Source organism: Paracoccus methylarcula, assembly GCF_003007735.2.
GTDB lineage: Bacteria > Pseudomonadota > Alphaproteobacteria > Rhodobacterales > Rhodobacteraceae > Paracoccus > Paracoccus methylarcula.
In genome coordinates, this window is record NZ_PXNQ02000015.1 from 1 (window position 1) to 81,960 (window position 81,960).

Here is an 81,960-nt window from a genome sequence, read left to right on the forward strand (position 1 = left end):
GTCGCCGTAGCCGTCGCCGTAGCCGTCGCCGTCGCCGTCGCCGTAGCCGTCGCCGTCGCCGTAGCCGTCGCTCTGAGTGGCCCTGTCGAGGTATGACTGCTCGTCTTCTCTGAGCAGTTTCCTGATCTCGCTCGCTCTCATCGCGGCACTGACGTGCCTGGCGACCCGTTTCAGGGTGGCATAAGCACCCTCGGAACAGGCGCCAGCCCTGATGATGTCGTCGATGGTGAGCAGCGGATCATCATCGATCACGCGTCCTGCCATGCTTTCCAGGCCTCCTCGGTGATGTCGAAAACCGCCGTGATGTCATGCAGGACGGGAATATCCGCCGGGGCGCTGATCCTGCTCTTCGAGGTAGGACCGGTCGCGCAGAGCTGCATGAGGCCCTTCGTCGTTCCCCAGTACATCGCCATGCGCGCCGCTTTCAGTGCCATGGTGGATGCTCCCAAATCCTGATCCTGCGGCACAAGCCCGGCGAAAACGCCGCGGTGCTTGGTGGTGATCAGCACAGGGCGCATCTGCGTGGCCTGCGGCTCGGATGCCGCCTCAACGGAGGCAATGGCAGTTGCAGTGTTCATCGTTGGTCCTTTCAGGTTGGGTTAAGAAGAAATGCGGCGGATGCACCGCAGAGCCGCCGAGTTGCCGCGCACCGCGATCTGACATGCGGGAGGCTGCGCGGGAAAATCGGCCGGGACAGCCGTTGAAGAACCGTGGAATGGGCCGCGATGGCCATGTGCTGTCCCGGCACCGCACCCACCACGGGCGCGGATCTGAAAACTTGCTGAGATGAGAGGCCCGGCCATACTGCTCACCAGCCCATCGCCTGGCGCAGGCCCGTGCCGCCCCACCTGATCAGCAGAGCCATGAAGGTCGGCGCGGTCAGCAGGAAGGTGACGAACAGGATTGCTTGAGCAGCGCGAAGGGCGATCGTTTCTAGGATCATGGCTGAGCCTCACACTGATCCTGACGGAAGGTGATACTCTCGACCTCGGCCATGTTGATAACGCCGATGCGGTCGGCGGTCGATATCTTCAGCGATCCGGAAAAAGTCCGCGCGTCGTGGACCTCTTCCACCATTTTCCGAGCCATCTCCGCAGGCACGCCCGGAAAGCTGTCGAGATTGAGGCCGCGGTATTTGATGATGACAGTGCCGCAGGGAATGGCGACTCCAGCGACCTCATTGGACGTGAAATTGCGGGTTTCCACCTGTTCTGATGCAATCCGCTCTGGCTTCACTGCGAAAGCTGAGTTCGTCACGGATGATCTCCCTTCCGATGGGGTTCGGTGGGAGTAAAATTAATTTTGCATTTGCCAAATGTAAAGCGAAATAATTTGCAATTGCAAAAAATTAACTTGTCGGCCGATTCGCACCTGCTATCCTACGGCCATGGTGGGCGACGTCATGCCGCCCTGCCTGCGCCGGGCACCGGCGCATGAAAAAGCCCGCCGGTCGGCGGGAAAGACGGAGGGGTGATGGATAGCTTTAAGGTCTTTCTACTCGTGATGGTTCATCTGGTCACGATCGCCTATGTGAACGATTCACTAGGGTTGATGCGACAGTCCAACACCCACGCAATAGAATTGCTAGAGCAATGTTTGCCAGCCCGATCCATACGCCAGGCAAACTGAATACCCCGCCAGTGGCCGGTGCAATTCCTGCCAAGCCTGCCAGCGGATAAGCAACCGATGCAAAGACCCCAACCCAAAGCAGGTACTTTCGAATTGGCCCAAGAATTTCTGATAGAACGCGATGGCAGTTGTCTGGAGCGGTGATTGCGGCGTTGAGGAACGCGCCGCCAATCATAGCGTATAGCGCAATCATAAACGTTATCATGATGTCGGTAGCGGTCATGTGATCACACTTCCGGCAATATGCTGATTCTGCAAGCGCATTTCCGCCTGTGTGCGCCACGCATATATTTCGTTCCTTGCCGCTGCATTTTGCGGTTCATCGATTCGCCGCCACATGTTGTGCGATTGACCAAAAGGTCAGGTTTAATGGATTGCGCAATGTGCAAGTGTTGGGGCTGGCGTTTCGGCGGTTTGTTGCCGACGAATTGAAGGAAAGGGAAATTTCGCGAGAGTGAGGATTGGGGATGATCTGGGATAGAGAGAAGTTCGTTGAGGTCATCTACAGCCTAAGTGACGAACGGATCACTTTTCTTTCTCGTGTTTTAGGCTATCGCGATCCGAGAGAAACTGAGCATAGTCTGCCAACTGCTGCCTGCCGTCGGGAGGCAACTGATCGTACGCCCGAATAATCATCTCCCGTTGTTCCTCCGCTGACAGCGGCTCACCGTGCGCAATGTGCCGAAGCGGGACTCCTAGGGCACCAGCAACTGCAACTAAATCCACCGCATTCGGCTTGGCATTGGCTCTCGTGAACCACGGGTTGAGGCGCTGATAAGGTATTCCTGTCTGGGCGGCGAGGTCGGACTTTTTCCAGCCTCGTCCCTCCATAAGGGACTGTATTCTTGCAGTTATCGGATGGAGATCGCTCATGCGAAGATCGTAAGCTTTGCATTTGCCAACATCAATTTTGCATTTGCTCCTTGACATTGGTTTGCAATTGCAAAATTTTGTCGGCATGGATCCTGCAATCATAATAAAAAAAATCGAGGCTTTTGCCGACGAAACCGGGATGAAGGAGTCCTCGGTATGTCAGCTCGCATTCAGCAACCCTCGGTATCTTGAGAGCCTTCGGGCGCGCGTTCGGCGACTTCCTCTTGAGCTCGAGAAATTCGAGAAGTTTGTGGCAGGGCGTAAACCCTCCTCCGAGGACGCGGCATGACCATCCCCACCGCGCCCCATCATCATGAAAGGAAATGCCGTGGAATGGACCCCGTGGTTCATCGTGAATCGGATGCTGGATTTTGCGATCATCGGAATGTTCTTTGTGCAACTGGCCCTCTACATTCGGATACGGGAACAGAGCGGCCTGGACTCATGGCTCCAGCGCCAGTGCAGAGCTATTTCCAGATTCCTCGGGTTTTCGCCGAAATAGGTGCTGAGCGGATTTTCAGTGGCGCTGTGCGGCTGAACAGAAATACGCAGTTCCCTCCGCGCTGCCGAAAATTTGCTGATCGCCGGTTTCGGTATCCCCAAAACAAAATAGGGGTCTTCAACGCGCGGAACTTCATCTTCCGTGACGAATGCAGCGTTGCTACTGGAAATTCCCTCGACGGTGATCGCACTGTCAGCATTATTCCGAATAGTCCATTGAATGCGCCAGTAGCCTTCCCCGGCGTAGACCTCTCGTTCGAAGGTCGGCGGCTTCCGTCGGTGCGCTTGCCAATAGTTCAGGCAACCAAGACCAAAGCCGCCAAAGGCGCAAATCGCTACGATAGCCTCGAACGCAAGGCCAACAGTTTCCATGCGTGTTTCTCCTTGTCGCGTATGGATCAGCGCCGCCGCTTTGGTCGGGGCGGCGGCGCACCTATCATCTCTGTCTATCCTGATCCTTTCAATCTGGAGGCCGCATGAACCACGCTGCGCCCCCGTTTCCCAATTCAGTTCCAGTTGATCGGTCACTTGATCAACATGGAGACTTTCCGATGAAAAATCCTGCCGAAAATCCACGAAGGTGGTTTCGCAACATGCTGTGGCGCGCGTTTCCGTCGCCGTCCGAGCATGATCTGACCGTCAAGGCCGCTGGCGTTCTCGATGTCTCGCCGCGTCAGGTGAAGAACTGGCTGCGCGAAGAGCATGACGCCTCGCTGCGCTATGTCATGGCCGTGATCGCCATCGCCGGCGCCGAAATCGTCTTTGGCCGGATCGAGGGGCGCAAATGACCAGGCTCTGCAATTACCTGTTGTATCGCTTCTACAGGGCGCGGTCCGTCCGCGCCCTCAACCTGCATCATCGTTTCAAGGCCACGGCGGAAAAATTCTTCCGGCGCGGTGGGTTCGATTGGGATGAGGGTCAGTGATGGAGCGTAAGGCCATTCCGCGCTGGCAGGCGACAATAACATACATGATCGGCCGTCGACCGGAGCAGCGCATCCATGAGTTCGAAGAGATGGAAGAGCTCCACATGCTGGTCGAGCAGGGACCGGATTGGAACTTCATCGTTGATTTCCGGATCGATCTACTTCGGAGGCAGTATTAGTGCATAGATCGACAGATATGCGCCGAGAAACGGCAGGCCAATCGATGAAGGTCGCACGGTTCACTGGACGCCTAGATCAATTCGCCCTGCCTGCGGTCGCGGGGATTACCGACCACATCGTTGATTCTTCCCTGATTGATGCCAAGCATCGCGGCAATAATATGCTGATCTTCTCCTCCTTGGTGAAGGAGGCGTACAGTCTCGATCTGCTTCTCGTTAAGGTGGGTATTGCGAACCTCAATTCGGTTCAGCAGCTCCCCAGTGACGGGGTGTCGGAAAGTAGCCATGGGTATACCTCCTCAGTGGCTGCTTGTGGTGCCGCTGTTTGTGGAAGTGCAGCGGCTTCATTCAGGGGGTGGTTCGCGCCAACGAATCACCCCCATGCCTACAGATATAACGTCACCTGTGTTTTCCGACTATCTCACGTGGTGAACCGCTTCTCGTGCAATGCAGTACGAGGCGCGGCATGAGCAATCCCCCGGGTCTCCCTGCAATCGTGCTGATCGACCTCCGCCGCGGTTTCGGCGTCGAGGACATCGCAGATCGTCACAGCATCCCGGTGAAGCGAGTCAGGAAGATTGTCGCCGAACTCCGTATGTGGGGCCTCCTGGCGGAAACCGATTGGCAGGAGTTGGCGCCATGAAAGACAAGCCCACCATCACCCGCGCGCGCATTCGCGAAATGCTGAGAAGCCGCAGTATCGATCGCGTCGCCGCCGATCTGGACATGGACCCCGAAGAGGTCGAGCGGATCGCGTCGCTGACCAGTGGCGTGATGCTTCGGTGCAATGTCACCGGCCGCCAATGGCGCGCGACCGGCTGGCGCGGTGCTTACCGTCAGGTCTGCATGCTCGGCTTGACGGATTGGGATTGGTGGCCGGCAGGCGGGGGTGTGGCATGATCCCTGTTCGCGGACCGGATGGCCAAGAATATGCGAGCCTGTCAGCTGCGGCGCGGGCCTTCGGCGTTCATATCACCACGATCCGGCGTCATTTGGCCAGCCATGGCAATCTCGACATGATCGGATGCAATACGGTGCCGTGTACCTGGAATGGGCGGGGGTATCCTTCGATCAGGGCCGTCGCGAAGGCCGTAGGGCTCACACCCGAGGCAGTTTCGCATCATCTGGCCAAATACGGCAATCTGGACAGGCTCGGCATCGGATCGATCGGCAGTCCCGGAAATCCCGGGAATAGCATGCCGTTCCGCTTCGGTGACCTTTCATGGCCATCGCGCGGGCGGGCCGCACGGGATCTCGGGGTAAGTCAGAAGAGCCTGATGCGCTGGTCGGGGCCGAACGCAACCGCGCAGCAGCGTGACAAACTCATGGCGGCCGTCATGGCCTACCGGTCCCGTCAACACAGGAGGGCGGCATGATCGAAGCGATACAGGGCAAGGGACAGCATCGGGTCAGGGCCGAATGTGACATCTGCGGGCATCATGATGTGATCGCCTGCGATTACCTTCGTCACAGTGGCAACATCTGGAAGCCGAATGAGGGTCAGGCGCTCAAGAAGCTGACCGCCCAGAAATGGGCCAATATCAAAGGCAAGCTGCATTGCCCGAGCTGCGATGCGCGGCGTCGCGCCGAGGCAGCGGCGCGGAAGGTCGAGGAACAAGACATGCAGGAGACCGCCGCGCCGGAAATGTCCGGCAAGCAGAAGCGCCTGATCGTCCTGGCGCTGGAAGATGCCTGGGGTGATGGCGCTTCGCGCTATCGCGATGCCTATACCGACAAGGCAGTTGCTGCCGAGCTCGGGGACGGCATCCGCGCTGGATGGGTACGCCAGGTGCGCGAGGAAATGTTCGGCCCGGACGGCGGAAACGAGGAAATCGAGGACATCCGCGCGGAGATCGAGGCGCTCGGCCGGTCATTCGAGGTGGGGCTGGCCGAACATCGCGCTTTGTATGACGGGAAGATTGCGGCGTTGCAAAAGCGCATTGACGGGATTTGCGATGCAGTCGGCCCGCGCGCCGGGAAGGTGCCGGCATGACACAGGTTCAGCTCGCCTCCGTTGACGATCTCGACGAATATCCGTTGACGATCGAGGATCGGCTCGACAGCCATTACTTCATGGCGTGGGAACGGCGGCGCTGGTTGAACTGCGACATGCGCCTGAAAGGCACGGCCGAGTGCCGGGCGCTGTATTTCGACCTTATCAATATCAGTTATGACCAGGCCCCGGTGGGCACATTGCCGACCGATCATGCCGTCCTGGCGAAGATGCTGTTTGTCGATCGCGATCACTTCTCGCAGCTCTGCCGGTTGGAATTCGGGCCGCTGCATAAATGGCGGCGCGTCAAATGTCGGGAGGAGATCCGGCTCATGCATCCAATGGTGCTGCGCTCGCTCACCGAAGCGATGTCACGGAAAGAGGATCATCGGGCGCGGTCCGAAGCGGCCAGTGCGGCGAAGCGTCTTCTGCGGCTTCGATCGTCGCTTGCCGGATACCAGGCCGAGTTGGCGCAAAACGACGCTGCAGTCCGGTGGATCGACGAATGGCTGGTCAAGGAAGGCTGCGAATACCGGTCATCCAGCTGGATCGAGCGCGGTATCGCTCGTTGGTCCGATCACATGCTTGACCTGACGATGTCGCGCAATCGAACGCGCCGCTGAGATTTTCCGAACTGTCCCGACACTGTCTGAAAGACAGTCTGAGACAGTCCGCAGACACTTCGAGACTGTCTCGCTCGATAGAGACAGGGACAAAGATAAAGACAGAGACAGCGACCGGGCTGCGACATTCCGGCGCTTGGACTTGTGGATAAGTCGGAAAGGCTGAGAAAGGGGGAAGTGGCTATGGCGGGTGTAACGGCGGAAGCGAAGGCGCGGGTTGATGCGCTGTTGTTCGAGCCTTTGGCGGGCCTGTCGCGCAAGCGCGGCGTGAGTGCCGAGGCGCATGAAAAGAGCCTTGCCCGGTTGCGGGGTTGGCTCAGCTACATGTCGAATGAGAACCTTCGGGCCATGGTCGATCTGATCGCCCGTCATGCCGTCAAGGGTGTCTGGCCCGAGGAAGGGCTGATCCGCAGCTGGGCGATGACCCTGCAATGCCCGCCGCCACGCGACTGCGCCTATGCCCGCAGCCTGATCAAATCGGCCATGGGCCGGCAGGCGATGGCCGAGGGCTGGGCGGTCGAGCTGTTCCAGGTCGCCAAGAAGCTCGGTCCGCCTCCCGGCAAATACATCATCTCCCGGCTCAAGCAGGATGCAGACAGCAACCGGCACCGGCGGCGGGTGATCCGCGAGAATATCGAGGCCGGGCGGGCCACGCCCGACGACAGGCGCTGGCTGGAGGGCTGGCATGCCGAACTGGCCGAGATCGAGGCCATCCAATCCGCCGTGGAAGAAAGCGAGGCAGGCAATGACAGTGATCAATCCGGTAGCGGGCGCGGCGCGGCTGCGTGATGAACGTGACCGCCTCGAAGCGCTGATCGCGCGGGCGGTTCCGGTGGAAGGTTGCGGACCCGAGATCCCGGTGGCCCCGGCGCGTGGTCCGTCACGAAGCGTCACTCCGCATGTGATGATGCCCGATCCCAAGCATAAGACCGGCTGGAAGGTCGAGCAAACCGGCTGGCGCGGGTTCAAGGCGGCACAGGCCATCGACATCTTCGACCAGTTGGCGATCAAGGCCGCCAGGCGGGAACAGGAACCGCCTTTCACCAAGGGACAGGTGAATGCCGCGCGGCTCTATCGCGATCTCGTGGAACGGCACAGTGCCGGTGGCATGAAATTGGCCAGCCTCGAAGGTCGGGTCGCGTCAGGATCGGGGAAGGGTGGGGAGTTCATGGATACCTTCCTTGCCGAGGGCGAGGCGATCAGGCGGATGCAGCGGGCGATCGGCAACGGTGTGGCGATGCAGGTTCGGCGGATGCGACCGTCAGCTCGGGGCGGGAAGTCGGCACGGAATATCCGGGATCGCGACCTGGTCGACGCCATCTGCCTGCAGGGGAAATCGTTTCGGCGGGTGCTGGAGGTGCATGGGTGGACCGACTCTGCGCGCAATACCAGGCTGATAATGTCGGCGCTGGCGGATGTGTTGGACAGGATGCAGGGATATTGATGTCTACAATGCAGACAGAACTGTCATTCAGCGTGCTCGGTCAACCATGCTTCCATCATCTTGATCTCGGCTTCCTGAGCTTCGATAACTTCTTCGGCAAGAGCGCGCACCTCTGCATCCGATCCGAATTCAAGTACGATGCGAGCCATATCGATTGCCCCTTGATGGTGGGGGATCATGCCACGCATGAAGTCTACATCTGGATCACCGCTATATTCGATACTCATGCCGTCGTGCATCCGGTCCATTGCCTCGCGATAGGCTGTGGTCGAGGCCATAGCGTCAGGCTGTGACTGCGACATGTCTCCGTGATCGCTATGATCCGAAGGCTCCTGGGCATAAAGTGAGCCCGCAATGAATAAACTTGCCAGCATCGCAGATGCAAACTTTGCCATCTGATCGTTCTCCTGTTTTCCGTTGCCGATCAGAAGTATTCCCTCCTCTTGGTTGGAAGGTCAACGGCTGCACAGAATAGTGAAGCTGCCACGACTTTTTCTGCCGTGGTCGCCGTTGGAGACAGAGCCAGAATGCGAAGGTCGCAAAGGGCTCACTACCCACGTTTATGTTTGCTATGAATAAACCTCGGAAAATTCTTCCTTGACGGCTTAGGACGGACGGGCGCATAAGTATTGCCATCATCTAGACGTACGCCCGCCGGGATCATCCCCTCGCGGGCGTCTTCGTTTCGTGTTCAGCCGACTATAGAGAGCGACCTGCTGATATCGATCTGCTCAGGGGACTCGACAACGTGGTAAAGTTGCGGGTGCCCACCAAGCCATATCGTAAGCAGCGTCCCCCCATCGATCGGCTCTGCAGAGTGAAATTTTGTTTGTTTCGCGAATTTCACTGTGATGATCTTTTGGGTTTCATAATCGGTTAGCGGAATGCTCAGCATTGGGCTGTCCTTTACACGGCGGCGGACAGGATGATGTCACGTCTTGTCGAGCCTGTAGTTGATCGAGATCAGTAACAGCTTGATCGCCCGAACTGACCCGTAGGCAGTACCAGGGGAAGCTGCCGGATCGTTCTGACGGATTTATGCGTGTCGAAGCACGACGCGCTGGATCGCAGCAAATTCTGCGAATATCCATTCTCGACCCTGACGGACCCGTAAGGTTCTTATCGACCCGCCGTCCTTAACCCGAACGACTGTTCCGGCCCCGCCGTCGCCGTCACCCTGCGGGATGCTGATCGTTGTATTTGGCGTGATTTCTACCGAGATGTCCCCGGTTGTTTCAAAGTCTTGCAATGTGAGGGTCTGCATGGTCCAATCTCCAATGTGGGTCGAGGGCTGAATGAAGTATGCCTCATTGGCAAAGGCAGATTACCGAGCACCACATCTACACAGCGCGGTGTTCCTACTTGATGACGGACATCTCGATATCGATTTCGCCTTCTGACAGTCCTTTGGCCATTGGGTGTGAGTTGATGAGGCTCGATTTCAGGTTTTTTGCCGTTCTCTTCATGCCTTGATCGGCGTGATCCTCAATTGTCCCGCTGTGGACTTCCGCACCGTCTGGTTTGCGCGTCACCGTATAGCCAAATGTTCTCGTCATTGGTGGCATTCCTTCATGTTGGGGAATCAAATGCTGCCACGTCTTGTCGAGGCTGTAATTGATCGAGATCAGTGTTATCTCGATCATCCGAACCTGTAGGGAATACCAGTGGGGAAGCTGCCGCGCCCCGATCATGTAAGCCGGTCCGCCTCGCAAGCAGGCTGCGGCCCCGGCAGCTAAGCGGGTGGGATGCCCGTGCCTATCGAGGATCAATCATGGCAAGGCTCAAGCAGCTGGCACTGCGTTGTGGTGCGCTGAAGGCGCGCGGCTCGGGCGGTGATACTCCGGTTCGATCACGTGATCGGATCGATACATGGCGCAAATGGTACAACACGCGGCAATGGCGTGATTTGCGCTGGTCGGTGTTGGTCGATGAACTGTTCACCTGCCGTCGATGCGGACATGTTGGTGACAGCCCGGTGATGGTCGCTGACCATATCACCCCGCATCGCGGCAACCGCGCCCTGTTCTTCGATCGGGGCAACCTGCAGTGCCTGTGCAAGCAGTGCCACGACCGGGAAAAGCAGAAGGAAGAGCGGCGCAATGCTAATCGGAATGATTGAAGGCGTCACCCGCATCATCGGCAAGCATCAGGGATATCGCGGTCTCCCGCTGCGGGATGAGATGATCAACTGTACAGTCAATGGTGATGCCACCCCCGTCATGGTTTCCGCTTGGGTACCGACGCCAGAGGAACTGGAGCGGTTGAACGCCGGGGCCTCGGTTCACCTTCGGGTCCTCGGCACTGCCCATCCGCCTGTTATCCTGGACGTGGGTGACGTGCCGGCCTGAACTGCCTCAAATAGGGGGGTACCCGAAAGTCTGGGGTCCTCGCGCCGGTACACCCGCGTCCCCCTCAATCGGAGATTTTTTTCCTGTGGAACACGAAAATTCACCAGCCGAGCAGGGGGTCGACCTGTTCGGACAACCTGTCATGCCGCTGCGTGATCGACGTGGCCGAAAGTCGTACAGGAAAGATAAAGAAAATCAGGCGTTTGTCGCGCGTCGTGCGGCTGATGGCTGGACGCATGAGATGATCGCCCAGGATATGGGGATCGATCCGAAGACCCTCCGGAAGCATTTTTCCCGCGAGCTGTCTTCCGGTCGGGTCTTCATGGTGGGCGAGATGCTGGACATCCTGCACCGCCGGGCACGCGAGGGACATGTGCCATCAGTCAAGGCGCTTCTCGATCGTTACGAGGATGTTGCCCCGACTGCGCCTCGCAACCGGGAAGCGTCAGACCAGGGTGATGCCGAAGATGACAAGCCGCTCGGCAAGAAGGAACAGGCACGGCTCGAAGCCCAGCAGATGCCTGACAACTACGGCGATATCTTCAACCGGATGAAGGGCCGGCACTGATGGCCTTCGACGGCGTTTCCTTCGCCTGCCCGGATTGGGCGGAGAAGTTGAAGCGGGGTGAGACGCCAATCCCGGCATTGCCTCTCGACCAGGTGATGGCCGACGCGGCCGTTGACCTGTTCGATCTTTTGCGCGTGCCCGACATACCGGGACAGCCAACCATGGGCGAGGCGGGCGGCGACTGGATCCGCGACCTGGTTCGGGCGGCGTTCGGTTCGATCGACCCGGAAACTGGAAAGCGCTTCGTCGGGGAAATCTTCAACCTGATCCCGAAGAAGAATTCGAAGACCACGAATGCTGCTGCGTTGGGTCTGATCGCGCTGCTGATGAACCGCCGTCCGAATATCGACGGCGTGATCATTGGGCCGACACAGGAAGTTGCCGACAAGTGCTTTGCTCAGGCCGCCGGCATGATCGATGCCGATCCGTACCTGCGCAAACGGTTCAAGGTGATCGAGCACAAGAAAACCATCCTCGACCTGCACCAGGACGAGGAAACCGGCGTGAAGATGAACGCCAAGCTGAAGATCAAAAGCTTCGATCCCAAGGTGGTGACCGGCAGTATCCCGGCCTTTGCGATCCTCGATGAGTTGCACCTGATGGCCGAAATGAACCACGCCTCGCGCGTTGTCGGCCAGATCAGGGGCGGCATGATCACCAATGACGAAAGCTTGCTGATCATCATCACGACGCAATCGGAGGTTCCTCCTGCCGGGGTGTTCAAGGCGGAGTTGCAATACGCGCGCGGCGTTCGCGACGGTCAGATCACCGCCGGGGTCCGGATGCTGCCGGTATTGTACGAGTTTCCCGAGGATGTGCAGCGCTCAGACGACAAGGCCTGGCGCGACCCGAAGCTGTGGCCGATGGTGCTGCCGAACCTCGGGCGGTCAGTCACGATCGAGCGGCTGATCGCTGATTATCATACCGCTGTCCAGAAGGGCATCGAGGAGGAAATCCGCTGGGCCTCGCAGCATCTCAATATCGAGATCGGACTGGGGCTACATGCGAACCGGTGGCCTGGTGCCGATTTCTGGCCGGCATGCAGTGATCCGGAGTTGACCTTTGACGAGCTGATCCGCCGGTCCGAGGTTTGCGTGGTCGGCGTGGACGGGGGCGGCCTCGACGATCTGTTCGCGATGGCCGCAATCGGTCGTGACAAGGAAACCCGAGATTGGCTTCATTGGGCTCATGCCTGGGCCTTTCCGGAAGTGTTCGATCGAAGGAAGAGCATCGCTCCGGCACTATGGGATTTCGAAGCGGCCGGCGATCTGACCGTCTGTGAATTCGTCGGCCAGGACGTTGCCGAGGCTGTCGATCGCATCGAGCAGCTTGAGGCTGCTGGCCTGTTGCCGGAGGATTCGCCTGCAATTGGCCTGGACGCCTACGGCATCGCCGAGCTTCTGGACGAACTTGAAGATCGCGGTTTCGACGAGAACCGCTTCATCAGTGTTGGCCAGGGCTGGAAACTCCAGCAGGCCATTTTGACTCTGCCGCGCCGCCTGAAAGATCGACGCCTCATTCATTCTGGCTCCGGCCTGATGACCTGGAATGTCGGCAATGCCAAAACTGAACTCAAGGGGAGTAATTACATCGTGACGAAGCAGGCTGCCGGAAGCGCGAAGATCGACGCCCTGATGGCGACCTTCAACGCCGCGATGCTGATGTTCGGGAATCCTACGGCGGCCGGTCCGTCCGTCTATGAATCTCGCGGAATCCTGGTGGTCTGATGGGTCTGTTCGATCGGTTCCGATCCTCCGCGCAGCAATCGGCGCCGGATCCTGCAACCATGTCGCGCAGCGTAATGGATGCGGTCATGCTTCACGGACTCGATGTCAGCGCCTTCGGAGACCTCACCGATCCGGACCTCGCGGAATTCCTGCGTGGCGGCCATGCCACTGCCAGCGGTGCATCTGTCTCGGTCGAACAGGCGATGAAGAACACGGCCGTCTTCCGGTCTGTATCGCTCGTAGCATTTAGCATCGGCATGTTGCCTCTGCACCTGTTTCACACGGGCGATGAACGTGAAAAGGCACGGAAGCACCCGCTGTTTCGCGTGCTTTATCGCCGCCCGAATGACTGGCAGACGGCCTTCGAGTTCCGCCAGCTCATGCAGCTTGGCTGCTGTTGCACGGCAACGCCTATGCCATGAAAGTCATGCGGGGCGACCAGGTGATTGCGCTGCTGCCGATCGATCCGGCGCGCGTCACTGTCGAGCAGAACGACAACATGTCGCTCAGCTACCGGTATCAGAAGCCGAAAGGCGAAGCGAAGGTTCTGGCGGCCAAGGACATATTTCATATCCGCGGCTTTACCCTCGATGGGATATGCGGACGGTCCATGGTCAAGCAGGCCGCCGAAGCAATCGGGCTGGCCCTGCAGGCCGAACGCGCGGCGGCACGTCTGTTCAAGAACGGGATGATCGTCGGTGGCGTCTTGAAGCATAAGGGCAAGCTGTCGCCGGAGGCCTATGATCGCCTCAAGGCCAGCATGGACGAACGCGAAGGATCGGAACAGGCCAATAAATGGATGATCCTCGAAGAGGCGATGGAGGCGGATACTGGTGGTCATTCCGCGAAAGACAGCCAGCATCTGGAAACGCGCTCGCACCAGGTCGAGGAGATCGCCCGCGTTTTCGGTGTGCCGCGCCCACTGCTGATGGTCGACGAAACCTCCTGGGGCTCCGGCATCGATGTGTTGGGGCAGCTCTTCGTCCGCTACGGGCTCAACCCGTGGTTCACAGCATGGGAACAGGCCATCAACCGGGACCTCCTATCGCGCCGCGAGGAGGATCAGTTCTACGCCAAGTTCAACGCGGGCGGTCTGTTGCGCGGCAGCATGAAGGATATGGCCGACTTCTTTGCCAAGGGTCTCGGCGCAGGCGGGCATCATCCGTTCCTGCATCCCGACGAGGCGCGCGATTGGCTCGAACTCGGACATCGCGACGATCTGCCCGTGGCGGTCAGCAAAGCGAAGGAAGCGAACAATGACGATCCGCAACGCACCCAAGATTAATCTCTCGCACCCGCCGAAGGTGCAGGCCTATGAGCCGGACCCGGCGCTGATGGAGAAATGGAACGCCGGCCTTCGGGCCGAGGATACCGATCGTGCGAATGTCATCAGCATCCTCGACGTGATCGGCGAGGATTGGTGGACCGGGGGCGGCGTCACCTCCAAGCGCATTGCCGGTGCCCTGCGCGCGATCAAGGGCGATGAGATCATCGTCGACATCAACAGCCCTGGCGGCGACTTCTTCGAGGGCGTGGCGATCTACAACCTGCTGAGGCAGGACTCGCGCAAGGTCACCGTCCGGATCCTCGGACTTGCCGCCTCAGCCGCGTCGGTCATCGCCATGGCCGGCGACGAAGTCCAGATCGGCAAGGCCGGGTTCATGATGGTGCATAATGCCTGGGTGGTGGCAGTCGGCAACCGTCACGATCTCGCCGACGCGGCCCGCACCATGGAACCCTTCGACGAGGCCATGGCTGATGTCTATGCCGACAAGGCGGGCGTCGAACGGGCCAAGGCCGCATCATGGATGGATGACGAGACCTGGTTCAACGGCTCTCAGGCCGTCGAGGCCGGTCTCGCGGACAGTTTCCTGTCGGCCGATGTCACCGAAGACGAAAGCAAGGGTACGAGCGCATTGCGGCGCATCGACACCTTGCTGGCCAAGCAGAATGTATCCCGGTCGGAACGCCGTGCGCTTCTGGCCGAGGTTGCTGGCGGCACGCCGGGCGCTGCCGCCAACGTCACGCCGTGCGCTGACGACGAATGGGCCGGGCTTGCCCGGTCCTTGATGGAAACGCTCAAATAGGGAGACCCCCATGGGCATTCAGATGAAACCCGCGCTGACGCGCGGGATCGTCGCCGTTCGCGCAGACGCCAGCGGCGATCCGAAGACGATCTTTGCCAACCTTCAGAAGGCGTTCGAGGAATTCAAATCCGAGAACAATGATCGGATCGCGGCCCTTGCAAAAGGGCAGGAGGACGTGGTCAAGGCCGAGAAGGTCGACCGCATCAACGCGGCGGTAGGCGATCTCCAGTCCGCGTTCGAGGCGCAGGCCACCGAGATCGCCGCCCTGAAACTCGGTGGCGGTGGCACCAAGACCGGCCCGGTCGATGCGGAATACACCGATGCCTTCCGCGCGCATTTCCGCAAGGGCGAGGTGCAGGCGAACCTGAACAAGGGTGCCGATGCCGAGGGCGGTTATCTTGCGCCTGTCGAGTGGGACCGCACGATCACCGACAAGCTGATCGAGGTCTCGCCAATGCGGCAGATCGCGATGGTGCAGCCCATCTCCGGGTCCGGCTTCTCGAAACTGTTCAACAATCGTGAGACGGCATCGGGCTGGGTCGGCGAGACCGCCGCGCGCCCGGAGACCGGGACGCCGACCTTTGGTCGGATGACGTACACGCCGGGCGAGATCTATGCCAACCCGGCGGCCACCCAACAGCTGCTCGACGACTCGGAAATCAGTCTGGAGACCTGGTTGGCCAATGAGGTCGAGGCCGAGTTCTCCTACCAGGAAGGCGTGGCCTTCGTCGCGGGCGATGGCGTGAACAAGCCGGCGGGCTTCCTGACCTATGCGGTCGGCGCCGCGAATGCTGCCGCGCATCCCTGGGGTGCCATCCCCACCGCCGTGGCCGCCAGCGGCACCGCAGTGACCTCGGACGAGTTGATCGACCTGGTCTATTCGTTGCCGGGCCAGGCGTCGCAGAACGCGCGCTTCACGATGAACCGCAACACCATCGCGACGGTGCGCAAGCTGAAGGATGGGCAGGGCAATTACCTGTGGCAGCCTTCCTTCCAGGCCGGCCAGCCGCAGACCGTTCTGGCCTATCCCGTCACCGAGATGGCGGCGATGCCGGATATCTCGCTCAACGCGATGCCGATCGGTTTCGGGGATTTCCGTCGCGGCTACCTGATCGTCGACCGCATGGGCATCCGTGTTCTGCGCGACCCGTTCAGCAACAAGCCCTATGTTCACTTCTACACGACCAAGCGTGTCGGTGGTGGGCTGCTGAACCCGGAAGTGCTGCGCGTCCTGAAAATGGCCGCTGCCTGATCGTGGTGAATGAAGCTGGCCCCGGCGGGAGATCGCCGGGGCTATTCTCAAACCAGATGGAGGCCGAAATGTCCGGCGAAAACCAACAATCAAGTGATCCGAAAACCACCCAGACCAAGCCGGAACCTGCCAAGGGTGCCGCCAAAAAGGCTGCCCCGAAGGTCAAGTCGGCGGCCGCATACAAGAAGCTCGGGCTTGACCCGGCCGTTTACGGCGCGAAGTAATCATGGGTCTGATCCCCCGCTGCACTGTGCCGCCCGTCGGTGATGTCGTCACGTTGGCTGAAATGAAGGGCCATCTGCGTGAATTGGACAATTTCGAGGACGGGCTGATCCAGCAGGCGATCAACGATGCGGTCGCCCATCTCGACGGCTGGCGGGGGATCCTTGGTCGCTGCATCCTGGAACAGACATGGGAGGTTGATATTCCTTGCGCAGGAACGTTTCGGTTGCCGCTGCCCGATGTTATCGATGCCACCTCCGCTGACGCGACCGTGACGCTTTCGCGAGACGGACTCGGATCGCTTGTAACGGTCGATGCAACCGCCACGGTGAGTTTTCGCGCCAAGATGCCCGATGAACTGATGCCAGTTGTTCAGCGGTGCGTTAAGCTTCTGGCGGCGCATTGGATGGAAAACCGCTTGGCGGCATCGGGGGACGATATCAGGGCAACGCCACTGGCCGTTGATGCCATGATCGGCCCGATCCGGTGGACCCGCATATGAGGCCCGGAAAGTTGAACAAGCGGGCCACGTTCCAATCCCGCACGCAGGTCGATGACGGATATGGCAATAAGGTCGGTGCCTGGCCGGGAGAGCAGGGTGTGCCGGATGGTTATGACTTCATCCGCTGGTGCAATGTCCGTTACCTGCGTGGCGGTGAAAGCGTCATGGCCAGCCGCCTTCAGGGTCGCCAGCCGGTAATCGTCACGGTGCGCAAGGATCCCAGCACTGACACGATCACGCCGGATATGCGCTGCCTGATCGCTGGCCGCGCCTACAATATCCGCGAGTTTCCGCGCCCATCCGATAATCGTCTGTACCTTGAGTTCATGGCCGAGAGCGGGGTCGCGCAGTAATGGCAAATGTGAAGGGCCTCGAAGCCGTCAAGCGCAAGCTTCGCACTCATGCCCGCGCGGCGATGGACGCGGGATTGCAGCAGTCCCGGAAGGAGGCCGAGATCATCGCTGGGCTGATGCGAGCCTTCGCGCCGGTCGAAGAGCGCGAGTTAATCGCTTCCATCCGTGTAGAGGATGTGGACACATTTTCTTTCGGGGGCACGACCGTGGGTTATATCGGCGTCGTGGTCAAAGCAGGTGATGAAAGCACCATCATCACCAATGATCGGGGCACCCGCTTCCAGAACGCGAAATTGCAGGAGAACGGGACGCAGAACATGCCGGCCAATCCGTATTTCAACCCGGCCAAGCGTCTTCGCCGCCGCGCCGCGCGATCAAATATCTCACGGGCTGTGAACAAGGCGTGGAAGGCGGGTAGGTAATGGGCTCCCCGTCGCTTGAACTGCAGGGTGCCATCGTTGCCGCCCTGAAAGCCGACTTCGCCGTGATGGCATTGATCAGCGATGTCTACGACCGGGTTGAGCGGGATACTGATACTGGTAAACCGATCAGCAGCGTGTGGGGCTCGGAGTTGGGATATATAAGTTTCGGCCCCGAGGATACGATCGCCGATGATGGTGGATGCGTTGAGCTGCAGGACATATCGATCCAGCTCGACGTCTGGTCGCGTCGGCCGGGCAGGGTGCATTGCAAAGAAATTTTGCACGAGGTCCGCAGGGTGATCCGTTCACTTGCCACAACGGAAAATCCCATTGTCGCCCGTGCCGATCCCTTCGAGCAGATCAGGCAGGATCCCGATGGGCTGACCATGCACGGGATTCTGCGATACGAGTTCGGAGTGGAAAACCATGGCTAAGGCAATCTTCCATCGCGAGTTCCACTATTCCTCGCGCACGCGTAATGCGGGCTGGTCGGCTTATCCGAAGGCTGAGGCGCAGAGCTTTCCACGGGAGTTTATCGAGGCGGCGGTGAAAGCGGGATGTGCTGAAAGGGTAGATAGTAACTGCGTCGGACGGGAAGTCCCGGCGTAGATGCCAAGCCGCCGCAGCGGTGCAGGCATCGCCGGGACTATCGGTGATGTTATTTTTTTGCCGATTTCTTGCTTTTGCTTAGATCAGGCAGCTTCGGAAGTTGGCATCTTTTCGCGATGGCGACCTTTTCGGCGCTTTGAATTTTACCTTTCACAACTGCAATCTCTGTTTCTTTGTCTCCACCTCCAACGCTGGACATTGGAACGCCAATAAGAATCACGCCGAGAGTATCGCCTGTCTGGGCTGAACGCTGTTCGTTATAAAGATTGGAGAGTTTGTGGCCGAGGTTGACATACTCCTGTTGAAGTTGCCCGCATGAGTAACCGGAGTATCCGCCGTCGCCTAAATCAATACCGGAAATATTCTCGGGAGTTTTTGCACAGGCTGCCAAAACCGCCAAGGAACCAAGGATCGCGATACTTTTCATTTCATGACCTTTCACAGAATCGTTATGTCAGGCTATGAGCGGAAAATTGCTGATGCAACCCGAATGGTCGTCAGCTGAGTCGAGGAAATCAGAGACGGTCACGTGAAAGCGGCTCCAGTCGGGGCCGCTTTTTCAGTGTCATCGGGGCGTCCTGCCCTGTCGCCCATTCAACCGCCCTTGGGCAAGGCAGTTGATACCCAAAAAGGAACCTACATCATGGCTGCACCTATCCATGAAGAATACGATGAACTCGTGTTCGAGTTTTCCACCGATGGCGGCACGACCTGGGCGCGCAACTGCGTGATCATGAATTGCGAGGTCACGCGGCAGACCAACGTCGCAGAATCCGAGACTGTACAAGACTGCGACAACGAGGCTCTGCCGAACAAGATCGATCGGCGCGCGCAAAGCGTCTCGGTTTCGTTTTCCGGGACAGGAAACTGGACGCAGACCGGGTACAACACGTTTCTGGACAAGTTCTACAAGGGTGACAGCACTGAAATGCTTGCCCGCATCGGGAACCTTGCGGCGTTGGCCGGCGAGATCGAATACGAGCAGGGGCCGATCATCATCACCAGTCTCGGCCAGGCGCGCACCAAGGGACAGGTCGTATCGGCCTCTGTCGAGATCACCTTCGCCAGCACCCCGACGCGCACGGTGAAAGTCTGATGGAGCCAAAGGTGATCAACTGGTGCTGTGGCGAGCATCCGTTTCGGCTTCGCATTGGTGAGGCCGAAACGCTTGACGATGCCACGAAGGACGGCATTGCCGATCTGCTCTACCGCCTACAGATGGGCCGGGATCGCGGCTCATTCGCCTATTCTCCGGTTCGGACCCGTGAAGTGGTCGATTGTATCCGCCTCGGCTTAATCGGCGGTGGCATGGATGCCTCCGAGGCGCGAAAGTTGGCGGTTCGCTCGTGGGAGGAAGGTGATTTCGGTGAACTGGTTGTTCTCTGCATCACCGTTCTCGGCGTTGCCATGTCCGGCAAGGAGCATGATCAGCCGGGAAAGCCCGAAGCGGGGGAGGCGACGGAGAGAGAATAAGGTTCTCCGTTTTCTACGGGAACGGGGCCGCAATGGGCTTCACCCCGCAGCAGGTCAAGGAAATGAGCTTCTGGGAGTTCGCGTGCGCGTGGGAGGGCTTCAAGCACTTCAACGGCGTGAAATCCAAGGACGAAGGCACCGCGTCGATCGAGCGGCTGCGAGAACTGGGGTTGACGGATGGCTAATGAAACAGACGCCTTGGAATTGCCTGTCGGTCTGACCGAAAAGCAATTCCTGCAGCAGGTCGCCCGGGTCGAGGCACGGTTGAACAAGCTGGCAAACGATGCCCCCAAGAAGTTTGTCGCTGCCAACGACAATATTGCCAGGTCATTCAAGCGAACCACTGACAGTGTCGGCCGGGACGCCGGCAGGATGCGCGGCCAGCTGCAAAACGTATCGTTCCAGCTTCAGGATATCTTCGTGCAAATTGCGGGCGGTCAGGGCGTGTCACGCGCTCTCGGTCAGCAGCTTCCGCAGTTGCTCGGTGGTTTCGGGGCGTTGGGTGCGGGGATCGGCGTTGCCGTTGCGGCATTTCCTACGCTAATTGGCCTGTTTTCAGACGCCGACGAAGAAGCCGGAGAGTTCAAAAAGACCGTTGATGCCCTTGGCGGCGCGTTGAAACTTCTGGTCGAGGCGCAGCAAAACCTGGCTACACCGATCGATGAGCTGATTGAAAAATATGGAACACTCGCGACGACAATGCGCGAGGCGTTCGCAGAGCAGTTGCGGCTCGGTGGGAGAGAACTGGAGAAGCAAAGCGAAGCGCTTTCCAAGAAGTTTGACGAGGCTATCGACTTCGACAGACAGCAGGGTTCAGTTGAGGCGTTCGAGGGCGCGGTCGCAGGCATAGGCCGCGCCCTTGAGCAAGGCATCATCAACCAGGACGAATACAATTCACGGGTAGCTGAACTGCGCGAGCAGATGCAGCCGACCATTACTGTTGTCGATGAGTTGGAGGCTGCGCTTAGAGACGTAGCGAGCTCACAGTCTCTGGAAGGATACGCCAACGCATGGGCGACGGTCAGGGATTTCGTAGAGCAAAATCGGGAAGCGCTTGAACGGAATGGCGTTGCGGTTGATGATCTTCTGACCGATGCAAACAATCTTGCCATCGAGTTCGGCGACACCCATGCGGCATCGCTGGAGATCGCCAGCGCCCTCGGCATGGCGACTGATGCCGCCGGCGGGCTTTCTGGTCAGATGCGGGATGTTGCTATTTCTGCCAGGGAAGCTGCTGCGGCGATCCAGCTGGCAGTCGGTGCTTCATTCGCAACACCCAGCCTCACTCGTTTCGGAAACGGCGAGGACATCACGCGCCGCGCAGGTGGCTTGAACCTTGAAGAACAGGACATATTCCGGCGGGATTGGGCGGAGAAGATGGCGGCGCTCGAAAAGTCGCTCCGTTCCGGTGGTGGGCGCAAGAAGTCTGGCGGTAGCGGCCGCAAAGGCCGCACCGAGCGCCCATTCTTCGAGAACATCGAGAATGATCTGGTCAACCTCCAGCGCCAGATCGAGCTGATCGGCAAGTCCAACGAGGAAGTCGCCACCGCGAAAGCCCGTTGGGAATTGCTCGACGAGGCGAAGAAGCGCGGCCTTGAGGTTGAGACGAGCTGAGCGCCAAGATCGATGAGCAGGCCGGAAAATTCGGCAAGCTGACTGCTGAGCTGGAGCGGAACGAAACCTCGTTCGATCAGTATCAGCAGGGCCTTGAGCGGATCGGGGAGACCTTCGCGGATATCGCATTCGAGGCTGAAAGCTTCGGTGATGTCGTCACTGGCGTTCTCAAGCGGATCGCGGCGGAAATGTTCTCGTCGGGCGTGCAGGGTCTGATCGGCAACCTTTTTCCGGCCGGAAGCGCAGGCGGGGGGCTTATCGGTGGCATCTTTGGCGGTTTCCGCGCGAAAGGTGGCCCTGTTTCGTCTGGTCGATCATATATCGTCGGCGAGGAAGGCCCGGAGCTATTCACCCCAAGTATGAACGGTGCCATCCTCAATGCGCCCCAAGTTGCAGCTATGCGTGGCAGGCAGGGCATGGGCAGCATGTCATACAGCCCATCCATCAACATCGCCGGTGACGCAACCGAGAAGACGGTCGCCCTGATCGAGAACGCGCTCGCCCGCGACCAGCAGCAATTTTTCAGCCGCTGGATGCGTGCAAACAAAGAATTCGGCAACAGGATCGCATAATGCCCGAAGTCATCCCCTGGCCGTGCAACATGAAGCGCGTCCATGCCGAATATTTCCTGCGCTGGACCACACGCAGCGTCGGCATGTCGCTGGCCGGCCATGAACAGATCGTCGCCCCGAACGCGGCTGTCTGGGAAGTGGCCATTACCTTCCCGCGATATTTCAACGAGGCTGACCTACGGGATTTCGAACGCAAGGTTTCGATGATGCGTGGCCGCTATAACGTGGTCGATCTCTGCATTTGCGATCCCTATAAATATGGCTCCGGCGTCAACCCAAAGCAGGTCGGATTCGATGATGGGACGTGGTTCACGGACGGGACGGGCTTTACCGATGCTGACATCACGGGAGGCGGTTCTCAGCCTGTCCTCACTTCTTCGTCGGCGTCGGCCGGCGACACGGAAATCACCATCGACCTCGCGGGGCCGCCCGAAATCCCGATGATGCGATTGAATGATTTCTTCTCGATCAACGGGTTTCTCTACAAGGTTTGTGGTCGGCTGGCATCCGGCTGGATGCGGATCGAGCCGCCGTTGCGGGAGAATGTGCCGAGCGGAACGCAGATCGACGTCGATCCGCCGCATTTCTTCGGGCGCTTTGCCACCGATGATGAGGGCCGCCGCATGCGCGAGTTTCTGAAATGGGGCGAGCAGGTCACCGTCCGCTTTGTTGAGGCGTTCGACCGATAATGGCCTTCACAGTCGATCAGGTGAACCTCCTGGACGCGAACCGGGAGGTCGTTGAGGCTGTCCGCCTGTTTCACGTCTCCTTCGTGAGCGCGGAATACCGGATCGCGGAGGGCAATGTACCGATCACGCTCGGCGGGTTCACCTGGCAACCGGCGCATGACTGGATCGTCCCTTCGCCAATTCAGCAGTCCGGGCCTCTGCAACCTGTCCCGGCAGTTTATCGCATTGGGGCGCTGACCCCCTCGCTTGTCATGGATGCGTTGCACAACCGCGCGGAATGGTGGGGGCGCCCCGTTCAACAATGGATGCAGCTGTTCTCAGACGGCGTGCCGGTCGGCCCGATGATTTCCATGCACAAGGGCCTGATCCGCGACATCAAGAAGGTGCAGACCGCAACCGAGGAATATCTGGAGATGCGCGCCGAAAACCCGCTGGACGCACGTCATATAGCGCCGCGCGGGGAATATACCGACCGGGACCAGCAGCGTCGCCACACCGGTGATCTGGGGTGCGAATTTGCGCCGTCACTCACAACAAAGGTGATCACCGGATGGCTACGGGGGTGAGGAATGGAGGTTTGGGTTAGTCTTCGCGGGGATGCACCAGTCGAATGTGTGGCGATGGTTGCGGCGGCTCTGCGTCGGGAGCAGCCAAGACTTGGCTTATCAAGCGAAGGTCAGAGCAGTCCTCACCTTTGCCTTCATGCTCGGATATCACAACTTGAAAAACGCGTTCGAGCGCTTGAGACAAGTTTCCTGAAGGGTCCGCCAATCGGGTAGAGCCGAGGACTATATTTAACGCAATCTGCAAATGCTGAATTCGTTGCTCAAGGTATGTGATTGCCTCTTGGAGAGGCATCTCCTGTGGGCCGGTCATCAGGCTACCTTTCGTTGATCTCAGATCAGGAAGGCATAGGCGGAGCGATTCTGCGAGTCATTCATGAGGATCATCATGACGGAAGTCGGCGATTACATTCGCGCAACCTGGGGCGCACATTGGCAATATGGCGTCGTGGACTGCACGATGTGGCCTGCCGACTGGTGCGTTCTGGCGTGGGGCTTTGATCCGGCGGCAGCATTTCGCGGCGCTTATGCCGATGCTGACGGTGCGCGCGACCTGATCGGTGGCGACATGCTGGTGCCACTCATCGATGGCGAGATCGGCGCATATCGGCGCGAGACAGCCCGCGAGGGAGACGTGGGCGTGATCCGTATCGCTGGCCTGCAGGTCGGCGCGATCCGCCACCTTGAGAAATGGGCTTTTCGAAAGCCATTCGGCGTCGGGATCGTCAAGCTCGACGCAATAGCCGTGTGGGGTGTCTGAATGCCAGCAGTAGGAGCATGGCTTGTCGGGACATGGACCGGAACCGGACTCGCAACGGCGGCACTCAAGATCGCCGCCTCGCTCGCTCTCAACCTCGCCGTCGCGAAACTGACACGGCCGGATCAGAAGGGGCCGAAGCCGCGCGACATCCAGACGGAGCTGCGGCAATCGAATGCGCCGCGCATCCGTCACCTCGGGCGCGTGCGGACCTCCGGCTCGGTCATGTTCTGGGATTGGGCGCAGTATTCCGGCAACAGGGTTCTGTTCAAGCTTATCGCCGTGGGGCAGGGCGGGTTCTCCGAGGTAGAGCAATGGTATCTGAACGATGTAAAGGTCGAGACCAATGTCGGAGGGCCGTGGGTTCAAACTGAACCGTGGCAGGGGCGTGTTGCCCTTCGCAGTCGTCAGGGCCTGCTGTCGCAGCCCGATGGAGGCGATTACCAGATACTTCGGGACGCTTTCCCCGGCCAATGGACGTTGAACCACAAGCTGACGGATGTCGGGACGTATTTCGGCACCTTCGAGGCGGTGAAGGGCGAGAATATCGCCGAGGTTTATTCCGGCGGCGAGCCAATGGTCAGCGCGGTCATTCGCGGTGACCGGTGCCTCAATCCCTCGGGACCTGGTTTCTGGACCGACAATCCCGCGTATCAGCTGCGCGATGTCCTCACAAACCCGGTCTATGGTGCCCTCGCCGACGATGACATCGACAACGCATCATTCGAGCAGGCTGCTACTGACTGCGCCGAGGCAATCCCGCTCGCGGCCGGCGGAACGATTGCCCGATATTTCGCGGGCGGCAGCTATACGCTGTCCGAGCCGTTGAAGGATGTCGCGCAGCGGATATTGGATAGCTTTGCCGGGCGTCCCTACATTACCACCGAAGGCAAGATCGGGGTCCGATCTGGCAAGTGGCGTGCTCCGAACTACACGATCACCGAAGACAAGATCGTCGCGATCGATATCGGTCCGGGCAGCGGTGAGTTCGATCGCGTCACGACGCTTGTCCCGAAATATGTCGCTCCGGAGATCGATTACCAGGAAACCACGGCTAGCCCGTGGGATGATGCCGCGGCCATTTCTCTCTATGGCGAGAGTGTCGCGCAGGACATGGACCTGCCCTGGGTGCAGCATCACGGGCAGGCGCGGCGACTGGCGAAGATCCAGATGGCCAAGCTCAACCCTGCCTGGCGCGCGACGATTACCTTGCGGTTCTGGGGCTTGCTCCTGCTGGAGGAGGAGAACGTCTTCGTCGATCTCCCAAGTCTTGGCCTGAACAACGCCCCGGCATGGATCGACAGCTTCTCCTTCGACATGAACAACGCAGAGGGAGTTTGCACGGTCGAACTGATCGCGGCGAATCCGGCCAGTTTCGATTGGGATGCCGTGTCCGAAGAAGGGCAGGCTCCGAGCCAACCGCAGCCGATCGATCACAACGCGACATTGCTGCCGGGTCCGGTGATCAACAGCCTGCAGGTCATCACCGGCGATGGGGACCCTTATATTACGGTCAGGACCGATGCCGCTCCTTCGGCCCGATATCTCTGGGCCAGGTATTTCCGCGAGCCGGACGGGCCAAAATTCGACATGTTCTTCGGGAAGGACGCCAGCAGCAATGATGTGTGGCGAACGGCAGGATTGCAGGACCAGGGGCAGTATACCGTCGAACTGACCTGGACCAATGTGCGGCCCGGAACCGACCTGTTCGACAATACCGATTTCACGATTGCCAGCGCAACGACCGTCAGCAGCGGGATCGAGGTCTTCGAGAACACGACCCCACCCGATCCCCCGGTCGTCATATCGGAAAGCGGGACTGCCGGTGGCGCGTTCGAGGTCACTTTCGAGCCTGACCTGGGCGTGAACTATCGCAAGACCGAACTGTGGCGTGGCGCGGTCGGCAGTTCGTTCGCCAATGCGACATTCATCAAACAGTCTTTCGCCACGTCTCAGCAGGTCACGATGAACGACACGGTTCCCGGTGCCGGCGCAGATTACTGGATCATCTCCGTAAATCCGTCCGGGGTGAAATCATCGGAAGTCTTCGTCGGCAGCTACAGCTGAGCAAGCCAAAATCAAGCAGCAACAGCGGTCCTTCAGGGCCGCTTTTTTCATGAGGTCATCATGACATTCGAGAGCGATGCCAACACCGCCTATGTAGACGGACAGCCGGTCAGCAAGTCAAATGTCCGGGGTATCTGGCCAGCGGTCGATTCGATGAAATTGGCCTTGGAGACTGCGGACGCTACCGAGCGTTCCAACCGAATTGGCGGCGTCAATATGGCGGGCGCATTGCGGTTGACCAACTTGACCGGGACTGCAGATGCTTTCACGGCCGAGCTATCCCCCGGTTTGGAGGATCAATCGGTAGGGACGGGGCAGTTGATCCGATGGGTGGCGATCGGGACCAGCACGGTTGACGGTCCGGTCATCACGATAGGCGGCAACGCCCGCCAAATCCGGGACACCAATAATGGCCCTCTTCCTGCCGGGGGGCTCGTGGTGGGGCGATCCTATCTTGCGGAGGTCCACAGCAATGGTGCGGTCAGACTCCTTTCCTCGGTCGAACCTTATCTGGACGTGAAGAACCGGAACGCTCAATTGGCCGCTCTGGATTCGACCGTAAATGTGCTGAATGCTGCCGCCATTCGCGGGGCCATCCTTTTGCCGGGGATTGATTCCTGGTCGGCGCAATCGATCACGATGACCAGCGATCCGTCCCAAGCATTCATTCCGGTTGATCTGAGTTACAAAATCCAGATTCGCTGGCCAGTCACCAACACTGGACCTGATCCGACCGTCATTCTTGACGGGGTGACATATACGCTCAGGGGGCGTGATGGCCGAACTCTGGATGCGGGGGATTTGAAGGGCGGCTCAATTTACCTGGGGACCTTCTTCAACCTCGCGCCCGGCGGCATCATTCGCATCATGACGGCTCTTGGAGTAGCGGACATAAATGGCCTGGGGTCCGAGTCCGTCCAGCTCGCCGCCAACACCTCCGATCTCAACGCCATGAAACCGGCAGCCGCAGATGCCGAATATCTGGCTGAAAACTTTATCATACGGCAGCCGCGCAGCGAGGGGCAGACGGCCGACATGTCTGGAATGGTGCCGACTGGCACCACGTCCGGATCGAAGACGATGGTTCTGATCAACTCGACATCATACCGTTACCCGAACGGAGGGCTGATCGAACGCATCAATGTGTATCTGAACGGAGATACCCGGTTCAGCGTGTCGTCGTGGAAAGAGGACAGCCCCGGCGGAATTGTTCCGCTTACGCCTCACGAGGTCAGGTATTACGAAGGTGTCGCGGGATGGAATGATGTCGAGGTCAACATCCCGATTCCCAAGGGTGGTTCGGTTGGCTTCGGTGTCAGCATCCCCGGGAACGTTGGGGTAAACTCGTCACTGCCCGCCCTTAATCTTCGGGCCACCTCTGACACGGAAAACGAGCCGTTCACCTCGTCAAATTTCAGCTTCCGCTACATGGTGAACTTCACGGTGTCTGAACCGGTTGGTTTGAGCATCCCGAGCGGTGACCTGGTGTCACCCACCCTGATCGACAAGCGGTTCACCGATGCCGATGGCTGGACACTTGCCGGTGCGACCATCGCGTCTGGCGCGCTGGAGTCCGGGGCAAACTCGGCAGACTGGGCAGCGCGGACGAGCCCCATCAGTTATCCGTATTCCCAATTATCCAAGCGGACCGCCAGCGTCTTTGGCGAGATTGTCAGTGCCGGTCAGGTCTGGGGGCTTGGCTTCATGCGGCAGGATGACGGCTTCGATCTGCTGACCCCGGCTGCGTCGTGGACGGCACAGACAGCATGCTGAAAGTTTACCGATACGACAGTTTGTCCGGATCGGCCCCAGTCACTGTTGTGTCGCAGATTGCAATCCCCTGGACCGTGGCAGGATCGAATGTCAGGCTGGACATCAAGCGGGTTCGCTTCGTCACGACCATCACCCTGACGAACATGGTGACGGGCGAGCAGGTATCCCTGACGCTCGACTACGCGGCCGGAACGGGAGGTGATTGCCGGGCGTGGGGTATTCCCTGCATTCTGTTCCCGTCCACCGCGTCGGGAGGGGTGCGGGTCAGCCGTCTTCGCATGGTGGCCGATCACCCGATCCCGACCGGGAAAGCGGCGCGGGTCGTCTGTATCGGCGACAGCATCACCGAGGCATCACAGATTGGGCCTGATCACAATTCGGGATGGGCTTACCTGCTGGAAGACGAAAGGGATGCAGATGGGCTCCCGGATGTTCTGATCGCGGCACGTGGCGGGCAACTGTCGAATGGTGCAGCTGCGTCCATCGCGGAAACAGTGCAGCTCTGCGATGCGAAATCGGTCGCCGTGATCCTGATCGGAACCAACGATGCAGTTCATGGCACCGGGTCGCATTCTGCCTGGCGGACGAATGTTGCGACCATTCTTTCAGCGCTGAGAACCCGAACGGATCGCATCGCCTTGTGCTGCCTGCCGCCGTTGACCACAGGCACTGTTGCCACGCGGGACGCCATCAATGCGGACATTCTCGGTGGATACTTCCCGGATCTTCTGCCGCCTGTCCGCTTCGACCTGGCATTGTCCCTGAACAATGACGGGGAGACATGGAATCCCGCTTATCAGGAAGACAGCGTTCACCCGAATGTCGCAGGGAACGCTGTGATGCTGGACCGGCTCAGGATAGATTGCCCGGAAGCGTTTGAGTAGCGTCATCGAGGTGAGCATGCAGGTCACCTAATCCCCGATCCCCCGCTTTCGAGCGGGCTTTTTCATGCCCGAATGCAAGGAGGCGGTATGCCGAGAATCGACGCCACAATCTCAATCGGCAACATCCTGTCGCTGATTGGCACGATCCTTACCGCGATCGGCATGGCTGCAGCGCTGTTTGTCTGGGGCGGAAGGCTCAGCGAGCGAGCCGACAACTTCGATCGCGAACTGCTGCGCCTCCAATCAACCACGCAGGCACATGAGACCCGGATACGGGGCGTCGAGCAGATGTCGGCTCGACAGGATGAACGGTTGGTCCTGATCCTTGATGCGCTGCGCAAGATAGAGGCGCGGCTGGATGGGCGGGGCAGATGACCCAGCGACCAACGGTCGCGGTTCGCCTAGGGCCGGTCAGCCTGTCGGTTTCACCGGTCGATCATGCAGGCGGGCGATCTCGCGCTCGATCGTATCCAGCGCCTCGGGATCTCCCTCACGCGCTGCCCTGATGGCGGCATAGATCGCCTCCCAAGCGGGATGATCGTCCGCGATCAGGTGCCCCTCCATATGGGCCACGGCCAGCGCATGGGCATAGATCACCCGGTAATTTGGCCGCCGGATCGCCTCGTCACGCATGTTCCGCAGCCGTTTGTAGAGTTTGATCCCAGTCATCTTGCCTAAATAGAGTGGTCTTTAATCGGAGTTGCGATGAGGGTGCGAATGGCGCAGCCAACATTACCGAGGGAACTGATCTCAGAAACGAGCCAGCCGAAAAGTCCGGAGCGACTGAGCGCCCCGGACGATGCTGTCATCACGATTTATCGCGGAAGAGATCGTCAATATGGCGTTCGGCATCTTCTTTTGCCCAGCCATATTTCTCCTGGAGCTTCCCGGACAATTTTTCGCGATTGCCATCGATCTGGTCGATTTCGTCATCCGTCAAATCGCCCCACTTCTCCTTCACGGTTCCCTTAAACTGCTGCCACTTCCCTTGAATGATATCCCAATTCATCTGGCACTGCTCCTTTCAGCAAGTGTGTGAACGAACATTGGGCGCGCCCGAAAGAACTGCAATTGCGAGACGACAACGCCCCTAGAGCCGCGGGGTTCCCGGACAGGTGATCACAAGTCATCAAGAGGCCCGCATGTCGGATGTAACCACTGCCCGAACATCTGCCGCCGATCGGAAAGGCGGGCAAGCTGCTGGAAGCCCCCGGCCCCCGCCTTCCACGACTGGCACGAGGCAGAAGGCGAATTCAGTTTAACCCAGACTCAGTGGAGCCATCAAACCCGCCTCGCGCGGGTTTTCTCATTCCGCGCAAAGCGGCATCGCCTGCCCGAGCGTCACCGGGCGCAGTCAGAAGAAGGACACTGACATGCAGGGTCCTGCATGTTCGCAGTGGCGGCCGCGACGGCAGAACTCCGAAAATAGTGGGGCCGACAGGCGCACCGTTACCTGGCGGCCCCGGCTTTTCCATGCTGGCACACATGGAAAAGCCGGGTCAACCGTAGCGGCATCCATCGGCTTTTTCACCCCATAGGGCTGATACTTCTAGGAGAACATCATGATCCAGTTCCTGACCACGCTTCTGGCGTGGCTGAAATCGCTTGTCTCGACCAAGGGCAGAGCGGCTGCCACAACCGGCACGGCTGCGATCCTCGCCGCGGCTGCTGCCTTCGTCGGCCCTTGGGAGGGTGAGCGCACCGAGGCCTATCTCGACCGCATTGCCAGTCCACCGGTCTGGACGGTCTGTTATGGCGAGACCCGAGGCGTGAAACCGGGCGATCGATACAGCTCGGCTGAGTGCAGCGCCATGCTGATGGATGCCTTGGGTGAATATCGAGATCGCCTGGTCAGTTGCATCCCAGCATTGCAGCAGCAGCCCGAGGGCGTCCAGGTGGCGCTGGTGTCCTGGTCCTACAATGTCGGTATCGGTGCCGCTTGCGGATCCACGCTGGCGAGGCGCGCCAATGCCGATCGATGGCGGGACGCCTGCAACGAGTTGCCGCGCTGGAACAAGGCAGGGGGCAGGGTTGTGCAGGGCCTCGTCAACCGCCGAGCTGCTGAGCAGCGGCTCTGTCTTTCTGCCATCGGAGGGTAAGTCATGAGCATCATCGACAGCCTGCAGAATATCCTGCAGCCGATCATCGTGGAATATGCGGTCTGGTTGATCTTGGGCGCGCTCGCCTGGTTCTTCCGCCGCTTACCCGAGCGGTGGCGGATCGACATCGAGGCCAGGCACCGCGAGGCGCTGCATTGGGCTCTGCATAGCGGCGCAGAACTGCTGATCGATACGTTGCAGAAACATCCGGCTGTTGCCATACCAGACCGGGCGATCGGCGAGATCGTGGATTATGTGCGCATGTCGGTGCCCGGCGCGATCCGTAAGCTGGGGCCGACTCAGGCGCAGCTGGAGCAGATGGCGCGGGCAAAGCTGCGGGAACGGCTGGACGCGATCACCGGGCGAGATCAGTTGTCTGAGGCCTTGGCTAATGCACTATAGGTTGTTCAGGTCGGACCCGTGTAGTGTGTGAACATCAGAGGACAGCGCCCGTTCCAGCCGGGAGCATGCGACCTCCGGCGGGGTCAATACTCCAACAATGGTCTTTCAGAAGACCCGCTGGTTGGGGATCGACCTGCGTCGTCTATGCCATGGCATAAGCTGTGTGAATATGCAGCTGGCCGTTGATCCTGAAGATTTCTACCTTGATCCTGGGCAATGTGCCACTCGACTGGACCCCGGATTGCCCGATGCGCAGCTCCGGGAGCACATTACCGATCCCCTGCATCTCCGTGACGATCGCGGTCCCGTACGTCTGACCATTATTCGGCTTGGCGTCAAGTTGTCGCAGCTTTTGCTGTCCTTTCGGCGAGTTGAGAGCGAAGGCCACGACCATTGCCTGATCCATCGGGGTGACGGGGCGGGAGGGTTCGGTCCCGGTCCTCGGTGAAACGAGCCGTTTGCCAAAAATCCTGATTTCCTTCTGGAACGCAGAATCATTCGGCTTGTTTCGATCGGTGACATCAACCCGAAGGTGGCCGTGGGTCGCCATCGCGTGGCCCCCGGTGCCGGGCCCCATGTTTTCGGAGGCATTGAGCAGGTTGCGAGTCTCTATTATCGAGTACTGACGCGCCAGCATCTTCTATCTCTCCCCGTCCGACTTTGAAATTGCCGCTAGGATAGCCCGCCTCGGTGCAGCAACAATTCTCATCGTCTCACGCCGCACGGTAAACTGCAATGTTTGCGTGCATTCGCCTCTGTCCTTCGCGTTTGGGGTTGAGTTCGTGAGGGTCGCCCCTTGCGGCTGACGGCGGGAACGGCTGGATGCGATTATCGTTCGGGATCGGTTGTCTGTGGAGTTGTATTACGTGGGGGCGTGGTGAGGGCGAGGCGCGTGCTGCCGTATTGGCGGCGGCGGGTGAGGCGGAAATTAACTGTTTAGGAACAACCCACGAATCTTGGTTTTGAGATCATCAGGTGGCATTTCCCCGTTCTTTCGAGCTTTTACGGCACGTCTGATGGCGTCATAGAATGCTTCTTTGGCCACATCTGATGTCATTTCGCCTCGGCGGATCGCGGAAATTGACGCGATAGCAATTGCCGCCTTGAGATCTTCCTCTGAACAATCAGGGCCGTATAGTATTTCGATCAGGCGGTTGTACGTCTGTTCCCACATCAGGCACCCTCCACCGAAGCGTTGACCCCAAGGTAGAGCAAATGCGGTATCCGGGACAATCATGGATCGATGTACGGTTTCACGCCATCGACGATGATTTTGGATGTTGCTGGAGGGTGGGTTGCCAATGCCGTTCCGTCGCGCGAATAGAAGCGCATGAAAGCGACCCATAACGACAAAACCTTCACCCTGATTGGTAAGTATTGGTCTGGGACCTATCCGCTCGAACAGCTTGGGCTGAGCGTGGGGCGATTGCCCTACGTGGGGCGGCTGGCAAGCGCTTGGCCTACGCAAGACCTGATCAGGAAAGGCAAAAGGGCGGGGATGATGCCCGCCCCAAACATAGAGATGGTTCGATCAGTCTTCCAACGCCAACTTCTGCGCCTCAAGAACGCGGATCATCTTCTCGATTTCTTTCGGACCAATCTCGCCCTCACCTTTGAAATTGATGGTCACAATCTTGTCGGCGCGACCTTTGCCCGGAACCATTCGGAGAACCCTCGCTCTTGATGAGGCGCATCGGCATGCGGCATCTGAGGCGGAATCGCAGGGGCCTTTTGGGGTGCGGCCTGTTCTACGGTAACTTGGCTCATTGGTATCCCTGTGTCGCTGTCCTCGACCGCAAGCCAATCCCCATCTTCTGAGACCCAGCGAACACGGCGAGGCGTTTTGAACTGTAGCGCGCCTTGGCTTTCCCACTGGATTAGGTCACCCACCGACGCACCACCGAACCGCGTTTTTTCGTCCGGTGAGTCGGATTCTAAATCATCGTTGTCGTCAGAGACATGACTTTCGCTTTCGCCCAATGACTGAATGAACTGCATCGTTGTAACGAACGCTTTGGCCGCAGGGCTAACTGCCGATGGATTGAAGCCTTCCCGATTCAGATACGTGAGAACCCCATCCATCGGAGGCACTTGGATGTCCTCAAACCGATCCTTGATTTCGCGGAACAGCTTGGGCTCCAGCGCGGCTTCGCGCAACTCTCGCGCTCTGTCGGCGCTCGAATCTGGGTGAAGTATTGATCGTGCGCGCGACGTTACGCGCATCATTCCCTTCCCTGCCCGCTCAACAAGGCCGAAGGAAGCCAAAGCGGCAAGCGCCTTATTTGCGGGACCAGATAGGCCAGAATACCCAAGCAGTTTCGCCGCATCTTCCCGATCAACTGGAGAACCGCGATACTGTGCCTCAATCTTGCCAGCGGCTTCGATGGCGTCCTCCAGCGACATACTGGGGTAGGAGGGGCTTCGGATGGGTTTGGTGTTCATGACGACTCTCCGCGATTTCTGGCCAGACAGTTACCACAATTACTCAACAATAGCAATCATGGTTACTCTGACTGTTGCGTTTCTCTGAGAAGTGTGTATCTTCACGATTGGGATCCGCCTGACGTGATCCCCAAGATGATGTGAGGCAATACGATGCAGAGACCGGATCAGCCCCTACGGGAGACCACCCAGGCACTGACCTGACCGTAGGGGAGAACAAGAAAACCGGCCCCGAAGGACCGGCTTTCGTGGTGGCTTCATAGGGGTGCGGCCCCGTCAGAAAACCATCTGTGACAGGATCAATCTGACATTTGCCGCGCCCCATTTCAAGTGAAACCCTCTCACAGGAGATGGGGCATGAAGGTTGGTGTCTTTGTGAACGCTTATGAGCGCGTTCGCTTTGGCCGGGTCGAGCATGTCTGCGCCCATTGGCGCAGCCGCTGATCTGACCGAGCGCTAGAATGGGCGCAACTGTGCTAGGCGTTAGCGGTTCGGTTGCGGGAACCTATATGAAACCTGACTTGGGCGGCCTTCGGGTCGCCCCTTTTTATGCCAAGCAAACGGCACTATCATCGGTGTGTGGAAAAAGAAAAATCTCAGATCGAACGCTTCAAGGAAGCCGCTCGAGAACTCGGGGCGGACGACGATGAAGAACGGTTCAACGAGCGGCTGAAGAAGCTGGCAACGCAGAAGCCAGCTGAGAAGTCAGACGACGAATGATCCACGCGAGAGGATCAGGCGGTCGCGTATTGACCCAAACCGTTATATGATCCGCGCCCAGTCGCCCGCATTTCGTGCATCGCGCCCGCGGCAGGAAGTAGTCCCGATGCTTCCACTCTGCCAGCTCGACCACCGCCTTATGGCCGCATTTATAATATAGGTTGATGGGGTGTTCGGTCACCGGCGTTCGGGGATGGACATCGGTTCGCAAGGTGAAGGATGGCGAAACCACGGATGATCTCTACGCCTTCCTGACGTGCCAGCCGAACGACGAGGTCAAGGCAATTCACCCGAGGGCGATGCCGGTGATCCTGACCGAGCAAGGAGAATGGGAGGCGTGGATGAACGGTGCGCCGGCCGTCGAACTGCAGCGGCCACTGCCTGACGGATTGCTGGAGCTGATCGAGGAGCCCAACTGATTTCGCTTGGATGACCGCTATGCGGGACTTCCGGTCACATTCACTACCGGTGCAGATCGAATTGAGTTGAGCGGCCGCAATGCGCAGGTAGTGATCTTTGCAAAGTTCGGGTGACAACGTCGGGCCAGTCACCCATGTCGGCCAATTATTGCCGTTGACCAGCAGGAAACGATGCTGCGGCGCGGCCCGTCGAAGCCGCCATTCGCCGCGCGCGCTAGTTGACGGGTCCCTAAGGGACAGTCGATAGATTGGGCGAATGGAAATTGTAGCGATCCTGGAATAGCCATCGTTATGAGGTACCTGAAATGAGCTTAAGCGGTCCTAAAGCCAGCCGGTGATCTTGTGCTCAACCGGACGACTTCATCTAATTCATCCTGGCATCTCTTCATCGCTGTAGCATTCGTTTTGATCTGCAGGTCTTCCATTTTTTGCTTTAGCATTCTGTGTGCGATTTGCAGATCAAAATAGTCCTTTCGCTCAATTTTGCTTAGATGTTGCTCGGCGTCGGCCCATCGACCCTGAACTACTGCGTGCCGAGCCTGTAATTGCTCAGCATCATAACGCCTATTCACAGAATTGGCAGTTTCCACGACCAGGGGCAGCATCGACGCGTCGCCGTTTTCGAGAAGTACTGCACATTTCAAGAGCTGTAGTGTAAAGCGGTTCACTCTCGGGCAAGCCTCCGCCTCGCTCAAGTGCGCAAGTGAGTCATCGTAATTCCCTTCTTGAAGTGCCCTACCAGCGTTGTAAATGTGCACCTCGCCATACTCATCATTGCGACCTTGTATTTTTCTTTCCAAAGCATCGGCTTCTGCATGGCTTCGAAGCCCTCGATAGGCACGAATTTTTTGGATCATTAACCCTGTTTCGCGCTCAATCTGATGATCGGAAAGCTTGCCTAAAACATCCAGTGCGCCGGAGAAATCTTGAGACCTTATAAGCGCGCGAGCTAACAGTCGTATATTTCTGAGCTTAAAGTGTTTTGTTTCAAGTGATCTTCGTAAATTGCGCACTGCAGACTCGTCGTCTTTAAGAACATGAAAGGCATAGCTTCCTTGAAGGTAATAAACGGATGGGAGCGCTGCATCTTGCATCTTTTTGATGATTTGCTCAGGAAAAACACCGGCGCGGATTGCGCTATCGCCACCAGTGAACAGTATTTGCTCCACGGCGTCATCAGACGTCTCCATTTCTAATGCGAGCTTTGAAAGACTGTACGCGCTAAGGTAAATATCCCGCGATCCCTTCTGAACCTCCCTTGCGCGGAAGAAACGGTCCGTCACCATGGTCAAAAGCGACGAGCTAGTAACCAAACCGTTCAGCTCGGCTGGCACCTCACCGGTAGGGGTGGCACTGGCAATGAGGAGCGCGTCGATAAGTTGTGAATCCAGCTTGTTGGCAGTCATATCATCTTCGATAAGAAGTTTGACATCGTTCAAAAGTGCATGTGTATCCGCACTGAGTTCTTTCCTGGCGCGATTGGCGACAACGCTAGGACTGCTATAGTACTCAGAACCAGTAGCTGAGATAAGCGACGCTTCCTGAAGCTCCCACAAGTCAAGTGCAAGCTGTTTACGCTGCATCTCGAGCACTCTAGCAAGGATGCTGAACGACAAACGTGGAAAAACCGATAACAAGGCAATAATCCGCCGTTGATCTTCACTAAGCAACTCTTCAGAAAGAATTTCGCCTAAGATGCGCTGCTGGAAAGCATAAATTGGCTCAGGGTTTTCGTTTAGCGTATCCAAGTTCTTTCCGGAATTGATAAACTTGGCAGCATAATGCGTTGTTGCCGGATGTCCATGAATGTGACGCGACAACACTTCCGCTCTTGCGGATTCGAAATAACGATTGTCGATCAACTCTCCCAATAGATACTGGATATCCAGCGCGCTAAGCTCCTCAATCTGAAATTGGGCCAGATTGGTGGTCTCGATGGAAGCTTCTTCCGGAAGTCGGCGTTCAGAAATATATATAATTCTTAATGAAGGTACGTCTCTCGATAACTTGAAGAACTCATTGAGCCAAGGTTTGAGGTTTCGGTATCTATCGCGTAGTCCGAGTTTTGTATTTGCAAAAATGGGTTGATTGATATCTGCCCAGTGCCTTGCGACGTCGAGGACCATTTGGGCTTGATTTGAATAATCCATGGCCTCGAAGGTCGCGATTTGTTCTTCCAACTCCTTCTTCGTGAAAACGCCAGATATATCTTGCTTCATAGCTAGATAAAAGTCCACGGCTTCCGCCATGTCAGGAAGATTGAAAATTGGCCCGCCGGATCGCATTTGGCTAAAGGACTTCTTTGCGTACTCTTGCGCAAAGGTCTTTCTACCCATTCCCGCAAGTCCGGAAATGACAATGTGTTGGATGGGGCTTCCGGTCTGTTGAACACTCTTCAACGTCTCGATGTGCGCTTTCCTCAAGAGCTCTTCGCGGCCCACAACAATTTCGCTGTGGCCGCTAAGCTCATCAATCAGTTGCGTTTGAAGCAGCTGAATTTGCCGTACTATATCCGAGACCGAGTAGTTTTCGGTGCAGGTCATGAAGCCTTTCATCCACTCGGGCAAACTTCGGTAAGTCTCTCCAAGTAACGGCACCACGAGCACTTTGCCGCCCTTTGATGCATGGTTTACCTCAGCAAGTCGTTTTTCATGCTCAACCCAAGTGGCCTGCGTGTTGGGTGAGTGGAAAAGCACAAATATATTCTTTCCGGACGTTCCCTCTTGCATTGCTTCGATGAAGCTTTGCCCGGGTTGAACCGATTTGATATCGTAAAACGTGCTGGAGACATCAAGTCGTTCATAGACCTTTTCAACAAAGCCTTTGTCTGCAGCCGCGTGAGAGAGAAAAATAGTACCACTACTATCGTGATTCATCGTTCTTTGTACTCAAGGGGTTTCTGCAATTTGAACCATGGCGGGACTAAAACATGCTGCCCCAAGCTGGGCCCGAACACAACCCGAACCTCTTCCTTCTGGCCAATTGCGACGCTCGGTGATGTCAGATTCAGAAAATGATAGGTTCCTGGAAGATATGTACTGCAGCAGGCATAACTAAGAGTTTCCGCGACGAAGGTCCGGTTTACCGGCCTGCTCGATTTCTCGCTGCCTTACGGCGAATTCACACCTTCCGCCCGACCTGCGTGTGCTGACACAGTTGTCTGGTTGCCGGACATGGGTTCACTTCGGGCTGCGACAGGTCTTCTGCGTGTGCGAAAAAGTGGCCCAGAGCAGCGGCAGCTCAAGGTCCGAACCGGTCATTGTCGCCACAATTGACCATCCTACGATGCACGTCGATACCTAATTGGACTTCCACCGAGTAGGCATTTCAAGATTCGTGATTCGGACACCTTTTGTCCCGCCACGTGTTTCACCAAACCGTCTTGTTTACGTTCAATTTCCATAGAATCCTCAATCATCTCTATGGCGGCATGGACGAGCCCGAGTTGAAGATCATCGATGTCTTCATCTGCAAGCTGCGCAAGAAACTGTTCGAGGCGCTTGGCTATGACAGCCCGATCGAAACGGTCTGGGGGCGTGGCTACGTGATGCGTGACCCGGCCCCCGCGCAAGACAAGAAGATGGCCGTCGGGGGCTGACCTTCCGGACCGCCACGAACGGCGCTGCCCGTGTCACCGGGCGGCGTTGTCGTCTCTGCTCTTGCCAGCCGCGAATATTGCTGCTTCCACTCTGGGCGACGGCCCCCGCCGCGTCGTATAAGAGGCGGGCATCGCCTCGACCGGGCGATGTGGGAAGATGGCAAGACGGAACGGATCGGAATGGCGGAACGGCAGTTGGACAATGAGGCGCCGGGCGGGGCCGGGGCGGATCTGAGCGATCTGACGGCGCAGCAGGCCGCCGACGAGATCGCCGATCTCTCGGCGCGTATCGTACAGGCGAACGAGGATTATCATGGCAAGGACAAGCCGCGAATTTCCGATGCCGATTACGATGCGCTGAAACGGCGACTGTCGGCGCTGGAGGAAGCCTTTCCCGATCTGCGCGCCGCCGACAGCCCTACGGCCAAGGTGGGCGCCGCCCCGTCCGAGGGTTTCGGCAAGGTCACCCATGCGCAGCGGATGATGTCGCTTGGCAATGCCTTTGACGACGAGGATGTGCAGGATTTCGTGACCCGCATCCGCAGCTTCCTGAACCTGCCCGGGGATGCGCCGCTGGATTTCACCGCCGAGCCCAAGATCGACGGGCTGTCGCTGTCGCTGCGCTACGAGGATGGCGAACTGGTGCAGGCGGCGACGCGCGGCGACGGCACGGTTGGCGAGAACGTCACCGCCAATGCCCGCACCATCTCCGACATCCCCCACAGGTTGAAGGCCGACGCGCCCGGCATCGTCGAGATCCGGGGCGAGGTCTATATGGCGCATGACGATTTCGCCCGGCTCAATGCCGGGGATACCGGCCGCGTCTTTGCCAATCCGCGCAATGCCGCCGCGGGTTCGCTGCGCCAGCTTGATTCCAGGATCACCGCCAGCCGCCCGCTGAAATTCTTTGCCTATAGCTGGGGCGAACTGACCGCACCGCTTGCCGAAACCCAGATGGGGGCGGTGGAACGGCTGGCCGAGCTTGGTTTCAGCACCAATCCGTTGACCCGGCTATGCCGCGACGCGGCCGGGATGATCGCCACCTGGGCCGAGATCGAGCAGCAGCGCGCCACGCTTGGCTATGACATCGACGGGGTGGTCTACAAGGTCAATGACCTGGGCTACCAGGCCCGGCTCGGGTTCCGCTCGACCACGCCGCGTTGGGCGATCGCGCATAAATTCCCCGCCGAGACCGCCTGGACCCGTCTTGACCGGATCGAGATCCAGGTCGGGCGCACCGGCGCCCTGTCCCCGGTCGCACGGCTGGAGCCGGTGACGGTTGGCGGGGTCGTGGTCTCGAACGCCACGCTGCACAATGAGGATTACATTGCCGGTCTCGACAGTGCCGGCAACCCGATCCGCGAGGGGCGCGATATCCGTGCGGGCGATTGGGTCAAGGTTTACCGCGCCGGCGACGTGATCCCCAAGATCGCCGATGTGGACCTGTCGCGGCGCGTCAGCGATACGCCCTACCAGTTCCCGACACATTGCCCCGAATGCGGCTCGGAGGCGGTCCGCGAACCGGGTGATTCCGTGCGCCGCTGTTCGGGCGGCTTGATATGCCCGGCACAGGCCATCGAGAAACTCAAGCATTTCGTCAGCCGCTCTGCCTTCGACATCGAGGGGCTGGGGGCGAAGCAGGTCGAGATGTTCTTTGCCGATGATGACCTGCCGATCCGCGAGCCCGCCGATATCTTCACCCTGGCCGAACGCGACGCCGCGAACCTGCCCAAGCTGAGGAACCGCGACGGCTTTGGCGAACGCTCCGTCGAGAAACTCTTTGCCGCGATCGAGGAAAAGCGCCGTATCCCCTTGGCACGCTTTCTTTTTGCCCTGGGCATCCGGCATCTGGGTGAAGTCGCGGGAACGACCCTGGCCCGGCATTTCGGCACATGGGAGGCGATGATCGCCGCCATCGACGGTGCGGTGGCGGAACCTGCCTTCGCCGCCGGGGACGACAAGGCCCGCCGCGCCATGCTGGAAGACAGCCCCAACTGGGCCGAACTGACCGGCATCGACGGGATCGGCGCGGTTCTGGTGCAATCGCTGGTCACCACCTTCACGCAGCCGCGTGAGCGTGAAAGCATCGACCGCCTGACCTCGATGCTGACCATCCTGCCCGCCGAGACCCCCGCATCCGCGCAAACCGCGATCAGCGGCAAGACGCTGGTTTTCACCGGCACGCTGGAGCGCATGACCCGGGCCGAGGCCAAGGCGCGGGCCGAGGCGATGGGGGCCAAGGTCGCGGGCTCGGTCAGCGCCAAGACCGATCTGCTGATCGCCGGGTCGGGGGCGGGCTCCAAGGCCAGGAAGGCCGCCGATCTGGGGGTCGAGACCATCGACGAGGATGAATGGATGCGGATCGCCGGGCAATGAGCGCGCCGAAGGGCAGACCCCCGGCGCTGTTCCCGCTTTTCGCGGCGATCGACACGCTGCCGGGGATCGGCCCCAAGGGCCGGGATGCGCTGGCGCAGATGGGGATCGAGCGGCCGCGCGACCTGGTCATGACGCTGCCGGCCAATGGCATTACCCGCCGCCATATCGACCGCATCTCCGAGGCCCGGCCGCCCGAAATCGTCACCATCGAGATCAGCGTGACCCGCCATTTCCCGCCCAAGTCTCGCGGCCGTCCATGGCGTGTCCATTGTGCCGATGCGCATGGCGGCGACTTGACGCTGGTATTCTTTCATCCGCGCCGGGACTGGATCGAAAGCCAGCTTCCCGAGGGTGCGCGCAGGATCGTCAGCGGCAAGCTGGAGCTGTTCGACGGCCTCGCCCAGATGGTCCATCCCGACCATATGTTGCGCGAGGGTGAGGCATTGCCCGCCGCGTTCGAGCCGGTCTACCCGCTTTCGCAGGGCCTGACCCAACGGATGATGGCCAAGGCCGTGACTGCCGCGATGGAGCGCCTGCCCGAGGTCGAGGAATGGATCGATCCGCAGCTTTTGAAGGAGCGCGGCTGGCCCGGATTCGCGGGTGCCTTGCAACAGGCCCATGCGCCCGGGTCTCCACGTGACCTGTCGCCCGACAGCCCGGCGCGGGCGCGGCTGGCCTATGACGAGTTTCTTGCCCACCAGATGACGCTGGCGCTGGTGCGTCGCGAGAAGCGGCGCCTGAAGGGCAGGCCGACGCAGGGCGATGGCCGCTTGCGCCAGGCGGTGCTGGCCAGCCTGCCATGGCCGCCGACCGGGGCCCAGACCCGTGCCGTCGAAGAGATCGCGTCCGACATGGCCAGCGACCGGCGCATGAACCGGCTGCTGCAGGGCGATGTCGGCTCGGGCAAGACGCTGGTGGCGATGCTGTCGGCGCTGGTCGCGGTCGAGGCCGGGGGGCAGGCGGTGCTCATGGCACCGACCGAGATCCTCGCCCGCCAGCATGCCCGCGCGCTGGAGCCGCTGGCGCGGGTGGCGGGTATACGGCTGGCCGCGCTGACCGGCCGCGACAAGGGCGAGCTGCGGGCGCAATTGCTGGAGGATCTCGCGCAGGGCCGCATCGATATCCTGGTCGGCACCCATGCGGTGTTCCAGAAGGATGTGCATTTCCACGATCTGCGCCTTGCCATCATCGACGAACAGCACCGTTTCGGCGTCGCGCAGCGGCTGGAGCTGTCTGCCAAGGGCGATGTGCCCCCCGACATGCTGATCATGACCGCGACGCCGATCCCGCGCTCGCTGGCGCTGACCCAATATGGCGATCTCGACCTGTCGGTGCTGGACGAGAAACCGCCGGGGCGGCAGCCGATCACGACCGTGATGATCTCGGACCAGCGGCTGGACGAGGTGACCGCGCGCCTGCATGCGGTGCTTGAACAGGGCGCGCGGGCCTATTGGGTCTGTCCGCTGGTCGATGAAAGCGAACTCAGCGACCTGACCGCCGCCGAGGCGCGGTTCCAGTCGCTGCGGGCGCAGTTCGGCGAGGATGTGCGGCTGATCCATGGCCAGATGCCCGCCGATCAGCGCGACTCAGCTATGGCGGATTTCGCCTCGGGCCGGGCGCGGATCCTTGTCGCCACGACGGTGATCGAGGTCGGCGTGGACGTGCCCGAGGCACGATCATGGTGATCGAGCGGGCCGAAAGCTTTGGCCTCGCCCAGCTTCACCAGCTTCGCGGACGGGTCGGGCGAGGGCAGGGGGCCTCGACCTGCCTGCTGATGTATCACCCGCCCCTGGGCGAGACCGGCGCCCGCCGCCTGACCACCCTGCGCGACACCGAGGACGGGTTCCGCATCGCCGAGGTCGACCTGGAGATGCGCGGTGCGGGCGACGTGATCGGCACCGCGCAATCGGGCCTGCCGCGCTTCCATATCGGCGACCTGGAGCATCAGCCGGCGCTGATGGCCGTGGCCCGGCAGGATGCCCGCGCGTTGCTGGAACGCGACCCGGCACTGGAGTCACCGCGCGGCAGGGCGGTGCGTTTCCTGATGTGGCTGATGCAGCAGGACCAGGCGATCCGGCTGATATCGGTGGGGTGAGGCCGGCTTCATCGCGTCCCGCGATGACCGGGGCTGCCTGCCCCCGGGACCCCCGGGGATATTTGCATGAAGAAGAAAGAGGGAGGCGGGGCGATCCCGTCGCGGTCCGTGGTTGCGTCCATCGTCGCGATCTGGTCTTGTGAAGCCGTGACGGGGGCGCCCATCCGGGCTGAGATGCACCCTTTGAACCTGAACCAGATCATGCTGGCGGAGGAAGTCGCGTTGCCGTCATGGCCTTCCCATGCCGTCCGCGTGCCGCGCCGGGGGAGGCGAGATGATTCCGAATATCCTGTCGATCGCGGGCTCCGATCCTTCGGGCGGGGCGGGAATACAGGCCGATCTCAAGGCGATTTCGGCCAATGGCGGCTATGGCATGGCCGCGATCACCGCCCTGACCGCGCAAAACACCCGGGGCGTGAGCGCCGTTCACATGGTGCCGCCGGATTTCGTGGCGGCCCAGATCGGGGCGGTGTTCGACGATATCCGCGTCGATGCCGTCAAGATCGGCATGCTGGGGGATGCTGCGGTGATCGCCGCCGTGGCGCGGGCGCTGGAGGGGCGGGATTGTCCCGTCGTGCTTGACCCGGTGATGGTTGCCAAGGGTGGCGACCGGTTGCTGGCGGTCGAGGCCGTCGAGGCATTGCGCGGCCTGCTGATTCCGCGCGCCACGGTCATCACCCCGAACCTGCCCGAGGCCGCCGACCTGCTGGGATGCGCAGAGGCGCGGGACCGCGCGGGGATGGAGGCGCAGGCACGGGCGCTGCTGGAACTGGGGCCGCAGGCGGTGCTGTTGAAGGGCGGGCATCTCGCCGGGGCGGAATCGCCCGATCTGCTGGTGGATGCGAATCGGGCCCTGTGGCTGGAAGGCCGGCGCCACGCGACCCGCAACGGTCATGGCACCGGGTGCAGCCTGTCGTCGGCCCTGGCTGCGCGATTGCCTCTGTCGGAGCGGTTGGAGGATGCCGTGATGGAGGCAAAATCATATGTTTACAAGGCGTTGATTGCTTCCGACCGGTTGCTTGTGGGGCAGGGGCACGGCCCGTTGGATCACTTCTGGGCGCTTCGCTGATTCAGGATGTTCTCATAAAGTTCTTTACAGATATGTGCGAATATGAGAACAAAGCAGCAACACGAAGGAGTTGCCATCATGAACCGCGAATTCGTTTCCGATCTGCTCGGCGTCACCGCCCTGTCCGTGACCACCATCGTCATTCTCTGGCTGCCTGCGATCCTGCAAGCCTGATCTTCTGCCCCGCGTTGCATCATCGGCGCCGCGCCTGTGCGCCGTCACTGTCTCCCTGCACGCGCAACTTGACCGGCCCCTTTTGTGGGCCGGTTTTTTCTTTGCGGTAACCCATGATCCCGGGGGATGCGGAAAGGCGAATTGGGCGGGTGATGCGCGTTACCGGCGTAAGGGATAGACCCGCCCCGGACATATGCTGTGCAGGACGGAGTCCGGCATTCGCCAAACCCGGTATCCCGTTGCGCAATGCGTTCTGAAGGGGCCCAAAGGGGAAGGATCAGCCCTTGGCCCGAGCCTCGTCCATGGCTGCCAAGGTCGCCTCCCATGCCAGCAGGATCGAGGCATGGCGGTTCGGATACTCCCGCGCCGGAAGCAGCGCCTCCAGTTCCGCAAAGGGCGCGCCCGGCGCCTCGCCTCCCTGTTTCAGCATGGATTTCAACTGGTCGCGGGTCGTCTCGATCTGCTCGCGCGTCTGGCCGATCACCGCCGAGCCCAGCACCGAGGCCGAGGCCTGCCCAAGGGCGCAAGCACGGACCTGCTGGGCGAATTCGGCGATCTGCCCGTCTTTCACCACCACGTCCACCGTCACCGAAGAGCCGCAATGCGGAGAGCGGCGCATGGCGCTGCCTTCGGGGTCGGGCAGCCGCCCCTGATGCGGGATCGAGGTGGTCAACGCCAGAATCCGGCGCGAGTAGAGTTGCATCAGGTCGCTGTCGCTCATCGGTTCTTTCCCGCGCGTCCATTCGTCCTAGATAGGTGTCCCGATTGCGAAAGGAAACCCGATGTTCGACCCGGCCAGCCTTAAATACGATGCGAATGGCCTGATCCCGGTCATCGCGCAGGACGCCTCCAGCAGCGAGGTGCTGATGATGGCCTGGATGAATGCCGAGGCCGTTACCCGGACATTGCAGACAGGGCGCGTCACCTATTGGTCGCGCTCGCGCAAGTCCTTCTGGATCAAGGGGGAAAGCTCGGGTCATGTGCAGGAACTGGTCGAGCTGCGCGTCGATTGCGACCGCGACTGCCTGCTGGCGCTGGTCCGGCAGACCGGCCCCGCCTGTCACACCAACCGGCGCAGCTGCTTCTATACGGCGATCCGCGAAGGGGAAGAGATCGAGATCATGCGGCCGATGGTCTAGAACCCGATCATGCGGCGAAGATCCCCGGGGCTGGCGCCTTCGTCGCGGTAATGGCGGATGGCGCGGGCGTCGTCGCGCTTGGCGAGCCGCTTGCCCGCATCGTCCCGGATCAGGCGATGGTGGTGATAAAGGGGCGTCGGAAGCTTCAGTAATTTCTGAAGAAGAACATGTATCCACGTGGAATCGAACAAATCTTTCCCGCGCGTGACAATATCTATGCCCTGCGCCGCATCATCCACCACAACCGCCAGATGATAGGATGTGCCCATGCCGCGCCGGGACAGGATCACATCGCCGATCCCGTCCAGGAACTCGTCGCGGGCAAGGCTGTGGTCATGTCCGGGCATGATCACCTCGTCGCGAAAACTCAACCGATCCAGGCCGAGCGCGTCAAGGGCGCGGGCGCTATCTAGCCTGATGACATCATCGGGCCCGGCTTCGGACAGGCTGCGCCCCCGGCAGGTGCCGGGATAGATCAACCCGTCGGGGCCAGCGGGCAGGGCGCCTTCCTGCGGGGCTGAAAGGGCTGCGCGGATATCGCCCCGGCGGCAGCGGCAGGGATAGGAGAACGGCGCCAGCCGCGCCAAGGCGTCGCGATAGGCCTGCATCCGTTCGGATTGCCGCAGGGCCGGGCGCTGCCATTGCAGGCCCAGCCATGCCAGGTCCTCGTAGATCGCCGTCTCGAATTCGGGTTTGCAGCGGTCGCGGTCGATATCCTCGATCCGCAGCAGGAACTGCCCGGCTGAGGCTTCGCGGGCGGCGACAAGCGCGGCATAGGCATGGCCCAGATGCAACAGCCCGGTCGGCGAGGGGGCGAAGCGCGAGCGCCTTATTGCGTGGCCAGCCATGCCCGGAAATCATCCTTGGCGCGCTGTGTATAGGCCGGGTAGCGGTCCTTCCGGCCCTTGCGCCCGCCCCGCATCTCTTCCAGCGGCGGAAACAGCCCGAAATTCACGTTCATGGGCTGGAAGGTCTTGGCCTCCGCCCCGCCGGTGATGTGATTGACCAGCGCGCCCATCGCCGTGGTGAAGGGCGGCGGTCCAAGGTCATCCCCACGCGCCTGCGCCGCGGCCATGCGCCCCGCCAGCAGCCCCATCGCGGCGCTTTCGACATAGCCCTCGACGCCTGTCACCTGCCCGGCGAAACGCAGGTTGGGGTGCTTGCGCATCCGCATCCGGTCGTCCAGCAGGGTGGGCGAGTTCAGGAAGCTGTTGCGATGGATGCCACCAAGCCGGGCAAAGCTGGCATTTTGCAGGCCCGGGATCATCCGGAACACCTCGGTCTGTGCCCCGTATTTCATCTTGGTCTGGAAGCCAACGATATTGTAAAGCGTTCCCAATGCGTTGTCCCGGCGAAGTTGAACCACCGCATGGGCTTTTTCATCGGGCTTGTGGGCATTGGTCAGCCCCACCGGCTTCATCGGCCCATGGCGCAGGGTTTCGCGGCCACGCTCTGCCATCACCTCGATGGGCAGGCAGCCGTCGAAATAACCGGCGGTTTCGCCTTCGCGGAACTCGGTCTTGTCGGCGGCCAAGAGCGCGTCGATGAAGGTCTCGTATTCGTCCCGGTTCATCGGGCAGTTGATATAGGCGCGGCGCTCGGCCTCGGTCTCGCCCTTGTCGTAGCGGCTCTGCTCCCATGCCACGCTCATGTCGATCGTCTCGGCATGGACGATCGGGGCGATGGCGTCGAAGAAGGCCAGCGCCTCGGTGCCGGTCAGGCTGCGGATCGACCCCGCCAGCCGGTCCGATGTCAGCGGCCCGGTGGCGACGATCCAGTTGCCCTCGGCGGGCAGGTCGCCGATCTCGCCCTCGCGGATCTCGATCAGCGGCTCGGCCCGCAGCGCCTCTGTCACCGCTTGCGAGAAGGCGTCCCGGTCCACGGCCAGCGCGCCGCCCGCGGGCAGGCGATGCCTGTCGGCCATGGCCATGATCAGCCCGTCCGCCGCCCGCATCTCCCAGTGCAGCTGGCCCACGGCGTTCATCACGTCGTCATCCGAGCGGAAGGAGTTCGAGCAGACCATCTCGGCGCAATCGCCGGTCTTGTGGGCGAAGGTGCCGGTGGCCGGGCGCATCTCGTGCAGGATCACCGGCACGCCACTGCGGGCCGCCTGCCATGCGGCCTCGGATCCGGCGAGTCCGGCGCCGATGATGTTGACGGGCTCCATGCGGTCCTCTTTGCGATAGGTTCGACAGGCCGCTTGGCTAGCAGCGGCGGAGTGAAAAGGAAAGGGCGGCGCCAACTCTGGCACCGCCCTCGATCCATGCCCGCGATGGGCAGGGGATTATTCCTCTGCGGCCTCTTCGGTCGCAGCTTCCTCGGCCTCGGCGCTTTCGCCGCTGTCCTCGTCATCGCTGGAACGCAGCGCAGAGGGTGCCGCGATATTGGCGATGGCGAAATTGCGGTCGATGGTCGGCTTGGCGCCGGCGGGCAGCTTGACGTCCTCGATATGGACGCCGTCACCGATCTCCAGCCCCGACAGATCGACGGTGATATGGTCGGGAATGTCACCCGCCGTCACGATCAGTTCGACTTCCGAGCGTACGGTCACGATCGTTCCGCCCTTGCGCAGGCCGGGGCAGTCGTCATGGCCGGTGAATTCGACCGGGATGAACAGCTTCACCTTCGAGGTGCGGCGCAGGCGCATGAAATCGACATGGATCGGCAGATCCTTGACGACATCCTTCTGAACGCCACGGCAGATGACGCGAACGTCTTCCTGCCCGTCGACCTTCAGGTTCCACAGCGTGGAGGTGAAGCGACCGGCGCGCAGCTTGGTCAGCAGGTCGTTGAAATTGAAGGCGACAGGAATGGGGTCCTTGTGGTCGCCATATACGATGCCGGGCACCTTGCCTTCGCGGCGAGCTTGGCGGGCGGCCCCCTTGCCTGTCCCCGCGCGTGCCTCGGCCACCAGATCCGGGATCTTCTTGGCCATGATATCTATCCTAAACAGTTGTTGACGCCGCCATCCTCCAAGGGTGCATGACGGCAAGGTGGGGCCTATAGCGCAGGACGGACGGGTTGTGAAGGGGGATTCGTCACGCCCCGTATTCGCTCAGGAACCCCTCCGGCAGCAGCAGGTTATGGCGGCCGAGCGCATGGATGTCGCGCTCGCCGCAAAGCGCCATGGTGGTGTCCAGCTCGTTGCGGATCACCTCCAGCGCCGATGTCACCCCGGCCTCGCCCATCGCGCCCAGGCCATGGACGAAGGCCCGCCCGATCCATGTGCCATGCGCCCCGAGCGCCAGCGCCTTTAGCACGTCCTGGCCGCTGCGGATGCCGCTATCCATGTGGATCTCGACCTTGTCGCCCACCGCCTCGACGATATGCGGCAGCATCCGGATCGCGGACAGCGCCCCGTCCAACTGCCGCCCGCCATGGTTCGAGACCACGATCGCGTCGGCGCCGAAATCGGCGGCGATGCGGGCGTCCTCGGGGTCGAGAATGCCCTTGAGGATCAGCTTGCCGCCCCACATGTCGCGGATCCTGGCGATCTTGTCCCAGTCAAGGCGTTCGTCGAACTGCTCGGCGGTCCAGCTGCTCAGCGACGATATGTCGCCCACTCCCTTGGCATGCCCGACGATATTTCCGAAGGACCGCCGTTTCGTCTGCGCCATGCCCATGCACCAGCGCCATTTCGTGGCCAGGTTCATCATCGTCGGCAGGGTCAGCTTGGGCGGCGCCGACAGCCCGTTCTTCAGATCCTTGTGCCGCTGCCCGAGGATTTGCAGATCCAGCGTCAGGACCAGCGCGCTGCACTGGGCGGCCTTGGCGCGTTCGATCATGCCGGCGACGAAATCCTGATCCTTCATCACGTAAAGCTGGAACATGAAGGGGACGGAGGTATGGGCCGCGACATCCTCGATCGAGCAGATCGACATGGTGGACAGGGTGAAGGGCACCCCGAAAGCCTCTGCCGCCTTCGCCGCGAGGATCTCGCCATCGGCATGCTGCATGCCGGTCAGCCCCACCGGAGCCAGCCCCACCGGCATGCTGACCGGCAGCCCCGCCATATCCGAGGCGAGGCTGCGATTCGACATGTCGACCGCCACTTTCTGCTTCAGCCGGATCCGGGCGAAATCGCTCGTGTTCTCGCGAAAGGTCTGTTCGGTATAGCTGCCCGATTCGGCATAATCATAGAACATCCGGGGGGTCCGGGCCCGGTGCAGGGCTTTGAGATCCTCGATGCAGGTGATGACAGGCATGGCAGGCTCCGGCTGAAGTGGTAAAAATTTCCTACCAGCCTTTCCGGCACCGCACAATCAACCGCCCCGCTGCCGCATCCGGCGCTGGATTCCGGGTTCGATCACGGGACGCCGCAAGGCCTCTGCCCGCGCCCGCAGCGCCTCTGCCCTGGACTGCGCGGCCTCGGTCACGGCGGCCGGATCCGCGCCGTCGGGGGGAAGCTCCGGCTCTGCCAGCAACTGTTCCATGGGCAGGAGCCGCGGGTAATCCCGGTCACGGTCGGCACAGGCCGACACAAGGGGCAATGCGGCGCAAAGCGCGATCTGGGCAATCCGAGTCATGCCGCCAGACTAGGCCCGCCGGAGCCCGTCCACAACGGCTGATCAACGCTTCCACATCCGCGGCCTTCCCCGTAAGAGTGGACCCATGGCCCGCACTCAAGGATCCCGCGCAGATATCACCGGCCCGCTCATCCGCGACCATGCCCGCCGGCTGTTCGCGCGGCAGGGCTATGCCGCCGTGTCGATGCGCCAGATCGCCTCGGCGGTGGGGGTGCAGGCCGGGGCGCTCTATGCCTATACGCCGGACAAGCAGGCGCTGCTTTTCGATCTGATGGAAAGCCATATGCGGGATCTGCTCGCCGCCTGGCGGGACGATCCCGGCGCCAGCCCCCTTCGGCGGCTGGAGGATTTCGTCCGCTTCCATATCGATTTCAGCCTCGATCACTCGGATGCGGTGTTCCTGTCCTATATGGAACTGCGTAACCTGACGCCCGAAAACCATGCCCGGATCGCCGAATTGCGCGGACGCTACGAGGCGGCTCTGGAAAACATCCTGCGCGACGGGATCGAGGCGGGCGTGATGTCTGTCGACGACCCCAGGCTCGCGACCATGGCCCTGATCGCGATGCTGACCGGTGTCACCAACTGGTATCGCGAGGGCGGGCGCCTCGATCGCCAGCGGATCGGCGACATCTATTGGGGGCTCGCGCGTGGCGCGGTCGGGGCGGCATGAGGGTTTCTTCTTCACATAAATATCCAAATTCCGGCGCTTGCCCGCACGCGCCTCTGGCCCGATAATCACCCCATGAGTCTGCCTCCCGGTTTCCTCGACGAACTTCGCGCCCGTGTTCCGATCAGCCGCGTGATCGGGCGCAAGGTGGTCTGGGACCAGCGCAAGTCGAACCAGGCGCGCGGGGATTGGTGGTCGCCATGTCCCTTCCATCAGGAAAAGACCGCCAGCTTTCACTGTGACGACCAGAAGGGTTTCTATTATTGCTTCGGCTGCCATGCCAAGGGCGATGCGCTGACATTCCTGCGCGAGGCCGACGGGATGGAATTCATGGAGGCGGTCAAGCACCTGGCCGCCGAGGCCGGCATGACGATGCCCGAACAGGATCCCCGCGAACGCCAGCGCAGCGACCGCCGCGGAGAGTTGCTGGAAGTGACCGAGGCCGCCTGCCGCTGGTTCCGCCTGCAGATCCAGACCGGGGCGGCGGCCGAGGCGCGCGACTACCTGGCCCGCCGGGGGCTGGACCGGGCCGCGCAGGATCGCTTCGAGATCGGTTTTGCACCGGGCAGCCGCACCGCCCTGATCCAGGCATTGCGCGAAAAGGGGTTCGACGAGGCGCGGATCGTCGAGGCGGGAATAGCGGCCCGGCCCGATGACGGAGGGGCGGCCTATAGCCGGTTCCGCGACCGGATCATCTTTCCGATCCGCGACGGGCGGGACCGCTGCATCGGTTTCGGCGGCCGGGCGATGGATCCGAATGCGCGGGCGAAATATCTCAACAGCCCCGAGAACCCGCTCTTCGACAAGGGCCGCAATCTCTACAATATCGGCCCGGCCCGATCCGCTGTCGCCAAGGGGCAGCCGCTGATCGTGGCCGAGGGTTACATGGACGTGATCGCCCTGGCGGTGGCGGGGTTCGAGGGCGCCGTCGCACCTCTCGGCACGGCAATCACCGAGGATCAGCTTCGCCTGATGTGGCGCGTCAGCCCCGAGCCGGTCATCGCCCTGGACGGTGACACCGCCGGTCAGCGCGCCGCTCAGCGGCTGATCGACCTTGCCCTGCCGCTGACCGGGCCGGGGCAGGCGCTGCGCTTCGTGCTGCTGCCTGCGGGGCAGGATCCCGACGATCTGATCAAATCCGCGGGACCGGGCGCGATGGCGGCGCTTCTGAAACAGGCCCGTCCGCTGGTCGATCTGCTCTGGACGCGGGAAACCGAGGGGCAGCGTTTCGACAGCCCCGAGCGCAAGGCTGCGCTGGACCGCCGCCTGCAAGACGCGATCGCGAAGATTCCCGACGAACTGACCCGCCGTCATTACAGCGACGAGATCCGCCGCAAGCGGCGCGATCTCTTTGGCGGCGACTGGCAGCGCCGCGATGGCAAGGGGCGGCATGGCAGGAACGCGGGAGCGGGCAAGGCCCCCGCGCGAAGCGGAAACGGAATGCCGTCCTTCACCCCCCTTCCGACGGCTCCGCCTGACGGTCCCGACGGGGCGGGCTCGTTCCTGGAGGGGGCCTGCCTGCTGATCTGCGCGTTGCGAACCGAGCTGCTCGCCTCGGTCGAGACGCGGCTGGAGCGGCTCTTGCCACGGGATTCCGGGCGCGCGGCGCTGCTGCACGATCTGCTGACGGGAACCGACAGCGATGCCGGCCGCCGCGCCCTTGAAACGCTGCGTGCCGACGCCCATCTGGGCCTCACCCCCAATCTGATCGAAAGTCAGGAGGCCGAGAATGTCCTGGCGATCCTGGGCAATCTTTTCGACCGGTTGGAGGCGCAGCGCGCCGCCGGCGCCGAACTCGCCCGTGCCGAAGCCGAGATCCAGGGCGAGGCCGACGAGGGGCTGACCTGGCGCATGCAGCAGATTACCCGCGCCCGGCACCGTGCCGAGCGCCCCGACATGGAGGATACCGGCGATCTGAACGAGGATCGCGATGCCTTGTCCGCCCAGCTAGAGCAGTTTCTCAGCGGGCAGATCTGGCGCAAACCGCCGCGCGGCTGACCCCCGCGGCGAATCGCTCGAATCGGATACGCGAATCATTAACCCGCCCCGCCTATGATTCGCCCGGCAGGCGCGATAAAAGTAACCGATTCTATCCCCCCGATTCGCGGACGAGGCCCGCGGATGACCGCCCTGAGAAGGAGCCATGGATGGCCACCAAGGACGAAGAAAGAGACAAGACCGACAAGGACGAGAACGCCCATTCTCTGGATATGAGCCAGGCCGCGGTCAAGAAGATGATCGCCGAGGCGCGGGAACGCGGCTTCATCACCTATGATCAGCTGAATACCGTCCTGCCGCCCGAGCAGGTCAGCAGCGAGCAGATCGAGGACGTGATGTCGATGCTCTCCGAGATGGGCATCAATGTCATCGAGGACGAGGAAGAGGCCGAGGAGAGCGAAGGCGGCGCCGTCGTGCCGGTCGGTTCCGGTTCGCGCGAGGTGGCCGTCGCCGCGACCGAGACCGAGAAGCTCGACCGCACCGATGACCCGGTCCGCATGTATCTGCGCGAGATGGGCTCGGTCGAACTGCTCTCGCGCGAGGGCGAGATCGCCATCGCCAAGCGCATCGAGGCTGGCCGCAACACGATGATCGCCGGGCTCTGCGAAAGCCCGCTGACCTTCAAGGCCATCACCATGTGGCGCGACGAGCTTCTTGAAGAAGAGATCCTGCTGCGCGACGTGATCGACCTGGAAACCACCTTCGGCCAGTCGATGGAGGGCGAGGATGGCGAGGAAGAGGTGGGGATCGCCGCTGCCTCCACCGAGGGGGTGACCGCAGCCGCCCGGCCCGCCGAAAAGCAGCAGGAGCTGGATGCCGACGGCAATCCCATCGTCAGCGATGACGACGAGGATGACGATGGCGCCAACCTGTCGCTCGCCGCGATGGAAGCGAGCCTCAAGCCCAAGGTCCTGGATACGCTGGACGTCATCGCCCGCGATTACGAAAAGCTGGCCGACATGCAGGACCTGCGCATGTCCGCGACGCTGAACGAGGATGACAGTTTCTCGGAACTCGCGGAATCGGACTATCAGAAACTGCGCAGCGAGATCGTGACGCTGGTCAATTCGCTGCATCTGCACAACAACCGCATCGAGGCGCTGGTCGATCAGCTTTACGGCATCAACCGCCGGATCGTCACCATCGACAGCGGCATGGTCAAGCTGGCCGACGCGGCCCGCATCAACCGGCGCGAATTCATCGAGGCTTATCGCGGCGCCGAACTGGACCCGACCTGGGTTGACCGCATGTCGCAGCAATCCGGCCGCGGCTGGCAGGCGCTGTTCGACCGGTCCCGCGACAAGGTCGAGAAACTGCGCAGCGACATGGCCGAGGTGGGGCAATATGTCGGCGTGGACATCCAGGAATTCCGCCGCATCGTCTCCCAGGTCCAGCGCGGCGAGAAAGAGGCGCGGCAGGCCAAGAAGGAGATGGTCGAGGCCAACCTGCGGCTGGTGATCTCGATCGCCAAGAAATACACCAATCGCGGCCTGCAGTTCCTCGATCTCATCCAGGAAGGCAATATCGGGTTGATGAAGGCGGTGGACAAGTTCGAATACCGCCGCGGCTACAAGTTCTCGACCTATGCGACATGGTGGATCCGGCAGGCGATCACCCGCTCCATTGCCGACCAGGCCCGGACGATCCGCATCCCGGTCCACATGATCGAGACGATCAACAAGCTGGTCCGCACCGGCCGGCAGATGCTGCACGAGATCGGCCGCGAGCCCACGCCCGAGGAACTGGCCGAAAAGCTGCAGATGCCGCTGGAAAAGGTCCGCAAGGTGATGAAGATCGCCAAGGAGCCGATCAGCCTCGAAACCCCGATCGGCGACGAGGAGGACAGCCAGCTTGGTGATTTCATCGAGGACAAGAATGCCGTCCTGCCGCTCGATTCCGCCATTCAGGAGAACCTGAAGGAAACCACGACACGGGTTCTGTCCAGCCTGACACCGCGCGAAGAGCGGGTCTTGCGGATGCGTTTCGGCATCGGCATGAATACCGACCATACGCTTGAAGAGGTCGGGCAACAGTTCAGCGTGACCCGCGAACGCATCCGGCAGATCGAGGCCAAGGCATTGCGCAAGCTGAAACATCCCTCGCGCAGCCGCAAGCTCCGGTCCTTCCTGGATCAGTAGCGGAGGTGGCCGCGGCTGTTTCGCCGCGGCGGCAGGCGAGGTTTATCATTGCGAACGGCCGGATGTGGGGGCATCCGGTCGTTTCGATTTTATGTATCTGCCGGGTTGCGTGATGGGCACAAAAAGTGAACACTGCCGGGAAACCCGCATCCACGCATAGGGGGAATAATGCCGCAAGGCCTGGGCGCGCAAATAGGTCTCTGGTTCAGCGATCCGGGACATGTCCGGATGGTGCTGGCAGCGGTGGTCGTCCTCTTGCTGCTATTGGCTCTTCTGGCGGCCCGCTGGCGGCGCGAGGCTGCGGCTTTGCGGCAATCGGCGCGACGTGATGCCGATGCGATCACGGGACTGGAACGGCAGCGGTCCGATCTGGGCGAACGGCTTCATGCGCTGGAACTGCGCCTTGGCCAGCAGGATGTCCGGCTGGAGGGGCAGGGCACCCGCATGGCCGAGCTGGCCGAGGAACGCGACGAATTGACCGACGCCTTGCATCAGACCCGGCAGCAATTGTCGAATACCAGGACCGAACTGGCCGAGGCGCATCTGCGCGCCGAAAAGGATCGCGAAGCCGCCGAGCGTGAAATCAGGACCCTGCGCGAATTGCGCGACGAGATGACCGGGCAGTTCAAGCTGCTCGCCGCCGAGACATTGCGGGTTCAGGGCGCGGATATGCAAAAGGCGCAAGGCGAACAGCTCAGCAGCCTGCTGACCCCGTTCCGCGACCAGGTGCACCGGTTCCAGACGGAATTGCAGACCCGGAACAAGGTCCTTGACGAAGAAGGGGCAAGGCTGCGCGAGCAGATCGCCTCGCTCCACAAGCGGTCCGAGGAAATCTCGCGCGAGGCGGTGAACCTGACCCGTGCGCTCAAGGGGGAAAAGCAGCGCCAGGGTGCCTGGGGCGAGATGATCCTTGAAAGAATACTTGAGGAATCTGGTCTAGAAGCCGGAACTCATTACGATATCCAGTCAAGCTGGCGCGATGAGGAGGGCAAGCTTTGGCGGCCCGATGTCGTGGTAAAGATGCCGCGCCAGAAGATCATGGTGATCGACAGCAAGGTGTCGCTGAACGATTACGAGCAGGCTGTGAACAGCGAGGATCCGGCCGAGATTCAGGCCGCCCTGCGCCGGCATGTCGCTGCGATTCGCAGCCATATCTCGACCCTGGGCGAAAAGGGCTATCACCGGATGGACGATCATTCGGTGGATTACGTGCTGATGTTCATTCCCGTCGAGGGCGCCTTTTCCGAGGCACTGCGCACCGATCCCGACCTGGCCAGCTTTGCGCTGGAACGCGGGGTCGGGCTGACGACCCCGACCACGCTGATGCTGACCCTGCGCACGGTCGAGCATATCTGGGCGGTGGAGCGGCGCGAGACCAATGCGCTGGAAATCGCGCGTCGGGCCGGACAGCTTTACGACAAGGTCGCCGGCTTCGTCGATTCCATGGAGGTGGTCGGGAAATCGCTGGATCAGGCCAGCCGCGCCCATGGGCAGGCGATGGACAGGCTTTCCCGTGGTCCCGGCAATGTCATCCGGCAGGTCGAGATGCTGCGCGAACTCGGGGCCCGGGCGCAGAAGAAGATCGAACTCGATCACGATCGCGACGATACCGCCGCGCTGGAATCGCCCGACATGGACAGGCGGGCGGCGGAATGAACCGGAATTTCGTGATCCGCACCACCGGCCCCGCATGCTACGAGTTCACCGATGAGGTCGGATCATGGCTGGACGGTCTGCCGCCCCGCAACGGTGTGCTGAGCCTGATGGTGCGGCATACCTCCTGTTCGCTGCTGATCCAGGAAAATGCCGACCCCGATGTGCAACGCGATCTGCTCGCCTGGCTGGGGCGGCTCGCCCCGCCATCCGATCACCCCTCTATGGGCTGGATCACGCATCGCCATGAGGGCCCCGACGATATGCCTGCGCATCTGAAGGCGGCGGTCTTGCCGGTCAGCCTGCAGATCCCGGTGGAGCAGGGGCGGATGCAGCTTGGGCAATGGCAGGGAATCTACCTGGTCGAACATCGGACCGCGCCGCATTCCCGGCAGGTCGCGGCCATTTTCCAGGCCGGTTGAACAGCCGCCGGGACCGTCCGCGCCACATCCCGCCAAAGGCCGGAGAGGCTTGAAATAGCGGCGCATTCCCGGTCTGAACGCGGCTTTCGTGTCACAGTTTCGTGTTTCCGTATTTTGTGGTCTGTGGATAACGCTACCCAAGCCCTGCCATGTTCCCTATAGTGGATGCGAACCGGGGCCGAGGAGACCATAATATGCGCTGCCCGTTTTGCGGAAATGTCGATACGCAGGTAAAGGATTCGCGTCCGGCCGAGGACAATGCCGCGATCCGGCGCAGGCGGTTCTGTCCTGCCTGCAGCGGCCGTTTCACCACCTATGAGCGGGTTCAGCTTCGCGACCTCGTCGTCGTCAAGTCCAATGGCAAGCGCGAGGATTTCGACCGCGACAAGATGGCCCGCTCGATCCGCATCGCCATGCAGAAGCGCGCCGTCGATCCCGAGCGCATCGAACAGATGATCTCGGGGATCGTGCGGCGGCTGGAAAGCACCGGCGAGACGGATATCCCCTCGAAGATGATCGGCGAGATCGTGATGGAAGCACTGTCGCGGATCGACAATGTCGCCTATGTGCGCTTTGCCAGCGTCTACAAGAATTTCCAGGATGCCGATGATTTCGACAAGTTCGTCTCGGAACTTCGCCCCGACGCGCTGAACGATTGATACGCCCCGGGGACAATACCCATATGGCGCATGCGCTGCGGTTGGCGCGGCGCGGATTGGGCAATGTCTGGCCGAACCCCGCGGTCGGCTGCGTGCTCATCCGCGAGGGGAGGGTGGTCGGCCGCGGCTGGACCCAACCCGGCGGGCGGCCCCATGCCGAACGGGTCGCGCTGGCGCAGGCCGGTTCCCTGGCGCGCGGCGCGACGGCCTATGTGACGCTGGAGCCCTGCGCGCATCACGGCCGCAGCTCTCCATGTGCCGAGGCACTGGTCAAGGCGGGCATTTCCCGTGTCGTGACGGCCCATACCGATCCCGATCCGCGCGTCGCGGGGCGCGGTCACGCGATCCTGCGGGCGGCGGGCATCGAGGTGACCGAAGGGGTTCGCGAAACCGAGGCACGTCAGATGCAGGCCGGTTTCCTGATGCGGGTGGAGCAGGGCAGGCCGTTCCTGACGCTCAAGCTGGCGACCAGTTTCGACGGACGCATCGCGACGGCCAGTGGCGAGAGCCAGTGGATCACCGGCCCGGCCGCCCGGATGCATTCCCACGGATTGCGCCTGATCCATGACGCGATCATGGTCGGTGGCGGAACCGCCCGCGCGGATCGCCCGTCGCTGAATGTCCGGGGCATGGGTACGCCCCGCCAGCCCGTCCGCATCGTGGTCTCGAAAGGCCCGATCCCCGATCTTCCACCCGAGGGACCGGATTTCGGTCCCTTGTGGCGCATGGGTGGCCCGGTCGAGACGGTGATGAAGGAGCTTGCAGACGCCGGTATCACGCGGGTGTTCTGCGAAGGGGGCGGAGAGCTTGCGGCAAGCCTGCTGCGTGCGGGGCTTGTCGATCAGCTTGTCGGCTATACCGCCGGGCTGGTCCTTGGCGGCGACGGCCGGCCGGCGGTCGCCGCGCTGGATTTGCAGCACCTTGCGGATGGGGCACGGTTCCAACTGGTCGAGACGCGCCGGGTGGGAGAGGATCTCTTCCATCGCTGGAGGCGCGCCGGGCCATAAGGCATTTCCGGCAGAACTGGCCCCGGCTGGCCTATCGCCGCCATATCCAGGCATGTCCCGCCAATGCCCCTTGCGCCTTGGCCAGCATGCGCAGGACCGGGCCTTCCCGGGTTGCCTGCGATTCCAGCAGGCGGTCCATCGCGACCTCGACAGGGCAGGGCAGCCCGGAAACGGGGTCGTGATAGCGCGGATAGGCGATCAGGCAGGCATGGGCCAGACCGGCGATGCCGGGCCGGGCCTGCCGCCGCGCAGGGATATCCCCAAGATCGCGGGTCAGGCCCCAACCGGCATAAAAGGGCGCGCCCAGCACCGTGACCGGAACATCGCGCAGCAGGGCCTCGAAACCCAGGGTCGAGGTGATCGTCCAGACTTCATCGACCTTTTCCAGCAGGGCGACGGGATCGGCATTCAGGGCGACATGATCGGCCAGCCGCGACAAATCCGCATCCGGGACGATACCGGGACGCAACCCCGCCTCGACATCGGGATGCGGCTTGTAGACGATCGCGGCCCCGGGGTTTTCCGCCCGCACCCGCTCCAGCAGGGATAGATTGCTTCGCTCGGTCCCGGCGCCAAGGCGGATCGAGGCGTCATCCTCGACCTGGCCGGGAACCAGGATCACCGGCTTGCCCGCATGGTCCGGCAGGTCGGGGGCGGCCCCGTCCAGGTTGTATTTCGACAGTCCCGCCGCCCGGATCGCCCCGATCAGCGCAAGCGCCCGTCTTTCCCCCCCGGGCGGGGGCCCTTCGGCGATGAGCCGCTCCAACCGGCTCTCGCGGGTCGGATCGTAATAGATGCCCAGGTCATCCGCGACCAGCGACAGGGCGGGAACCAGTGCCGCGCCAAGCCCGCGCGAGCGCAGGAACCCGTCCTCGACCCGGATCGCCCGTGGCACCGGCCCGGCCTTGCCCGCCCAGGCCAGCGTGACATTTCCCGATGGCTTATTGGTAAAGCGCACCCCGCGCCCATTGCCGAACACCCGTGCGATGGAAGACCGCTTCCAGAGCCGCATGCCAAAGGCCAGATGGCCATCGCGGTCCTGCCGATAGGCGCGCGTTTCGGCTTCAAGCTGGTCCACGGCGCCGTTGAAATCCGTCAGCCGGTCGCGGCAGGGATCGTACCAGGCCGGGGCAAGCAGGTGGCTGGCCGCGAATAATGCCTCGCGCGTGGCCATGCCCCTGCGGGTTGGGGCAAGGGGGGCGCGATCATCGCTCAGCCCCCATCCGGCATAGAAGGGCTGGCCGAAAAGCACCGGGCGATGCCCGGCCAGCAGGGCTTCGTAACCAAGCTGCGAACTGACGGCATAGACCGCGTCGGCATTGTCGATCAGTCGCCACGGGGATACCGGCCCGTCGCAGATCTGCTCGTTCGGGTGCAGATCCCCGGCACTCAGATGGCCGGCACGCAGACCGGCAGAGGTTTCGGGATGCGTGCGGATCACGATCCGAGCCCCGGGATGCTCGTCCCGCGCGGCTTGCAGCATGTCCAGGAACCGCGCCCGGCCCGCACCCATCAGCGAGGCATCCCCCCGGGTCTGGTCTATCACCAGCACATAGCCGGGCCGGGGTGGGGGGGCGTCCTGATGATGGATGTTGTATTTCGACAGGTCCAGCCGGCGGAGCCGGTCGATTCCGTCGCGCGCGGCATCGCCCAGCCCGGCCGCCTCCCTCGATGCGGCAAGCAGTTCCAGGCGCGAGGGGCGGGCCGGGTCGAAATGCAGCCCATCCGCATCGATCAGCAGGCCAAGAGGGCCGCGCCGGGCCATATGTCCCCTGGCACGGCCCGGCAGGACCGAGCGCAGGAACGCATCCTCCACGGTGACGATCGCCGTGTCCCGGCGGGCGGCGATGGCGCGGCCCCGCCATGCCGTGGGGCTTGCCCCCCATATGCCGATCCTGTCATCCGGGCCGGGCAGGCCAAGCCTTGGCCGCCACCCGGAAAGTTCGAGAATGCGCCGCAGCCGCGGCTTGAACCAGAACCCGCCATTATAGACGAAAAGCCGCCGGGGGGGGGGGCCGGCGGCCATCGTTTCGGGCTGCGTCATCCCTTGGATCAATTCGACAGGTTTTCGACGGAATTCGCCGTGCTCAGCCCCCCGGTGATCGCTCCGATGGTTTTCTGCCACTGCACATAGGGCGCTTCGGTCACGTAGACGGTGTCCTCGTCGCGGATCAGGAAATCGCGGGCCAGGAACAACCCGTTGGGACGCGTCAGATCCAGCACATAAGCGAAGCGCTGCGTGCCATGGACCGGCTTGCCCAGGACCTTGGAGGCGACCGATGCCGGCTCGTCGCGCAGGATGAACACGCCGGTCGGATCCGCGAGGTTCGAGTTGAGGCCGCCGACCATCGCGATGGCTTCGACGCCGTTGATCATCTCGTTGCCCAAGGGCACGCGGGTCTGCCCGCCAAGCGCGCCAAGCGCGGTGAAGCTACGCTGATCCTCTTCGACCAGGATGATGTCACCGGGGCGCAGGGCGATGTCGTTCGAGGGCGAGGAATAGAGATTGGTGAGCCAGACCTTGCCGCTCTCGCCGCCGCGCTTGACGGTCACCACCGCGACCTCGGGCTCGATGGCGACGCCGCCGGCCTTGGCGAGCATGGCCGAAAGCGTGCGGGTCGGGCGTTCGATCGGAAAGACCCCTTGCGAAACGACCTTGCCCATCACCGAAACGGTGGCGCCGTCGCCCGCGACACGGGCGACCGTGACCTGCGGATCGGGGGTCTGCTCGCTCAGCCGGTCGGTGATGATCTGGCGAAGCTGGTCGGGGCTGTTGCCCGCGGCACGAACGCGCCCGGCATAGGGAACGAAGATATATCCCGCGCTGTCGACCTGGATTTCCTGCAATTGGGTCGAACTGGACCCGAGCGAGGCAAGCAGGCCGTCATCGACATTCTCCCAGATCGAAAGCCCGAGGACATCACCGGGACGGATTTCGTCGGCACCGACGGCCGCGGCAGATCGGAACGCCTGCGAGAAGCCGTAGCTCGGGCTGAAATTGGCGGCCCGCGCCACATGCTCGTTGACATAGATGATCTGGGCGTTTCCGCCCCGCTCGACCGCGCCGGCATAAATTTCGTTCTTGCTCGGGCCGGAACGCGGCAAACCGCAGGCCGTCAGCAGGCCAAGCGCCGCGATCGCGATGACGCGCATTGCCGGATTGCGTAGAGTGAGACCTGTCACCTCGAGAACTCCTGTATTATTGTCTTCATTCCGCCTTGGAGGCGAAGTTTCGTGTAATCTAGCGTTGATGCAGACTCATGACCACAACGAGTTGTGGTCTAGCTGTCGATATCGGTTATTTGTTGCCGAAGTGCGATACGTCCGGAGGCCAGCGATTGATAGGGATCCTCGGGCGCGAGGATCAGGTCGCTGACGATTCGCAGCGCGTGGGCGCGCGAGCGATCCGAATAGAAGCCACCGGGGATCTGGCTGGTCTGCAACAGGTAATCCCTGAGGGTTCTGTAGGCGTTGGGGTCCGGGGGATCGGGCTGGCGAAAGAAATCGGCCAGCGTCTGGTCCGATACGAGGCCCGGCTTGTTGTAGATCGCCTGACCAAGGGTCTTGACCGGCAGGCTGCGCCACAGGGCCTGTTGCGCGGCGGTCGAGTTGACCGTCACGATCGAGCAGGCCTGGGAAAGCAGCGTCGCCAGCTTGCCGCCGCGCAGGTAGTAGACCCGGTCCAGGATGCCATGGCGTGCGGCGGCGTCGCGGATCGCGGTGCGGTTGCCGGCCCGTCCATCTTCGAGCGGATGCGCCTTGAACAGCAGGTGATGGTGCTGCGGCGCGCTCCGCGCGAACTCCGCCACCACCGTTTCGATGAAATCGGCATTGCTGCCGAAGGGGGAATGGCCGAGGAAATTCGAGTCATGTTCGAGCTGCATCAGCACCAGCGAATAGGGCCAGCCCGCGCGGCGGAACCTGCGCCACTGCGTCACGGTCGCGATATTATGCAGCGGCCCCAGCAGGAAGCGCCTCAGGTTCAGGCGGAATTCGCGCATTACGGAAATGCTGCGATGGCCGCGGTAATGGCGATAGGCCCGGTTCGCGACGAGCACGAGAAAATGATAGAATGCCCCGTAGAACTTGTGATGGCGCATGTCGCCCCATCGCGCGGGCGGGCGCCGGATCTCGTTCAGCGTGTCGCGCAGCACGGTGCGCATCTCGGCCAGCGGGATTTGCATCAGCTTGGAATTGCCATTGGAGCCTTCCCGCTCGTAGCTGATCCAGTAGGGGCGCAGGTAGCCTTCCTCGAAGACGTGAAGGCGCAGCCCGCGCCGGGAGGCGAGCTTGCGTGCCGTCGCATGTATCGGGCGCACATCGCCATAGAGCACGATATCGGTGACATTCTTCTCGGCCAGGATCTGTTCGAGATGGGCGGGCCAGTCCTGCAATGTTCCGGTATGGCGGATGAAGCGCAGCTTGTCGGACCAGAAGAACTCGTCGCCGGCATTGAAGCCGCAGCGCCAGACATCGGCGCCGGAGGCCCGCAGAATCCGGCTCAGGCGATCGAAGAAAGGCCCATGCGGACCCTGTAGCAGCAGGAAGACTCGTTGTGCCGGGGATGCTGGCAACTCGGGGTTTTGCATATCTGTCTCGACGGGCAATGGCTGCTCGAGGTTGACGTGAAACATTTCGACCCCAAAATCTGTGACATGTTAATCGATACAATAGCTGATCGGCATTTTGCATGTCGCGTGACCGAATGCCAGTGAAAACTGGGATGCGAAAATCGGATCAGGCGAAGGATTGCTGTTTCCTTATCTTGCGTGAGCGGATTTGATACCCTACTGCGAAACGTAACAAAGACGGGAGCAACGCATGTTTACGGGCATCGTCACCGATATCGGGCAGGTTCGGGCAGTTGAAATGCGTGGCGACATGCGCGCGCGGATCGGCTGCGGCTATGACATGGCCGATGTGGATATCGGCGCCTCGATCGCCTGCGACGGCATCTGCCTGACGGTGGTGGCCAAGGGCGGGGACTGGTTCGATGTCGATATCTCGGCCGAGACCATCTCCAAGACCAATATCGGCGCGAATGGCTGGCAGGCCGGGCGGCGGCTGAATCTCGAACGGGCCTTGAAGGTCGGGGATGAGCTGGGCGGCCATATCGTCAGCGGCCATGTCGACGGGATCGCCATGATCGAGGAACTCCATGACGAGGGCGACAGCCTGCGCGTGACATTCGCCGCGCCGGATACGCTGGCGCGCTTCATCGCGCCCAAGGGATCGGTGGCGCTGAACGGCACCTCGCTGACCGTGAACGAGGTGCAGGATTGCCGGTTTGGCGTTAACCTGATCCCGCATACGCGGCAGGTGACCAATTGGGGCGAGATCGCGGTGGGGGATGCCGTGAATCTCGAGATCGACACGCTGGCGCGCTATGTGGCGCGGCTGGCCGAGGCGCAGGCGGCAGGGGAGTAGACAGGCAGGATGGAAGCGGGAATCGGACATAATCGCGGCCCGGCGATGGAATCGACCGGATGGCGCGCGCATTGCTGGCGCCGGGCACGGGCGGAGCTGCTGCCGGTCCTGCCGGTCGAGGTCGTACGGACGCGGGTCCGCCGCGCCAAATCCCTTGGGCTCGACTACAAGACCTATGCCGGTGTGCGCGCCACGACCGGGCGCGACCTGATCGCCTTTTTGTTTTCCTCCAACGCGCTCGGGGTGTTCCGCGACGGCCAGCCCCTGGCCGAGGCGCGGGCGGACAAGCTGACGGTTCTCGCCGCGGACCGGCACATTGGGGCGGGGCCGGGGCTGGACGCGGACGCGTTGGGGCAACGGATCTCGGCAGCATCCGCCTGGAACCTGCCACCCTTCGGCAGCCGGTGGGCAGAGATGCGGGCCGAGGCCAAGGCATGGCTGAAGGCCCATGGGCTGCCGGGCGATGCCGTCCTGATGATCGGCGAAACCGATCACGAGCGCGAGCTGATGGCGGCGGGCGGGCTGGCCGGTTTCATCACCGGCACGCAATATTTCACGGGAGAGCGCCATGCAGTATGAAAAGCCCGGCCCGGTCGAGAATGAACTGTCTGAGGCGGTCTCTCCCATCGAGGAGATCATCGAGGACGCGCGCAACGGCCGCATGTTCATCCTTGTCGATCACGAGGACCGCGAGAACGAGGGCGACCTGGTCATTCCCGCGCAGATGGCCACCCCCGACGCGATCAATTTCATGGCCACCCATGGGCGCGGGCTGATCTGCCTTTCGCTGCCGGGCGAGCGGATCGACGCCCTCGGGCTGTCGCTGATGAGCCCCCGGAACTCCTCGCGTCACGAAACCGCCTTCACCATGTCCATCGAGGCACGCGAGGGCGTGACGACCGGCATCAGCGCGCATGACCGCGCCCGCACCGTCAGCGTCGCCATCGACCCGGGCAAGGGCGCGGCCGACATCGCCACGCCCGGCCATGTCTTTCCGCTGCGCGCCCGCGAGGGCGGGGTGCTGGTGCGTGCCGGGCATACCGAGGCGGCGGTGGATATCGCCCGCCTCGCGGGGCTGAACCCCTCGGGCGTGATCTGCGAGATCATGAACGAGGATGGCAGCATGGCGCGTTTGCCCGACCTGGTGGCCTTCGCGCAGCGGCACGGGCTGAAGATCGGCACCATCAGCGACCTGATCCGCTATCGCCGCCGCCATGACAACCTGATCGCCGAGCGGACGCAGCGGGCGGTGCACTCGATCCATGGCGGCGACTGGATGATGCGGGTCTTCGCCGACGAGACGCAGGGCACCGAGCATATCGTGCTGACCAAGGGCGACCTGACCGGGCCCGAGCCGGTGCTGGTCCGGATGCACGCGCTCGACCCTCTGCATGACGTGCTGGGGATCGGCCGCGAGGAGGCCGGCAGCCTCGGCTCGGCCATGCAGGTCATTTCCGAGGAGGGGCGGGGCGTCGTCGTGCTGATCCGCGACCTGAGCAATACCCTGCCGCAGCCGGGCGAAACCGGGCCGCATACCCTTCGTCAATACGGCCTCGGCGCGCAGATCCTGTCGGCGCTCGGGTTGTCGGACCTGGTCCTCGTGACCAATTCGGCGCCGGTCAAGGTTGTGGGGCTTGACGCCTATGGCCTTTCGATCCATTCCACCCGGCCTATTCCCAAGGACTGACGCAAATGGCCTCGCACACCCAGCATTACCAGCTCGACCTGCCGAAATTCGACGCGCCCGTGCGGCTGCTGATCGTGGTTGCCCCCTATTACAAGGCGATTGCCGACGATCTGGTGGCGGGCGCCCGCGCAACCGCCGAGGCAGCCGGCGCGGTGGCCGATCTGGTCGAGGTGCCGGGGGCGCTGGAAATCCCCGCGGCCATCGGCATGGCCGGGCGGCGGGCGAATTACCACGGCTTCGTGGCGCTTGGCTGCGTGATCCGGGGCGAGACGACGCATTACGACACGGTCTGCAATGACAGCTCGCGCGGGCTGACGCTTCTGGGCCTGCAGGGATTGGCGGTCGGCAATGGCATCCTGACGGTCGAGAACATGGCGCAGGCCGAGGTGAGGGCCGATCCGGCGGGGCAGAACAAGGGCGGCGGAGCGGCCGCCGCCGCGCTGCATCTGGTCGCGCTGGCCCGGAAATGGGGAAAACCGGACGATCCGGGACGCCCCGACGCGGATCTCGACGTGATTCGCCTGGCCGGACAATTGGAAGGATCGACACGGACATGAGCAGACCCGACAAGCGCGCGTTGAGCCGTGCCGCAAGACTTTACGCCGTGCAGGCATTGTTCCAGATGGAGGCCGCCGGCCAGTCCGTCGACCGGGTGCTGGGCGAGTTCCGCGACTTCCGGATCGGCGCGAGCGATGACGAGGGAACCCATCCCGAGGCCGATCAGGCGCTGTTCTCCCGTATCCTCGACGACGCGGTGACATGGCAGGCCAAGATCGATCAGGCGACCGATCGCGGATTGGTGGCCAAATGGCCGATCGACCGGATCGATCCGGTCTTGCGGGCCCTGTTCCGCGCCGCGGGCGCCGAACTGGCGACCCCCGCGACCCCGCCCAAGGTCGTGATCAGCGAATATGTCCGCCTGGCGGAAGCGTTCTTTCCCGACGGGCGCGAGCCAAAATTCGTCAACGCGGTGCTCGATCACGTTGCCCGCGGATTACGCCCCGAGGCCTTTGGCGGCGCGGCGGGCTGACCGGGGTTTTTCCCCGTCGGCAGAGGTGATTTGTGCGGGCCTGTTTCCCGCAGCGCAACCGCAGGGGTCTCAGCCGTCTCGCTGAACCGCCTCCTGGTTTACGGGCCCGGAGATGCGATCGGCGGGAATGGTCGTATTTAGTTCATTTTTACATGTTAACGGATTGTTGCGTGTCGATTGCGCAACAGTCCTGACCGGCATATTTCCGACCATGAATGCCTAATTTTTGTGCAGTAACGGAAATATTTCTGTTTATAAAACAAGCATTTCTATACTCCTTGGTTCACTAACTGCAAAATCTCTCTGCACCGCAGAAGGTTGATGAGCCTTCTGAACAATTCCGTTTTTGTTCCTTCACAAGAATATTTCGGCGCCTTTCTGCCAGTTTTGACGAAGGTCACGCGGCATCACGATTTCGAGAAAATCTGATGTCTTGCGGAGGGCTTTGAACCCGAATGGGGCGGCGTTATTTGAACTGCAGCAGAGATGCACTGGCACCCGGACGGGGTCAGGAATTTGAAACTCAGCCAATGAGGATTCACAGATGAAAAAGATTACCCTTCTCAGCGGTGCGACCGCCATTCTGACGGCTCTGTCGGTTCCGGCCTTCGCCCAGACCGAAATCTCGACCGGTGCCAATGTGGCCGGCGTTGCCGAAGTCGATGACAACATCACCGATATCGAAGATGCCGTGCAGGACAGCTTCGACCGTTCGGCCGATGCCGACCGCTTCGGCCCCTCGGACCGCCGTCAGGGCCTGTTCGGCAACATGTCGCTGAGCTATACCGGCCGCACCGGCAATGTCGAGAACCAGGACTTTGCACTGGCCGGCCGTATCCAGCACAACCAGGCGCCCTTCGCGCAGAGCATCGGCCTGTCGATCGAATTCGGCGAAGACGACAACGGCAACAAGGACAAGGAAGAAGTCGCCGCCATCTATGATGCGCAGTATTATTTCAACGACCGCTTCTATGCCTTCGCCCTGGGCCGCTTCAATATCGACGGTCTGGTTGACGGCTATGACAATGCCGACGAGAATGTTCGCGATCTGGAAGAAGACGACGATCTTCGCCGCGACGGCTTCCTCGGCTTCGGTCCGGGTTACCGCATCATCAATACCGACACGACCACCTGGCGCGTTCAGGCCGGTGTCGGCGTTCGCTACACCCAGACCGGTTTGCAGCACATCAATGACGAGTCGGAAACCGAAGTCGGTTACATCGCTTCGTCGCGTGTCTATCACCGCTTCAACGAGATGGTGTTCGTGACCAACGATACCGACTACCTGACCTCGGACGAGGGTGGCGACGTGCTGACCAACGAATTCGGCGTCAACTTCAAGATGTCGGATCAGTTGGCGACCCGTCTCAGCTACACCACCGAGTATCAGTCGGACCGTGAAATCCGCACCGACAACACGCTTGGCGTTGCGGTCGTTTACGGCTTCTGATCGTTCCCTCTGATCAGTAGTCTCTCTGGGAAGGGCGGGTGCAAACCCGTCCTTCTTTTTTGCGTGACCGGCACAAGGAAAACCCCGCCACGCGCATGGGCGGGGCGGGGTATCGGGGTGGCGGGAACCGCTGCGACCGCGGCAGCACGAGATTTCCCGAAAGCCTGAACGATCAGGTGGGCGCCAGATAACGAGACCAAGGCCCCGACAGAGCCAGCTCCCTCGGAAAAATTATAGGCCAGTGGAAAAATGGCCGCTCGCGAGAAGAACAGAAGCCCGCCAAGACGGACAGATAAGCCGCCGTGAACCGGCTTTCAAGCGGCGCGGCGATGAATCTTGCTGGATCGGGCGGCTTGTCAAATGTTTTCGTTTCGTTCTATCCTGGGCATATGGATCATGCATTGCCTTCCTTGCCGGGGCAGCGTCTGGCTCGCGGCGTGGCGCGGCTGCTGCGCAGCATGGATCATGCCGTGCTGACCGAATTCGTGCCGATACGGGGGCTGCGGGTTGACGTGATCAGCCTTGGCCCCAGGGGGGAGCTGTGGATCGTCGAATGCAAGAGCAGCCGGGCGGATTTCGCGGGCGACCGGAAATGGCAGGGCTATCTGGAATGGTGCGACCGCTATTTCTGGGCGGTGGATGCAGATTTCCCGGCCGATCTGCTTCCCGAGGATCACGGGTTGATCCTTGCCGATCCCTATGATGCGGAAATCCAGCGCATGGGGCCCGAGACGCGCCTTGCCGGGGCAAGCGCGCCAGGGTCACGCGCGATTTCGCCCGGGCCGCGGCGCTGCGGTTGCAGGGCAGTATCGATCCATTGTCAATTGCCTGAGGATATCAGCGATGTGCCCATAGCGGCGCGTGGCGGTTTACATCCTTGTAAAGCAGATAGCGGAACCGTCCCGGCCCGCCCGCATAGCAGGCCTGCGGGCAGAAGGCGCGCAGCCACATGAAATCGCCCGGGCCGACCTCGACCCAATCGCGGTTGAGGCGATAGACGGCCTTGCCCTCCAGCACGAAGAGCCCATGCTCCATCACATGGGTCTCGGCGAAGGGGATCGAACCGCCGGGCTGGAAGGTGACCAGCGTGATATGCATGTCATGGCGCAGATCGGCCGGATCCATGAAGCGGGTCGTGGCCCAGGCCCCGTCGGTATCGGGCATGGGCGAGGGGGCGATATCCTGCTCTCGCGTGACGATCGGGTCGGGGTGGTTCAGGCCATGAACGGGCTGCCAGCGCTTGCGCCACCAGTGGAACCCGGTCTCGCCGGTGGTGATATTGCGCAGCGACCAAGCCGTTCCCGGCGGCACATAGGCAAAGCCGCCCGGGGTCAGGTCATGGGCGGTGCCGTCGATGGTGATGCGCAAGCTGCCGCCGGTGACGAAGATCGCGTGCTGGATCTCGGGATCGTCATCGGGATGGTCGCTGCCGCCGCCCTCGGCCAGTTCCACGACATATTGGCTGAAGGTTTCGGCAAAGCCGGAGAGCGGGCGGGCCAGCACCCACATCCGCATTCCTTCCCATCCGGGCAGGTAGCTGGTGACGATATCGCGCATCACCGTGCGCGGGATGACCGCATAGGCATCGGTCAGGACCGCGGTATCGGTGGTCAACCCGGTCTGCGGCGGCAGGCCCGCGACGGGACCGGCGTAAGAGCCCGCCGGATGGCTGGCCTGGGGCAGGGTAGCGGGATTGCCGGTCGGGGCGCCTTTGGGGGGCTGATCGGTCATTTCAGGACCTCCTTGAGTCGAAGTTCCGCGATACGCATGACCTGGGCCTCGGCCTCGCCGCGTTCGGTTGCCGTGTCGTTCTCCACGCGCGTCTGCATGGCGGCGAGGATCCCCGCCTTGTCGTGATCGCGCACGGCGATGATGAAGGGAAAGCCGTGTTTGGCCGTGTAGGCGTCGTTCAGCCGGGTGAACTCGGCGCGCTCGGCATCGGTCAGCGCGTCCAGCCCGGCGCTTGCCTGCTCGGCGGTGCTCTCGGCGGTCAGGCGCTTGGCAGCGGCGAGCTTGCCCGCCAGGTCGGGATGCGCGGTCAGCACGCCAAGCCGTTCCTCGTCGCTGGCGGCGCGGAAGACCTGGGCCATCCGGGTGGCAAGCCCCGCCGCGCTGTCATGCACGGGTCCCATTTCCCCATCCCAGACACGTTCCGCGATGAAGGGGGAGTGCTCGTAGATACCGCCGAACGCCTTGACGAAGGCGGCGCGGTCCATCTCCGAGGGGCGGCTGCGGTCCTGGTAGGGATGCACCTGCTTCCAGTGGCGCGCGATATCGAGGCGGGTGGCGAACCATACGCCCTCATGCGCACGGGCATGTTCGATGAAACGGCGCACGGCCTCGGCCCGCCCGGGGCGACCGGCCAACCGGCAATGCAGGCCGATGGACAGCATCCTGGGCGCGCCCTCCAGCCCTTCGCGATACAGGTTGTCGAAGGAATCGCGCAGATAGAGGAAGAATTCCTCGCCATTGGTAAAGCCGCCATTGGCGAAACGCATGTCATTGGCGTCCAGCGTATAGGGCACCATGAGCTGCGGCTTGCCCTCATGGACATGCCAGAAGGGCAATTCGTCGGCATAGGTATCGGCGAGATATTCGAACCCGCCCTCTTCGCAGCCAAGCGCCACCGTGTTCATCGAGGCGCGGCCCTGGTAGAATCCCAGGGGACGGCTGCCGGTGACCTCGGTATGGATGCGGACGGCCTCGGCGATATGCTCGGCCTCGGTCTCGCGCGGGACATCCTTGTATTCGATCCATTTATAGCCGTGGGTGGCCATTTCCCACCCGGCATCCATCATGGCGCGGGTCTGTTCGGGGCTGCGCTGCAATGCGGTCGCGACGCCGTAAACGGTGACGGGGATATCCCTCAGGATACGGTGCAGGCGCCAGAACCCGGCGCGGGCGCCGTATTCATAGATGGTCTCCATGTTCCAGTGCCGCTGGCCGGGCCAGGGCTGGGCGCCGGGGATCTCCGACAGGAACCCTTCCGAGGCGGCGTCGCCATGCTCGATGCTGTTCTCGCCGCCTTCCTCGTAATTGACGACGATCTGGATGGCGATTCTCGCGCCGCCGGGCCATTGCGGATCCGGGATGTTTTCGCCATATCCTCGCATGTCGCGGCTGTAGCGCATCGTGCCTGTCCTCCGATTGGCTGATCAGCCTATAGCAAACAGTGCAAAGCCTGCCCCGGCAAGCGGGCAAGAGTGAAATTCTGTATCAATGAAACGGCAAAGATCGCCTGCGGTTTCAATCCATCATTGAAAGACTTCCGGTTTCGGGCAGATTGCAGGACGGATCGCGAAATCAATAAGCTGCGGCATGGCGGCCTTGCCGGCCGCGCGGAGGGAGAATTCATGGAACGTTACTTCAAGCTCGCCGAGCATGGCAGCAGTATCAGGACCGAGGTGATCGCGGGTGTGACAACCTTCCTGACGATGGCCTATATCATTTTCGTCAATCCCGACATCCTGTCCTCGACCGGCATGGACCGGAACGCCGTCTTCGTGGCGACCTGCCTGGCGGCGGCGCTCGGCTCGGCGATCATGGGGCTGTGGGCGAACTGGCCGATCGGCATGGCGCCGGGAATGGGGCTGAACGCGTTCTTCGCCTTTACCGTCGTGGGGGCGATGGGCTTTACCTGGCAACAGGCGCTTGGCGCGGTGTTCGTCAGCGGGGTGATCTTTCTGATCCTGTCGGTGACGGGGATCCGGCGCTGGCTGATCTCGGGCATCCCGGCCTCGATGCGCAGCGCGATCGCCGCCGGGATCGGGCTGTTCCTGGCCATCATCGCGATGAAATCCTCGGGGCTGGTCGTGGCCAGCGAGGCGACCTTCGTCACGCTTGGCGACCTGACCTCGACCGGGACGCTGCTGACGATCATCGGCTTCTTCATCATCGCGGCGCTGGACGCGCTCAAGGTGCCGGGCTCGATCCTGATCGGCATCCTGGTGATCACCGTGGCCGCGATGCTGCTGGGCGTGACCGAGTTCGGCGGGGTGATGTCCGCGCCGCCCTCTATCGCGCCGACCTTCCTGCAGCTTGACCTGCTGGGCGCGCTGAGCTTTGGCATCTTCCACGTGATCCTGGTCATGGTGCTGGTCGAGGTGTTCGACGCCACCGGCACGCTGATCGGTGTCGCCAAGCGGGCAGGGCTTCTGACCGAGGGGCCGACGCATAAGAACAAGAATCTCGGCCGCGCGCTGATGGCGGATTCATCGGCGATCCTGGCGGGTTCGATGCTGGGAACCTCGTCCACGACCGCCTATGTCGAAAGCGCCTCGGGCGTGCAGGCGGGCGGCAGGACCGGGCTGACGGCACTGGTCGTGGCGGCGCTGTTCCTGCTGGCGATGTTCTTTGCGCCGCTGGCGGGCGCTGTGCCCGCCTATGCCACCGCCCCGGCGCTCATTTACGTGGCGGCGCTGATGGTGCGGGAACTGCGCGAGGTCGATTTCGACGACGTAACCGAGGCCGCGCCCGCCGTGCTGACCGCGATCGCCATGCCTTTCACCTATTCCATCGCCAACGGGCTGGCCTTTGGCTTTGTCAGCTACGCGATGCTGAAGCTGTTGACCGGCCGCGCGCGCGAGGTTCACGCCGCGACATGGATCGTGGCGGCGCTGTTCGTGATCCGCTTCGCCTTCTTCCCCGAGGGCTGATCGGGCGCAAAAGGGTCATGCATCCTGCGGCGACCGGGGACAGGGAACCCCGGTCGCCGTTTCAGCGGATCAGGACGGCTTCCCGGGTCTCCATGATCCATGCGGCGACGATCGCGAAGAGCACATGGCCGATCAGCGCGACCCATGTGATGCCGGTAAAGCCCAGGAAAGGCGGGTTGCCCGCGACCAGATGCGCCATGATGTAAAGCGCGAAGACCCAGAGCACCACGCCATAGACAAGCGCCGTCACGATCCAGGGCAGGGCGGGCACAAGCCTTTGCTGGATGGGCCGGGCGATCAGGTACCAGCCGAGCGGGTAGAAGATCAGACCGGTGATGACATGCAGCAGATAGCCGAACTCGGGGGACTTGAACCCGGTCAGGACCTGGATGCTCTGTGTTGCCAGCGGCACCGGCGCCAGTTTCGACATGCCGATCAGGGGGCTGATCCCCTGGCCATAGGAATCAAAGGCCAGGGTGGCGAGCGCACCGGCGGCAAGTATCGTGAAGATATGCGATTCTGAGTGTTGTTCGGTCATGGGCTGTCCAACTTCCTTGCGACGAGGCCGGATCATTCCTGCCGGCTATCCAACGATACGATGAAAACCGGGGATCTGTTACAGCCGGGCGCCGCATGCCCTGTCCGGCGATGGCCGGGGATAATGCCGATTACACCGACATGGAATTCATCCAGCCGAAGGACATGGCTGATCGAGTGCCGCTTGTCGGAGCCGTGGCCGCCGGTCCCGGCAATCCCCACGCGCCGCAAGGCACCCTTCAGGCGCCTTCCGCCGCCGCCTCGATCCTGGCGATATCGATCTTGCGCATCGTCATCATCGCCTCCATCGCGCGTTTGGCCTTGCCGCGATCGGCGCTGGTGGTCAGTTCCACCAACCGCCTCGGCGTGATCTGCCAGGAATGGCCCCAACGGTCCTTGCACCAGCCGCATTCGCTTTCCTGGCCGCCATTGCCGGTGATGGCGTTCCAGTAGCGGTCGGTTTCCTCCTGGTCCCCGGTCAGAACCATGAAGCTGACGGATTCGTTCGGGGTAAAGACGCGGCCGCCGTTCAGGCCCAGGAAGGACCGTCCGAGCACGGTGAATTCGACGGTCAGCTCATTGCCTTCCTTGCCGCCGGGATAATCGGACGGGGACATGTTCACCCGGCCGACATGGCTGTCGGGAAAGGTGGCGGCATAGAATTCGGCCGCCTTGCCGGCTTCGCCGTGATCGAACCACAGGCAGGTGACGAGATCGGTCATGACATGTCTCCTTGTATCTTGGCTCTTTCGGGATTGTCGCGGCCCCGGTCGGGGGCAGGGCGGAGGACAGGTTCACCGAATCCGCCGGCGCCCGGATCACGCCGTCCGGCGAGATATGCTCGACGATGGTGATCTTTCTCATGCTGTGCCTCCCTTTGCGGGCCCTTACGGGGCGCGGGTCTCGCCGGTGGCGAAGAGCCCTTCGATATAGCGGCGAAGATGGCCGACGCTTTCGCGCGCGACCGCCGCATCCCCGGTCGCCTTGGCAAGGATGAACGCCCCCTGCAATACGGCCTGGCTGTGGAGGGCAAGGCTGGCCGGGGTCCAGTCGGCCTTGATGCCACGCGTTTCCATCGCCTCCCGGATATCGGGTTCGAGCGTCGCGGCATGGCTGAAGATGCTGGCGGCGCAGGCGTCGCGGATCGCCGGATGCGTGCCATAGACCTCTTGCGTCATGGTGCCGACAAGGCAGGTGAACTCGGCAAGATCGCCCTCGACGATATCCTTCCGGAAATCGACATAGCCGATCAGCCGGTCGAGCGGGTCTTCATGGTCGTGATAGGGCGCATCGGCGAACAGGGCGGAACTCGTCTCGGACCAATAGGCGGCGGCGGCGACGCCAAGCGCCTCCTTGTTCTCGAAATGGTGGAAGAACGCGCCCTTGGTGACGCCTGCGGCCTTGCAGAGCTGATCCACCGTCGTCGCGGCAAAGCCCTGCGCCCGGATGATGTCGCGCGCGGCGTCGAGAAGCCTGGTCCGGGCGTCGCCGCGTTCGGGTTGCTGTTTGGTCGGTCTCGGCATGGGATATTAATACCAACCAGTTGGTACTTATGTCAAGCCGGTCATCCGCATGCCGAGCGGTGACCTGACGCAGCGGATGCGTGAATATGCGGGTTTGCGGCGCAGCACGGCTTCGGGGTGAAACGGCAGTTCCCGGCGTCATTGCCGAAGCGGGGCTCTGCCCCGCCGCGCGTGCCGCGCGACTCCCCGGGATATTTGCATGAAGAAGAAGGAGCGCGCATTCCTGCGCGGGGAGAAGCTATTCCCTCAGGTCGCGCTCGGTGCCCTCGTCATCGGTGCCCTTGTCCAGCAGGCTGCGCTCTGCCGAATCGCCATAGGTGGCCCAGTTGCGATCCTCGCCGGAATCGGGAAGCTCTTCGGCGCGCCAGCTCAGATGCATATGCGCCTTGGCGATCATCAGCCCGGTGATCGGGGCGGTCATGAACAGGAACAGCGCGATCAGCAATTCGTGCCAACTGGAATGTTCCCCGAAAAAGCCGAACCAGGCGACCGATGCCAGCAGGATGCCACCGACGCCAAGCGTGGCGGCCTTGGTGGGGGCGTGCAGCCGGGTCATCTGGTCGGGCAGCTTGACCAGCCCGTAAGAGCCGACAAGCCCGAAGATGCCGCCGATGACCAGCAGCGCCGAGACAAGGATTTCCGCGAATATGCTCATGTCCATGCCCTCATTCGATCACGTCGCCGCGCAGGATGAACTTCGCATAGGCCACCGTCGAGACGAAGCCGACCATGGCGAAAAGCAGCATGATCTCGAAATACATCGTGGTGTCGTGAAGGATGCCGAACAGGGCGACCAGCGCGATCATGTTGACGGTCATCGTGTCCAGCGCCAGCACGCGGTCGCTGACGCCGGGGGCGAAGACCACCCGGTAGAGGCAGAACAACAGGCCCAGCCCGAAACAGATGAAGGCGAAATACAGTGCATATCCGATCATTCGAAAATCTCCGTCAGCCGGGCCTCGTAGCGGGACTTGATCTCCTCGATCACCGATTCCGGGTCGGGGGCGTGCAGGCAATGGACCAGCAGCGCGTGCCCGTCCTGTGACAGGTCGGCGCTGACCGTGCCCGGTGTCAGGGTGATGGTGCTGGCCAGCACCGTGATCGCCTCGGGCGAGCGCAGGTCGAGCGGGATGGTGATCCATGCCGGCTGCAGCTTGCGGTTTGGCTTGAACAGCACGATCATCGCGACCTGGATATTGGCCATGATGATGTCCCAGATCACCAGGCCGATATAGGAGAGGATCCTGCCCGGGTTGCGCAGCCTTGCGCGGTCGGGCCAATAGGGCTCGGTCAGGGCCGGGATGGCGATGCTGAGGATGATCGCGAAGACCAGCGAGCCCCAGGCAAAGCGGTTCACCAGCAGCATCCAGATCAGCACCAGCAGCGCCGAGAGATAGGGGTGAGGGAAGATGCGGCGGATCATCGCGTGCCCTCCTGGTTCTCCAGCACGGATTCGTAATAGAGCTGGGGTTGCGTCAACTGGTCGGCCGTTTCCTGCAGGTATCCGGTCAGCGGCCCGGCAAAGGCCGTCAGCGCCACGCTGCCCGCCAGCAGGCCCCCGGCGGCAAGGAATGCCAGCCAAGGCGCGGCGGAATCATCAACATCCTGGATCGGCTCGTCGGTTTCCAGCTTGGTCGGGATCGGGCCGGGGGCGGGGCGTTCTCCCTCATCCGTGTCGTTGCCCGGCTCGGTATCCAGCTCATGGGATTTCCAGAACAGGATCGAGCCGGCACGGCCGAAGCCGATCAGCGAGACCAGCGAGGTGACCAGGATCGTGGCCCAGATGCCCGCCATCCAGGGATCGTCGCGCGTGGCGTCGAGGATCAGCAGCTTGCCCAGGAAACCCGAAAGCGGCGGCAGGCCCACGACGGCGATGGCGGTGGCGAAGAACAGCGCCGAGACCAGGCCGGTATTGCGGATCGCCGGGCGCAGCCGCAGCCAGAAATCGCCCCCGCGCCGGGCGGCGATCAGGTCCACGACCAGGAACAGCGCCGCCGCCGCCAGGGTCGAATGCAGCATGTAGTAAAGCCCCGCCGTCAGCCCCTGCGCGTCGAAACGCGCGATCGAGATGACCAGCGTGCCGATCGAGGCGATGGCCGCATAGGCCGCAAGCCGGGTCAGGCTGCGGGTGCCCAGCACGCCGATCTGTCCCAGTGTCAGGGTGATCAGCGCGGCGGGCAGCAGCAGGTCGGTGGCGATGGTCTCGACGATGGTGTCGCTTGGAAAGACCAGCGTGAAGAAACGGATGATCGCATAGACCCCGACCTTGGACATGATCGCGAACAGCGCCGCGACCGGCCCCGGCGCATTGGCATAGGTCGAGGGCAGCCAGAAATGCAGCGGCACGATGGCCGCCTTGATGGCAAAGACCAGCATCAGGAGCACCGCGCCGGTGCGCAGGACCGCCGTGTCCTCGGCCGGCATCATCGCCACGCGCTCGGCCATGTCGGCCATGTTCAGCGTGCCGGTCACCGAATAGAGCGTGCCGAGCGCCGCCAGGAACAGCGCCGATCCGGCGAGGTTGTAGCTGATATATTGCACCCCCGCCCGCAGCCGCATCGGGCCGCCGCCATGGATCATCAGCCCGTAGCTGGCGATCAGCAACACCTCGAAGAACACGAACAGGTTGAAGGCGTCGCCGGTCAGGAAGGCCCCGTTCAGCCCCATCAGCTGGAACAGCCAGAGCGAGTGGAAATGCCAGCCCTTGCGGTCCCAACCCGAGCCGATCCCGTAAAGCTGCACGATCACCGCGAGGATCGCGGTCAGGATCAGCATCAGCGCCGACAGCCGGTCCAGCATCAGCACGATGCCGAAGGGCGCGGGCCAGTTGCCAAGCCGGTAGACGAAGATCTCTCCGCCCGCCGCCATCACGTTCAGCTTGATGGCGACGCCCAGGGTCAGCAGGCTGCCGATGACGCCGAAGACCCGTTGCTGCAGCAGGTCATGCCGCATCCACAGGATCATCAGCGGGCCGAGAATGGCGGGAAGGAGAACCGGAGCGATCAGCCAGTGGGTCATGCTTTTTCGTCCTCGGCTTCGTCCTGGTCCTCGACGGTCCTCAGCGGCGGCATCACCCGGTCGTCCTCGGGCATGTTGATGCGGTCGTCACCGCTCTCGATGAAGGCGCCGAGCGCCATCATCACCACCACGGCTGTCATCCCGAAGGAGATCACGATGGCGGTCAGCACCAGCGCCTGCGGCAGCGGGTCGGTATAGGCGGCATGTTCGCCATGCCCGTGCAGGATCGGCGGCAGGTTCACGACCAGCCGCCCGGTCACGAACAGGAAGGCGTTGATCGCATAGGTCAGCATGGTCATGCCCAGCACCACCGCGAAGGTCCGCAGCCGCAGGATCAGGTAGACCCCGGCCGCCGTGCACGCGCCGATGGCGGTCGCGACGAGAAGCTCCATCACAGGGCTCCTTTCGGTTCTTCTTGTTCGTCGGTCAGGTCGATATCCATCGGCTTGACATTCACCGTCTCCCCGGCCCGCCGGGCGATCCGGCTGAGCGAGTTCAGCGCCAGCATCACCGCGCCGACGACGCAGAGGAACACGCCGAGGTCAAAGCCCATCGCCGTGGCCATCTCGAATTTCTCCAGGAAGGGAAGTTTGACATAGCCATAGGCCGAGGTCAGGAACGGCTTGCCGTTAAACCAGGCGCCGATCCCGGTCACGCCCGCCGCCACCACGCCCGCGCCGATCAGCGCGTGATAGGGGATGGTCTGGCGGTCCTGCGCCCAAGCATAGCCCGAGGCCATGTATTGCATCAGCAGCGCGATGGCGACGACAAGCCCGGCGATGAAACCGCCGCCCGGCTGGTTATGGCCGCGCAGGAAGATGAACAGCCCGACCATCAGCGAGAAGGGCAGGATCACCCGTGTCGCGATCACCAGCATCAGCGGGTGGCGGTCGCCCGCGCGGCGCTGGTCATGCACCCAGTTGCGCAGCCGGGCCGAGGATTTGCCCTGCAACAGGGTCTGGGTCAGCGCGAATATCGCCAGCGCGGCGATGCCCAGGACGGTGATCTCGCCGAATGTGTCATAGCCGCGGAAATCCACCAGGATGACATTCACGACATTGTCGCCGCCGCCCAGGTCATGGCTGTTTTCAAGCATGTAGCCCGCGATGCTGTCAAAGGCGAAATCGCGCCGCAGGATCGCATAGGTCAGCCCGCCAAAGCCCACCCCCGCCAGCGTGGCGATAAAGGCGTCCCAGCCCCGGATCGTGGTGCTGGTCTCGACCAATGTCCGCTTGGGCAGGAAATTCAGCGCCAGCAGCAGCAGGATCACGGTGACGATCTCGACCGAGATCTGCGTCAGCGCCAGGTCGGGGGCCGAGAAATAGGCGAAGAAGATCGAGGTGATCAGCCCGACGATGGCCACCAGCACCAGCGCCAGCAGGCGGACCCGGTGGAAGAACACCATGCAGCCGGTCGCCACGATCAGCAGCAGCCAGCCGATGAAGGGCACCGGCTCTATCGGCAGCATCGGCCGGGTGATCGGACCGGCAGAGCCGGTGATCCATGCGAAACCGCCCGCGGCAAGCGAGGCGATCGTGAAGAAGGCCAGCGCCCGCGGCATCGAGCCATTGGTCATGGCATCGGTTGCCGCCCGCCCGGCCTTGACGGCGGTCAGCACCAGCCAGTCGAAGATCTCCTTGGCCTCGGGGCGCGGGGCGGTCTCCCACGCGGCAAGCAGGGGCTTGTGCAGTTTCAGCAGCACGATCCCGCCCGCGATGGCGATCACCGACATGATCACTGCCGCGTTCAGGCCGTGCCAATGCGCGATATGCGAATGCGCCTCGTGTCCGGTGACCGCGCTGGCCGATATGTCGACCAGCCAGCCCGCCATGACATTCGGGAACAGCCCGATCAGTACCACCAGCACCGTCAGGAGCGCGGGGCCTGCCCACATGCCAAAGCCCGGATCATGCGGGTGATGCGGGTAATCTTCCCGCTCGGGCCCGGTGAAGACGTGAAAGATGAAGCGCAGCGAATAGCCGACCGAGAACACCGCCGCGATGGTCGCCACCACCATGAAGAACTGCCGCGCCAGTTCCAGGTGGCTGGCCTCGTAAAGCATCATCTCCTTGGACAGGAAACCGTTGAGCGGCGGGATCCCGGCCATGGACAGCGCCGCGATGGTGCCGATGGCGAAGCTGATCGGCATCAGCTTGCGCAGCCCGCCAAGCCGGGCGATGGAGCGCGTGCCCGCCTCGTGATCGATGATCCCGGCGGTCATGAACAGGGCGGCCTTGAAGGTGGCGTGGTTGATGATGTGGAAGACGGCGGCGATGGCGGCCTCTTCGGTGCCGAAGCCCAGGAGCATGGTGATCAGCCCCAGGTGACTGACCGTCGAGAATGCCAGCAGCGCCTTGAGATCGTCCTTGAACAGCGCGATGGCCGCCCCGACCAGCATGGTGATCAGCCCGGTCGTGGCGACGATCCAGAACCATTCCGGCGTCCCCGACAGCACCGGCCAGAGCCGCGCCATCAAAAACAGCCCCGCCTTCACCATGGTGGCGCTGTGCAGATAGGCGCTGACCGGGGTGGGGGCGGCCATGGCATGCGGCAGCCAGAAATGGAACGGGAACTGCGCCGATTTGGTGAAGGCGCCGATCAGGATCAGGATCAGTGCAGGCAGGTAATAGGGGCTGGCCTGGATCGCCTCCTTCGCCTGCAGGATATCACCGATGTCATAGCTGCCCGCGATCTGCCCGAGGATCAGCATCCCCGCGATCATCGCCAGCCCGCCCAGGCCGGTCACGGCCAGCGCCATGCGCGCGCCCTGCCGCCCGGCGGGCAGATGCCGCCAATAGCCGATCAGCAAAAAGGACGAGAGCGAGGTCAGTTCCCAGAAAATCAGCAAGAGCAGGATGTTGTCCGACAGCACGATGCCCATCATCGCGCCCTGGAACAGCATCAGGTAGGTATAGAACTTGCCCACCGGATCCTGCCGCGACAGGTAGAAGCGCGCATAGGTGATGATCAACAGCCCGATCCCCAGGATCAGCGTGCCGAACAGCACCGCCAGCCCGTCGATGCGGAAATTCGCGTTAAGCTGGATCAGCGGCAGCCACTCGAATTGCGCGGTAATCACCTCGCCCCGCATCACTGCGGGAACATGCAGCAACAGCCCCAGCAGCGCCACGAATGTCGCGGTCCCGCAGGCCGTCGCCGCGACCGAACGGCCGGAGCGGACAAGCAGACCGGGCAGCAATGCCCCGATGAATGGCAGCAGGGCGATGAGGGCTGGCGACATGTATCCTCGTTCCTGTTGGGCGTTTACGCGTTCTTTTTCCTTTGTCTTTCCAATCGGGGCGGGGGAGTCAAGCGAATGAGGCGGATATTGGTAACTCCCCCTAGTCGATGTTCTTGTTTCGTGCTAATCCTTGGAAAAAGAGAAGGGGCAGGCATGCGGGTTCTGGGCATCGATCCTGGATTGAGGAACATGGGCTGGGGGATGATCTCGGTTGACGGGCCGCGGCTGCGGCATCTGGGCAACGGGGTGATCCGGACCACCGGCGACAGGGCGGGCGATGGCAGCGCGCAGGATCTGGGCGCGCGGCTCTCGGCGCTGTTTCGCGGGCTCTCGGCGGTGATCGCGGAATACCGGCCCGATGCCGCCGCGGTCGAGCAAACCTTTGTCAACAAGGACGCGGCGGGCACGCTGAAACTGGGGCAGGCGCGCGGCATCGCCCTGCTGGCCCCGGCAGAGGCGGGGATCACGGTCGGCGAATACGCGCCCAACGCGGTCAAGAAGACCGTGGTCGGCGTCGGCCATGCCGGAAAGGAACAGGTGCAGCACATGGTGCGCGTGCAATTGCCGGGGGTCCTCTTTGACGGGCCGGATGCCGCCGATGCGCTGGCCATCGCGATCTGCCACGCCCATCACCTGCAGGGCCGGGCGCTGCGGGCGGTGGACCTGCGGCGGGGTGTCGCATGATCGGGCGCATTGCCGGGGTGATCCTGCACCGTGCCGCCGATCACGTGCTGATCGATGTGCGCGGGGTGGGTTATATCGTCCATGTCAGCGAACGCACCGCGATGAACCTGCCCCCGGCGGGACAGGCGGTGGCGCTTTATACCGAATTGCTGGTGCGCGAGGACCTGTTGCAGCTTTTCGGTTTCCCGACCCTGCTGGAAAAGGAATGGCACCGGCTGCTGACCTCGGTCCAGGGGGTGGGGGCGAAAGTGTCGCTGGCCGTGCTTGGCACGCTCGGGGCCGAGGGGCTGGCGCGGTCCATCGCCCTGGGCGACTGGTCGGCGGTGCGCAAGGCGCCGGGCGTCGGGCCGAAACTCGCGCAGCGCGTCGTGCTGGAACTGAAGGACAAGGCCCCGGCGATCATGGCGCTTGGCGGCGACCTGACCGTCGATGCGGGCGGGATGGCGGGCGCGC

The 81,960-nt window shown here is 62.0% G+C and carries 91 protein-coding genes, 5 pseudogenes and 1 riboswitch; of the genes and pseudogenes, 59 read left to right on the forward strand and 37 right to left on the reverse strand.

Going from position 1 to position 81,960, the window contains the following annotated elements; all coding sequences use genetic code 11:
- The 7 genes and pseudogenes from A7A09_RS19125 to A7A09_RS20635 all read right to left on the reverse strand — a co-directional run.
- A pseudogene (locus A7A09_RS19125) lies at positions 1-264 on the reverse strand (hypothetical protein); the annotation flags it as partial.
- Positions 249-578 (reverse strand): DUF6948 domain-containing protein, encoded by a 330-nt coding sequence (locus A7A09_RS19130; protein WP_106692884.1) that lies wholly within the window; start codon positions 576-578, stop codon positions 249-251. The pseudogene A7A09_RS19125 and the gene A7A09_RS19130, both read right to left, overlap by 16 nt.
- Before the next feature lie 230 nt (positions 579-808).
- A complete protein-coding gene (locus A7A09_RS21925) occupies positions 809-943 on the reverse strand; it encodes a hypothetical protein (RefSeq protein ID WP_281277614.1) in 135 nt (44 codons plus the stop codon).
- On the reverse strand, positions 940-1,257 hold the full coding sequence (locus tag A7A09_RS19135) for a hypothetical protein (protein ID WP_148043720.1): 318 nt from the start codon (positions 1,255-1,257) through the stop codon (positions 940-942). Before A7A09_RS19135 ends, A7A09_RS21925 begins: the two co-directional genes overlap by 4 nt.
- Positions 1,258-1,516: 259 nt before the next feature.
- A complete protein-coding gene (locus A7A09_RS20630; protein ID WP_148043721.1) occupies positions 1,517-1,852 on the reverse strand; it encodes a hypothetical protein in 336 nt (111 codons plus the stop codon).
- 302 nt (positions 1,853-2,154) lie between these two features.
- Positions 2,155-2,502: a helix-turn-helix domain-containing protein gene (locus tag A7A09_RS19140; RefSeq protein ID WP_106692886.1), complete on the reverse strand. Its 348-nt coding sequence runs from the start codon at positions 2,500-2,502 to the stop codon at positions 2,155-2,157.
- 408 nt (positions 2,503-2,910) lie between these two features.
- The gene (locus tag A7A09_RS20635; RefSeq protein WP_148043722.1) at positions 2,911-3,531 is read right to left on the reverse strand and encodes a hypothetical protein; all 621 of its coding nucleotides are present in this window, start codon (positions 3,529-3,531) and stop codon (positions 2,911-2,913) included.
- A 23-nt stretch (positions 3,532-3,554) separates the two neighbouring features.
- Between A7A09_RS20635 and A7A09_RS19155 the strand changes: the two genes are divergently transcribed.
- From A7A09_RS19155 to A7A09_RS19160, 3 genes are read left to right on the forward strand one after another with little or no spacing between them, the layout of a single operon-like run.
- Positions 3,555-3,791, forward strand: a complete 237-nt coding sequence (locus tag A7A09_RS19155; protein ID WP_106692889.1) for a hypothetical protein — start codon at positions 3,555-3,557, stop codon at positions 3,789-3,791.
- Positions 3,788-3,928 (forward strand): hypothetical protein, encoded by a 141-nt coding sequence (locus A7A09_RS20925; RefSeq protein ID WP_170167166.1) that lies wholly within the window; start codon positions 3,788-3,790, stop codon positions 3,926-3,928. Before A7A09_RS19155 ends, A7A09_RS20925 begins: the two co-directional genes overlap by 4 nt.
- Positions 3,928-4,107, forward strand: a complete 180-nt coding sequence (locus A7A09_RS19160) for a hypothetical protein (protein WP_106692890.1) — start codon at positions 3,928-3,930, stop codon at positions 4,105-4,107. The genes A7A09_RS20925 and A7A09_RS19160 overlap by 1 nt, the downstream gene beginning before the upstream one ends.
- Positions 4,108-4,178: 71 nt before the next feature.
- Here the strand turns inward: A7A09_RS19160 and A7A09_RS19165 are convergent, their stop codons facing one another.
- Entirely contained in the window at positions 4,179-4,394 is a 216-nt protein-coding gene (locus A7A09_RS19165; protein ID WP_106692891.1) for a hypothetical protein, read from the reverse strand.
- A 179-nt stretch (positions 4,395-4,573) separates the two neighbouring features.
- Between A7A09_RS19165 and A7A09_RS20640 the strand changes: the two genes are divergently transcribed.
- From A7A09_RS20640 to A7A09_RS19195, 6 genes are all read left to right on the forward strand, one after another.
- Positions 4,574-4,750: an Rrf2 family transcriptional regulator gene (locus A7A09_RS20640; protein WP_148043723.1), complete on the forward strand. Its 177-nt coding sequence runs from the start codon at positions 4,574-4,576 to the stop codon at positions 4,748-4,750.
- The gene (locus A7A09_RS19170; RefSeq protein WP_106692892.1) at positions 4,747-5,007 is read left to right on the forward strand and encodes a hypothetical protein; all 261 of its coding nucleotides are present in this window, start codon (positions 4,747-4,749) and stop codon (positions 5,005-5,007) included. The genes A7A09_RS20640 and A7A09_RS19170 overlap by 4 nt, the downstream gene beginning before the upstream one ends.
- A 544-nt stretch (positions 5,008-5,551) precedes the next feature.
- The gene (locus A7A09_RS19180; RefSeq protein WP_148043724.1) at positions 5,552-6,100 is read left to right on the forward strand and encodes a hypothetical protein; all 549 of its coding nucleotides are present in this window, start codon (positions 5,552-5,554) and stop codon (positions 6,098-6,100) included.
- Complete coding sequence (locus A7A09_RS19185; RefSeq protein ID WP_106692895.1) at positions 6,097-6,723, forward strand: hypothetical protein; 627 nt, start codon at positions 6,097-6,099, stop codon at positions 6,721-6,723. The genes A7A09_RS19180 and A7A09_RS19185 overlap by 4 nt, the downstream gene beginning before the upstream one ends.
- 183 nt (positions 6,724-6,906) lie before the next feature.
- A complete protein-coding gene (locus A7A09_RS19190) occupies positions 6,907-7,512 on the forward strand; it encodes a hypothetical protein (protein WP_106692896.1) in 606 nt (201 codons plus the stop codon).
- A complete protein-coding gene (locus A7A09_RS19195; protein WP_148043725.1) occupies positions 7,469-8,167 on the forward strand; it encodes a hypothetical protein in 699 nt (232 codons plus the stop codon). The genes A7A09_RS19190 and A7A09_RS19195 overlap by 44 nt, the downstream gene beginning before the upstream one ends.
- A gap of 23 nt (positions 8,168-8,190) precedes the next feature.
- Here A7A09_RS19195 and copM read toward each other — a convergent pair whose 3' ends face one another.
- On the reverse strand, positions 8,191-8,562 hold the full coding sequence (gene copM / locus A7A09_RS19200; protein ID WP_106692898.1) for a CopM family metallochaperone: 372 nt from the start codon (positions 8,560-8,562) through the stop codon (positions 8,191-8,193).
- Positions 8,563-9,525: 963 nt separating this feature from the next.
- Positions 9,526-9,810 carry a hypothetical protein gene (locus A7A09_RS19215; protein ID WP_106692901.1) on the reverse strand — a complete coding sequence of 95 codons (285 nt, stop codon included), beginning with the start codon at positions 9,808-9,810 and terminating at the stop codon, positions 9,526-9,528.
- Positions 9,811-9,938: 128 nt separating this feature from the next.
- On the opposite strand from A7A09_RS19215, the gene A7A09_RS19220 reads away from it, so the two are divergent.
- From A7A09_RS19220 to A7A09_RS19275, 12 genes and pseudogenes are all read left to right on the forward strand, one after another.
- Positions 9,939-10,286: an HNH endonuclease gene (locus A7A09_RS19220; protein ID WP_106692902.1), complete on the forward strand. Its 348-nt coding sequence runs from the start codon at positions 9,939-9,941 to the stop codon at positions 10,284-10,286.
- Positions 10,279-10,515 (forward strand): hypothetical protein, encoded by a 237-nt coding sequence (locus A7A09_RS19225; RefSeq protein ID WP_211341187.1) that lies wholly within the window; start codon positions 10,279-10,281, stop codon positions 10,513-10,515. The genes A7A09_RS19220 and A7A09_RS19225 overlap by 8 nt, the downstream gene beginning before the upstream one ends.
- Before the next feature lie 85 nt (positions 10,516-10,600).
- Complete coding sequence (locus A7A09_RS19230; protein WP_211341188.1) at positions 10,601-11,083, forward strand: helix-turn-helix domain-containing protein; 483 nt, start codon at positions 10,601-10,603, stop codon at positions 11,081-11,083.
- Positions 11,083-12,810, forward strand: coding sequence for a terminase large subunit (locus tag A7A09_RS19235; protein ID WP_106692904.1), 1,728 nt, complete (start codon positions 11,083-11,085; stop codon positions 12,808-12,810). The genes A7A09_RS19230 and A7A09_RS19235 overlap by 1 nt, the downstream gene beginning before the upstream one ends.
- Positions 12,811-13,067: 257 nt before the next feature.
- A pseudogene (locus A7A09_RS19245) lies at positions 13,068-14,095 on the forward strand (phage portal protein).
- Positions 14,067-14,897, forward strand: a complete 831-nt coding sequence (locus A7A09_RS19250) for a head maturation protease, ClpP-related (protein WP_106692907.1) — start codon at positions 14,067-14,069, stop codon at positions 14,895-14,897. The pseudogene A7A09_RS19245 and the gene A7A09_RS19250 overlap by 29 nt, the downstream one beginning before the upstream one ends.
- Before the next feature lie 10 nt (positions 14,898-14,907).
- Entirely contained in the window at positions 14,908-16,149 is a 1,242-nt protein-coding gene (locus A7A09_RS19255) for a phage major capsid protein (RefSeq protein WP_211341189.1), read from the forward strand.
- A gap of 68 nt (positions 16,150-16,217) precedes the next feature.
- On the forward strand, positions 16,218-16,373 hold the full coding sequence (locus tag A7A09_RS20930) for a hypothetical protein (protein WP_170167167.1): 156 nt from the start codon (positions 16,218-16,220) through the stop codon (positions 16,371-16,373).
- Positions 16,374-16,375: 2 nt separating this feature from the next.
- Positions 16,376-16,873 carry a head-tail connector protein gene (locus A7A09_RS19260; RefSeq protein WP_106692909.1) on the forward strand — a complete coding sequence of 166 codons (498 nt, stop codon included), beginning with the start codon at positions 16,376-16,378 and terminating at the stop codon, positions 16,871-16,873.
- An 11-nt stretch (positions 16,874-16,884) separates the two neighbouring features.
- Positions 16,885-17,226: a phage head closure protein gene (locus A7A09_RS19265; RefSeq protein WP_211341190.1), complete on the forward strand. Its 342-nt coding sequence runs from the start codon at positions 16,885-16,887 to the stop codon at positions 17,224-17,226.
- Positions 17,226-17,648: a hypothetical protein gene (locus tag A7A09_RS19270; protein ID WP_106692911.1), complete on the forward strand. Its 423-nt coding sequence runs from the start codon at positions 17,226-17,228 to the stop codon at positions 17,646-17,648. Before A7A09_RS19265 ends, A7A09_RS19270 begins: the two co-directional genes overlap by 1 nt.
- A complete protein-coding gene (locus A7A09_RS19275; protein WP_106692912.1) occupies positions 17,648-18,082 on the forward strand; it encodes a DUF3168 domain-containing protein in 435 nt (144 codons plus the stop codon). Before A7A09_RS19270 ends, A7A09_RS19275 begins: the two co-directional genes overlap by 1 nt.
- A 224-nt stretch (positions 18,083-18,306) precedes the next feature.
- Here A7A09_RS19275 and A7A09_RS20645 read toward each other — a convergent pair whose 3' ends face one another.
- Positions 18,307-18,684 (reverse strand): hypothetical protein, encoded by a 378-nt coding sequence (locus A7A09_RS20645; protein WP_148043726.1) that lies wholly within the window; start codon positions 18,682-18,684, stop codon positions 18,307-18,309.
- Positions 18,685-18,900: 216 nt separating this feature from the next.
- Here A7A09_RS20645 and A7A09_RS19285 point away from each other — a divergent pair, with 216 nt between their 5' ends.
- The 12 genes from A7A09_RS19285 (at position 18,901) to A7A09_RS19335 (ending at position 29,024) form a co-directional block, all read left to right on the forward strand.
- Complete coding sequence (locus tag A7A09_RS19285) at positions 18,901-19,353, forward strand: phage tail tube protein (protein WP_106692968.1); 453 nt, start codon at positions 18,901-18,903, stop codon at positions 19,351-19,353.
- Entirely contained in the window at positions 19,353-19,730 is a 378-nt protein-coding gene (locus tag A7A09_RS19290; RefSeq protein WP_245999483.1) for a gene transfer agent family protein, read from the forward strand. Before A7A09_RS19285 ends, A7A09_RS19290 begins: the two co-directional genes overlap by 1 nt.
- A 32-nt stretch (positions 19,731-19,762) precedes the next feature.
- Positions 19,763-19,915 (forward strand): hypothetical protein, encoded by a 153-nt coding sequence (locus tag A7A09_RS20935; protein WP_170167168.1) that lies wholly within the window; start codon positions 19,763-19,765, stop codon positions 19,913-19,915.
- Complete coding sequence (locus A7A09_RS19295) at positions 19,908-21,344, forward strand: hypothetical protein (RefSeq protein ID WP_106692915.1); 1,437 nt, start codon at positions 19,908-19,910, stop codon at positions 21,342-21,344. Before A7A09_RS20935 ends, A7A09_RS19295 begins: the two co-directional genes overlap by 8 nt.
- Before the next feature lie 188 nt (positions 21,345-21,532).
- Positions 21,533-21,916 carry a hypothetical protein gene (locus tag A7A09_RS19300; RefSeq protein WP_106692916.1) on the forward strand — a complete coding sequence of 128 codons (384 nt, stop codon included), beginning with the start codon at positions 21,533-21,535 and terminating at the stop codon, positions 21,914-21,916.
- Between the two features lie 83 nt (positions 21,917-21,999).
- A complete protein-coding gene (locus A7A09_RS19305; RefSeq protein ID WP_245999484.1) occupies positions 22,000-22,605 on the forward strand; it encodes a hypothetical protein in 606 nt (201 codons plus the stop codon).
- Complete coding sequence (locus A7A09_RS19310) at positions 22,605-23,171, forward strand: hypothetical protein (RefSeq protein ID WP_106692918.1); 567 nt, start codon at positions 22,605-22,607, stop codon at positions 23,169-23,171. The genes A7A09_RS19305 and A7A09_RS19310 overlap by 1 nt, the downstream gene beginning before the upstream one ends.
- Positions 23,172-23,556: 385 nt before the next feature.
- Complete coding sequence (locus A7A09_RS19315) at positions 23,557-23,928, forward strand: DUF6950 family protein (protein WP_148043727.1); 372 nt, start codon at positions 23,557-23,559, stop codon at positions 23,926-23,928.
- Complete coding sequence (locus A7A09_RS19320; protein WP_106692920.1) at positions 23,929-25,992, forward strand: phage tail protein; 2,064 nt, start codon at positions 23,929-23,931, stop codon at positions 25,990-25,992. It begins immediately after the preceding gene.
- A gap of 60 nt (positions 25,993-26,052) precedes the next feature.
- A complete protein-coding gene (locus A7A09_RS19325; RefSeq protein ID WP_106692921.1) occupies positions 26,053-27,765 on the forward strand; it encodes a hypothetical protein in 1,713 nt (570 codons plus the stop codon).
- Positions 27,741-28,649, forward strand: coding sequence for an SGNH/GDSL hydrolase family protein (locus A7A09_RS19330; RefSeq protein ID WP_106692922.1), 909 nt, complete (start codon positions 27,741-27,743; stop codon positions 28,647-28,649). The genes A7A09_RS19325 and A7A09_RS19330 overlap by 25 nt, the downstream gene beginning before the upstream one ends.
- Positions 28,650-28,736: 87 nt before the next feature.
- Entirely contained in the window at positions 28,737-29,024 is a 288-nt protein-coding gene (locus A7A09_RS19335) for a hypothetical protein (RefSeq protein ID WP_106692923.1), read from the forward strand.
- A gap of 36 nt (positions 29,025-29,060) precedes the next feature.
- Here A7A09_RS19335 and A7A09_RS19340 read toward each other — a convergent pair whose 3' ends face one another.
- A complete protein-coding gene (locus A7A09_RS19340) occupies positions 29,061-29,318 on the reverse strand; it encodes a hypothetical protein (RefSeq protein ID WP_106692924.1) in 258 nt (85 codons plus the stop codon).
- Between the two features lie 139 nt (positions 29,319-29,457).
- The gene (locus tag A7A09_RS19345) at positions 29,458-29,658 is read right to left on the reverse strand and encodes a CsbD family protein (protein ID WP_106692925.1); all 201 of its coding nucleotides are present in this window, start codon (positions 29,656-29,658) and stop codon (positions 29,458-29,460) included.
- Between the two features lie 553 nt (positions 29,659-30,211).
- Between A7A09_RS19345 and A7A09_RS19350 the strand changes: the two genes are divergently transcribed.
- Together A7A09_RS19350 and A7A09_RS19355 are read left to right on the forward strand one after the other, a co-directional pair.
- The gene (locus tag A7A09_RS19350; protein ID WP_106692926.1) at positions 30,212-30,748 is read left to right on the forward strand and encodes a lysozyme; all 537 of its coding nucleotides are present in this window, start codon (positions 30,212-30,214) and stop codon (positions 30,746-30,748) included.
- Positions 30,749-30,751: 3 nt separating this feature from the next.
- Entirely contained in the window at positions 30,752-31,150 is a 399-nt protein-coding gene (locus tag A7A09_RS19355; protein ID WP_106692927.1) for a hypothetical protein, read from the forward strand.
- Positions 31,151-31,292: 142 nt separating this feature from the next.
- Here the strand turns inward: A7A09_RS19355 and A7A09_RS19360 are convergent, their stop codons facing one another.
- From A7A09_RS19360 to A7A09_RS20650, 3 genes are all read right to left on the reverse strand, one after another.
- Positions 31,293-31,787 (reverse strand): hypothetical protein, encoded by a 495-nt coding sequence (locus tag A7A09_RS19360; RefSeq protein WP_106692928.1) that lies wholly within the window; start codon positions 31,785-31,787, stop codon positions 31,293-31,295.
- Positions 31,788-32,078: 291 nt separating this feature from the next.
- Positions 32,079-32,324: a hypothetical protein gene (locus A7A09_RS19365; protein ID WP_148043728.1), complete on the reverse strand. Its 246-nt coding sequence runs from the start codon at positions 32,322-32,324 to the stop codon at positions 32,079-32,081.
- 452 nt (positions 32,325-32,776) lie between these two features.
- The gene (locus tag A7A09_RS20650) at positions 32,777-33,592 is read right to left on the reverse strand and encodes a hypothetical protein (protein ID WP_148043729.1); all 816 of its coding nucleotides are present in this window, start codon (positions 33,590-33,592) and stop codon (positions 32,777-32,779) included.
- Positions 33,593-34,171: 579 nt separating this feature from the next.
- On the opposite strand from A7A09_RS20650, the gene A7A09_RS20940 reads away from it, so the two are divergent.
- Positions 34,172-34,312, forward strand: a complete 141-nt coding sequence (locus A7A09_RS20940) for a hypothetical protein (RefSeq protein WP_170167165.1) — start codon at positions 34,172-34,174, stop codon at positions 34,310-34,312.
- A gap of 212 nt (positions 34,313-34,524) precedes the next feature.
- On the forward strand, positions 34,525-34,731 hold the full coding sequence (locus A7A09_RS19375) for an SOS response-associated peptidase family protein (RefSeq protein ID WP_211341191.1): 207 nt from the start codon (positions 34,525-34,527) through the stop codon (positions 34,729-34,731).
- 311 nt (positions 34,732-35,042) lie between these two features.
- On the opposite strand, the gene A7A09_RS19380 is transcribed toward A7A09_RS19375, so the two are convergent.
- Positions 35,043-37,607 carry a toll/interleukin-1 receptor domain-containing protein gene (locus tag A7A09_RS19380; RefSeq protein WP_106692931.1) on the reverse strand — a complete coding sequence of 855 codons (2,565 nt, stop codon included), beginning with the start codon at positions 37,605-37,607 and terminating at the stop codon, positions 35,043-35,045.
- Positions 37,608-38,119: 512 nt separating this feature from the next.
- Between A7A09_RS19380 and A7A09_RS19385 the strand changes: the two are divergent.
- The 4 genes and pseudogenes from A7A09_RS19385 to thiD form a co-directional block, all read left to right on the forward strand.
- A pseudogene (locus tag A7A09_RS19385) lies at positions 38,120-38,329 on the forward strand (helix-turn-helix domain-containing protein); the annotation flags it as partial.
- A gap of 180 nt (positions 38,330-38,509) precedes the next feature.
- Positions 38,510-40,705 (forward strand): NAD-dependent DNA ligase LigA, encoded by a 2,196-nt coding sequence (gene ligA / locus A7A09_RS19390; protein ID WP_106692969.1) that lies wholly within the window; start codon positions 38,510-38,512, stop codon positions 40,703-40,705.
- A pseudogene (gene recG / locus A7A09_RS19395) lies at positions 40,681-42,800 on the forward strand (ATP-dependent DNA helicase RecG). The gene ligA and the pseudogene recG overlap by 25 nt, the downstream one beginning before the upstream one ends.
- Positions 42,801-42,942: 142 nt before the next feature.
- Positions 42,943-43,033, forward strand: a riboswitch (TPP riboswitch).
- Between the two features lie 41 nt (positions 43,034-43,074).
- Positions 43,075-43,869: a bifunctional hydroxymethylpyrimidine kinase/phosphomethylpyrimidine kinase gene (gene thiD, locus A7A09_RS19400; RefSeq protein WP_106692932.1), complete on the forward strand. Its 795-nt coding sequence runs from the start codon at positions 43,075-43,077 to the stop codon at positions 43,867-43,869.
- A 451-nt stretch (positions 43,870-44,320) separates the two neighbouring features.
- Here thiD and A7A09_RS19405 read toward each other — a convergent pair whose 3' ends face one another.
- Entirely contained in the window at positions 44,321-44,764 is a 444-nt protein-coding gene (locus tag A7A09_RS19405) for an iron-sulfur cluster assembly scaffold protein (RefSeq protein WP_106692933.1), read from the reverse strand.
- 61 nt (positions 44,765-44,825) lie between these two features.
- On the opposite strand from A7A09_RS19405, the gene hisI reads away from it, so the two are divergent.
- Positions 44,826-45,182 (forward strand): phosphoribosyl-AMP cyclohydrolase, encoded by a 357-nt coding sequence (hisI, locus tag A7A09_RS19410; RefSeq protein WP_106692934.1) that lies wholly within the window; start codon positions 44,826-44,828, stop codon positions 45,180-45,182.
- On the opposite strand, the gene gluQRS is transcribed toward hisI, so the two are convergent.
- The 5 genes from gluQRS to A7A09_RS19435 form a co-directional block, all read right to left on the reverse strand.
- Positions 45,179-46,030, reverse strand: coding sequence for a tRNA glutamyl-Q(34) synthetase GluQRS (gluQRS, locus tag A7A09_RS19415; protein ID WP_106692935.1), 852 nt, complete (start codon positions 46,028-46,030; stop codon positions 45,179-45,181). The two genes, hisI and gluQRS, sit on opposite strands and share 4 nt — an antisense overlap.
- Positions 46,012-47,349: a methylenetetrahydrofolate--tRNA-(uracil(54)-C(5))-methyltransferase (FADH(2)-oxidizing) TrmFO gene (gene trmFO / locus A7A09_RS19420; protein WP_106692936.1), complete on the reverse strand. Its 1,338-nt coding sequence runs from the start codon at positions 47,347-47,349 to the stop codon at positions 46,012-46,014. Before trmFO ends, gluQRS begins: the two co-directional genes overlap by 19 nt.
- A gap of 117 nt (positions 47,350-47,466) precedes the next feature.
- The gene (locus A7A09_RS19425) at positions 47,467-48,117 is read right to left on the reverse strand and encodes a 50S ribosomal protein L25/general stress protein Ctc (protein WP_106692937.1); all 651 of its coding nucleotides are present in this window, start codon (positions 48,115-48,117) and stop codon (positions 47,467-47,469) included.
- 103 nt (positions 48,118-48,220) lie between these two features.
- Positions 48,221-49,387, reverse strand: a complete 1,167-nt coding sequence (locus A7A09_RS19430) for an alpha-hydroxy acid oxidase (protein WP_106692938.1) — start codon at positions 49,385-49,387, stop codon at positions 48,221-48,223.
- Between the two features lie 57 nt (positions 49,388-49,444).
- Positions 49,445-49,708, reverse strand: a complete 264-nt coding sequence (locus A7A09_RS19435) for a hypothetical protein (protein WP_106692939.1) — start codon at positions 49,706-49,708, stop codon at positions 49,445-49,447.
- Positions 49,709-49,793: 85 nt separating this feature from the next.
- Here A7A09_RS19435 and A7A09_RS19440 point away from each other — a divergent pair, with 85 nt between their 5' ends.
- The 7 genes from A7A09_RS19440 to ribD all read left to right on the forward strand — a co-directional run bounded on the left by A7A09_RS19440 (position 49,794) and on the right by ribD (position 58,255).
- On the forward strand, positions 49,794-50,381 hold the full coding sequence (locus A7A09_RS19440; protein WP_106692940.1) for a TetR/AcrR family transcriptional regulator: 588 nt from the start codon (positions 49,794-49,796) through the stop codon (positions 50,379-50,381).
- Between the two features lie 72 nt (positions 50,382-50,453).
- Entirely contained in the window at positions 50,454-52,376 is a 1,923-nt protein-coding gene (gene dnaG, locus A7A09_RS19445; protein ID WP_106692941.1) for a DNA primase, read from the forward strand.
- Positions 52,377-52,525: 149 nt separating this feature from the next.
- A complete protein-coding gene (rpoD, locus tag A7A09_RS19450) occupies positions 52,526-54,514 on the forward strand; it encodes an RNA polymerase sigma factor RpoD (protein WP_106692942.1) in 1,989 nt (662 codons plus the stop codon).
- 168 nt (positions 54,515-54,682) lie between these two features.
- Entirely contained in the window at positions 54,683-56,170 is a 1,488-nt protein-coding gene (locus A7A09_RS19455; RefSeq protein ID WP_106692943.1) for a DNA recombination protein RmuC, read from the forward strand.
- On the forward strand, positions 56,167-56,589 hold the full coding sequence (locus A7A09_RS19460) for a secondary thiamine-phosphate synthase enzyme YjbQ (protein ID WP_106692944.1): 423 nt from the start codon (positions 56,167-56,169) through the stop codon (positions 56,587-56,589). Before A7A09_RS19455 ends, A7A09_RS19460 begins: the two co-directional genes overlap by 4 nt.
- Positions 56,590-56,783: 194 nt before the next feature.
- Entirely contained in the window at positions 56,784-57,248 is a 465-nt protein-coding gene (gene nrdR, locus A7A09_RS19465; RefSeq protein WP_106692945.1) for a transcriptional regulator NrdR, read from the forward strand.
- Positions 57,249-57,271: 23 nt separating this feature from the next.
- Positions 57,272-58,255, forward strand: coding sequence for a bifunctional diaminohydroxyphosphoribosylaminopyrimidine deaminase/5-amino-6-(5-phosphoribosylamino)uracil reductase RibD (gene ribD / locus A7A09_RS19470; protein WP_106692946.1), 984 nt, complete (start codon positions 57,272-57,274; stop codon positions 58,253-58,255).
- Positions 58,256-58,286: 31 nt separating this feature from the next.
- On the opposite strand, the gene A7A09_RS19475 is transcribed toward ribD, so the two are convergent.
- The 3 genes from A7A09_RS19475 to A7A09_RS19485 form a co-directional block, all read right to left on the reverse strand.
- The gene (locus A7A09_RS19475) at positions 58,287-60,299 is read right to left on the reverse strand and encodes a capsule polysaccharide biogenesis protein (RefSeq protein ID WP_106692947.1); all 2,013 of its coding nucleotides are present in this window, start codon (positions 60,297-60,299) and stop codon (positions 58,287-58,289) included.
- Positions 60,300-60,307: 8 nt separating this feature from the next.
- The gene (locus A7A09_RS19480; protein ID WP_106692948.1) at positions 60,308-61,408 is read right to left on the reverse strand and encodes a polysaccharide biosynthesis/export family protein; all 1,101 of its coding nucleotides are present in this window, start codon (positions 61,406-61,408) and stop codon (positions 60,308-60,310) included.
- A 128-nt stretch (positions 61,409-61,536) separates the two neighbouring features.
- Complete coding sequence (locus tag A7A09_RS19485) at positions 61,537-62,889, reverse strand: capsule polysaccharide biogenesis protein (protein ID WP_436277811.1); 1,353 nt, start codon at positions 62,887-62,889, stop codon at positions 61,537-61,539.
- A gap of 187 nt (positions 62,890-63,076) precedes the next feature.
- On the opposite strand from A7A09_RS19485, the gene A7A09_RS19490 reads away from it, so the two are divergent.
- The 7 genes and pseudogenes from A7A09_RS19490 to A7A09_RS19520 all read left to right on the forward strand — a co-directional run bounded on the left by A7A09_RS19490 (position 63,077) and on the right by A7A09_RS19520 (position 68,681).
- On the forward strand, positions 63,077-63,682 hold the full coding sequence (locus tag A7A09_RS19490) for a riboflavin synthase (protein ID WP_106692949.1): 606 nt from the start codon (positions 63,077-63,079) through the stop codon (positions 63,680-63,682).
- A gap of 9 nt (positions 63,683-63,691) precedes the next feature.
- The gene (locus A7A09_RS19495; RefSeq protein WP_106692950.1) at positions 63,692-64,261 is read left to right on the forward strand and encodes a hypothetical protein; all 570 of its coding nucleotides are present in this window, start codon (positions 63,692-63,694) and stop codon (positions 64,259-64,261) included.
- Positions 64,251-65,369: a 3,4-dihydroxy-2-butanone-4-phosphate synthase gene (gene ribB / locus A7A09_RS19500; protein WP_106692951.1), complete on the forward strand. Its 1,119-nt coding sequence runs from the start codon at positions 64,251-64,253 to the stop codon at positions 65,367-65,369. Before A7A09_RS19495 ends, ribB begins: the two co-directional genes overlap by 11 nt.
- A 5-nt stretch (positions 65,370-65,374) precedes the next feature.
- On the forward strand, positions 65,375-65,926 hold the full coding sequence (locus A7A09_RS19505) for a 6,7-dimethyl-8-ribityllumazine synthase (protein ID WP_106692952.1): 552 nt from the start codon (positions 65,375-65,377) through the stop codon (positions 65,924-65,926).
- Positions 65,923-66,399: a transcription antitermination factor NusB gene (nusB, locus tag A7A09_RS19510; protein ID WP_106692953.1), complete on the forward strand. Its 477-nt coding sequence runs from the start codon at positions 65,923-65,925 to the stop codon at positions 66,397-66,399. The genes A7A09_RS19505 and nusB overlap by 4 nt, the downstream gene beginning before the upstream one ends.
- Before the next feature lie 544 nt (positions 66,400-66,943).
- Positions 66,944-67,849, forward strand: coding sequence for a DUF481 domain-containing protein (locus tag A7A09_RS19515; protein ID WP_106692954.1), 906 nt, complete (start codon positions 66,944-66,946; stop codon positions 67,847-67,849).
- 389 nt (positions 67,850-68,238) lie between these two features.
- Positions 68,239-68,681: pseudogene (locus A7A09_RS19520) on the forward strand (MmcB family DNA repair protein).
- A gap of 5 nt (positions 68,682-68,686) precedes the next feature.
- On the opposite strand, the gene A7A09_RS19525 reads toward A7A09_RS19520, so the two are convergent.
- Positions 68,687-69,580 (reverse strand): bifunctional allantoicase/(S)-ureidoglycine aminohydrolase, encoded by an 894-nt coding sequence (locus A7A09_RS19525; protein WP_106692955.1) that lies wholly within the window; start codon positions 69,578-69,580, stop codon positions 68,687-68,689.
- A complete protein-coding gene (gene puuE, locus A7A09_RS19530) occupies positions 69,577-70,980 on the reverse strand; it encodes an allantoinase PuuE (RefSeq protein WP_106692956.1) in 1,404 nt (467 codons plus the stop codon). The genes A7A09_RS19525 and puuE overlap by 4 nt, the downstream gene beginning before the upstream one ends.
- A 222-nt stretch (positions 70,981-71,202) precedes the next feature.
- Between puuE and A7A09_RS19535 the strand changes: the two genes are divergently transcribed.
- Complete coding sequence (locus A7A09_RS19535) at positions 71,203-72,504, forward strand: NCS2 family permease (RefSeq protein ID WP_106692971.1); 1,302 nt, start codon at positions 71,203-71,205, stop codon at positions 72,502-72,504.
- A 61-nt stretch (positions 72,505-72,565) separates the two neighbouring features.
- On the opposite strand, the gene A7A09_RS19540 is transcribed toward A7A09_RS19535, so the two are convergent.
- The 9 genes from A7A09_RS19540 to A7A09_RS19580 form a co-directional block, all read right to left on the reverse strand.
- Positions 72,566-73,042, reverse strand: coding sequence for a hypothetical protein (locus A7A09_RS19540; protein WP_106692957.1), 477 nt, complete (start codon positions 73,040-73,042; stop codon positions 72,566-72,568).
- A 238-nt stretch (positions 73,043-73,280) separates the two neighbouring features.
- Complete coding sequence (locus tag A7A09_RS19545) at positions 73,281-73,763, reverse strand: VOC family protein (protein WP_106692958.1); 483 nt, start codon at positions 73,761-73,763, stop codon at positions 73,281-73,283.
- 165 nt (positions 73,764-73,928) lie between these two features.
- Positions 73,929-74,564, reverse strand: coding sequence for a TetR/AcrR family transcriptional regulator (locus A7A09_RS19550; protein ID WP_106692959.1), 636 nt, complete (start codon positions 74,562-74,564; stop codon positions 73,929-73,931).
- Positions 74,565-74,802: 238 nt separating this feature from the next.
- Entirely contained in the window at positions 74,803-75,219 is a 417-nt protein-coding gene (locus A7A09_RS19555; protein ID WP_106692972.1) for a Na+/H+ antiporter subunit G, read from the reverse strand.
- A gap of 10 nt (positions 75,220-75,229) precedes the next feature.
- A complete protein-coding gene (locus A7A09_RS19560) occupies positions 75,230-75,499 on the reverse strand; it encodes a K+/H+ antiporter subunit F (RefSeq protein WP_106692960.1) in 270 nt (89 codons plus the stop codon).
- Entirely contained in the window at positions 75,496-75,987 is a 492-nt protein-coding gene (locus tag A7A09_RS19565; RefSeq protein WP_106692961.1) for a Na+/H+ antiporter subunit E, read from the reverse strand. Before A7A09_RS19565 ends, A7A09_RS19560 begins: the two co-directional genes overlap by 4 nt.
- Positions 75,984-77,582, reverse strand: coding sequence for a monovalent cation/H+ antiporter subunit D (locus tag A7A09_RS19570; RefSeq protein ID WP_106692962.1), 1,599 nt, complete (start codon positions 77,580-77,582; stop codon positions 75,984-75,986). The genes A7A09_RS19565 and A7A09_RS19570 overlap by 4 nt, the downstream gene beginning before the upstream one ends.
- Positions 77,579-77,974 (reverse strand): Na+/H+ antiporter subunit C, encoded by a 396-nt coding sequence (locus tag A7A09_RS19575; RefSeq protein ID WP_106692963.1) that lies wholly within the window; start codon positions 77,972-77,974, stop codon positions 77,579-77,581. The genes A7A09_RS19570 and A7A09_RS19575 overlap by 4 nt, the downstream gene beginning before the upstream one ends.
- A complete protein-coding gene (locus A7A09_RS19580) occupies positions 77,974-80,823 on the reverse strand; it encodes a monovalent cation/H+ antiporter subunit A (RefSeq protein WP_106692964.1) in 2,850 nt (949 codons plus the stop codon). Before A7A09_RS19580 ends, A7A09_RS19575 begins: the two co-directional genes overlap by 1 nt.
- A gap of 153 nt (positions 80,824-80,976) precedes the next feature.
- On the opposite strand from A7A09_RS19580, the gene ruvC reads away from it, so the two are divergent.
- Positions 80,977-81,507, forward strand: a complete 531-nt coding sequence (ruvC, locus tag A7A09_RS19585) for a crossover junction endodeoxyribonuclease RuvC (protein WP_106692965.1) — start codon at positions 80,977-80,979, stop codon at positions 81,505-81,507.
- Positions 81,504-81,960 (forward strand): Holliday junction branch migration protein RuvA (ruvA, locus tag A7A09_RS19590; protein ID WP_106692966.1); only part of this gene is annotated, 457 nt, incomplete at its 3' end. The genes ruvC and ruvA, both read left to right, overlap by 4 nt.

Bases quoted from the DNA above. Each gene is read 5' to 3' on its own strand.
- A7A09_RS19565 (WP_106692961.1), bottom strand. From the start codon at position 75,987: ATGATCCGCCGCATCTTCCCTCACCCCTATCTCTCGGCGCTGCTGGTG.
- A7A09_RS19580 (WP_106692964.1), bottom strand. From the start codon at position 80,823: ATGTCGCCAGCCCTCATCGCCCTGCTGCCATTCATCGGGGCATTGCTG.
- A7A09_RS19460 (WP_106692944.1), top strand. From the start codon at position 56,167: ATGAACCGGAATTTCGTGATCCGCACCACCGGCCCCGCATGCTACGAG.
- A7A09_RS19380 (WP_106692931.1), bottom strand. From the start codon at position 37,607: ATGAATCACGATAGTAGTGGTACTATTTTTCTCTCTCACGCGGCTGCA.
- A7A09_RS19235 (WP_106692904.1), top strand. From the start codon at position 11,083: ATGGCCTTCGACGGCGTTTCCTTCGCCTGCCCGGATTGGGCGGAGAAG.
- A7A09_RS20640 (WP_148043723.1), top strand. From the start codon at position 4,574: ATGAGCAATCCCCCGGGTCTCCCTGCAATCGTGCTGATCGACCTCCGC.
- A7A09_RS19155 (WP_106692889.1), top strand. From the start codon at position 3,555: ATGAAAAATCCTGCCGAAAATCCACGAAGGTGGTTTCGCAACATGCTG.
- A7A09_RS19545 (WP_106692958.1), bottom strand. From the start codon at position 73,763: ATGACCGATCTCGTCACCTGCCTGTGGTTCGATCACGGCGAAGCCGGC.
- A7A09_RS19525 (WP_106692955.1), bottom strand. From the start codon at position 69,580: ATGACCGATCAGCCCCCCAAAGGCGCCCCGACCGGCAATCCCGCTACC.
- A7A09_RS21925 (WP_281277614.1), bottom strand. From the start codon at position 943: ATGATCCTAGAAACGATCGCCCTTCGCGCTGCTCAAGCAATCCTGTTC.
- A7A09_RS19140 (WP_106692886.1), bottom strand. From the start codon at position 2,502: ATGAGCGATCTCCATCCGATAACTGCAAGAATACAGTCCCTTATGGAG.
- A7A09_RS19345 (WP_106692925.1), bottom strand. From the start codon at position 29,658: ATGAATTGGGATATCATTCAAGGGAAGTGGCAGCAGTTTAAGGGAACC.
- A7A09_RS19480 (WP_106692948.1), bottom strand. From the start codon at position 61,408: ATGCGCGTCATCGCGATCGCGGCGCTTGGCCTGCTGACGGCCTGCGGT.
- A7A09_RS19560 (WP_106692960.1), bottom strand. From the start codon at position 75,499: ATGATCGGATATGCACTGTATTTCGCCTTCATCTGTTTCGGGCTGGGC.
- A7A09_RS19215 (WP_106692901.1), bottom strand. From the start codon at position 9,810: ATGATCGAGATAACACTGATCTCGATCAATTACAGCCTCGACAAGACG.
- A7A09_RS19270 (WP_106692911.1), top strand. From the start codon at position 17,226: ATGGCAAATGTGAAGGGCCTCGAAGCCGTCAAGCGCAAGCTTCGCACT.
- A7A09_RS19290 (WP_245999483.1), top strand. From the start codon at position 19,353: ATGGAGCCAAAGGTGATCAACTGGTGCTGTGGCGAGCATCCGTTTCGG.
- hisI (WP_106692934.1), top strand. From the start codon at position 44,826: ATGTTCGACCCGGCCAGCCTTAAATACGATGCGAATGGCCTGATCCCG.
- A7A09_RS20930 (WP_170167167.1), top strand. From the start codon at position 16,218: ATGTCCGGCGAAAACCAACAATCAAGTGATCCGAAAACCACCCAGACC.
- A7A09_RS19220 (WP_106692902.1), top strand. From the start codon at position 9,939: ATGGCAAGGCTCAAGCAGCTGGCACTGCGTTGTGGTGCGCTGAAGGCG.
- A7A09_RS19575 (WP_106692963.1), bottom strand. From the start codon at position 77,974: ATGGAGCTTCTCGTCGCGACCGCCATCGGCGCGTGCACGGCGGCCGGG.
- ribD (WP_106692946.1), top strand. From the start codon at position 57,272: ATGGCGCATGCGCTGCGGTTGGCGCGGCGCGGATTGGGCAATGTCTGG.
- A7A09_RS19350 (WP_106692926.1), top strand. From the start codon at position 30,212: ATGATCCAGTTCCTGACCACGCTTCTGGCGTGGCTGAAATCGCTTGTC.
- dnaG (WP_106692941.1), top strand. From the start codon at position 50,454: ATGAGTCTGCCTCCCGGTTTCCTCGACGAACTTCGCGCCCGTGTTCCG.
- thiD (WP_106692932.1), top strand. From the start codon at position 43,075: ATGATTCCGAATATCCTGTCGATCGCGGGCTCCGATCCTTCGGGCGGG.
- A7A09_RS19170 (WP_106692892.1), top strand. From the start codon at position 4,747: ATGAAAGACAAGCCCACCATCACCCGCGCGCGCATTCGCGAAATGCTG.
- A7A09_RS19255 (WP_211341189.1), top strand. From the start codon at position 14,908: ATGGGCATTCAGATGAAACCCGCGCTGACGCGCGGGATCGTCGCCGTT.
- A7A09_RS19275 (WP_106692912.1), top strand. From the start codon at position 17,648: ATGGGCTCCCCGTCGCTTGAACTGCAGGGTGCCATCGTTGCCGCCCTG.
- A7A09_RS19485 (WP_436277811.1), bottom strand. From the start codon at position 62,889: ATGTTTCACGTCAACCTCGAGCAGCCATTGCCCGTCGAGACAGATATG.
- A7A09_RS19355 (WP_106692927.1), top strand. From the start codon at position 30,752: ATGAGCATCATCGACAGCCTGCAGAATATCCTGCAGCCGATCATCGTG.
- A7A09_RS19310 (WP_106692918.1), top strand. From the start codon at position 22,605: ATGGCCTTCACAGTCGATCAGGTGAACCTCCTGGACGCGAACCGGGAG.
- A7A09_RS19195 (WP_148043725.1), top strand. From the start codon at position 7,469: ATGACAGTGATCAATCCGGTAGCGGGCGCGGCGCGGCTGCGTGATGAA.
- A7A09_RS19335 (WP_106692923.1), top strand. From the start codon at position 28,737: ATGCCGAGAATCGACGCCACAATCTCAATCGGCAACATCCTGTCGCTG.
- A7A09_RS19225 (WP_211341187.1), top strand. From the start codon at position 10,279: ATGATTGAAGGCGTCACCCGCATCATCGGCAAGCATCAGGGATATCGC.
- nusB (WP_106692953.1), top strand. From the start codon at position 65,923: ATGAGCAGACCCGACAAGCGCGCGTTGAGCCGTGCCGCAAGACTTTAC.
- A7A09_RS19360 (WP_106692928.1), bottom strand. From the start codon at position 31,787: ATGCTGGCGCGTCAGTACTCGATAATAGAGACTCGCAACCTGCTCAAT.
- A7A09_RS19515 (WP_106692954.1), top strand. From the start codon at position 66,944: ATGAAAAAGATTACCCTTCTCAGCGGTGCGACCGCCATTCTGACGGCT.
- A7A09_RS19435 (WP_106692939.1), bottom strand. From the start codon at position 49,708: ATGACTCGGATTGCCCAGATCGCGCTTTGCGCCGCATTGCCCCTTGTG.
- A7A09_RS19305 (WP_245999484.1), top strand. From the start codon at position 22,000: ATGTCGCTGGCCGGCCATGAACAGATCGTCGCCCCGAACGCGGCTGTC.
- A7A09_RS19570 (WP_106692962.1), bottom strand. From the start codon at position 77,582: ATGACCCACTGGCTGATCGCTCCGGTTCTCCTTCCCGCCATTCTCGGC.
- A7A09_RS19365 (WP_148043728.1), bottom strand. From the start codon at position 32,324: ATGTGGGAACAGACGTACAACCGCCTGATCGAAATACTATACGGCCCT.
- A7A09_RS19455 (WP_106692943.1), top strand. From the start codon at position 54,683: ATGCCGCAAGGCCTGGGCGCGCAAATAGGTCTCTGGTTCAGCGATCCG.
- A7A09_RS19295 (WP_106692915.1), top strand. From the start codon at position 19,908: ATGGCTAATGAAACAGACGCCTTGGAATTGCCTGTCGGTCTGACCGAA.
- A7A09_RS19540 (WP_106692957.1), bottom strand. From the start codon at position 73,042: ATGACCGAACAACACTCAGAATCGCATATCTTCACGATACTTGCCGCC.
- A7A09_RS20925 (WP_170167166.1), top strand. From the start codon at position 3,788: ATGACCAGGCTCTGCAATTACCTGTTGTATCGCTTCTACAGGGCGCGG.
- A7A09_RS19320 (WP_106692920.1), top strand. From the start codon at position 23,929: ATGCCAGCAGTAGGAGCATGGCTTGTCGGGACATGGACCGGAACCGGA.
- A7A09_RS19340 (WP_106692924.1), bottom strand. From the start codon at position 29,318: ATGACTGGGATCAAACTCTACAAACGGCTGCGGAACATGCGTGACGAG.
- A7A09_RS19250 (WP_106692907.1), top strand. From the start codon at position 14,067: ATGACGATCCGCAACGCACCCAAGATTAATCTCTCGCACCCGCCGAAG.
- ligA (WP_106692969.1), top strand. From the start codon at position 38,510: ATGGCGGAACGGCAGTTGGACAATGAGGCGCCGGGCGGGGCCGGGGCG.
- A7A09_RS19475 (WP_106692947.1), bottom strand. From the start codon at position 60,299: ATGACGCAGCCCGAAACGATGGCCGCCGGCCCCCCCCCCCGGCGGCTT.
- ruvC (WP_106692965.1), top strand. From the start codon at position 80,977: ATGCGGGTTCTGGGCATCGATCCTGGATTGAGGAACATGGGCTGGGGG.
- A7A09_RS19430 (WP_106692938.1), bottom strand. From the start codon at position 49,387: ATGCCTGTCATCACCTGCATCGAGGATCTCAAAGCCCTGCACCGGGCC.
- A7A09_RS19425 (WP_106692937.1), bottom strand. From the start codon at position 48,117: ATGGCCAAGAAGATCCCGGATCTGGTGGCCGAGGCACGCGCGGGGACA.
- A7A09_RS20630 (WP_148043721.1), bottom strand. From the start codon at position 1,852: ATGACCGCTACCGACATCATGATAACGTTTATGATTGCGCTATACGCT.
- A7A09_RS19325 (WP_106692921.1), top strand. From the start codon at position 26,053: ATGACATTCGAGAGCGATGCCAACACCGCCTATGTAGACGGACAGCCG.
- A7A09_RS19490 (WP_106692949.1), top strand. From the start codon at position 63,077: ATGTTTACGGGCATCGTCACCGATATCGGGCAGGTTCGGGCAGTTGAA.
- puuE (WP_106692956.1), bottom strand. From the start codon at position 70,980: ATGCGCTACAGCCGCGACATGCGAGGATATGGCGAAAACATCCCGGAT.
- A7A09_RS19505 (WP_106692952.1), top strand. From the start codon at position 65,375: ATGGCCTCGCACACCCAGCATTACCAGCTCGACCTGCCGAAATTCGAC.
- A7A09_RS19160 (WP_106692890.1), top strand. From the start codon at position 3,928: ATGGAGCGTAAGGCCATTCCGCGCTGGCAGGCGACAATAACATACATG.
- A7A09_RS19405 (WP_106692933.1), bottom strand. From the start codon at position 44,764: ATGAGCGACAGCGACCTGATGCAACTCTACTCGCGCCGGATTCTGGCG.
- A7A09_RS19495 (WP_106692950.1), top strand. From the start codon at position 63,692: ATGGAAGCGGGAATCGGACATAATCGCGGCCCGGCGATGGAATCGACC.
- A7A09_RS19285 (WP_106692968.1), top strand. From the start codon at position 18,901: ATGGCTGCACCTATCCATGAAGAATACGATGAACTCGTGTTCGAGTTT.
- A7A09_RS19535 (WP_106692971.1), top strand. From the start codon at position 71,203: ATGGAACGTTACTTCAAGCTCGCCGAGCATGGCAGCAGTATCAGGACC.
- A7A09_RS19315 (WP_148043727.1), top strand. From the start codon at position 23,557: ATGACGGAAGTCGGCGATTACATTCGCGCAACCTGGGGCGCACATTGG.
- A7A09_RS19440 (WP_106692940.1), top strand. From the start codon at position 49,794: ATGGCCCGCACTCAAGGATCCCGCGCAGATATCACCGGCCCGCTCATC.
- A7A09_RS19165 (WP_106692891.1), bottom strand. From the start codon at position 4,394: ATGGCTACTTTCCGACACCCCGTCACTGGGGAGCTGCTGAACCGAATT.
- gluQRS (WP_106692935.1), bottom strand. From the start codon at position 46,030: ATGGCTGGCCACGCAATAAGGCGCTCGCGCTTCGCCCCCTCGCCGACC.
- trmFO (WP_106692936.1), bottom strand. From the start codon at position 47,349: ATGGAGCCCGTCAACATCATCGGCGCCGGACTCGCCGGATCCGAGGCC.
- A7A09_RS19300 (WP_106692916.1), top strand. From the start codon at position 21,533: ATGTTCTCGTCGGGCGTGCAGGGTCTGATCGGCAACCTTTTTCCGGCC.
- A7A09_RS19260 (WP_106692909.1), top strand. From the start codon at position 16,376: ATGGGTCTGATCCCCCGCTGCACTGTGCCGCCCGTCGGTGATGTCGTC.
- A7A09_RS20650 (WP_148043729.1), bottom strand. From the start codon at position 33,592: ATGAACACCAAACCCATCCGAAGCCCCTCCTACCCCAGTATGTCGCTG.
- A7A09_RS19550 (WP_106692959.1), bottom strand. From the start codon at position 74,564: ATGCCGAGACCGACCAAACAGCAACCCGAACGCGGCGACGCCCGGACC.
- ribB (WP_106692951.1), top strand. From the start codon at position 64,251: ATGCAGTATGAAAAGCCCGGCCCGGTCGAGAATGAACTGTCTGAGGCG.
- A7A09_RS19130 (WP_106692884.1), bottom strand. From the start codon at position 578: ATGAACACTGCAACTGCCATTGCCTCCGTTGAGGCGGCATCCGAGCCG.
- nrdR (WP_106692945.1), top strand. From the start codon at position 56,784: ATGCGCTGCCCGTTTTGCGGAAATGTCGATACGCAGGTAAAGGATTCG.
- A7A09_RS20935 (WP_170167168.1), top strand. From the start codon at position 19,763: ATGGGCTTCACCCCGCAGCAGGTCAAGGAAATGAGCTTCTGGGAGTTC.
- A7A09_RS19190 (WP_106692896.1), top strand. From the start codon at position 6,907: ATGGCGGGTGTAACGGCGGAAGCGAAGGCGCGGGTTGATGCGCTGTTG.
- A7A09_RS20645 (WP_148043726.1), bottom strand. From the start codon at position 18,684: ATGAAAAGTATCGCGATCCTTGGTTCCTTGGCGGTTTTGGCAGCCTGT.
- A7A09_RS19555 (WP_106692972.1), bottom strand. From the start codon at position 75,219: ATGAGCATATTCGCGGAAATCCTTGTCTCGGCGCTGCTGGTCATCGGC.
- A7A09_RS19185 (WP_106692895.1), top strand. From the start codon at position 6,097: ATGACACAGGTTCAGCTCGCCTCCGTTGACGATCTCGACGAATATCCG.
- copM (WP_106692898.1), bottom strand. From the start codon at position 8,562: ATGGCAAAGTTTGCATCTGCGATGCTGGCAAGTTTATTCATTGCGGGC.
- rpoD (WP_106692942.1), top strand. From the start codon at position 52,526: ATGGCCACCAAGGACGAAGAAAGAGACAAGACCGACAAGGACGAGAAC.